The organism is Vibrio sp. D431a (genome assembly GCF_030248655.1).
GTDB classification, from domain to species: domain Bacteria; phylum Pseudomonadota; class Gammaproteobacteria; order Enterobacterales; family Vibrionaceae; genus Vibrio; species Vibrio alginolyticus.
The window spans coordinates 1-115,343 of the sequence record NZ_JAHGAP010000015.1 but is presented as its reverse complement, the minus strand read 5'-3'; the positions used below and the strand labels follow the sequence as shown (position 1 = coordinate 115,343).

The 115,343-nt window shown below is 45.2% G+C and carries 102 protein-coding genes and 2 tRNA genes (1 of these 104 running past the window's edge); 46 read left to right on the top strand and 58 right to left on the bottom strand.

Going from position 1 to position 115,343, the window contains the following annotated elements:
• Positions 1-867: the 3' portion of a VirK/YbjX family protein gene (locus KJB35_RS13500; protein WP_005384371.1), read on the top strand. Its footprint begins 60 nt before the window's first position; only the last 867 of its 927 coding nucleotides appear in the window; its start codon lies off the left edge, out of view; it ends in the stop codon at positions 865-867.
• Positions 868-879: 12 nt separating this feature from the next.
• Positions 880-1,431, top strand: coding sequence for an outer membrane beta-barrel protein (locus KJB35_RS13495; RefSeq protein ID WP_005374044.1), 552 nt, complete (start codon positions 880-882; stop codon positions 1,429-1,431).
• A 68-nt stretch (positions 1,432-1,499) separates the two neighbouring features.
• Here KJB35_RS13495 and KJB35_RS13490 read toward each other — a convergent pair whose 3' ends face one another.
• The 5 genes from KJB35_RS13490 to KJB35_RS13470 all read right to left on the bottom strand — a co-directional run bounded on the left by KJB35_RS13490 (position 1,500) and on the right by KJB35_RS13470 (position 7,305).
• Positions 1,500-2,405, bottom strand: a complete 906-nt coding sequence (locus KJB35_RS13490; RefSeq protein ID WP_042523352.1) for an EamA family transporter — start codon at positions 2,403-2,405, stop codon at positions 1,500-1,502.
• A gap of 66 nt (positions 2,406-2,471) precedes the next feature.
• On the bottom strand, positions 2,472-3,176 hold the full coding sequence (phnR, locus tag KJB35_RS13485) for a phosphonate utilization transcriptional regulator PhnR (RefSeq protein WP_005442366.1): 705 nt from the start codon (positions 3,174-3,176) through the stop codon (positions 2,472-2,474).
• A 9-nt stretch (positions 3,177-3,185) separates the two neighbouring features.
• The gene (locus KJB35_RS13480) at positions 3,186-4,910 is read right to left on the bottom strand and encodes a putative 2-aminoethylphosphonate ABC transporter permease subunit (protein WP_042523354.1); all 1,725 of its coding nucleotides are present in this window, start codon (positions 4,908-4,910) and stop codon (positions 3,186-3,188) included.
• An 8-nt stretch (positions 4,911-4,918) separates the two neighbouring features.
• A complete protein-coding gene (locus KJB35_RS13475) occupies positions 4,919-6,025 on the bottom strand; it encodes a putative 2-aminoethylphosphonate ABC transporter ATP-binding protein (protein ID WP_009705055.1) in 1,107 nt (368 codons plus the stop codon).
• Between the two features lie 269 nt (positions 6,026-6,294).
• Complete coding sequence (locus KJB35_RS13470) at positions 6,295-7,305, bottom strand: putative 2-aminoethylphosphonate ABC transporter substrate-binding protein (RefSeq protein ID WP_136976315.1); 1,011 nt, start codon at positions 7,303-7,305, stop codon at positions 6,295-6,297.
• 266 nt (positions 7,306-7,571) lie between these two features.
• On the opposite strand from KJB35_RS13470, the gene phnW reads away from it, so the two are divergent.
• The 3 genes from phnW to phnX all read left to right on the top strand — a co-directional run bounded on the left by phnW (position 7,572) and on the right by phnX (position 10,986).
• Positions 7,572-8,675, top strand: a complete 1,104-nt coding sequence (phnW, locus tag KJB35_RS13465; RefSeq protein WP_005432490.1) for a 2-aminoethylphosphonate--pyruvate transaminase — start codon at positions 7,572-7,574, stop codon at positions 8,673-8,675.
• Positions 8,676-8,701: 26 nt separating this feature from the next.
• The gene (locus tag KJB35_RS13460) at positions 8,702-10,081 is read left to right on the top strand and encodes an aspartate aminotransferase family protein (RefSeq protein ID WP_065275120.1); all 1,380 of its coding nucleotides are present in this window, start codon (positions 8,702-8,704) and stop codon (positions 10,079-10,081) included.
• An 89-nt stretch (positions 10,082-10,170) separates the two neighbouring features.
• Positions 10,171-10,986 carry a phosphonoacetaldehyde hydrolase gene (phnX, locus tag KJB35_RS13455; protein WP_054579224.1) on the top strand — a complete coding sequence of 272 codons (816 nt, stop codon included), beginning with the start codon at positions 10,171-10,173 and terminating at the stop codon, positions 10,984-10,986.
• A gap of 86 nt (positions 10,987-11,072) precedes the next feature.
• Here the strand turns inward: phnX and KJB35_RS13450 are convergent, their stop codons facing one another.
• Positions 11,073-12,101: a LacI family DNA-binding transcriptional regulator gene (locus tag KJB35_RS13450; protein WP_005442357.1), complete on the bottom strand. Its 1,029-nt coding sequence runs from the start codon at positions 12,099-12,101 to the stop codon at positions 11,073-11,075.
• Between the two features lie 248 nt (positions 12,102-12,349).
• Between KJB35_RS13450 and KJB35_RS13445 the strand changes: the two genes are divergently transcribed.
• Genes KJB35_RS13445 through KJB35_RS13435 form a run of 3 tightly spaced genes read left to right on the top strand, consistent with a single transcriptional unit; the run spans position 12,350 to position 14,406 of the window.
• Complete coding sequence (locus KJB35_RS13445) at positions 12,350-12,793, top strand: PTS sugar transporter subunit IIA (RefSeq protein WP_005384357.1); 444 nt, start codon at positions 12,350-12,352, stop codon at positions 12,791-12,793.
• A 59-nt stretch (positions 12,794-12,852) separates the two neighbouring features.
• Positions 12,853-13,140, top strand: coding sequence for a PTS sugar transporter subunit IIB (locus tag KJB35_RS13440; protein ID WP_005374080.1), 288 nt, complete (start codon positions 12,853-12,855; stop codon positions 13,138-13,140).
• A 9-nt stretch (positions 13,141-13,149) separates the two neighbouring features.
• Positions 13,150-14,406, top strand: coding sequence for a PTS ascorbate transporter subunit IIC (locus KJB35_RS13435; protein WP_213907739.1), 1,257 nt, complete (start codon positions 13,150-13,152; stop codon positions 14,404-14,406).
• A gap of 218 nt (positions 14,407-14,624) precedes the next feature.
• Here KJB35_RS13435 and KJB35_RS13430 read toward each other — a convergent pair whose 3' ends face one another.
• Together KJB35_RS13430 and KJB35_RS13425 are read right to left on the bottom strand one after the other, a co-directional pair.
• The gene (locus KJB35_RS13430) at positions 14,625-14,987 is read right to left on the bottom strand and encodes a hypothetical protein (protein ID WP_005384348.1); all 363 of its coding nucleotides are present in this window, start codon (positions 14,985-14,987) and stop codon (positions 14,625-14,627) included.
• A gap of 9 nt (positions 14,988-14,996) precedes the next feature.
• Positions 14,997-17,027 carry a S8 family serine peptidase gene (locus tag KJB35_RS13425; protein ID WP_206949453.1) on the bottom strand — a complete coding sequence of 677 codons (2,031 nt, stop codon included), beginning with the start codon at positions 17,025-17,027 and terminating at the stop codon, positions 14,997-14,999.
• 466 nt (positions 17,028-17,493) lie between these two features.
• Here KJB35_RS13425 and KJB35_RS13420 point away from each other — a divergent pair, with 466 nt between their 5' ends.
• A complete protein-coding gene (locus tag KJB35_RS13420; RefSeq protein WP_115386464.1) occupies positions 17,494-18,750 on the top strand; it encodes an SGNH/GDSL hydrolase family protein in 1,257 nt (418 codons plus the stop codon).
• Between the two features lie 155 nt (positions 18,751-18,905).
• On the opposite strand, the gene KJB35_RS13415 is transcribed toward KJB35_RS13420, so the two are convergent.
• Entirely contained in the window at positions 18,906-19,505 is a 600-nt protein-coding gene (locus KJB35_RS13415; protein WP_005374096.1) for a TetR/AcrR family transcriptional regulator, read from the bottom strand.
• A gap of 111 nt (positions 19,506-19,616) precedes the next feature.
• Between KJB35_RS13415 and KJB35_RS13410 the strand changes: the two genes are divergently transcribed.
• A complete protein-coding gene (locus KJB35_RS13410; RefSeq protein ID WP_005374097.1) occupies positions 19,617-20,159 on the top strand; it encodes a carboxymuconolactone decarboxylase family protein in 543 nt (180 codons plus the stop codon).
• 98 nt (positions 20,160-20,257) lie between these two features.
• On the opposite strand, the gene KJB35_RS13405 is transcribed toward KJB35_RS13410, so the two are convergent.
• From KJB35_RS13405 to KJB35_RS13395, 3 genes are read right to left on the bottom strand one after another with little or no spacing between them, the layout of a single operon-like run.
• On the bottom strand, positions 20,258-21,634 hold the full coding sequence (locus KJB35_RS13405) for an efflux transporter outer membrane subunit (protein WP_213907737.1): 1,377 nt from the start codon (positions 21,632-21,634) through the stop codon (positions 20,258-20,260).
• A 14-nt stretch (positions 21,635-21,648) separates the two neighbouring features.
• Entirely contained in the window at positions 21,649-23,613 is a 1,965-nt protein-coding gene (locus KJB35_RS13400; RefSeq protein ID WP_206949455.1) for a MacB family efflux pump subunit, read from the bottom strand.
• A gap of 1 nt (position 23,614) precedes the next feature.
• Positions 23,615-24,790 (bottom strand): efflux RND transporter periplasmic adaptor subunit, encoded by a 1,176-nt coding sequence (locus KJB35_RS13395; RefSeq protein ID WP_285358517.1) that lies wholly within the window; start codon positions 24,788-24,790, stop codon positions 23,615-23,617.
• 772 nt (positions 24,791-25,562) lie between these two features.
• On the opposite strand from KJB35_RS13395, the gene KJB35_RS13390 reads away from it, so the two are divergent.
• The 4 genes from KJB35_RS13390 (at position 25,563) to KJB35_RS13375 (ending at position 28,790) form a co-directional block, all read left to right on the top strand.
• Entirely contained in the window at positions 25,563-26,906 is a 1,344-nt protein-coding gene (locus KJB35_RS13390) for an OmpP1/FadL family transporter (RefSeq protein WP_206949456.1), read from the top strand.
• A 78-nt stretch (positions 26,907-26,984) separates the two neighbouring features.
• Positions 26,985-27,704, top strand: coding sequence for a carbonic anhydrase (locus KJB35_RS13385; protein WP_020841751.1), 720 nt, complete (start codon positions 26,985-26,987; stop codon positions 27,702-27,704).
• A gap of 79 nt (positions 27,705-27,783) precedes the next feature.
• The gene (locus KJB35_RS13380) at positions 27,784-28,335 is read left to right on the top strand and encodes a YtfJ family protein (protein WP_005480925.1); all 552 of its coding nucleotides are present in this window, start codon (positions 27,784-27,786) and stop codon (positions 28,333-28,335) included.
• Between the two features lie 20 nt (positions 28,336-28,355).
• Positions 28,356-28,790: a hypothetical protein gene (locus tag KJB35_RS13375; RefSeq protein ID WP_005480927.1), complete on the top strand. Its 435-nt coding sequence runs from the start codon at positions 28,356-28,358 to the stop codon at positions 28,788-28,790.
• A 79-nt stretch (positions 28,791-28,869) separates the two neighbouring features.
• On the opposite strand, the gene KJB35_RS13370 is transcribed toward KJB35_RS13375, so the two are convergent.
• On the bottom strand, positions 28,870-29,409 hold the full coding sequence (locus KJB35_RS13370) for an NUDIX hydrolase (protein WP_172563700.1): 540 nt from the start codon (positions 29,407-29,409) through the stop codon (positions 28,870-28,872).
• A gap of 51 nt (positions 29,410-29,460) precedes the next feature.
• Positions 29,461-30,135: a pyrimidine 5'-nucleotidase gene (yjjG, locus tag KJB35_RS13365; protein ID WP_005374109.1), complete on the bottom strand. Its 675-nt coding sequence runs from the start codon at positions 30,133-30,135 to the stop codon at positions 29,461-29,463.
• 138 nt (positions 30,136-30,273) lie between these two features.
• Here yjjG and KJB35_RS13360 point away from each other — a divergent pair, with 138 nt between their 5' ends.
• From KJB35_RS13360 to KJB35_RS13345, 4 genes are all read left to right on the top strand, one after another.
• A complete protein-coding gene (locus KJB35_RS13360) occupies positions 30,274-31,197 on the top strand; it encodes a LysR family transcriptional regulator (protein WP_213907734.1) in 924 nt (307 codons plus the stop codon).
• A 115-nt stretch (positions 31,198-31,312) separates the two neighbouring features.
• Positions 31,313-31,627: a hypothetical protein gene (locus tag KJB35_RS13355; RefSeq protein WP_054574511.1), complete on the top strand. Its 315-nt coding sequence runs from the start codon at positions 31,313-31,315 to the stop codon at positions 31,625-31,627.
• A 47-nt stretch (positions 31,628-31,674) separates the two neighbouring features.
• Positions 31,675-32,361: a YafY family protein gene (locus KJB35_RS13350; protein ID WP_005497912.1), complete on the top strand. Its 687-nt coding sequence runs from the start codon at positions 31,675-31,677 to the stop codon at positions 32,359-32,361.
• Between the two features lie 164 nt (positions 32,362-32,525).
• On the top strand, positions 32,526-32,708 hold the full coding sequence (locus tag KJB35_RS13345) for a hypothetical protein (RefSeq protein ID WP_005393690.1): 183 nt from the start codon (positions 32,526-32,528) through the stop codon (positions 32,706-32,708).
• Between the two features lie 70 nt (positions 32,709-32,778).
• Here KJB35_RS13345 and KJB35_RS13340 read toward each other — a convergent pair whose 3' ends face one another.
• From KJB35_RS13340 to KJB35_RS13320, 5 genes are all read right to left on the bottom strand, one after another.
• Positions 32,779-36,897 (bottom strand): M66 family metalloprotease, encoded by a 4,119-nt coding sequence (locus KJB35_RS13340; protein WP_285358512.1) that lies wholly within the window; start codon positions 36,895-36,897, stop codon positions 32,779-32,781.
• A gap of 31 nt (positions 36,898-36,928) precedes the next feature.
• On the bottom strand, positions 36,929-37,798 hold the full coding sequence (locus KJB35_RS13335) for a hypothetical protein (RefSeq protein WP_213907733.1): 870 nt from the start codon (positions 37,796-37,798) through the stop codon (positions 36,929-36,931).
• 1,032 nt (positions 37,799-38,830) lie between these two features.
• Positions 38,831-39,064, bottom strand: a complete 234-nt coding sequence (locus tag KJB35_RS13330; RefSeq protein ID WP_005497910.1) for a hypothetical protein — start codon at positions 39,062-39,064, stop codon at positions 38,831-38,833.
• 87 nt (positions 39,065-39,151) lie between these two features.
• Positions 39,152-39,706: a sugar O-acetyltransferase gene (locus tag KJB35_RS13325; RefSeq protein WP_186585522.1), complete on the bottom strand. Its 555-nt coding sequence runs from the start codon at positions 39,704-39,706 to the stop codon at positions 39,152-39,154.
• A 129-nt stretch (positions 39,707-39,835) separates the two neighbouring features.
• Complete coding sequence (locus tag KJB35_RS13320; RefSeq protein ID WP_132936961.1) at positions 39,836-40,234, bottom strand: OsmC family protein; 399 nt, start codon at positions 40,232-40,234, stop codon at positions 39,836-39,838.
• A gap of 202 nt (positions 40,235-40,436) precedes the next feature.
• On the opposite strand from KJB35_RS13320, the gene msrB reads away from it, so the two are divergent.
• Both msrB and KJB35_RS13310 read left to right on the top strand, forming a co-directional pair.
• Positions 40,437-41,579, top strand: a complete 1,143-nt coding sequence (gene msrB, locus KJB35_RS13315; RefSeq protein WP_132936960.1) for a peptide-methionine (R)-S-oxide reductase MsrB — start codon at positions 40,437-40,439, stop codon at positions 41,577-41,579.
• Between the two features lie 33 nt (positions 41,580-41,612).
• The gene (locus KJB35_RS13310) at positions 41,613-41,759 is read left to right on the top strand and encodes a DUF2256 domain-containing protein (protein ID WP_005374142.1); all 147 of its coding nucleotides are present in this window, start codon (positions 41,613-41,615) and stop codon (positions 41,757-41,759) included.
• A gap of 61 nt (positions 41,760-41,820) precedes the next feature.
• Here the strand turns inward: KJB35_RS13310 and KJB35_RS13305 are convergent, their stop codons facing one another.
• Genes KJB35_RS13305 through KJB35_RS13295 form a run of 3 tightly spaced genes read right to left on the bottom strand, consistent with a single transcriptional unit; the run spans position 41,821 to position 45,424 of the window.
• Positions 41,821-42,528 (bottom strand): SDR family oxidoreductase, encoded by a 708-nt coding sequence (locus KJB35_RS13305; protein ID WP_186585524.1) that lies wholly within the window; start codon positions 42,526-42,528, stop codon positions 41,821-41,823.
• The gene (locus tag KJB35_RS13300; protein ID WP_005374147.1) at positions 42,528-44,072 is read right to left on the bottom strand and encodes a cryptochrome/photolyase family protein; all 1,545 of its coding nucleotides are present in this window, start codon (positions 44,070-44,072) and stop codon (positions 42,528-42,530) included. Before KJB35_RS13300 ends, KJB35_RS13305 begins: the two co-directional genes overlap by 1 nt.
• Entirely contained in the window at positions 44,072-45,424 is a 1,353-nt protein-coding gene (locus tag KJB35_RS13295; RefSeq protein ID WP_085569242.1) for a DASH family cryptochrome, read from the bottom strand. The genes KJB35_RS13300 and KJB35_RS13295 overlap by 1 nt, the downstream gene beginning before the upstream one ends.
• 349 nt (positions 45,425-45,773) lie before the next feature.
• On the opposite strand from KJB35_RS13295, the gene KJB35_RS13290 reads away from it, so the two are divergent.
• A complete protein-coding gene (locus tag KJB35_RS13290; protein WP_005374150.1) occupies positions 45,774-46,787 on the top strand; it encodes a GGDEF domain-containing protein in 1,014 nt (337 codons plus the stop codon).
• 90 nt (positions 46,788-46,877) lie between these two features.
• Here KJB35_RS13290 and KJB35_RS13285 read toward each other — a convergent pair whose 3' ends face one another.
• On the bottom strand, positions 46,878-47,456 hold the full coding sequence (locus tag KJB35_RS13285; protein WP_005374156.1) for a malate synthase: 579 nt from the start codon (positions 47,454-47,456) through the stop codon (positions 46,878-46,880).
• Positions 47,457-47,630: 174 nt separating this feature from the next.
• Here KJB35_RS13285 and KJB35_RS13280 point away from each other — a divergent pair, with 174 nt between their 5' ends.
• Entirely contained in the window at positions 47,631-49,187 is a 1,557-nt protein-coding gene (locus KJB35_RS13280; RefSeq protein WP_213866844.1) for a DUF3612 domain-containing protein, read from the top strand.
• Positions 49,188-49,574: 387 nt separating this feature from the next.
• On the opposite strand, the gene KJB35_RS13275 is transcribed toward KJB35_RS13280, so the two are convergent.
• A complete protein-coding gene (locus KJB35_RS13275) occupies positions 49,575-50,930 on the bottom strand; it encodes a diguanylate cyclase (RefSeq protein WP_021035911.1) in 1,356 nt (451 codons plus the stop codon).
• Positions 50,931-51,062: 132 nt separating this feature from the next.
• Between KJB35_RS13275 and KJB35_RS13270 the strand changes: the two genes are divergently transcribed.
• Together KJB35_RS13270 and KJB35_RS13265 are read left to right on the top strand one after the other, a co-directional pair.
• Positions 51,063-51,668: an alpha-ketoglutarate-dependent dioxygenase AlkB gene (locus KJB35_RS13270; protein WP_158173507.1), complete on the top strand. Its 606-nt coding sequence runs from the start codon at positions 51,063-51,065 to the stop codon at positions 51,666-51,668.
• Positions 51,669-51,737: 69 nt separating this feature from the next.
• Complete coding sequence (locus KJB35_RS13265; protein ID WP_005384167.1) at positions 51,738-52,826, top strand: DUF3541 domain-containing protein; 1,089 nt, start codon at positions 51,738-51,740, stop codon at positions 52,824-52,826.
• Positions 52,827-52,880: 54 nt separating this feature from the next.
• On the opposite strand, the gene KJB35_RS13260 is transcribed toward KJB35_RS13265, so the two are convergent.
• Positions 52,881-54,089, bottom strand: coding sequence for a NupC/NupG family nucleoside CNT transporter (locus KJB35_RS13260; RefSeq protein WP_017635515.1), 1,209 nt, complete (start codon positions 54,087-54,089; stop codon positions 52,881-52,883).
• A 561-nt stretch (positions 54,090-54,650) separates the two neighbouring features.
• On the opposite strand from KJB35_RS13260, the gene KJB35_RS13255 reads away from it, so the two are divergent.
• Together KJB35_RS13255 and KJB35_RS13250 are read left to right on the top strand one after the other, a co-directional pair.
• A tRNA-Leu gene (locus KJB35_RS13255) sits at positions 54,651-54,734 on the top strand.
• A 32-nt stretch (positions 54,735-54,766) separates the two neighbouring features.
• Entirely contained in the window at positions 54,767-55,378 is a 612-nt protein-coding gene (locus KJB35_RS13250) for a DUF2913 family protein (protein ID WP_005374167.1), read from the top strand.
• Positions 55,379-55,456: 78 nt separating this feature from the next.
• Here KJB35_RS13250 and KJB35_RS13245 read toward each other — a convergent pair whose 3' ends face one another.
• Positions 55,457-56,857: a tryptophanase gene (locus KJB35_RS13245; RefSeq protein ID WP_053307136.1), complete on the bottom strand. Its 1,401-nt coding sequence runs from the start codon at positions 56,855-56,857 to the stop codon at positions 55,457-55,459.
• Between the two features lie 298 nt (positions 56,858-57,155).
• Positions 57,156-58,400, bottom strand: a complete 1,245-nt coding sequence (locus KJB35_RS13240) for an NADH:ubiquinone reductase (Na(+)-transporting) subunit B (protein ID WP_186585526.1) — start codon at positions 58,398-58,400, stop codon at positions 57,156-57,158.
• 159 nt (positions 58,401-58,559) lie between these two features.
• Here KJB35_RS13240 and KJB35_RS13235 point away from each other — a divergent pair, with 159 nt between their 5' ends.
• The 3 genes from KJB35_RS13235 (at position 58,560) to KJB35_RS13225 (ending at position 61,536) form a co-directional block, all read left to right on the top strand.
• Entirely contained in the window at positions 58,560-59,948 is a 1,389-nt protein-coding gene (locus KJB35_RS13235) for a cytochrome ubiquinol oxidase subunit I (RefSeq protein ID WP_017635517.1), read from the top strand.
• Positions 59,949-59,958: 10 nt separating this feature from the next.
• Entirely contained in the window at positions 59,959-60,957 is a 999-nt protein-coding gene (gene cydB / locus KJB35_RS13230; protein WP_085569246.1) for a cytochrome d ubiquinol oxidase subunit II, read from the top strand.
• A 174-nt stretch (positions 60,958-61,131) separates the two neighbouring features.
• Positions 61,132-61,536: a hypothetical protein gene (locus KJB35_RS13225; RefSeq protein ID WP_054574501.1), complete on the top strand. Its 405-nt coding sequence runs from the start codon at positions 61,132-61,134 to the stop codon at positions 61,534-61,536.
• A 65-nt stretch (positions 61,537-61,601) separates the two neighbouring features.
• Here the strand turns inward: KJB35_RS13225 and lhgO are convergent, their stop codons facing one another.
• The 3 genes from lhgO to KJB35_RS13210 form a co-directional block, all read right to left on the bottom strand.
• Positions 61,602-62,828, bottom strand: coding sequence for an L-2-hydroxyglutarate oxidase (gene lhgO / locus KJB35_RS13220; RefSeq protein WP_213907730.1), 1,227 nt, complete (start codon positions 62,826-62,828; stop codon positions 61,602-61,604).
• 8 nt (positions 62,829-62,836) lie between these two features.
• Positions 62,837-64,960: a TRAP transporter permease gene (locus KJB35_RS13215; protein WP_213907728.1), complete on the bottom strand. Its 2,124-nt coding sequence runs from the start codon at positions 64,958-64,960 to the stop codon at positions 62,837-62,839.
• A gap of 88 nt (positions 64,961-65,048) precedes the next feature.
• Positions 65,049-66,059, bottom strand: coding sequence for a TAXI family TRAP transporter solute-binding subunit (locus KJB35_RS13210; RefSeq protein ID WP_285357855.1), 1,011 nt, complete (start codon positions 66,057-66,059; stop codon positions 65,049-65,051).
• A gap of 836 nt (positions 66,060-66,895) precedes the next feature.
• Between KJB35_RS13210 and brnQ the strand changes: the two genes are divergently transcribed.
• Positions 66,896-68,206, top strand: coding sequence for a branched-chain amino acid transport system II carrier protein (brnQ, locus tag KJB35_RS13205; RefSeq protein WP_064354484.1), 1,311 nt, complete (start codon positions 66,896-66,898; stop codon positions 68,204-68,206).
• A gap of 103 nt (positions 68,207-68,309) precedes the next feature.
• Entirely contained in the window at positions 68,310-69,518 is a 1,209-nt protein-coding gene (locus tag KJB35_RS13200) for a GGDEF domain-containing protein (RefSeq protein ID WP_213907727.1), read from the top strand.
• A gap of 43 nt (positions 69,519-69,561) precedes the next feature.
• Here KJB35_RS13200 and KJB35_RS13195 read toward each other — a convergent pair whose 3' ends face one another.
• Positions 69,562-70,911, bottom strand: coding sequence for a sigma-54 dependent transcriptional regulator (locus KJB35_RS13195; RefSeq protein WP_064354482.1), 1,350 nt, complete (start codon positions 70,909-70,911; stop codon positions 69,562-69,564).
• Positions 70,912-71,082: 171 nt separating this feature from the next.
• Between KJB35_RS13195 and KJB35_RS13190 the strand changes: the two genes are divergently transcribed.
• A complete protein-coding gene (locus KJB35_RS13190) occupies positions 71,083-73,143 on the top strand; it encodes a sensor histidine kinase (protein WP_064354481.1) in 2,061 nt (686 codons plus the stop codon).
• A 148-nt stretch (positions 73,144-73,291) separates the two neighbouring features.
• Positions 73,292-74,683 (top strand): glycoside hydrolase family 1 protein, encoded by a 1,392-nt coding sequence (locus KJB35_RS13185; RefSeq protein WP_064354480.1) that lies wholly within the window; start codon positions 73,292-73,294, stop codon positions 74,681-74,683.
• Between the two features lie 99 nt (positions 74,684-74,782).
• Here the strand turns inward: KJB35_RS13185 and KJB35_RS13180 are convergent, their stop codons facing one another.
• On the bottom strand, positions 74,783-76,819 hold the full coding sequence (locus KJB35_RS13180; protein WP_064354479.1) for a PhoX family phosphatase: 2,037 nt from the start codon (positions 76,817-76,819) through the stop codon (positions 74,783-74,785).
• Positions 76,820-77,085: 266 nt separating this feature from the next.
• On the opposite strand from KJB35_RS13180, the gene KJB35_RS13175 reads away from it, so the two are divergent.
• Both KJB35_RS13175 and KJB35_RS13170 read left to right on the top strand, forming a co-directional pair.
• Positions 77,086-77,424, top strand: a complete 339-nt coding sequence (locus KJB35_RS13175; RefSeq protein WP_054701928.1) for a YggL family protein — start codon at positions 77,086-77,088, stop codon at positions 77,422-77,424.
• 1,331 nt (positions 77,425-78,755) lie between these two features.
• Positions 78,756-79,655, top strand: a complete 900-nt coding sequence (locus tag KJB35_RS13170) for a LysR family transcriptional regulator (protein WP_054574492.1) — start codon at positions 78,756-78,758, stop codon at positions 79,653-79,655.
• Here KJB35_RS13170 and KJB35_RS13165 read toward each other — a convergent pair.
• Both KJB35_RS13165 and KJB35_RS13160 read right to left on the bottom strand, forming a co-directional pair.
• Positions 79,623-79,967 (bottom strand): DUF5329 family protein, encoded by a 345-nt coding sequence (locus tag KJB35_RS13165; protein WP_017635527.1) that lies wholly within the window; start codon positions 79,965-79,967, stop codon positions 79,623-79,625. The two genes, KJB35_RS13170 and KJB35_RS13165, sit on opposite strands and share 33 nt — an antisense overlap.
• Positions 79,968-80,062: 95 nt before the next feature.
• Complete coding sequence (locus KJB35_RS13160) at positions 80,063-81,076, bottom strand: MBL fold metallo-hydrolase (protein ID WP_031780877.1); 1,014 nt, start codon at positions 81,074-81,076, stop codon at positions 80,063-80,065.
• Between the two features lie 155 nt (positions 81,077-81,231).
• Here KJB35_RS13160 and KJB35_RS13155 point away from each other — a divergent pair, with 155 nt between their 5' ends.
• The 3 genes from KJB35_RS13155 (at position 81,232) to KJB35_RS13145 (ending at position 83,575) form a co-directional block, all read left to right on the top strand.
• Positions 81,232-81,846, top strand: coding sequence for a TetR/AcrR family transcriptional regulator (locus KJB35_RS13155; protein ID WP_025768062.1), 615 nt, complete (start codon positions 81,232-81,234; stop codon positions 81,844-81,846).
• Between the two features lie 329 nt (positions 81,847-82,175).
• Positions 82,176-83,081 carry a 30S ribosomal protein S6--L-glutamate ligase gene (rimK, locus tag KJB35_RS13150; RefSeq protein WP_005374224.1) on the top strand — a complete coding sequence of 302 codons (906 nt, stop codon included), beginning with the start codon at positions 82,176-82,178 and terminating at the stop codon, positions 83,079-83,081.
• 65 nt (positions 83,082-83,146) lie between these two features.
• Positions 83,147-83,575 carry a RimK/LysX family protein gene (locus tag KJB35_RS13145; protein WP_005384193.1) on the top strand — a complete coding sequence of 143 codons (429 nt, stop codon included), beginning with the start codon at positions 83,147-83,149 and terminating at the stop codon, positions 83,573-83,575.
• A gap of 66 nt (positions 83,576-83,641) precedes the next feature.
• Here the strand turns inward: KJB35_RS13145 and KJB35_RS13140 are convergent, their stop codons facing one another.
• The gene (locus KJB35_RS13140; RefSeq protein WP_054574596.1) at positions 83,642-84,367 is read right to left on the bottom strand and encodes an MBL fold metallo-hydrolase; all 726 of its coding nucleotides are present in this window, start codon (positions 84,365-84,367) and stop codon (positions 83,642-83,644) included.
• A 323-nt stretch (positions 84,368-84,690) separates the two neighbouring features.
• Between KJB35_RS13140 and speA the strand changes: the two genes are divergently transcribed.
• The 4 genes from speA (at position 84,691) to KJB35_RS13120 (ending at position 91,615) form a co-directional block, all read left to right on the top strand.
• Complete coding sequence (gene speA / locus KJB35_RS13135) at positions 84,691-86,601, top strand: arginine decarboxylase (RefSeq protein ID WP_031778854.1); 1,911 nt, start codon at positions 84,691-84,693, stop codon at positions 86,599-86,601.
• A 1-nt stretch (position 86,602) separates the two neighbouring features.
• Positions 86,603-87,523, top strand: a complete 921-nt coding sequence (gene speB / locus KJB35_RS13130; RefSeq protein WP_206949480.1) for an agmatinase — start codon at positions 86,603-86,605, stop codon at positions 87,521-87,523.
• 409 nt (positions 87,524-87,932) lie between these two features.
• Positions 87,933-89,138 (top strand): multidrug efflux MFS transporter EmrD, encoded by a 1,206-nt coding sequence (gene emrD, locus KJB35_RS13125; protein WP_005374234.1) that lies wholly within the window; start codon positions 87,933-87,935, stop codon positions 89,136-89,138.
• Between the two features lie 311 nt (positions 89,139-89,449).
• Positions 89,450-91,615 (top strand): S9 family peptidase, encoded by a 2,166-nt coding sequence (locus KJB35_RS13120; protein WP_170890234.1) that lies wholly within the window; start codon positions 89,450-89,452, stop codon positions 91,613-91,615.
• Positions 91,616-91,830: 215 nt separating this feature from the next.
• On the opposite strand, the gene KJB35_RS13115 is transcribed toward KJB35_RS13120, so the two are convergent.
• The 10 genes from KJB35_RS13115 to KJB35_RS13070 all read right to left on the bottom strand — a co-directional run bounded on the left by KJB35_RS13115 (position 91,831) and on the right by KJB35_RS13070 (position 99,432).
• Positions 91,831-92,826 (bottom strand): porin, encoded by a 996-nt coding sequence (locus KJB35_RS13115; RefSeq protein WP_017635534.1) that lies wholly within the window; start codon positions 92,824-92,826, stop codon positions 91,831-91,833.
• Positions 92,827-93,041: 215 nt separating this feature from the next.
• Entirely contained in the window at positions 93,042-93,911 is an 870-nt protein-coding gene (locus KJB35_RS13110) for a metal ABC transporter solute-binding protein, Zn/Mn family (protein WP_213907724.1), read from the bottom strand.
• Positions 93,912-93,933: 22 nt separating this feature from the next.
• On the bottom strand, positions 93,934-94,809 hold the full coding sequence (locus KJB35_RS13105; protein ID WP_005374244.1) for a metal ABC transporter permease: 876 nt from the start codon (positions 94,807-94,809) through the stop codon (positions 93,934-93,936).
• Complete coding sequence (locus KJB35_RS13100) at positions 94,809-95,537, bottom strand: metal ABC transporter ATP-binding protein (protein ID WP_158173506.1); 729 nt, start codon at positions 95,535-95,537, stop codon at positions 94,809-94,811. The genes KJB35_RS13105 and KJB35_RS13100 overlap by 1 nt, the downstream gene beginning before the upstream one ends.
• Complete coding sequence (locus tag KJB35_RS13095; RefSeq protein WP_005374249.1) at positions 95,537-96,463, bottom strand: metal ABC transporter solute-binding protein, Zn/Mn family; 927 nt, start codon at positions 96,461-96,463, stop codon at positions 95,537-95,539. Before KJB35_RS13095 ends, KJB35_RS13100 begins: the two co-directional genes overlap by 1 nt.
• Positions 96,464-96,485: 22 nt before the next feature.
• Positions 96,486-97,037, bottom strand: a complete 552-nt coding sequence (locus KJB35_RS13090; protein ID WP_042523417.1) for a DUF6162 family protein — start codon at positions 97,035-97,037, stop codon at positions 96,486-96,488.
• Entirely contained in the window at positions 97,034-97,354 is a 321-nt protein-coding gene (locus tag KJB35_RS13085) for a hypothetical protein (RefSeq protein WP_213907722.1), read from the bottom strand. The genes KJB35_RS13090 and KJB35_RS13085 overlap by 4 nt, the downstream gene beginning before the upstream one ends.
• A gap of 42 nt (positions 97,355-97,396) precedes the next feature.
• Entirely contained in the window at positions 97,397-98,227 is an 831-nt protein-coding gene (locus KJB35_RS13080) for a DUF4198 domain-containing protein (RefSeq protein WP_025768070.1), read from the bottom strand.
• A 15-nt stretch (positions 98,228-98,242) separates the two neighbouring features.
• The gene (locus KJB35_RS13075) at positions 98,243-98,782 is read right to left on the bottom strand and encodes a DUF2271 domain-containing protein (protein ID WP_025768071.1); all 540 of its coding nucleotides are present in this window, start codon (positions 98,780-98,782) and stop codon (positions 98,243-98,245) included.
• 20 nt (positions 98,783-98,802) lie between these two features.
• Positions 98,803-99,432 (bottom strand): PepSY-associated TM helix domain-containing protein, encoded by a 630-nt coding sequence (locus KJB35_RS13070; protein ID WP_021035904.1) that lies wholly within the window; start codon positions 99,430-99,432, stop codon positions 98,803-98,805.
• Between the two features lie 379 nt (positions 99,433-99,811).
• On the opposite strand from KJB35_RS13070, the gene KJB35_RS13065 reads away from it, so the two are divergent.
• The gene (locus KJB35_RS13065; RefSeq protein ID WP_042523421.1) at positions 99,812-100,300 is read left to right on the top strand and encodes a hypothetical protein; all 489 of its coding nucleotides are present in this window, start codon (positions 99,812-99,814) and stop codon (positions 100,298-100,300) included.
• Positions 100,301-100,366: 66 nt separating this feature from the next.
• Here the strand turns inward: KJB35_RS13065 and KJB35_RS13060 are convergent, their stop codons facing one another.
• The 9 genes from KJB35_RS13060 to KJB35_RS13020 all read right to left on the bottom strand — a co-directional run bounded on the left by KJB35_RS13060 (position 100,367) and on the right by KJB35_RS13020 (position 109,660).
• Entirely contained in the window at positions 100,367-101,539 is a 1,173-nt protein-coding gene (locus KJB35_RS13060) for a hypothetical protein (protein ID WP_182039368.1), read from the bottom strand.
• Entirely contained in the window at positions 101,536-102,156 is a 621-nt protein-coding gene (locus KJB35_RS13055; protein WP_005374256.1) for an energy transducer TonB, read from the bottom strand. Before KJB35_RS13055 ends, KJB35_RS13060 begins: the two co-directional genes overlap by 4 nt.
• Positions 102,156-102,560, bottom strand: a complete 405-nt coding sequence (locus tag KJB35_RS13050; protein WP_005374257.1) for a biopolymer transporter ExbD — start codon at positions 102,558-102,560, stop codon at positions 102,156-102,158. Before KJB35_RS13050 ends, KJB35_RS13055 begins: the two co-directional genes overlap by 1 nt.
• A complete protein-coding gene (locus tag KJB35_RS13045) occupies positions 102,557-103,111 on the bottom strand; it encodes a MotA/TolQ/ExbB proton channel family protein (protein ID WP_285358423.1) in 555 nt (184 codons plus the stop codon). The genes KJB35_RS13050 and KJB35_RS13045 overlap by 4 nt, the downstream gene beginning before the upstream one ends.
• The gene (locus KJB35_RS13040; RefSeq protein ID WP_182039367.1) at positions 103,111-104,478 is read right to left on the bottom strand and encodes a MotA/TolQ/ExbB proton channel family protein; all 1,368 of its coding nucleotides are present in this window, start codon (positions 104,476-104,478) and stop codon (positions 103,111-103,113) included. Before KJB35_RS13040 ends, KJB35_RS13045 begins: the two co-directional genes overlap by 1 nt.
• Entirely contained in the window at positions 104,479-105,246 is a 768-nt protein-coding gene (locus tag KJB35_RS13035; RefSeq protein ID WP_005374260.1) for a DUF3450 domain-containing protein, read from the bottom strand.
• Positions 105,247-105,320: 74 nt separating this feature from the next.
• The gene (locus tag KJB35_RS13030; protein ID WP_213871503.1) at positions 105,321-107,414 is read right to left on the bottom strand and encodes a TonB-dependent siderophore receptor; all 2,094 of its coding nucleotides are present in this window, start codon (positions 107,412-107,414) and stop codon (positions 105,321-105,323) included.
• A gap of 207 nt (positions 107,415-107,621) precedes the next feature.
• On the bottom strand, positions 107,622-108,995 hold the full coding sequence (locus KJB35_RS13025) for a sensor histidine kinase (RefSeq protein WP_005374264.1): 1,374 nt from the start codon (positions 108,993-108,995) through the stop codon (positions 107,622-107,624).
• Positions 108,995-109,660, bottom strand: a complete 666-nt coding sequence (locus KJB35_RS13020; RefSeq protein WP_005386018.1) for a response regulator transcription factor — start codon at positions 109,658-109,660, stop codon at positions 108,995-108,997. Before KJB35_RS13020 ends, KJB35_RS13025 begins: the two co-directional genes overlap by 1 nt.
• A gap of 231 nt (positions 109,661-109,891) precedes the next feature.
• Between KJB35_RS13020 and KJB35_RS13015 the strand changes: the two genes are divergently transcribed.
• The gene (locus KJB35_RS13015) at positions 109,892-110,602 is read left to right on the top strand and encodes a glycerophosphodiester phosphodiesterase family protein (protein WP_054574481.1); all 711 of its coding nucleotides are present in this window, start codon (positions 109,892-109,894) and stop codon (positions 110,600-110,602) included.
• A gap of 35 nt (positions 110,603-110,637) precedes the next feature.
• Here the strand turns inward: KJB35_RS13015 and KJB35_RS13010 are convergent, their stop codons facing one another.
• Positions 110,638-111,120 (bottom strand): murein L,D-transpeptidase family protein, encoded by a 483-nt coding sequence (locus KJB35_RS13010; RefSeq protein WP_054574480.1) that lies wholly within the window; start codon positions 111,118-111,120, stop codon positions 110,638-110,640.
• A gap of 241 nt (positions 111,121-111,361) precedes the next feature.
• On the opposite strand from KJB35_RS13010, the gene KJB35_RS13005 reads away from it, so the two are divergent.
• On the top strand, positions 111,362-112,357 hold the full coding sequence (locus KJB35_RS13005; RefSeq protein ID WP_054574479.1) for a 2-hydroxyacid dehydrogenase: 996 nt from the start codon (positions 111,362-111,364) through the stop codon (positions 112,355-112,357).
• An 85-nt stretch (positions 112,358-112,442) separates the two neighbouring features.
• Positions 112,443-112,799 (top strand): YibL family ribosome-associated protein, encoded by a 357-nt coding sequence (locus tag KJB35_RS13000; protein WP_005374274.1) that lies wholly within the window; start codon positions 112,443-112,445, stop codon positions 112,797-112,799.
• A gap of 163 nt (positions 112,800-112,962) precedes the next feature.
• On the opposite strand, the gene KJB35_RS12995 is transcribed toward KJB35_RS13000, so the two are convergent.
• The 3 genes from KJB35_RS12995 to KJB35_RS12985 all read right to left on the bottom strand — a co-directional run bounded on the left by KJB35_RS12995 (position 112,963) and on the right by KJB35_RS12985 (position 115,228).
• Entirely contained in the window at positions 112,963-113,994 is a 1,032-nt protein-coding gene (locus KJB35_RS12995) for a hypothetical protein (RefSeq protein WP_005374275.1), read from the bottom strand.
• A gap of 103 nt (positions 113,995-114,097) precedes the next feature.
• Complete coding sequence (locus KJB35_RS12990) at positions 114,098-114,859, bottom strand: hypothetical protein (protein WP_005374276.1); 762 nt, start codon at positions 114,857-114,859, stop codon at positions 114,098-114,100.
• Positions 114,860-115,137: 278 nt separating this feature from the next.
• Positions 115,138-115,228 (bottom strand) — tRNA-Ser (locus KJB35_RS12985).
• Positions 115,229-115,343: the final 115 nt, after the last annotated feature.

Here is a 115,343-nt window from a genome sequence, read left to right as displayed (position 1 = left end):
GATGTCTACAAGCCAATTTGGACCTACAGAGCTAAGTTCATCTTACGTGCGCTTTATTACAAACGTGCGTTTAAGCACCTTTCAGACAATATTGAATCGTCATTGTTAGAGTTGCTTTGTACGCGTACACACCGATTCCTAGAAAAACCGTTTCGCCCGTACATCATCAAGAATAACTCCGCCTTTGATCGCTCCAACTTGGTGGTTGATCACTATAAAACGATTTCAGAACTGTTTTCTAAACAAACAATCGAAGAAATCTACACAGACTCGAAAGGCCTAACATTAGCCTCTTTTGAAATTGACGAAATACTGTACTCGGTGAGATTAGTATACGAAGCACGTTATCAAAAAGAAGGCGACATGAGCCTAGTGCTGCACAGCGCTGAAGATGGCAACTTCTACACGCTCTCTTTTACGCTAGGTCACATCGAATCTGGACGCAGTATTATGATTGGCGGCTTACAAGGACCGCGAAGCAGTGAAGAAAACAACGCGAAAATTAAAAAGCTAACCCGTAAGCTTTACGGACAGAGACCAAAAAGCTTGATGGTGAGCTTGCTCACTTTGCTCGCACAAATTTGGGAAGTAAATACGATTCTAGCAGTGAAAACGCAGTCCCATACATACGCAGCTAAGCGCTACAGCAAAGGGCGAATCAAAACGGATTACGATGCACTCTGGCAAGAATTGGGCGGCACCGAATACAATCGTCATTTTTACTCAATTGATGTAAATGCACCCCGTCGAGATATCGAAGGCATGTCGCGCTCTAAGCGTTCGATGTATCGTCGCCGTTATGAATGGCTAGACAACACCAAGATCACTTTCGAACAAATATTAAAAGGCGAGCAAGCTAAAAGCTAAGGAGAAACGTTCATGCGTTATTCATTCATTACTGCTTTAGTGCTGTCGGCTTTTTCTTTGTCAGCCAATGCAGAAACCAGTGAGCACATCATAGGTACAAACATTGGTTATGGCGATGTGAACTACGATGCTCCGACAAGCAAAGAATCAGGCGACATGTTCTTAGGTGAAATATATTACCGCTACATGCCAACACATAACTTTGGTATCGAAGCAGGTTATAAAGGCGCGTTTGACGGTATCGGCTCGATACTCGTGAGTCCGATTTCAGAAGTCACCGATACGAGCTTCTCCGGACCTCGCTTGAGTGGCTATGCTAGCTATCCTCTGGGTTCAGGTTTCGAACTGTACGGCAAGGCAGGTGTCACTCTCTACACTCTCGAATACACTTATAAAGTGAACGGTCAGAGCAAGAACATCGAACACTCAAGTGTCGGAGGGGAAGCCGCTGGCGGTATCGGCTGGAGCTATAAACACTTTGGTTTGAATGCAGAATATGTGTACTCAAAAAACAGCGATTTTGACTCTAGCGGCGTGATGTTTGGTGCGCAACTGCGTTTTTAAACAAGGCTTACAAGTTAATACAAAAGGCAGCGAGAGGCTCATTCGCTGCCTTTTTTCGTGAATATAGGTCAATACGCAAGCGCGAGAATAATCCCCGCCACGATAGAAGTAACGCCAAGCCCTCGGGTGAGATACCATTTCTCAGACAGAAACCAAATCCCCATAAACAATCCAAACACAATGCTGATTTGCCTTAGTGCTACGACCAAACTCACGTTGTCTGTCATGGTCATAGCAAACAGCACCAAGCCGTAGGTGGATGCCATCATTACCCCTGCCATGCTGGCTGTTTTGCGGATCTGCCACGCAGTCTTAATCTCATCTGGCTTGCCCGTAACTAAGCACCATACAAGGGCTGGAATACCAATTGCCCAAAACTGCACGCCCAAGTAGAAGATTGCACTGTACTGATCATTCAAGATCTCTGATGCTTGTCCTGTGAGTAAACTCAGCGCTTCTTTATCGACCACCGAGTAACCCGTTGTGCCTATTGCAGCAATTAATGCCCAGAACACACCGACGTTCAAATAGGAGCCCAATATCATTTGACGAAAATTCGTCAGTGGCACCAGCATGCAACCAAGGGTAATCAGCAAGAACCCAAGCCACTGCTGACTAGATAATTCATGTCCCAATGCAACACTGATTGCGCCGACCATCATCACTGGCAGTGCCCGAGCAATGGGATAAACCACCCCCACGTCTGCATGCTTATAAGCGACAATCAAACCGACTAGATAGACCATTTGTGAAATGCCGCTAATGAACAGCAATCCCCAAAACTCGCTAGGTAATGATGTCCAGCCAATGGTCGCCAAATACCAAATCAAATAAGGGGTAAGAATGAAACATGCAGAGAAGCTGGCGGCCATGGTAAACGCGAGTCCAGAACCTGAGTTGCTTTTACCAAGGATATTCCACCCCGCATGGAGAACAGCAGAAAAAACGACGAGACCAATCGCCAACAAATCCATTTCAATGTTCCTGTCTGAATAAAATAAAGGCCCCGAGATGGAGCCTTAGATAATGAGAAAATCCACTTAACGATTGAGCTCCGCCAGAGATTCAATGCTGATGGCATCGTGTCGCCAATACTCGATATCGCAATCAATCAACTCACCGTGCTGGTTGTAGTTGATGCGCTCCACTACCATCGCGGGCGTACCGGCTGTCGCACGCAGTGCCTGAGCCATTTCACCCAATAAAGTGCTGGTTGAAATGCGGTAGCGAATCTTTTGATACGTCACGCCATAATGATCGCGGTAAATGTCCGTCAGTGAATTTGATAAATCGTAATCCAACAGGTTCGGAAACAGCTCTGGGCGAATGTAGTTTGTTACGAATACCACAGGTCTGTCTTCAAGGTATCGCACACGGTCGACTCGATACACGTCCGAGAAAGGTTGCAAGTCCAGTAAGCGCGCGGCTTGTTTGTTTGCCAACGTCCCTTTTGCTGCAACCAACTCCGTTTTTGGCACACGATTTTGCGCTTTCGCCATGTTCGGGAAGTTTAGCGTTTGGGTAGGGTCGTAACGCAATGGCTCAGGTGAGATAAACCAACCTCGGCGATCTTCGCGATAGATTCGACCTTCCGCTTCTAGCAGTGATAAAGCTTCACGCAGAGTGACACGTGTAGTATCGAACGACTCCGCCAACTTACGCTCTGCTGGCAATTTTTGACGCGGCGATAGCATGCCCGCTTCAATCTGTTCAACAATCGAATCTTTAATTTTTACGTATTGCACGAAGTGTCCTTATCTTTTGCGCCAAGCTTGTGTGCGATTCTCTAACAATTTACCCAAAGTCATCTGAACAATCTTCGCAATTGCGGCAGCCATCATGATCATCACCGCCATCGCTGCTGCAGCGCCAGTTTGACCTGCATCGTCCATATTCAGAATCGAGACCGAAGCCGGAATCGTATCGGTTGAGTAAAGGAATACTACCGCAGAAGTGGTGGTCAATGCATTAACAAACAAGTAAGTCGCAATGTCCAAAATCGCAGGTAAGCACACAGGTAATGTCACTTTAAAGAACAACTTGTATTGAGGAAGCTTCACCGATGCCGCCGTGGCTTCAATCTCCGATGGCAACTGCTTTAGCGCTGTCAGGGCGGTCATGTGACCCACCGTGTAATAATGCACTACCGTGTTAATCACCAAGAATGCCATGGTGCCATAAAGCACGTTCAGAGGATTGTTCGCATCATTGAAGTAAAAGATGTAACCCAAGCCAAGCACCATACCAGGAACCGCCATTGGCACCACGCTAAGCATTTGCATCACCTGACGAATTGGACCAAACGCACGCCCTTTCTCAATGCAGTAAGCACCGACAAAGATAATGGCTGTACCGATCACTGCCGTCCAGCCTGCCAGCGTTAGCGAGTTGAAGAATGGGCTCCAACCGTAAGTGCTCATTTCGGCAAAGTTGTAGTTGTTTAGCGTCAGCGCTTTGTTCCAAGGCCAGAACGTAACTAACGAGCCATACACCGCCATACCAAGCACCGCCAGCACTGCGATAGAAATGATGCTGCAGTAAACCAAACAAATGCTGTCGCGCGCTTTGTTAGGCTCTGGCTGATAAGGCACCGAGCGAGTGTCGAATAAGCTCTTTTGTTTTTTCTGTACCCAACGGTCTGCGCCGAACGCCATTACCGCAGGGAATAACAACATAATGCTGGTCACCGCCCCCATGGCAAAGTTTTGTTGCCCCACGACTTGCTTGAAGATGTCAGTCGCCAGAACGTTGTAGCTGCCACCAATCACTTTCGGCACACCAAAGTCTGTGATAACCAGTGTAAAGACGACGATAAGCGTACTGATCAAACCGTATTTCGCCGCAGGTAGCGTCACCATAAAGAAGGTTTTGATGGGCGATGTTTTCAATGCGCGGGCAGCTTCATACAAACGGGCATCTGAAGTGCGCAGCGAAGTAGTCAAAATCATCAATGCATGAGGGAAGGTCCAGAAAATCAAACCCATCGAGATACCAATCACGCCGTAAATCGAGTTTCCTAACAGCATCTCTTTGGCAATGCCTTGATTACCGAAAAGGAAGATCAAACTGATCGCTGGTAACAGCGAAGGCGCAAGAATTGGCGCAGTACCTAGGATTTGGAACAAACCTTTAAGCGGCATACATGAACGAGTCAGCGCGTAGGCATAACCGAACGCAAGCACACCCACTACCGAGGTCACAATCACGCCCAAAGTGAAGGTGTTTCCCACCGACACCCACAAGCTTGAAGAAGAAAAGTACGTCGCAAAGTTTGCCAGACCGACAAATTCGCCATTGGCATTTTGCACACTCTTGGTCAACATTGCCCAAAGCGGCATTAAGATGAACAGCACCATCATGGTCGACAAGCCTGCGAGCAAACCGAACAACACAAGGTTGTCGCGGCTGACACGTCCGAGTAGGGATTTTGCTTTGTCTTGTGTGGTCAGGCTATTCATCGTCATTGTCTTCGCATCCATGTTTACACCTACGCCGCTAGTGCTTTATCAACCGAGGGCACGGCGTAACCATGCAACCCTTCTTCAGCAAACTGGATGTAACGTACATCGCCCGCTTTGATATTGAGTTTTTGAACCGTTTCCACAGGCACATCCACGACGATGGTTTTCGTTGAGCTGTCGTTTTGCAATACGCAATCAATGCGGAAAAACGCCCCCAAAAACTCGGTTGCGGTAACTCGCACAGGTAAAGAGTTGGTGTAGTTTTCAACGAACTTGATACTTTCAGGACGCACCGCAAGGTCGAAGCGGTCACCACGTTGGATCTTACGATTGGTCAAGCTTGGCGCTGGCATCAGGGTTTCGGCAATCCGTACTTGGGAGTCTGTTGCGGCTGAGGTTTCAATAAAGTTCATGCTGCCGACAAACTCAGCAACAAAGCGCGTTGCTGGTTGTTGGTAGATCTCTTGAGGTGTACCGACTTGCTCAATCACGCCATGGTTCATCACCACAATGCGATCCGCCATCGACAATGCTTCGTCCTGATCGTGCGTAACCATGATGGTGGTGATGCCCAGCTTACGTTGCAGCTTGCAAATCTCATCACGTAAGTGAACACGTACTTTTGCATCCAGCGCTGACAGCGGCTCATCAAGTAGCAGTAGACCCGGAGATAGCGCCAATGCACGAGCCAAAGCAACACGCTGCTGCTGACCACCAGAAAGTTGGTTAGGGAATTTCTCGCCAGAGGTTGGAAGACCAATGGTTTCTAGCCAGTAATCTACTTTCTCTAACGCTTCTTTGGTCGACATACCTTGGTTCTTCAAACCCACCGCAATGTTCTCTTGCACAGTTAGGTTCGGAAACAGCGCGTAAGATTGGAATACGATGCCGAAATCGCGCTTCTCTGGTGGTAGGAATGTGGTCTCTTGACCGTTTTGAAAAATCGCACCAGACGTTGGCAAGTCTAAACCTGCAATGGCACGTAATAGAGTGGTTTTACCGCAGCCAGAAGGACCAAGAAAACAAACAAACTCGCCCTTTTCAATCGCTAGCGAGATTTTCTTTAATGCAGTGAACTGTCCGAATTGCTTCACTACATTTTCAATATTTAGGTAATGTTGGTTAGTTGACATAGCACACGCTCCAAATGGTATATACCAACTTTAATTTTGGAGTGTTACGTTCCAATGACAAATTTATAGCCAGAAGATGACAAATAGATGAAGGGAGATAAGGTTTGTTTAAGTGGTAATTAGAGATTCCCGACTTTCTTAAGTCCGTCATTCCAGCGAACCTAGGTGAGACTAGGAATCTACTTTCAGCAAACTCTGAAATAACAGAGAAAACAAAAAATCCACCTCAACCGAGGTGGATTTCAGTATTCAACTCAAAGCAAATTCAATTAAGATTTTGGCTCTGATTTCGCGTCAAACTTCTCAGACCATGCCGCTAGAATCTCTGCACGCTTGCTGCCCATTTGCGCGAAGTCCATCTTCGCCATGTTCTCTTGAACGTTCGGGAAGTTAGATACGGTCGCCTTCACTTCTTTATGTGCAACCACTGGGTACATTTCTACGTAAAGCTCGTTTGCTGCTTTAGAGATTGACCAGTCGACAACACGCTTCGCTGCATTCGACTCTTTTACTAGACCAACAGCTTCTGATTCCCAGCCGATACCTTTTGGTGTGATAACCGCTAGTGGTGCGCCTTGTGTTTTCAGCTTCGCGCCGCGGCTTGCCATCGAGATACCGATAGCCACTTCACCCATGCCCGCTTGAACACATGGCTTAGAGCCAGAGTGCGTGTAGTGTGCAATGTTCTTGTCTAAGTCACGCATGTAATTCCATGCCTGATCTTCACCCATGTTTTGTAGCCAAGCAGAAACCTGCATGTAGCCAGTACCTGAAGACGCTGGGTTCGGCATTGCAATGTGACCTTTGTAAACCGGCTTTGTTAGGTCTTCCCAAGACGTTGGTTTCGGTAGGTTAAGTTGTTTCGCAACCGCTTCGTTGAAACAAACTGCGTTAAAGAACGCATCGTTACCGAACCAAGCTTGGTTTGATTGAGGGTCGTTTAGGTTCGCGTGCAGCTCTTCCAAACCTTTTGGTGTGTAAGGCTTAAGAAGACCTTCATCTTTAAGCAGTGCCATTGACGAGCCAGCAAGACCCCAAACCACTTCCGCTTGAGGGTTATTCTTTTCGGCCAGCAATTTCGCCGTCATGATACCGGTGGAATCGCGAACCCACTTAATCTTGATATCTGGGTTATCTTTCTCAAACGCAGACTTGTATTTAGCAAGAATGTCAGTTTCGAAAGCGGTGTAAACCGTGACTTCCTGTGCTGCCATTGCATTCGTAGCTAGCAGAGAGACAAGTGCAGCCAGCGATCCTTTCATCAAACGGTTTTTCATCATTTTCTCCAGTTAATTTGGCCAAGTTTTAATTTGGTCTGTACCAGTTGACGATATACACCCTACTGAGCCTTTGTGACGAAATCATGACCATTAAATGGCAGTTTTACGAAAATTTGCGATGAATAATCGTTCAATTGATCCGCCATTTTCTGGATATTAAAGTTTTATGAAATTGGACATTCGCCTATTTACTGCCCTTTTCTTCCTCGCTAGAGTTAACTCGAAACTTGGTGTAGACCAATTAGCCTATTCTAATGGAAATCGAGATGAAAAACGAATACCTACTACTGACTCCAGGTCCTCTATCTACTTCTGAAACAGTACGTGAAGCCATGCTAAAAGACTGGTGTACTTGGGATGATGAATACAACAAAGACATTGTAGAAGTGATCCGCACTAAGCTTGTAAAACTGGCGACGGAGCAAGACGGCTACACCAGCGTACTAATGCAAGGTAGCGGCACCGCATCAGTAGAAGCAACGATTGGCAGTGCCATTGGCAAAGATGGAAAATTGTTGGTTGTCGACAACGGCGCTTACGGTGCGCGTATCGCTCAGATCGCTGATTACCTAAATATTCCATGCCATGTAGTTTCCCCAGGCGAAACATCACAGCCACACTTGAACGAGGTGGAAACTGCATTGGCATCGGATCCAGCTATTACCCACGTTGCAATTGTTCACTGTGAGACAACCACTGGCATGCTTAACCCAATTGAGGCGTTTGCTTCTGCTGCAAAAGCGCACGGTAAAGTGGTGATTCTCGATGCCATGTCGAGCTTTGGTGGCATTCCTATCGATATCGCTGAGCTAGGCATCGATTTTATGATCAGCTCTGCAAACAAATGTATTCAAGGCGTGCCGGGCTTTGGCTTTGTGATTGCGAAACAAACTGAGCTAGAAAAGTGCCAAGGTCAGGCACGTTCTTTGAGCCTTGATCTTTACGACCAGTGGCACTGCATGGAAGTGAACCACGGTAAATGGCGTTTCACGTCTCCAACGCACACGGTTCGCGCTTTCTACCAAGCCTTGTTAGAGCTGGAACAAGAAGGCGGCATTGAAGCTCGTCATAACCGTTACCAAACTAACCAGAAAACACTGGTTGCAGGTATGCGTTCTTTGGGGTTTGAGCCACTACTGAGTGATGACCTTCACTCGCCAATCATCACTTCTTTCTACTCTCCGACGCACAGTGATTACCAGTTCAAAGCGTTCTACACGCGTTTGAAAGAGCAAGGCTTCGTAATTTATCCGGGTAAAGTATCGAACGCAGATTGCTTCCGCATCGGCAACATTGGCGAAGTTTACCCAGCAGATATCGAGCGCTTAATCGGTGCAATTGAAAAAGCAATGTACTGGCAAGTTGCGTAAAGCAGCCTTCTGATTGAGAGAGCGTTATGACTCAGAATATCAAACCGACTCATTTCCGCAGCGAAGGTGATGTCAACACGACACCAGCGCGCCAAACTTGGAATGCATCGATGGACGACGAACGCACGCAAGCATTATTGAAGCGTGACTCGGAAGTCTTTCTTCATCAAGCCATGTCGACGCCTTGCTTAGATACCTTGGAAGCAGCAGAAGGCATCTACATCCAAGATGCCACCGGCAAAAAGTACATGGACTTCCATGGCAATAACGTCCATCAGCTGGGCTACGGTCATCCGCATGTGATTAAACGTGTGCAAGAGCAAATTGCCAAACTGCCGTTTTCACCACGTCGTTTTACCAATGAAACTGCGATTGAATGTGCCGAAAAACTCACCCAAATCTGTGGCGGCGAATTGAACCGCGTGCTGTTTGCTCCGGGTGGCACATCTGCGGTTGGTATGGCTCTTAAATTAGCACGCCACATCACGGGCAATTACAAGGTGGTGTCGCTGTGGGATTCCTTCCACGGCGCATCATTGGATGCCATCTCAGTAGGTGGCGAAGCGTGTTTCCGCCAAGGTATGGGACCATTAATGGCAGGTGTTGAGCGCATTCCACCAGCCGTGTCTTACCGAGGCGCTTTCCCAGTAGAGGACGGCAGCGACGTGCATTACGCCGATTACCTCGAATACGTGATTGAGAAAGAAGGCGGCGTGGGCGCATTTATCGCAGAAGCGGTTCGCAACACGGATGTTCAAGTGCCGAGCAAAGCCTACTGGAAACGCATCCGTGAAATCTGTGACAAACACAATGTCATGCTGATCATCGACGACATCCCTAACGGTATGGGTCGCAGCGGTGAATGGTTTACCTACCAAGCCTACGACATCGAGCCAGATATGCTGTGCATCGGTAAAGGCTTGGGTGGTGGCTTAGTGCCTATCGCAGCCATGGTCACCAAAGACAAATACAACACCGCCGAGCAAATCTCCATGGGTCATTACACTCATGAGAAAAGCCCTATCGGTTGTGTTGCAGCACTGGCAACCATGGAAGCCATTGAACAAGACGGCTTGCTAAATAAAGCCAAAGCCGACAGCCAGTTCATGCGTGAAAAGCTGCTAGAGATGAAAGCCAAATACCCAGTGATTGGTGATGTGCGTGGCATCGGCATGTTATGGGGCATTGAACTGGTCACCGACCACGAAAGCAAAGCACGCGCGTATGACGAAGCGGAAGCTGTGCTGTACCAATGCCTCAACAACGGAGTGAGCTTCAAGGTATCGCAAGGTAACGTGATTCAACTCAGCCCACCGCTGATCATCACTCACGAACAGCTGACAGAAGCGTTGGCAATTTTCGAAGAAGCGATCGCCAAAGTGTGCAAAGACTTTAACTACTTCTAGGGTCAATAGACCTCAACAAACACCAATTGATTCAGAGCGCGGTTCCAATGTGTAGGCAGCGCTCTGGCAAACAAGAAAAAGGATTGAACATGAGCAACTCACCAATTCAAGCAGTGATCTTTGACTGGGCTGGCACTATCGTCGATTTCGGCTCTTTTGCGCCAACCAGCATCTTTGTGGAAGCATTCAAACAAGGCTTTAATTTTGAAATCGACCTTGAAGAAGCGCGCGAACCAATGGGTCTTGGTAAGTGGGAGCACATCCAAGCAGTGGGTCGCATCCCTGCGGTTGATAAGCGTTGGAATGAGAAGTTTGGTCGCTCAATGACCAGCGAAGACATCGACGCTATCTACGCAGCATTTATGCCTCTGCAAAAAGCAAAAGTGGCTGACCATGCAGAGCCTATCTTAAATGCGATTGAAGTTGTGAACAGTCTGAAAGACAAAGGCATCAAGATCGGTTCTTGTTCTGGTTACCCTCGCGAAGTGATGGATGTACTGATTCCTGTTGCAGCGGATTACGGTTACAAGCCAGATTACGTAGTAGCAACGGATGACCTACCGCAAGGTGGTCGCCCTGCACCATTTATGGCACTGAAAAACGTGATTGAGCTGAATGTTACCGACGTTAATGCGTGTATCAAAGTGGATGACGCCGCACCGGGTATCGACGAAGGTCACAACGCCGGTATGTGGACCGTTGGCTTGCTGCTTTCTGGTAACGAAGCAGGTCTAACGTTTGAAGAATACCAAGCTGCGGACGGAGCAACACTTAATGCTGCTCGTGAAAAAGCACGTGCAAAATTGCTCAAGAGCTCGCCGCATTACCTAATTGACACCATTGCTGACTTCCCAGAAGTGGTTGCAGATATCGAACGTCGCCTAGCAGCAGGTGAGCGTCCTTAGCCGACAGTCACTATTCTCACGCATAAAAAAACCTCTCAACATCGAGAGGTTTTTTGTATCACGTATTAGTTTCTAACCAAATGAGGTTAGTTGATCGCAGTACTCGCTCGGCGTTTTAGCTTAAAGCCCATATCCGTTGCATGCTCTACAGGCTCACCTTTAATGGCTTGCAGTAACTTGTCTGCAGCTTTCGTCCCCATGCGTTCGTAGTCGAATTCCGCACAGGTCAAACTTGGATAGGCGTGCTCACCCATGGAAGAACCTTCCAAACAGATAATCGCAATGTCGGTCGGGACTTTCAGCACTCGGCGGTGACACTCAAACAACGCGCCAATCGCAATCTCTTCATGGCTACATACCAAAGCATTCAAACTTGAATCGCGCAGCAATAGCTTTGCCAACCCTTCCGCACCCAATTGTGAAGATGGTGCTTCGTGCGTGGTTAAGAAATGATCCGGCGCAAGATAGTTCTCAATCATCGCGCTTTGCCAGCCGTGTAGCTTACGTTGCAAAGTGGAGTGATCGCCACGCGCACCAATGAAGCCCACGTTCTTGAAGCCTTGTTCAATCACATGCTTGGTACAGGCTTTACCCACCTCAAAATGGTCAACGCCGATATTGAGATAACTGGCTTTCGAACTTAACTCTGCAATTTCCAATACTGGCGTGTTCGAGGCTTCCAAAAGCTGATTGGTTCGCTGGCTGTGTTCATTACCAAACAACACCACTCCCGCTGGGCGGCTCTCAAGAAATGTCGAAAGCAGTTTCTCTTCTTGCTCTACCGAGTAATCACTGTAGCCAAGCAGCAACTGATAACCCGCTTTGTTCAACGCTTGTTGAAAGCTCGGTAAGAAAAGCGCGCACGCTTTTTCAAACAGGGAAGGAATGATAAGAGCGATGGAGTAACTTTCAGCAGACGCTAAAGCCCCTGCCGCTTTATTCGGGATATAGCCGAGCTCATCAACCACTTGTTGAATCTTTTCTCTCAGCTTGTCAGATACTAGCTCGGGCGTTCGTAATGCTCTCGACACCGTCATGGTGCCTACGCCGGCTTTTTTAGCGACGTCCGCCAAGGTGACATTGCCAGTACTTCTTCGTTTGCGAGGTTCGCTCATTGTTTTTATTTAGTGTTCTCTATTTTCTGCCGCGACATCTTACCACAGCGTTTTAGTGGTTTTGATATTAGCGCATTAGAAGTCGATCACAAGCATATGAAACTCGGATGACTGATAAAAATGGTAGCGCTATCACAATTTATGATAGCGCTATCAGATAGCGCTACCATTTGTGATCATTCTCAGGTTTTTCTGACAAATTGATCGATAAAGTACCCATCAACAAAACAACAAACCGGAAAGATCCAATGCTACGTGAACTGATTACCTCTGATGTGATTCGCATCCATTCTGATGCTACTGACTGGAAAGATGCGGTGAGTAAATCCTGTGAAGCACTGATTGAAAATGGCGCGATTGAGCCAAGCTACGTGGACGCTATTTACCGCTCACACGAAGAGCTCGGTCCTTACTACGTGGTAGGTCCTGGTATGGCAATGCCACACGCTCGCCCTGAAGATGGCGTTAACCGTTTGTCTCTTGCCATCACAGTGATTCAAAACGGCGTGAACTTCGATTCTGAAGGTAACGACCCAGTGAAAATGCTGGTTACGCTAGCCGCGACAGACAGTAACTCGCACGTGGATGCGATTTCTAAACTGGCTGAGTTGTTTATGAATGAAGAGCATGTAGAAGCCATCTGCACCGCTCAAAACACACAAGATGTTCTCGCGATCATCGAAAAATACTAACTCCTGATGTGCCCTTAAAAAATGGGCATACACCCCTATAAAAAGAAAAGGTCTGAATTATGAAAATTATGGTTGTTTGCGGTCACGGTCTTGGTACTAGCCTAATGATGGAAATGAGCATCAAAGGCATCGTGAAAGAATTGAATGTAAACGCAGAAGTGGATCATATCGATCTAGGTTCTGCAAAAGGTACGGATTGTGACATCTTCATCGGTACTAACGACATCGTTGAACAGTTGAACGCACTTGGCGTTGAACCACGCATCGTTGCGCTTGATAACATGGTCGACAAAGTGGCAATGAAAGAGCGTCTATCTGTAGCACTTCAAGAGCTTGGCGCTCTATAAGGTGGCGTTATGGAATTTTTCAGTTTCTTAATGAACGATGTCCTATCAGAGCCAGCGGTTCTGGTAGGTCTTATCGCCCTAATCGGCTTAATTGCCCAGAAAAAACCGGTCACCGAGTGCATTAAAGGCACGGTAAAAACCATTCTTGGTTTCATCGTGCTTGGCGCGGGTGCGGGTCTGGTTGTAACTTCTCTGGGTGACTTTGCGACGATTTTCCAACACGCGTTCGGCATCACTGGCGTGGTTCCAAACAACGAAGCTATCGTCTCTATCGCGCAAGAAGCGTTTGGTAAAGAGATGGCGATGATCATGTTCTTCGGTATGTTAGTGAACATCTTGATCGCTCGCTTCACGCCATGGAAATTCATCTTCCTAACAGGTCACCACACGCTATTTATGTCGATGATGGTAGCGGCGATCCTTGCTTCTAGCGGCATGAAAGGTGTTCCACTGATCGCGCTTGGCTCTCTGGTTGTGGGCTCTGTGATGGTGTTCTTCCCTGCGATTGCTCACAAGTACATGAAGCAAGTAACAGGTTCTGACGACGTTGCGATTGGTCACTTCTCTACCCTTTCTTACGTACTAGCGGGCTTTATTGGCAGCAAGTTCGGTAACAAAGAACACTCTACTGAAGAGATGAACGTACCTAAGAGCTTGTTGTTCCTACGTGATACGCCTGTAGCAATCTCGTTCACCATGGGCATCATCTTTATGGTGACGTGTATCTTTGCTGGCGGTGACTTTGTACGCGAAGTTAGCAGTGGTAAGCACTGGTTCATGTTCGCGCTGATGCAATCCATCACATTCGCCGGTGGTGTGTACGTTATCCTTCAAGGTGTACGTATGGTTATCGCAGAAATCGTTCCGGCGTTTAAAGGCATCTCAGACAAACTAGTACCAAACGCGAAACCTGCGCTTGATTGTCCGGTTGTATTCCCATACGCACCAAACGCAGTATTGGTTGGCTTCCTATCGAGCTTTGCGGCGGGTCTTTTGGGTATGTTCCTACTTTACGTGATGGGGCTTACTGTGATTATCCCTGGTGTCGTTCCACACTTCTTTGTAGGTGCAGCGGCAGGTGTATTTGGTAACGCTACAGGTGGTCGTCGCGGTGCAATCTTGGGTGCTTTTGCACAAGGTCTACTGATTACCTTCCTACCAGTATTCCTAATGCCAGTACTGGGTGACCTAGGCTTTGCTAACACGACCTTTAGTGACGCAGACTTCGGCGCTGTTGGTATCCTACTGGGTCTGATTGTTCGCTAAGTAGTTAGTCTGAATATAACTAGCTGATAACTGACTTGATTGATGCGCGAATAGGCTCATCTGCATCAATCTTCAAGAATATCTCGTCATAGCAAACGACTGGCTTTAGAAGAAACCAGTCATAAAAAATAATCATAGAAAACAATCGTAGAAAGAAAACAAACGCCCCTCACGTGAGGGGCGTTTTTCTTTTTGGCACTATCTTAAGGAGGTTTGGCTTATTGAAGCGTATTTCCGTTAGATAGCAGCTTTCTTGTCGGCTCTTGCTCAGTGTATTCGACCGCATCGTGATCCGCGAGCTTATCGACTTCCGCCTGTTCACCCACCACAATCAACACATGTTGTTTCACCAGAGCATCGACCACTTCAATGTTGTGCTGACGAAGAAGCGCTCTCACTTCGCTCTCTTTTCCTTCATGATACTTAACAAAGTAACGTGCAGGTTGCTGCTCGGCTTGATCTTGGCGTTCATCCACGAGAGGAAATCCTTGATTGTTTGCCAAGCTGCTTGAGCTCAGTCCGATTGCCAATAGTGCGGTAGCGCCTACCGCAGACAAAGAAAGTAAGGTCAACTTCTTCATAGCCACTCCTTATTGAAAGGTCAGAGTCCAACTGTTGATGGTGCCTGTGTCTCTTCTGGCACTGTCCACCGCTTTTAGTTCCCATGTACCTTGCGATTCAAAACCAGAAAAATCCGCTTGGAACGTATTTTTTATATCGTTAGCGCTGCCGCCGGTATTATTGTGAAGTACAACTTCTCCACCAGTCGGTGACGTTAAAGTCACTCGTAGATCACCGATATAAGTGTGGCTAATATCAACGTCAATACTTACTGTGCCTGAATCACCAGAGCGATCGACTTCTACTGCACTGATTGCGCCAGAAGATTTATTATCTGGAATCGCAACAGGGCTGGTATTTGAGAAGCTAGAGTCCGAAGAGCTACCACCATCAGGTCCATTACAGCCAGCGTCCAAGAACAGCTTCGCCGCTTCAGCATTAACTAGGCCGTGGCCAGTACGGTTGTCTCGACCAGCAACATCAATATCTGTTGCAGTTTTCACTAGGGCATTACGTACTTGCGCTGCTGTACAGGTTGGGTGGTAACTCCACACCAAGCCAGCTACGCCCGTTACGTGCGGTGTCGCCATTGATGTACCATTGTAGTACTCGTAATCTTCACCAGAGGTTGTTGCAACAGTAATTTCCTGACCAACATACCCCAATAGCTCTTGACCAAATGCACGATCAACCGTTACCGAAACCATACGATAAGCGTTGTTTGTGTCTACCAAGAATGGGTTTTGTAAACCAGGTAGTTCAGAGTTGCTGTATACGATTGCAGCTCGCGCACCCGCATTGTAACAAGCCTGAACCGCATCCACTTCAGGGTAGTTTCCTGAAGACTGGTTGCCAATACGCTCAGTCAAACAAATTTTGCCCGACATATCACCACAGTTAACATTACCGCCAGATACATCACAGCTATCTAGCGTTGCCGTTACTGAACCCGCGATTGGATCCGGAACATACGAAGAACCGTTATTGATCAAACGATTGTGAGGAACAATCCCACGATCAAACTGACTGACACCATTCAAGGTAATATCAGAAAGTTTACCTTCACCTACCGTAACCGTTGATAAGATCGCCACACCCGGGCCTGAGATCTCAACTTGACTAGTAGATTGTGAGAACGCTGCATGATCATTTTGATTATCAACGGCCGCAACAGACATCACTGAGTCATAAGAAGCTGGATAGCTGTGCGCTGTATTGCCATCATTACCCGCAGCGGCGATCAATAGAACGCCTTGATCGTAAATATTTTGCAGTGCATTTTGCTCAGTTCGGCTTGATTGACTACCACCAAGGCTCATGTTCACAACGTTAGCACCATTATCGGCACAGGTCTGGATTGCTTTAACAAGCCCAGATGAGTAACCCCAACCCGATTCGTTAAATACTTTCACGATGTGCAAATTCACATTCTGGTTTGGCATCACACCCTTTACACCTTCGGTGTTGGCAATCGCAGCAATCGTACCCGCGACGTGAGTACCGTGGGCATTGTTGTTACCCGGATCACTCCATGATCCCGTACCACTATCGTTAGTACCAGCAACGCGGTTACCGCTTAGGTCGTTGTGCGAAATGTCGTACCCTGAATCGATAATACATACAGTGCGATTACCCGCATTGAAGTCAGCTAGCAGTTGAGCATTAACCGCTTCATATCCCCATGGGGTCGTTTCGCTGAGCAAATAGCGAGGTGGATCGACTTCCACGTATTCCACATCACTACGGTTGCGAAGCGGCTCTAAGTCATCGCCATCCAATTCAACGCTGTAAATGGCGCGATTACCCAGTTTTTCCACCTTACGTGCCTTCACCTGTTCTAGAACAGACTCCTGCGCGATTCGTGGCCCCCAGAATGAGTTACCACCCATTGAAGAACGGCTGACCGCATCTTCTTTGAATTTGACGATGTACTTCGTCGGTAACTTAGATTCATCAAATCCCATTGGTGGAGCCGCAAACGCTGACATCGAAGTGGTCAGTGCTATTGCTACGGCAGACAACGAAAATAAGCCTTGTTTTTTACTTGTTGTGTAGTGCATTTGCCCTATTCCTTATTTGAGCTAATTTTTATTCACTATATTCTCATGAAAAGTCATCATCATGATGTTTGCATGAGAGCTTCAGCTATAGTTTACAGAGCAAAAATGCCAAACAATTTGTTTCATGAATATACAAATTTGTACAAAAGATCATTCAATAAACACTTTAAGTTAACATTAAAAATCATCAACAAAACCTTATAAAGCAATTACTTAATTAACAAAAAGTGAATGTTAAATTAATGTTAGTGAGTAATTATTCTAAATATCACCCATTTAATCGATTGCTATGCTGAATGGATTTTTTGACCGTGGTGCCAAAACTGAAATATTGAATATTTAGTTGTTGACTGTCTTGAGCATTTACTCAGAATTAGAAGGTTTAGTGAGAAAAATTCTCATCTAAATACTGTTATAGCCGAGCGTATTCACGCATTCGGAACAATAACCATTACAAGAAGAGTGAATGATGAAAAAAACAATCACACTATTAACTGCATTACTTCCGCTTGCCTCCGCCATTGCAGAGGAGCCAACTTTATCACCGGCAATGGTTTCTGCGGCTGAAGTGGTTAGCGCGCAAGAAAATCAAACTTATACGTACGTTCGATGCTGGTATCGTACGAGCCACTCTAAGGACGATGCGGCTACCGATTGGAAATGGGCAAAAAACCAAGATGGTAGTGACTTCACTATCGATGGTTATTGGTGGAGCTCTGTTTCATTTAAAAACATGTTCTACACCAATACCTCACAAAACGTAATTCGTCAGCGTTGTGAAGAAACACTAGATCTAGCGAACGAGAACGCAGACATTACATTTTTTGCTGCCGACAATCGTTATTCTTATAACCACACGATCTGGAGCAATGATGCTGCAATGCAACCAGATCAGATAAACAAAGTAGTGGCTTTAGGCGATAGCTTGTCTGATACAGGCAACATCTTTAACGCGTCCCAATGGCGCTTTCCTAACCCGAATAGCTGGTTCTTGGGTCACTTCTCAAACGGTTTTGTTTGGACGGAATACGTTGCTAAAGCCAAAAACTTACCGCTATACAACTGGGCAGTTGGTGGCGCAGCAGGTGAAAACCAATACATCGCGCTAACTGGTGTCGGCGAACAAGTTTCTTCTTACTTAACCTACACAAAGCTGGCGAAGAACTACAACCCTGCTAACACATTGTTTACGTTAGAGTTTGGTTTAAATGATTTCATGAACTACAACCGTAGCGTGCCGGAAGTAAAAGCGGATTACGCTGAAGCTCTGATTCGTTTAACAGACGCTGGCGCGAAGAACTTCATGTTGATGACACTGCCTGATGCAACCAAAGCACCACAGTTCAAATACTCAACACAGGAAGAAATTGAAACGATTCGTGCGAAAGTATTGAAAATGAACGAGTTCATCAAAGCACAAGCGATGTACTACAAAGCCCAAGGCTACAACATCGCATTGTTTGATACACACGCACTGTTTGAGAAGTTAACCTCGGCACCAGCAGAACACGGTTTCGTAAATGCAAGCGACCCTTGCTTAGACATCAACCGTTCATCCTCTGTTGACTACATGTACACTCACTCATTACGTTCTGAATGTGCAGCATCTGGCGCAGATAAGTTCGTGTTCTGGGATGTGACTCACCCAACCACAGCAACGCATCGTTATGTGGCTGAAAAAATGTTAGAAAGCAGCAATAACTTAGAAGAGTTTCGCTTTTAATAAGCCGTTGTTGTTCATTGCAAGTTAATCTGCATAAAAATGACCACGATGCTTCGTGGTCATTTTTTATCGATATCGAACCCCGATAACGGGTTTATTTGAGCTCGCTTAGTTCAAGCCGTTGATTTAGAGACGTTGACTTTGAGCAGCCTCATTCAGCTTTCTGTTTTTGGTACGTTACCGCGGAAGCTGTCCACCATAATAGAGATCAACGTCTTTAAGGTTACATCATCACTACGGTATGAGTAGGCTCGTATACCCGTAAACTGAACCTGGAACAACTGAGCAAGAAGCAATGTATCCTGAGCTTCAATTTCGCCATTCTCGATAGCTCGCTCAAACAGCTTTGCAAGAAAAGATTCAAATTGGTTTGCTAAGCTGTTTGTTTGATTGCGCAGCGCATTAAAATCCTCAGCAAATTCACTTGCTGATTTGACTAACATGCACACTTCACTGGGATTGGAGTCTCGCTGATTGATAACCACATCAATCGCGAAAGCTTCTATTGCATCTAGAACCGTTGTGTTCTGAGCTAAATGCAACTCAAACAGGGCTTGTAAGTTCGCAACGTACATTTTTAGCGCTTCACAATATAGCCCCTCTTTTGACCCAAACGTCGCATAAATACTTCCAGGACGCAGATTCACGCTATCTTGTAAATCACGTGTAGATGTTGCATGAAAACCTTTCTTCCAGAATAGATCCGAGGCGGCTTTCACCACTTCATCACGTTGGAATTTCTTTGTATTCGCCATGAGCAATTATCAATTTTGAACATATGCTCAATTTTATATTGAGCGACCGCTCAAAATCAACTATCCTGTTCTTGCCTAATCCGCTCATATCCAATTACAGGAGATTTAAACATGGCAGAATTTAAACTGTATACCGCAGAAAACGCACCCGAAGGATCAAAGCACCTGATTGAAAATTCAGTCAAAGCGTTTGGCATGCTACCAAATCTTCATGCTGTTATGGCTGAAGCGCCAACCTTGCTTGAGGGTTATCAAGTTGTGCATGAGCTCTTTCAACAAACATCATTTAACGCAGAAGAATTGACCGTCGTATGGCAAACCATCAACGTTGAACATGGTTGTCACTACTGCGTTCCTGCTCATAGTGCGATCGCGGCGTCAATGAAAGTGGATCAGGAGATTGTCGATGCTCTCGTCAACCAAACACCATTGGCAGACGAAAAACTTGAAACACTACGAGAGACAACGCTTCAAATGGTGCGCCAACGTGGTGTAGTTGAAGAGTCTCAGATAGAGAAATTCTTTGCGGCGGGTTACGGACAGCAGCAACTGCTTGAAATTGTTCTTGGTCTAGCGCAAAAAGTGATGAGTAACTACACCAATCACCTAGCTGACACCCCGGTTGATGCACCTTTCAAGAAGTTCGCCAAGTAACTTAAGCTTTTATTACTGGTCCCATTCATGGGACCAGTAATACCTTCAAAAAAAAAGCTTTGTTGCATGGCGCTTCGCTAGTGTGTGCTGACCCCTAATTACAACGGCGCAACGTCGGTTCCCCCTAAAGACTGGTAAAGCGTAACCTGAGTGAGAAACTGGTTGTAGCGGTTTTCCAACAAAGAAGCTTGCGCGTTTCTGGTGTCTTCTTGTGCATTCAAATAGTCCATAATCGACGTCGAGCCATACTGATACCGCGCAGCATAAATGGACTCAGCGGCACTTGCGGCATCATATTGCTCTTGTAAACGCGCCGCCTGATACTTCAATTTTTCGCGTGCTGACAAGGCATTTTCGACATCTTGGAATGCGGCGTACAACACTTGGCGATAGCTCACAATGGCCGATTGATAGTCTAAATCGGCAATGGCTTGGCTGTTTTTCATCTCATTCCACTGCAAAAACGGTAGCGTCATATCCGCACCTAAACTGCCGATCGGGTTGGAAAGCAGGTCTTTGAGCGCTTGTGACGATCCCCCCAAAGCCCCAGTGAGCGTCAGCTTAGGCAAGTAGTCCAAATCTGCTGCGTCTTTATTAGCTAGCGCGGCTTTGACGTCATAAATCGCTGCTTTAATGTCGGGTCTGCGGATCAATAAATCAGACGGAGCACCAACACTCAACGATGGCATATCGCCTTCAGGCAGCATTTGGATGTTTGCACTGATGCTCTTCGGCGGTTGATTGAACAAAATCGCAAAGGCGTTGTTTACCTCAAGTAAACTCTGTTCAAACTCACTTTGCTGCGCTTGTAAGCTTGCCAACGTACGTTTGGCTTCAAGCACATCTAACTGATCCACAGCGCCAAGTTGGTACTGTTTTTTAATCAATTGTAGCGTTTGAGCTGCGTCTACCACATTACGCTGGCTGAGGTGTAAGCGCTGTTGCAGATAGCCGATTTGCCAATATAGCGATGCCGTCGTTGCTACCAAACTTTGTGCGGTCGCCTCGCGATCTTGTTGACTTGCCATCGCCGTCCACTTAGCTTGGTCAACGTCTGCCGAGGTTTTTCCCCACAAATCCAACTCGTAATTGACGGACAAGTTGGTGCTGTAGCTATCTGCCGATTCCCCGCTATCAAGAGATTTTTGAACTTGTCCTGATGTGGAAGAACTCAACGTAGGGAAAAGGTCATCTTGCGCTAAACCCAGCTGTAAACGCGCTTTCTTTAGCGTTAGCGTTGCCAGCGTCAAATCGTTGTTTTGAGCCAACACCTGAGTAATGTATTGATTAAGCGTTGGGTCGTTAAACGCCAACCACCAAGGATCCATACTGACATCACCCGCAACATGCATCTGTTGCCAATTTGCAGGCACTTGCACCTCAGGAGCTTGATAGTCGCTACGCATAAGCGAACCACAACCTGACAACCACACTGCGCTTAAGGCAGCCGCGACCAATCGAGTTTTGAATTTCATTGTGTTACTCATTTTTAGTCTCTCGCTAGCGCTTCTATCGGATCGAGTTTGGCGGCATTGCGAGCGGGTAAAAAGCCGAAGGCGATGCCAATCAACGTTGAGCAAATAAACGCCCAGATGATCGAGTTCATCGAGTAAATCATTTGGAAGCTGCTACCAGACGTACTGAATGCAAAACCAATCAAAAACGCCAAGCCAATACCAGCAATGCCACCACACAAACACACTAGTACCGCTTCAATCAAAAACTGACGCAAAATATCCGCTTGCCGCGCACCCACAGCCATTCGCACACCGATCTCTTTCGTGCGCTCTGTCACCGACACCAACATGATGTTCATTACGCCAATTCCCCCGACAATTAGGGAGATCACCGCAATCGCTGAGATCAGTAACGTCATGGTTGCGGTGGTTTTCTCGATGCTCTGACGAATGGTGTCAGTGTTAATCGTGAAGAAATCTTCTGTACCGTGGCGCATTTTTAACAAGTTGATGATGCTCTGTTCTACCGCTGCGCTTGGGGCGTTCTCATCAATCCGTACAGTAATGCCGTTGAGGTAACGTTGTCCCATCATGCGCCCAGACATGGTGGTGTATGGCACCCAAATTTTCAGCGCGTCGCTGTTGCCAAACGCGTCTTCTTTTTTCTGCGTGACACCCACAATACGCACTGGCAATGAACCAAGAAAAATCACTTCACCAATCGGATTTCTATCCGCAAACATTTCCTTTCTGGTGTTGTCATCAATCACTGCTTCTTGGGCGAGTGAGTTCACGCTCTCTTCATCCCAAAACTGACCTTTGGCGATCTCATAACCGCGCACACGGAAATAATCTTCCCCAACCCCTTCCACAGACGCAGTTGCATCCTGATTGGCGTAACGCACGGTTAAGCTGTTGGATAAAGACGGCGTGACACTGTCGACAAAAGGTAGACTCTCCAACGATTTGGCATCGCCGGCGGTTAGCGTTTTCACTCGTCCGGAGCGGCGGTCACCAAACCCTTTGCCCGGCCTGACATCAATGGTGTTTGTTCCCATGGATGAAATATTCGACAAAATTTGCTGTTGTGAACCATTACCTAGTGCCACCACGGAAACCACCGAGGCTATACCAATAATGATGCCGAGCATGGTCAAAAACGTGCGCATTCTGTGGCTAGACATCGCCAGCAGCGCCATTTTGAGCGCGTCAATAAAACTGTCCCACTTCCACCACTTACTGGCGGCTTGCGCTGGGCGATGAAAAGACGCGCTCGGTGTCTTTGCTGCTTGCTCATTGATTACAACTTGTGCATTTGGCGTATCTGCAATGATTTCACCATCTTTGATTTCAATGATGCGATCCGCAAAGTTCGCCACGTTCATATCATGAGTCACTAAGATGATCGTATGCCCAAGTTGATGCAATTCTTTAAGCAGTGCCATCATCTCTTGCCCACTGTGACTGTCTAATGCGCCAGTGGGCTCATCGGCGAGAATCACCTCACCACCGTTCATCAGTGCACGAGCAACACTCACGCGCTGTTGCTGGCCACCACTCAGTTGGCTGGGCTTGTGAGTCAAACGATCTTCCAGCCCCAAGCGAGCCAATAGTGACTGCGCTCGCTCCGTTCTTTGACGATGAGGAACTCCCGCGTAAACCGCTGGTACTTCCACATTTGCCACCGCGGTTAAATCCCCCAGCAGATGGTAACGCTGAAATATAAAGCCAAAATACTCGCGGCGCAGTTCCGCCAGTTGGTCGGATTCCAACGTCGAGACATCTTGCCCATTAATGAAGTATCGACCACTGGACGGTTTATCCAAGCAGCCGAGCACATTCATCAGCGTCGATTTACCTGAGCCCGAAGCCCCCACGATCGCGACCATTTCACCGCGTTTTATCTCTAAATTAATGTGGTTCAACACGGTAAGCGACTCGTCGCCAGAGACAAATCGTCGAGTTAAATCCTCAACTTTTAAAAGCACGTCACTCATCTTAGAACCTCATTGGAGGTCGACGACGATCACCTCGGCTTGATGATTCTCCATCCATAGCATTGCCAAGAACAACTTGGTCGCCCTCCTTCAAACCTGAGAGAATTTCTGCGTTCACTTTGTTGTTAATACCCACTGTCACGGGCTTTTGCACCACTTGGCCCTGTTCAAGCACTGGCACGGTATAGTTGCCTTTGCCGCCAGATTTTTGCAGCACTTGTGAAGGGACAATCAAGGTATTTTCCGATTGCTCAAGGATAATCGAAACTTGCGCAGTCATGCCGATGCGCAAAATACCTTGCGGGTTCTTCACATCAAATACAGCGTTGTAGTAAATGGCGTCGCTATCTGAAATGCTCAGATCGCTATCATCGCCATCCATGATGGTTGGCCCCGGCTCAATCGCGCGCAATGTACCTTTAAACTGCTGATTCGGTTTGCCTAAAATGGTGAACAGCGCCGTTTGGCCTGGGTGAACAAAAATCACATCGGCTTCCGAAATTTCAGCTTTCACCGTCATAGTATCTAACTTGGCTAACTCGATAATAGTTGGCGTGGTTTGATTGGCGTTTACGGTTTGTCCTTCTTCCACCGCGGTGTAGACCACCGTGCCATCCATCGGTGCGTTGATGGTGGTGTAACCGAGATCTAACTGCGCATTGTCGACGTTGATTTTGGCTTTCTCGATTTCGGCATCCAGTTGCGCTAACTCGACTTTGTAGATGGCGAGCGTCGCTTCGGCATTCTCGTAATCAGCTCGTGAGCTCGCTTTCGCTGCCAACATGCCTTTTTGGCGCACGTATTCATAGTTTGCTTGTTTAATCTGCGCTTGCTTAGCCTGGTACTGAGCGTTGAGACTATTAAGAGACGCTTGGGCTTCTTTGAGGCTGTTTTGCTGAGTCAGGCTGTCAATCTGTGCAATCAAGTCCCCCTGTTTTATCTCATCCCCTAAGTTCACAGCGAGGCGTTGAATTTGCCCAGATACTTGCGCACCTACATTCACCAATTTGGACGCTTGCAACATGCCGTTAGCTAATACCGCCTTTTCGATATTGCCTTTACGAACGACTTCTGTCGCGTAAGGAGAAATGGGTTCTGGACGTTGCAGATAATGATAACCACCAGCACCAATAGCAAGTAAGCCACACAAAACGAGCCATTTTTTATTGAGTTTCATAGCAGGAGTGAAGTAAATAATCGTTTTGATTTTATACTGCTATTTGTCTTAGCCGTACAGGGTACGAGACGTAAAGATAGGTAAATTAACGTCAAGAAACTGAATGAATAACTTCACTAACGTGAAAAATCAGAGATATTATAGTCACTTCAAAACTTTATTATTCAATACGTATAGCAAAGACCATTTTTAATATAGAAATTCAAGTTATAAGTATTATAAACAAAACTTTTAAATACCAACAAACCAGTAAAAATCTTAACTTATTAAATATACAATCCATTAAAATTTCATTATGGCCATTTTTAATTATTGAATTTCAAGAGGAGTTAAGTGGCAAGTTAAATAAAAAATACCCACATAACACAGGTAAGACCGAGAGGAGTGTGTCATGTGGGTTTAAAACGATAGTTCTCTTGCTGATTCGAACTACCAACGTTGGGATGCAATGGAAATACAAATGACTCAGAGTTTCCATCACGGACACTTTATCGCTGGATTTCCCTCTATTTGTTAGGGAACAGTCAGCACAATAAAAATAGAGAAGTAATACCGCAAAAATAAAAATAGAGGTTCAGGATTTAATTTACACGTAAAATAACCACTATATTCACGCCATGAAGCATTAATAAATTCAACAATAAATATTTATTAAGTTAAATTTACTTATTGTCAGCACACTGTTAATTTTACTCCTAAATGCACTGGTCAGATTTGTTTATTTTACTGATTTTCGTTGCAATACAAATTCTAATTAATTCATGAGAAAAACATGCAGCGACAATTAACTCTTTCACCGATTTATTTATTAATCGGGTTAGCCTACTCGACGGCGTATGCCGGTGGTTTTCAAATTAACGAACATTCGGCGACGGGTCTTGGTCGTGCTTTTGCTGGTGATGCCGTCATTGGTGATAATGCGTCTGTAGTCAGCCGTAACGCCGCAGCGATGACGCTGTTTAAACAAAATGCCTTATCGTTCGGTGTCACTTACGTCAAACCTGACGTTACCGTTAAAAATGCGCAATATCATCGAGCTAACATTAATGCGGATGTCAATGTTGGTATGGGTGGTTTTCCTCCGTCCCCTCAAGCTGACATTACCCCGTCCTTCTCTCAAACCGTGACCGACATTGATGACGTCGATGGCGTTGGTCAACCAGCCGTTGTACCCAATTTTTACTTTATTCACCCTATCAACGACGACTGGTATCTAGGCTTATCGGCATATTCCAACTTCGGAACCGACATGGAGTTTAAACCAAACTATGGCGCACCTGTTTTTGGCGGTGTCACCAGCGTAGCGAGTGTCAACCTTGGCGCAAGCTTGGCATACAAGGTGAACGATCGTTTTAGTATCGGTGGTGGTATTGATGTGATTTACGGCTCTGGTGAGCTGTACCGCGATATGGACGTGGGTGTTTGCGTTGGTGGGAACATACTTGGAAACGAACTAGAACAACGCTGTGGATCCGTAAAAGGCAACGCACTTGATGTGGAAGCTGGCGGCATTGGGCTTGGCGCGAACATTGGCATGATGTACGAGTTTAACGAACGTCATCGCTTAGGTTTAAGCTACAAGCACAGCCCTAACATTGATGCCAAGGGTGACATCCACTTTGCTGGCGAATCGTACGACTCGCTTGCTATGCCGCTACCGGATATTGCGGAGTTTTCCGGTTATCACCGCGTCTTACCTAAATTTGCCCTGCACTATTCTGTGCAGTGGATTGGTTGGTCAGCATTTGACAGCTTGAAAGCTGATGATCAGTTGCTAAAAGATTTTCAGTGGCAAGACTCCGCGCACTACTCCATCGGTGCGACTTGGTACGCCAATGAACGTTGGACACTACGCACGGGTTACATGTTCGACAAAACACCTGTCGATGAGCTGACTTCGCTTTCTATCCCAGATTCGAACCGTCACTGGTTATCTGCGGGGGCCTCTTACCAATGGTCATCAGATACCACGGTTGACATCGGCATGACGTACTTGATTGGTGAAGATGTCAACGTAGAAGAGTACGCGTATGAAGGTGTTCCTGCACCGATGGTGACGGGCGTTACCCATTCAAATGCGTTCCTAATTGGTGCCCAACTCAGCCACCGTTTCTAATTCGTCAGGCAGTGATCAAACCTCTAGGTCATTGCCTTGTAACAACGCTTATCAAAGCGACCGAACAGAGACATTATTATGAACAAAACACTACTTGCTTTTTCACTCTCACTTCTCACTCTAAGCGCGGCTCAGGCTTCGGAATGGGGCTATGGCAATGACAAACACGGGCCAGAACACTGGGGAGAAATCGCCAAAGACTGCGCAACCACGAAAAACCAAAGCCCAATCAACATCGACAACCCAGCCGATGCAAAACTGGAAGCACTGAACCTTTCGTACACTGGTCAGGTCATTGGTTTAACCAACAATGGTCATACGCTGCAAGCGCAAGTGAACGGACGTAACAGCTTCACCATCGATGGCGAGACGTTCGAGCTGCAACAGTTCCATTTCCACACACCTTCAGAAAACCAAATCAAAGGCCGCCAATATCCACTTGAAGCGCACTTTGTACACGCCAACGCAGACGGCGAGTTGGCGGTAATTTCGGTGATGTTTGATGCTGGCGATCAAAACGCAGCGCTGTCTAAACTGATCAACGCAATCCCACAAGAGAATCAAACCACGTTCTTTAAAGATACTTTTGAGATTAATGACTTACTGCCAAAAACTGCAAACTACTATCGATTTAACGGCTCTTTAACCACACCGCCATGTTCAGAAGGTGTGCGCTGGTTTGTGCTTAAAGACACTCAAACCTTATCCAAAGATCAAGCCGCGAAACTGATGGAAGTCATGGGACAAAACAATCGTCCGCTGCAACCGCTAAATGCGCGCGTTGTACTTTCTAACTAAACGCCACATCCGATAAGGGGCATCGTATTTGCCCCTTATTTTGATTCGATCTAACCTCACTTCGTTACAGGAACCCCCAATGAAAACTCCATCTGTTCTGTCACTCTTACTCGCACTCGCCCCGACATTCGCCTTCTCTCATAACCTTTCTGTCGGTCAAACCACCCCTTCCGTCAGCATTGATACCTATGGCGAAATGACGCTGCAAGGAGACGATGTGGCTTATCAACCTTGGGCAACTCAGCAGATGTTAGGCAAAGTCCGTGTGATACAAGCCATTGCAGGTCGTAGTAAAGCCAAAGAGATGAACGCGCCGCTGATGTCAGCAATCACTGCCGCTCACTTTCCTGAAGATCAGTATCAGACCACAACCGTGATCAACCAAGAAGACGCCATATGGGGAACCGGTACATTTGTTAAATCGTCGGCAGAGGACAGCAAAAAGACATTCTCTTGGTCTTCCATGGTGTTAGACAAAAATGGCGTATTAGCAACAACTTGGGATCTACAGCAAGAAAGTTCTGCGATTATCGTACAAAATAAACAAGGCGAAATTTTATTCGTGAAAGAAGGGGCTTTAACTCAAGACGAAGTCACACACGTCATCGAACTGATTAAACAGAATATCTAAACCTAAGGTAAGGAAAAGCTATGAAACTGTTCAACACCATCGCACTCTGTCTTTTAGCGGCTGTAGCCTCTTTCCAATCGGTTGCAGGAGACAACGATTGGGATAAGATTGCAGATAAGACCGTCAGTTTTAAATCGGAAACCGACACAGTCAATCCACTGTCACCATTTGCTAACGCTCGTTTCAGCCACATAAAAATCAAATGTACGCAAGGTACGGTCGATCTGAAAAGCGTTAAAGTAATCATGAAAGATGGTCAGGAAAAGACGTTCGACAGTTTAGGGGTTCTGACTAAAGGCATGTCATCAAGAAGCTTAAGCCTACCAACAAAAGATAACGCGAAGTTAGACAAAATCGAGTTGAACTATGAATCGGTTGGCAGCACTGCGCTGCAAGTCGCGGGGGTGACCAAAAAAGCGCAAGTGGAAATCTTAGGTAAGAAAATCGACGAGTAAGCGATGGCTCAACGAGCTCACCCAAACTAAAAACAGCGGCACTAGGCCGCTGTTTTCATTAAAAAATCGTAATGAATAACTAAATGAATTTCTTCAGCTTCGCCAAACCATAAGCAGCGATGGTGACACAATCTTTGATCGTACCGTCGATCATCATCTGTTCGAACTCCTCAACCGAAAAAGCACGAGCGATCAAATCCTCTTCTTCACTGTCGAGTTGATTGCCCACGTCCGTTAAATCAGTGGCGAAATAGACGTGACATGTCTGATTCAAAAAGCCGTATGCGATAAACTGCGCGCCGACATACGCCATGGCGCTCGCCTGCATGCCCGTTTCTTCACGCAGCTCGCCTTTGGCAAGCTCAAGATGATCCGCATTTGGGTTTGATTCCCACGCCCCTTGTGGGATCTCCCAACAACGTTGACCTACGGTGTAACGGTACTGCTGAACCAAGTGAATCATCCCGTTATCGATAGCCAGAATCGCAGCACAATCAGGTTTGTCGACCACACCATAGATGCCCTCTGCGCCGCTCGGACGTAAAATTTTGTCCTCACGCACCGTCATCCACTTATTCTGGTAAACGACTTTGCTGTCTAGCTGTTTGATGTCTGACATGGTTATTCCTTGATTTTTCTGAGGGTTACTGTGGAATAATACCCGATTCGGTTACGCCACCAAAATGTTCTTTAGTTCACTCAAAGACTCAACGGTGTAATTTGGTGCGATACGCTCATCAACGCTTGCGCCTGTGGTATTTAACCAGCAAGTTTCAATACCAAAATTATTACCACCCAGAATATCGGAATGCAGGTTGTCACCCACCATCAGTACGCGCGTTTTGCAGGGATTGCCCATTTGCTGCATCGCGTATTCAAAAATACCTAAGTCCGGTTTTGCTACGCCCACTTGTTCAGAGATCACCACTTTATCGAAGTACTCAGTCATCCCTGTGCGCTCAAGGCGGATCGCTTGCAACTCTGTAAAACCGTTGGTGATAATGCCCATTTTAGCTTTGCCTTGCAGCGCTTCCATCAGCTCTTTTGCACCTGGCAACAAGCTGCAAATATCGGCCATTGCTTCTAAAAATGCGCTGTTGAGATCTGCTGTTGTGGTATTCAACTTCTCAGCCCACTCGGTAAAACGCTTATGTTTTAGCTCATCTGCCGTTACTTTGCCGTCTTGGTAATCCACCCAAAGCGGTTTGTTTACGGTTTGGTAATGAGCAAAATCTTGTTCAGTAAAATCTACGCCTTTGCGAGAAAACATAAGCTGCAAACCTTTGAAAGCATCAAAGTGGAATAAGGTTTCGTCAGCGTCAAACAGGATCCAATCGTACTTCATTTTCTTCTTCCCAAAATCAAGGTCGTAATACTGGTGCATAGTCTAGATTGTTTTCTTCTTGAAGATAATCTCTATAATTGGAAATTAATTGTATCCTTGTGCTCAACAATAAATGCTTCACGATAATAGGAGATTGATGTGAACGCGATTGCCTCCCTGCCCGTTTTTGTTGCTGTTGTCGAATGCGGCAGCTTTTCCCTTGCGGCCAAACAGCTGAATCTGACGAAATCGGCGATCAGCAAACGCATCAACCAACTAGAAGACGATTTGGGCATTCGTCTCCTTAATCGAACTACGCGTAAGCTGAGCCTGACCGAAGCAGGAGAACGCTATTTTGAGTACGCTTCTCAAGCGCTCAATCTGGCCCAGCAAGGCGTGGACGCGGTATCGGAGCTGCAAGGATCTCCACAAGGTCGGCTCAAAATTACCGTGCCGATGTCTTTCGGTGTGCTGCATATCGCGCCTTTGATCAGCGAGTTTCTCGCTCGTTACCCGAAAATTGAAGTGGATTTAAACCTCGAAGACAAAATGGTCGATTTGGTTAAAGACGGTTTTGATTTGGGGATCCGTATTGGTGAACTCACCTCTTCCAATCTAATCGCAAAACGTCTCGCCCCTTGTAAAAGTGTGCTTTGTGCCTCACCAGATTACTTAGCGGAGTTTGGAACACCACAAAAACCAAGTGATTTAGTCGGTCACAACTGCCTGCGCTACTCCTATTTCCGTGGCGGCGTCGAATGGTTGTTCATCAACAATGGCAGCGAATACAAGGTGCTTCCAAAAGGAAACTTTATCGTCAATAACAGCGAAGCCATTCGCCAGTTGCTGTTAAGAGGTTCGGGCATTGCGCAACTGCCGACGTTTATTGCAGGAAGAGACTTTGCCGCAGGAAATCTAAAACCGGTGATGGAAGAGTATTCTCTACCAGAACACGCCATTTATGCGGTGTTCCCTGAGCGCAAGCACATGCCGTTGAAAGTAAGAGCCTTTATCGATTTTATCAGCGAAAAACTCGGCACAGATTTACCTTACTGGGATCGTTACAACAGCCCAGAAAAATAACCATATTGATGATAAGTGAGTGAGATTTCACTACTGACATGTTCTGACATTCCATCCGCGTAACCTTATTTGGAACTCAACAGGCAATCCGCCAAAACCAATAAGGAATCACAATATGGAAACCGTTATCGAAACTGTGCAATTTCGTCTAACCACAGGCACAACAGAGCAAGACGTGATCGCCGCTGCCAGACAGTCACAAACGTTTGTGAAGAATCTGCCAGGCTTTTTGTATCGCTCACTCAGTCACGAAGCGACGGACGATGTGTGGACAGACATCATTTACTGGCGTTCAATGGACGATGCAAAACAGGCGGGAAAACAGCTTAAGCAAGCCGCTGAATTTCAGCCTCTGTTATCAATGATTGACTGCGAAAGCTTCGAGCTTAAACATCACAACTTAAAAATGTGCAGTGAGCTAGAGAAGTAATCAGCCGCACTACCACTAACAACCAGTAGGTCTAGATAAGGAACATCATGAGCAAATCAGAACGACTGTTTGAGCTACTGACGCTTTTGCGCGCAAAGCGTTACGCCGTGACAGCGAAAGAGCTCGCAGAAAGAATGGAAGTTAGCGAACGTACGATTTATCGCGATATTCAGTCGTTGCTTAGTTCTGGTGTTCCTATTCAAGGTGAAGCAGGTGTCGGCTACTTGTTGCAAGCTGGCTCTCATCTCCCGCCTTTGATGTTCTCAGAAAAAGAGATGATGGCGCTTGAACTGGGTATGCGGATGGTTCGAGCTTGGTCGGATGCCGAACTCGCCGAAGCGTCTCACTCTGCGTCCACCAAAATACTTTCGGTATTGCCCGATAAGCTCAAACAACAAGTGGAAGATTGTCCGCTGATTGTGCCCGATTATCACACCCAATCCGAGACTGCCAAACGAGGGCAGCTTCTGCGCCACGCGATTGATCATCAGTTTAAAGTCAGTTTGGATTACCAAGATGAAAGCGGACAGGTGACCGAGAGAAAAATCCAACCGTTAGGCCAGTTCTTTTGGGGCAAAGTCTGGACGCTGGTCGCCTGGTGCGAATTGCGCGATGACTACCGCCAGTTCCGCCTCGACCGTATCCAAGCACTGCGTATGCACGATGAAGAGTTTCAGAGTGCGGAAACCAAATCTCTCAAACATTATATTGCGCAGTATGAATCGAAAGATTGAGTGTTCTTCATCCTTCCATCACAAGGATTCTAAATTGCTCTGCTCAATGCGCGATATTTGGAAAGGCACATTTGGTTAAACTAATGTTTCATTTTTAACAGATGCGCAACCAACCTAAGATCGTTAACTTAAGTAGCACGTCAACCACACCGGAGCGTGAAGCTATGAAAGTACTGATTCAATACACCCAAGCAGGGAAATATCGAGATCAAGCGTGGGAGTCTTTAACTCTTCGATCTAAAGGTGATATGCAGGCCGTTACCCCTTCTTATGCTGCCCAACTTATCGAACAAAGCAAAGCGACACTTGTGATGACAGAAGACGGACAGATCATCTTTCACTCCTAAATTCTATCAGTCCTATGACGAAAAAGGCCTGCATTGCTGCAGGCCTTTGTATGAGTGAATTAAGAGTTATTTACTGGAAACTCACTGCAGTTGGTAGGCGATCAAGCATCTTGTAGTAATCACCAGCCACAGCGCCGATATCACCACGCAAATACGCTTGAATCATATTGAGATCTTTCAGCCAAAGTTCTTTGTCAGCATCTGAAGACGCCATGTACCCTGCGTACACATTGTCGACCGCGAACATCATGTCTTCGGCGTGATCGTTGTAAATCAAAAGCATCGCATCTGTGTAAGCTTCGAACGCTTTCAGCTCATCGTGCGCTTTACCACCTTTATAGCTCAATGTGCCCGAAGTTGCATCGATGACCAAATCACCCGAAGTCACATTCGCTGTCGTAAAGTTGATGAAAGACTGGCTGAACGACAGCACACCTGCCGCAATATCCGTATCAATGGTTCGCTTCATTGCGTTGACCATTGGCGCATCCAGCAGCAATACAGGATCGTGGAACGCTGGGACAATCGCTGTTCGGAATGGCCCCCAAGCGCTATCGATGCTCTCTGCGACCTTGTTTAGTGTTGCAGGCTCATAGCTATCTAGGTACGTTTTTAGATCGTAACCTTTGGACGTCACCAGTTGATTTGCGTAGTCGTAAGCCAGCTTGTTTGCTTTTGTTGCCACAAACTTCTCGCCGTCGATAACAAACTCAACCTTGTCACCCGCAATAATACCGTAGCGGTCTTGCTGCTTCGTAAACGTATCAAACTGAGATTGACCACGAGTCTTCACTGTGTAGTCGTAAGACTTCATTTGGCGCACTCCCATTCTCAAGATGACATCGCCAACACGTCCGCGGCCTTCTGCACCAATATCAAGGAATCTTGCAATACCACGAGGCATTGGTGGTAGGGACTCCATTTGCTCAGTGATGTGTAGGTTCACGGTAACACCTTTTAGATTGGTGTATTCCTTACCGTCTTTACCCACCAATTTAACTGGCGTATTTAACGCGTCATTTGCCACGATGTTGCCCATGATGTCTTCGTATTCAGCTTGCACCCCAGGGATATCAAGCAGCGATGCAAAGCTCACCTCATCGGTAAAACGGTTCGAGAATCGACGTGCTAAGAAGTGGCTCGCCAACGCTTTGTCTGGCCAGTTGCCCAACACAGACACCGCATTTGACCAAGGATAATCAGGGTCAAAGCTACCAATTGAGTTTAGGAAGCGTCCATTCGCAGTTTCCGCAACAGCTATATAACCCTCATCTGAATCTTCGATAAAGCGTGCTGCCAAATCATCAAAACAGCTGGCTGTTGAAAGATCGTAATCAGCCGGAATTTGGTGTGAGTTGTTGTCTAACAGTTGACCAAAAGAAATCACTTTTTGGTTGCCTGCCGCATTTTCTATCACACATTGATGCTCTGGTGTGCGCAAGATATCAAGGAAGAACGCCGCGGATTTTTTCGCCCCATTCGCGTAATCACAGAACCATGAGTTATCGGCTTTGCCTTCGCTACAGTATTGAGGGTTTGAAGCAATGCGCAATAAGAAATCACCCGGCTTATCCGTTGACGAAGTGTAACCAAGATTGGTGTACAGGTTATCGATGCGCTCAAGATCTTCCATCTTGTCACGGATAGCGCTCATTTCCATATAACGGCGCACTAAGTAACCAGGATAATCGGACGAGAATAATCCCGTCGTCCCATATAACTCCAAGTTGCGTCGATCATAGCTATCGAGATAGTTCTGCCACTCGTAAGAAACAATTTCTTCTAGGTTTGTACCTTCGTCAAAACGGTTACAGTCGCTGTTTAGAGAAACGTTCCCATCGGTACAGAAATCGTAAGACTTACGCTCAATTTCATTCACTTTATCTAGGTAGTAAAGTGCGCCATAACGAGTTTTCGCATTCAGTTCAGGATCATCAGACAACGCGGCGGTATCGAATCGGCTGAAGTCACAGTTGTAGAGTGATTTGCCTTTCTCGCTCCCCGTTAGTGCCTTCACTTCAGAACACACCATCAGCGATGTGTTGTCTGGATTGTTGCCAAACTTGTATGCAAAGCTTTGTTGGTAGGCTTGCTGATCAGCGAGGTAACGAGCGTATGCCGCTTTGTCTTCATCGCTCGCACTGTCTGCCGGTTTCGCAACAGGCGCAGGAGCTGAACCTGAAGAATCTTGAATCGTCTCGACTTTACGACCGTAGCCAAACTTAAACGCCGCAATGTCGTACAGACCCCAAGTTGGCGTTTCATCCAACATGCTTGGTGCGTAGTCCATTGTCGAACTGTAAGCAGGAATGTTGTTCAAACCAAGTTGATGCGCTTGCTCTAGCGTGTAGTAGTTCGCTTTGTCATTTGAGCCTTTAAAGTTATGGCGCAGACCCATGTTATGACCAAGCTCGTGAACAAGCGTATTGCTGTAAGTCGCAACCGTAATCGCATCTGCGGCTTTCACTTGCAACTCTTTTGGTAGGTATTTCCAACGCTTAAGCTGACGCGATACTTCGTTACCTGCGTCATCGAGTTTGATCTCAAAGTAACGCTCGTCATCCAACTTCAAGTTGTCCAACATGGCCTTGTTGGTTGAAGAAACCCACGACGCTTCGATTGGATAGACGTTGTTCTCTGCCCAGAAAGACAAACGGTTCTCTTCAGCTTCAACCACCTTTTCAAACTCCATGTCATCATTGAAGTTTTTCATTAGCTGAGTTGGGCTCTTCGTCGCTGCTTTTCCAGAAACGATGTCTTCTTTTGAAACGAGCGGCGCATGAATGTTTTCATCCGATTTCAGGCTCGCCATCGCCGCCATTGTAGAAAGCGCTTCAATTCTATCCGCGACTTCTGTTTTCACAGATTCGCTGCTGGTTGGCAATGGATCTAAGCCATCTAAGTCCAGTTGATTACGATTATAGAAACGCGCCAAGTTGTCCCAATAGAAAGGCACACCCGTTCTTGCAACACCTGCGTATTGGTTCACGTGGCCTTTGATGATTTCCCCCGTCATCGGGTTAGAAACCGACGGGCCATAGCCAAGCAGACCGTTCGCTAGAGGCTCGTCAATCAGGTTAATCACGTTGTAACGCAGATCACCTGGGTGAATACCAGCCGCTTTGGTTTTGTTCACAATCTCGATTTCAGGCTTGCCTGCATCCGCCCCAAATACATTCAGCGCTTGGTTCATCTTGTCGATCGATTGCAGCGTTGCATCCAAGAACAACTTGTTCTTCTCTTCAAAGAAATTGTCGCTCAAGTAATATTTGATAGAGCCTTGATCTGGGTTGAAACGATTGAGGTAAACCACATCACGGTCGTATTTATTCGTGACTGGGTTAAGCTTTTTCGTCGACGTGGTGAAGAAACCAATGTCGTTCTCATCACCCACAGGGTACAAGATCGGTTGGTAACCTTCGGTTGCCACTTCACTTTCGTGCACTAACGAGTAGTAGAAACGAGATTTAAACGCGCCATCCACAAGCGCTTCATCCAAGCTCGCTTTCGTTGCAAAGTTGATGTAGTCAGAAATATTATCTAAATCGATACGGAACGTGCGCTCTAGTTCGAAATTGAGAAGACCGTTTTTAGGGTCAAAGTCCCACGAGATCAATCGTGGTGCGCCAATTTCATCAATGCCTTCGGTAATGCCATACAGATCTTCCATATTGAATTCTGCAATTTCGAGATCTTCAGGACGAGGAGTGAAGTGGGTTTTCTTCTTGTAGTTTAGGCTTGCGTCTTCGTTGGTTTCTTCTTTGTTGGTGCAATCACCATGCGCGTCTTCTTGACAGCGATACGCCGCAAAGTCACCCGGAATCGTCAGCACTTGCGCGAAGTTAACGCCGTCGTCGTCTGCGACAAATTTCTCTTCACCGCAGTAGTTATTAGCATCTTTGCTTAGATGCGCGTCTGGGTAGTTTTTATCGTAACTGCGAACTTCCAGACCTTCTTTGGTAAAACAAAGCTCAACGTAACGAGGTGAACCTTGCAAGAATGGGAATTGGTTCAGAGCAAAGCGTGGCGCGGCACCAGTCGTCGGAACGTAAAACCAACGACCGTCTTTAAGGTCTTTTACTGCGACTTCTTTTGCATCTCTTTCGACATAGTCATACGCCTGATCATCTGCGCCACAGCCTGCAAGTGCGGCCGTTATTGCTGACACCAGAGTCAATTTTTTAAACATTATTTGGATATCCTTAATTGTTGTTATTTTCCTAGAAGGAGTAAGTCACTGTCACGATGTAAGACGCTTTCTCTTGGTCCAACAAATCGATGTTGCCCAAGGTGCCTCGCTCTGCATCTTGATAGAAACCCGTTGATGATGCCGCGAGTAGCAATGACCAGCTTTCATCAAACTCGTATGTGCCGTACAACGCCCCCTCATACTGCCAACTGCTTCTGCGCGTACCTTGATAACTGATGCTGTTACCACCTAACGCCGTAATCCCCACTGCGAACGATTCCCACGACTTTTCCGCAACAGCAAACAACGAGTAAGTCCACTCAGTCAGCGAGCGTCCACCCATGGTTTTGTATTCGTGGAAATTTTTTCTCAGTCTTGGCGAAACCGAAAAATCGACGCTCCAAGCTGAAAAAGAGATCGGCACATCTAAACGAACCGCGGTGTGCAGTTCATCTTTACGAGATGTTTCTGAAGTTGGAATGGTGAGCTGACCCGCAACGCCGATTTTCCCTGTATCTCCAAAGCGATATAGGTTCGTGTATTGCAAGCCCAACACCGAATCTGTCGCGTAGGTGCCGACTTCATCTTCTAGGGCACGATAGCCCCCCGTAGAAAAATAGGCTTTTGTGTCGCTCGAAAAGGAATAAACGAGATCGCCTCCCCACGAGAAATTGCGGACAGAACGGTAGTCGTCTTTATCGTAAATGTTTGTATCGTAAGATAGGTAAACGGCCCCACTAAACTTACAAACAATACAGGACGTATCTCCTTCATTTTGTGTAGATTCAGGCGTGCTAGTGCTATCAATTACACTCGTTTCCACCGAGAATGATGGCGCTGAAAACAGCGTACCCAACAACATTGCAAGCGGCGTCATCATCCACTTTGTTGTGTGCTGCATGTTTTGAAACTTCCATGAGAATTAAGTTTATTAGAATAAACTTAAAGACAAACAGATTATTGGGATGAAATTCCATAAAAATTCAGATAATCAACCCCAATAAACCTATCAACCATAAAATTACTCTTATGGTTAAATCCTTATTTAACTTTTTAATACTATTTATCTGAGTATTGTCGCGTTCTAATTTGCTTAAAAACGTACTTTAAAATGACTTTTTATAAATAAAGCCACACACCACAACATTAAAGAAACAGCAAAGCAACGTCATTAAAACAAAAGTTAAAAGGCAATTATTATCAACAACTTAAAATCAACAAAAACAGTTAAAATGAATGAGTCAAAATGTATAAGTTAAAATACAATAAAAATATAAGAACATCATTCCGTTTAATTTTAGTCGTTATTGTATTGAGAAAGTTTAATTTTCAATTTCTAAAATTGGTGGGATACACATAAGAGAAATCATCAAAACCATCCGTTGTTAATAATGAATTTCGCATTTAAAACAAAAGATAGAAACAAGATCAAATTCATGTTTTCTAATATATCGATTCAACCTTTCACAAGTTTGAATAGAAAATCAAACCTTCAGTCAATCTAAAAACAACAAAGCATTCACCAAGTGAATATTCAAAAGATAAGTCAAAACTAAATAGCACATACGGTCAGCATATTTGTGAATTACTATTCATTAATTATTTTTTCATAAATTAAACATTAATGTGACTAATTTCACACAATTGCACTGCGTACAACATAAAGTAAACGAAATTTAAGTGTTTACTGACTCAAAACGTGTCGATAGAACAGAGGTTAAACATCGAGCTGAAACACGTATTTCCCACCAAAATTTATTATACATAGCAGTGAGTTACCTGCATCCAAGCGGTTAAAATGCGTACTGATGTGACTCACTTTTGAGAGAGGAACATAAGAAGAGCAAAAGCACTAAAAGAGGATAATGCGATTTGAATAACCAGTGCTTCAAACCGCACTTATGAACTTATGCAGAGAAAGAAAGACTATCAGTTACTGTTGAATGGTTTTATGACCACAGTTTTCGCAGATCAAGTGACGTTCAAATTCATCCATAGAAGCAAGGAAGGCGCCGAACACTACACTTTTAAGAAAGCCAGCGATGAACTCTTTCTTGTTGCGATTTTTATCGCCTTCATAGCCACTTTTCTTTCTAACTAACACCACGACATGATGCGTTTCTACCCCACATGTAGGGCACATGAGGACTTCTGTCTTGTTCGACATCTTAGACTCCTTGACGAATTATCCCTTTCTGATGGCATGATTCTCTTACGCCCGTAAAGCGAGTCATCATGCCATCACTATCGATTCTTACTCTTCTTCGTTGAGACGACGAATCAACTTCGCTGGTGTGCCTCCGTATAGACAATCTGGCGGCACATCATGGTTAACGACTGAATTCGCCGCAATTACTGAGCGAGCACCTATCGTCACACCTTGGTTAATGACCGAATTTCCGCCAATCCACACATCATCTTCAATCGTGATGGGTTTACAAAACGTTTCCCAACGTCGGCGACTTCGGTAATCAACAGAATGAGAAGCGGTATAAAATTGCACGCTCGGTCCAATGAGCACGTGGTTCCCGATGGTAATTTTGGCACCATCGAGCATGACCACGTTCATGTTGATAAAGGTTTCTTCACCTATTTCGATGGTCTTACCAAATTCACAATGAAAAGGGACCTGGACAATACAACGGCCTACCTTGCCAAATAGCTGCTTTTGCAATTCGTCGCGCTGACTTTCGTCGGTGTTATTATTGAGTGCTCTAAGTGCTTGAAGAGCATGGCTTCTAATGGCGTCAATTTCTTTGTCCATGCCATCAAAGACCTGGCCAGACATCATTTTTTCTAGTTCTGTCACTGGAAGACTCCTACAACCTGCAATTACTGCTTTCAGACTCCTCACAAGGTACGTGAACTGCGAAATAAAAAAAGAGAAAAGCCCGGACTTTTCTCTTTCCTGTTTTTATATTTTGTGGAGTCTGTCAACTTACACAATTTCCCAACTGTGGGTCATCTCAACACCTTCGCCTAGCATTAAGCAAACCGAGCAGTATTTTTCTAGCGAGTCAGCCGCCACTTTTGCTACGACTTCTGGGTCAAGCTCGTCACCTGACACTTGAAAGTGGATATTCACTTGCGTAAAGATACGCGGTGCGGTTTCACGACGCTCTGTGGTTAGCTTGGCATTAACTGACGAAACCTTTTGGCCTGCTGTTTTCAAACCATCAACAACATCGACTGAGCTACAGCCACCAGCAGCCATTAGTACCATTTCCATTGGGCTTGGTGCGGTTGCACCACCATTGCCATCCATCACTACGGAGTGGCCCGACTGAGATTGCCCAAGGAATTTAAAATCTTCTATCCATTTAACTTCAGCTTGCATGATTTACCTCATTTAGCATCGCTTATTCAAGGCATCGTTGCCCTTACTAGCGGTGTGTTTCTTGTCGATACTTTAGCTCTATCGCATAAAAGGGCAACGGAATTTTCAACATTACTGTAATTTTTTCGCTCGGTTACCTTTCTCTATACGTAACACTTTTTATTTAAGTAACACTTTCTACAAAAATAACGATGAGGTAGCTATGAAGAATATGTCTAAGTTATTGGCCGGTTTCTCCTTCGCACTTCCAGTCTTGTTTCTACTATTGAGTAAAACAGGTACCGCCGATACGATGGATAAGCTGAAGGCTTCAGAGAATACAAGAATCGCAACGCTAGCTGGCGGTTGTTTCTGGTGTACAGAATCGGATTTAGAGCAACTGCCCGGCGTAATCGATGTTGTATCAGGTTATTCAGGTGGTCATATTGAAAACCCGACTTACCGCCAAGTCTCTTCTGGTAAATCTGGTCATATTGAAGTGATTGAGGTGAAGTACGATCCTGCTGTCGTGAACTACGAACAAGTGCTGGACTACTTCTTCCGCCATATCGACCCGACTGACGACAAAGGCTCATTCGTCGACCGTGGTCCCCAATACCGCCCGGCGATCTTCTATCTTAATGCGGAGCAAAAGCAGATTGCTGAGCAGTTTATGATGGAAATCGACAAGGCGATGATCTATCCAAAACCGTTGAAAACAGAACTGATCGAGTTTGAAAAGTTCTACCCTGCGGAATCGTACCATCAGGATTACTACAAGAAGAGTAGCCTGAAGTACAAATACTACCGCTACGCATCAGGTCGCGATAAATATCTCGACGAAGTATTTGGTGAAGATCGAAAAGAAAGCCCTAAAACACTTCGACAGTTGATTGAAGAAAAAAAGCTGCTTTCGAAAGTGAAAGCGTACAGTAAGCCTGCTCAGTCTGAAATCAAATCAAACTTAACAGAGCTACAGTATTACGTGACGCAAGAAGAAGGCACGGAGCGTCCGTTTGATAACGAATACTGGGACAACAAAGAAGCGGGAATTTATGTGGATATTGTGACCGGTGAACCGCTATTTTCTTCTACTGATAAATACAAATCTGGCACAGGTTGGCCAAGCTTTACTCGACCAATTAACCCGGCTTACATCGTGGAGAAAACCGATTATAAACTGCTCTACCCTAGAACGGAGATCCGCAGTAAGTTTGGTGATTCACACCTAGGTCATGTGTTTAAAGATGGTCCGAAGCCGACGGGATTACGCTATTGTATGAACTCTGCTGCGATGAAATTTGTACCTGTGAACAAGATGGCGAGTTTAGGCTACGGCGATTACCTGTACCTATTTGATAAGTAGTTTTAACCAAATTAGGAGTGAACATTCAGCGCGATGAAAGGTTTTAAATCCAACCTTCCCATGAAAGTCTGTCCGGTCTGTCAGCGCCCATTTTCTTGGAGAAAGAAGTGGGCGCGAAATTGGGAGGAAATCGTTTATTGTTCTGAGCGTTGCCGAAGAAATAAATCAACGAAAACGTAGGTCACTCCGACCCTCTCTGGAGTATGTTATTTCATTTGTATTAACGTTTGTACGCGTTCTCTTACCAAGGTAATAACGTCCCATCATAAGCCCAAAACGCCCCGCTATCTTGCGGGGTTGCTTTTTCTATCAAGCCTAATAAATCCTTAGCAACTCGCTCTGGCGTAAACAACTTTCCCTCTGGGACATTGGTTTGAAAAGGTGCCGACAAAGCGGTATCTGTGGTGCCAGGGTGAAGTGAAAGCACCGTGCCATGTTTGACCACTCTTTGCCATTCGATCGACATGGTTTTTAGGAACATGTTTAATGCGGCTTTCGATGCTCGATAGCTGTACCAACCACCTAACTGATTATCGCTAATGCTGCCAACTTTGGCCGAAATGGTCGCAAACTTGGGTGCAGTACTGCGCTTTAGCTTGGGCGTGAAGTATTTCGCCAACAGCAAACTTGGCAAAGTATTAACCGTGATGGTTTGCTGAAAGAAGTCTGCGTCGAGCGAATTAAGATTCTTTTCAGGGCCTTTCTCTTGGGTGTGCAACATACCAACACAGTTCACCAACCAATCGACGTGTTCAATCTGCTCACTGAACGCTTTTATCTGCTCGTCTTGCGATACATCCACTTGATGCCAAACGACATTTGGGTGTTGCCAATCTGGTTGCTGCTTACGATAAGTGGCATGCACGCGCGCTTGAGGGAACCGAGCTGCGGCTTCTCTCACCACTGCCAAACCAATTCCACCATTGCCACCGACGATGAGTATTTCCATCACAAGTTCTCCACGTTTTCTATGTAGTGCTCTGCGGTATCAAGAATCGCTTGGCGTTGCTGTTCTTCCATGTTGTCCCAAGAGCGGAAAATCATCCCGATTCGTGGATTGGCTGCGAGGCGCTTGTCGTGCTTGTTCATAAAGCGCCAATAAAGGCTGTTAAACGGACACGAGCCTTCTCCGCTCCTCGCCTTATTGTCGTAATGGCAACCTTTACAGTAGTCGCTCATTTTGTTGATGTAAGAACCACTCGCCGCGTAAGGTTTGGTGCCAACAATGCCGCCATCCGCAAACAATGCCATGCCACGTGTGTTCGGCATTTCGACCCATTCAATCGCATCAACATAGATACCGAGATACCACTCATCCACTTGATCTGGGTCGATCTCGGTTAGCAAGCAAAAGTTACCAGTGACCATCAATCGTTGGATGTGGTGTGCGTAGGCGTAATCGAGGGACTGCCCAATCGCATTGCGCATACAAGCCATTTTAGTTTCACCATTCCAGAAGAAATCTGGCAGCTTTCTTTCTGCGCCCAATTCGTTGTTTTTCGGGTAATGAGGCATGTTCGCCCAATAGACCCCTCGAATGTACTCTCGCCATCCTAAGATTTGGCGAATAAACCCTTCAACTTGAGAAATGTCGATGTCCGCGTTGGAATGAAATGCCTTGAGTGAAGCATCAATGACTTCTCTCGGGTGCAGTAATTTGCTGTTAAGCGAGAATGAAATTCGGCTGTGATACAAGCTCCACTTAGCGTCGTGCTGGCCTGTCATGGCATCTTGAAAACGTCCGAATAACGGCAGACAGACTTGGCAGAAATGCGCGAGTAAAGAGAGGCTTTGCGCGCGATTAATCGGCCACAACAAGTCCCCTTCGAGATTTCCGATGGTTTTGATGTCATGTCGTGCCAGCCGCTCAATAATGCCGTGGATGTCAGTACTGAACATCAAAGGTTGTGGCAGTTGTTCAATGTCTTTGGCTTTGAGCTTGTTACGATTATTGGCATCGTAATTCCATTTTCCGCCGACGGGCTTTCCGTCTTGCATCAAGATGTCGAAGCGCTTGCGCATACGGCGGTAAAAGTGCTCCATCATGATGTGTTTACCTTGAGGAAACTGCGATTCTATTTCCTCAAACGGCAACAAAAAATGTTCCGAGTCGACACAACGCGTCACGACCCCATCAAGCTTTAGTTTGGCTAACTGCTCCAGAAGACGGTATTCATCCGGGCGTTGATATTCAAACTTACTTGCACCAACTTCACTCGCGTAGTGTTGCAAGACTTGCTCAAGATCGTCGAAGGATTGTGTGTCATCCAACGTGAGGTGCAGAACTTGGTGACCTTCACTCTGACGCTCTTTCGCAAACTGTTCCATTGCGGAAAAGAACGCACACACTTTCTGAATATGATGCGTGACGTAAGTATTCTCTTGCTTGAGCTCCGCAATCAGGTAAAGCACTTGCTCATCCGGTTGCTGAAACCAAGAGTGCTCACTGTTAAGTTGATCGCCCAAGATCAATCGTACGGTTTCAAATTGCATTACGGTTTCTCCGATGACGAAGCTTTGTCACTGCTGCCCATCACAATCGGCCAATCGACCATGTCTACACTATCCAAATGCGCGCCAGGACAACGACCTTGCCACCTATCGATGAACTCCATGTGCGGATCGTACATTTCGGTTTGCTTTTCGAGGTTGAATTGTCGTGAACCACGCGGATCAGCACCAACGCCCGCTAGGTATTGCCAATTTCCCCAGTTTGATGCCACATCGTAATCAACCAGTTGTGACTCAAAGTACGCCGCGCCATAACGCCAATCGAGGCCAAGTTCATGCACCAAACAACTGGCGACTAACTGTCTGCCACGATTCGACATATAACCGGTTTCATTAAGTTGGTGCATACACGCATTGACGATAGGAAATGGCGTTTCACCTTTCTTCCATTGTTGAAAACGGTGCGCGTAAAAGCTGGTGAGTGGTGCTTGATTTTGGATGCCACCGAATCGGAAGAGCTGTCGCTTGTGTCGACGGGCATACCAATAAAAGTATTCACGCCAAAGCAGCTCGAAGTAAATCCAGTAGGTTGAATCATTTGCACCATTCTCCGCTTCATAACGTTTCAACATGGCATAAATAGTTTTCGGAGAAACGCACCCATGAGCTAGCCAAGGAGAGAACTTGGTGGAGTAATCCATGCCATCTAAACCATTGCGTGTTTGTTTGTATTCACTGGCTAGTGTGGAAGCAAAATACTGGCGACAATGTTCAAGCCCGCGGCTTTCTCCACCATGAAACGCAGCTTTTGTGTCAAAGTAATATGCAGTAACGGAAGGAAGATTCACACCTAAAGGAATTGGAGGTAACGAACGGATACTCTCGTGGGGCCGAGAGATGTCTAAACCTTCAACTTGCTTTCTAAACTGCGTGAAAGTCGTAGGCAGATTGCTCAAGTCAAATGGCAGTTGTTCTTCCCTTAACAGGGTCCGGATTGCTTGCTGTTTTATTTTTACATGAGACGCGCCTTCAACTGCGCGATCTAACGCTTGTTGCTCATCCGAACCGGGAAAGGCGTCAGCATATATATGTGTGACGTCGAAGCGATTAACAGCATACTTGATTGCTTGATCGGGCGTCAGTTCAACCGCCCATAATCGCTGACCAAGGTGATTCAAAGATTGATTGAGTTCACTAAGCGATAAGTCGAGAAACTGCAATTTCGCACGCCCGAAAGAGGCTTCCTGCGCAAAGTGATGCAAGTAAGGCGTCATTGAAGGGTAGCAATACAAGCAAATTAACTCGTCCATTTCTACACTGGCGCTTTTCAACAGTGGGTTGTCGTGCAATCGCAAGTCGTTCGTGAACCAATAAAGTCCTATTTTCTTTTTCAATTCGCACCCTCAGATGTTAATTCTTCGTCTACGAGTTCTTTTCACGGAGACCCTGACGTTAAGCCTTTTGATTTACTTGCTTTTATACGAAAACGAGAGTTTGACGATCATTAGGTTACTAACGTTTACACGGAATCCATTTGCTGGATATCTCAAAACACGCAATACCACCAAATGCCTGTACATGTTTCATACTGATATTTTATAAAATTCGAATCCAACGGTATTGATCACGATCTTAATCACTCATTTTCTATATAAACCATGCAAAAGTGATAAAAATTAAAGCGACATTAGTTAATATCCGTTAATCTAAGCCCAATCCCATTTTGCTAGTACCATCGCAGAAATGACCGACGAGTTTAAGAAATCAACCGCTAATTTAAAAAAAGCGGTCCCACTGATGATCAAAAACCATGTTGCTGCCACGCCAGCCAACTACGCGCTTTGGTATACCTACGTTGACAAGACCATTCCAGAACTCAACTTTGAGTTAGACACGGTGTTAGAAAACTACGGTATTTGCCCGCCAGCAACCAATAAACAGCTTTACAACAACTATGTGGCCAGCAAAGCAGAAACCAGCCTTGAAGATCTTAGAACCAATGTAGAAGTTCTGCTACATGAAGTATCCAGTTCAATGAGCGATACAATTTCAGATACTTCCTCCTTTTCTGAGATGGTAGACAAAAGCTTTAATAAACTGGAAAAAGTTGAGGACAATAGCCTAAGCATTGAAGAAGTGATGGTAGTGATTCGTCAACTTGTCGCAGAGTCACACGAAATTCGTCACTCAACAAAGTTTTTGAATAGCCAATTGACTAACGCGAGTGAAGAAATTTCTCGCCTCAAAAACCAACTGGCTGAAGTACAGCAAGATGCGTTGTTCGATGGTTTGTCAAACCTATACAACCGCCGAGCATTTGACAAAGATCTCTCTTCACTTATTGCATCAAATCAGGCAATGACCTTGATCATGCTTGATATCGATCATTTCAAATCATTTAACGACAATTACGGGCACCTTTTTGGCGATACAGTATTAAAAGCCATTGCCCGCCGGCTACAACAAAGTTGTCGAGATGGGATATGTGCGTACCGTTTTGGTGGTGAAGAATTCGCGTTAATTGTACCTAACAAATCTCTGCGAATTGCTCGCCAATATGCAGACACACTACGCCGGATGATAGAAAAACTGCGTATCAGAGATAAGCGCTCAGGCACACAAGTTCACAGCATTACCGCTTCTTTTGGGGTAGCAGAGTTTGAGCCTGGTGATACGCCTGAAGCCTTAATCAATAAAGCCGATAAACAGCTTTATGAAGCAAAACAACTCGGTCGTAACCGCGTGATGCCAATTTAAATAAACTGGCTAAGCGAAAACGACTTTTATGATGAAAAAGAAAACCCCGCGCTGTAAAGTGCGGGGTTTTTGTATCCAATCATGAGTATCTTAATCGACGCTGTAACAATAACTTAGAATGTAGTCGTCACCATTTTTTGCGGTATATTCTTTATCTTCACTGCATGCCATCGGCTTACCTTTTTTGTCGCCTTTGATTAGGCTTATCCAATGGCGCATCGCGGTTGGTGCATTGCCAGTTAGTTCAGGATGAAACGTCGTGCGAGTTTCCAATTGAATATCGTCAATGTCCACTAATTCCACGCAACCAGTGCCTTTGTGACAGCCAAACAGCACTTCTACATGATTGCCCGAATCATCTTTAAACAAAATCGACTTTGGATCTTCCTTTTCACCAGTGTACGCCACAAAATGTTTCGGACTTTTCAGGCCGCTATGCGTACCGTCTTTGAAGTAAGCCAATACATGGCGATAATCAATTACGTAACTTGATACGTCTTGGTGCGACCCGTTCTCCAATGGGAACATGCGGTCAAGCAGTTGCTTCGCTTTTACTTGTTTCTCACTCTGCTGCTCGGCACTTACCGCTTCGACGGCAAATACGGCTTCAGCGATAAATGGGCGTTGTTGTTGTTGCATCTCTTTTTTATCGAAGTTCAGCATATTCATCGTCATATCCTCGCACTTAAAAACTCGTCCTAGAGTAAAAACTTAAATCCTTTATTTAAGTTTCAGGCAATTCTGTGAAGTGGATGGTTAATTTCCTTGCCTGCTCATTATGTAGACTAGCGAAATATTGACTACAATTTCACAACAAAAATTTTACAATGTGAATTTTACAAAATGTCTGTGTCAAAAAGCCTTATTCGTCAGTCTCATTTTCTTGGTACGAAAATTCGTAATCTAAGAAAAAACAACCATTTAACGATGGAGGATTTATCTGCCCGTTGTGTAAGAATTAATCCAGAGTACGCTCCTTCGGTTTCTTACCTTTCGATGATTGAGCGCGGAAAACGCGTACCGAGTATCGATATGCTCGAAGTGATCGCGGAAGTTTTTCAAAAAGATCCTGCATGGTTTTTAGATGATGAACCCGAATTAGAAGCCATCACACCCAACAAAGGAAATCGTGGCGGGATTAGTGGCATGGCGTTGGAGCCGAGCTTTCTGTTCTCCAATGATATTCTTCAAATCGCGATACCAGAAATGCTCTCCCAAACAGGTATCACGGGGCGTCAGTTTGCTCATCTCTTGATTCGAGCACACCAAGAAAACCATCAAAACCATTTTCCAGACTTAGAACGGGCAGCGGAAGAAGTGGGCTTAAAGCGACTTAATCTGTCAGTGGAAGATCTGATCGACATTGCAAAGAGTATGGGATTGGATATCCGCTGGGTAGATCGAGCGCCACAAGATGTGATTGATGAACTGGGCGTCAGCGCCAAACAGTTGATTACGTCTTTCATGGAGCCACCTGGGACTATTTATCTCAATAAACGAATGCGTGACTATCCAACCCGATTGAAGTATGACTTGGCGGTATATATCGGCCATCGAGTGCTCCATAGCAGCGATGCAATGAATAACGTTTTATCTATCGGGCATCAAAACAATTGGGAGCAAATGGACAGCCCTGTGTCGAACTCTGAACTCAATTCGCAAGATATCCTGCAAGCTTGGCGTGATTTTGAGTCTAGCTTCTTCGCCGGTGCCCTACTCTGCCCCAAAGTACCCTTTCGTCAGTTGCTTGACCGTTCTGGTTACGAGATTGATGTTCACAAAAAGGCGGGGGTTTCTCCTTCCGTTGCAATGCGTCGCATGACGGTGGTCTCGCCTTACCCTCATTGGCACTATTTTGATGCCTATGGCCCTGGCAAGTTAAAAGCCGTGTATCGCGGAAATGGTATTCCATTGCCTTGGGGCAACATGCGCAAAGTGAACGACCCTTGCCAGCACTGGGCGGTATTCCGACGCCTTTCCCAGCCTTTGGATACCAGTTCAGCGCAAATTTCGATTTTAAATGTTGGCGACGAGCCACGTATCTACTGCTGCGAATCGGTCAACGTATTTGACCCTGCGGGGAATAATCGCGTGCTATGTGCCGGTATTGATCTTAACCCTGCCATTTCTGCACAAGGTGGCGATGCCGTTTCCATAGCGGAAGAACTTAAGTCCCTTTGTGTCGCTTCCGGCGGAAGTAGTGTTATTCCTCCCCACATCAAAAAAGACTTAACGACTATCGCTAAGATATTAAACATCAACTGGATAGAGCGCGGGATTCAAACCCAAGCAAGGTTGATCTGCTCCAGAGGGGCGGTTTGTCCAAGACAACCTAGTTGTTACAGCAAGTGCGGAGAAGCTGATGAGACGGGCAGCGACGTGAATATCATCGGGCTTTAGAAAGAAAAAACGCCAATCACAATAAACGTGATTGGCGGTATATACTTGTGAACAATTTGTATTCACTAACAACGTCAGTTGGCTAGGTGACCCTCGGCTTAATAAGGGTCACTCTAAGTAAAGCACGATGCGTGCCAACTTTAAAAAAGCCGTTTTTTAGTAGATCCAGATGCATATCGTTGCTTTATTAACCATTAATTTCGCAAACTGCATTTGCAAAATGCAACATTATGCAAATATGCCACTGAATGCACTGCTAATAACGACTCTCTCAGCAAAGTGTCTGTGAACATATGAAGTCACATATTCTTGCACCTCAATGATGATGAGATTTCGGGCTCCCAACTTTACCATTCTTCTAACCCCTTATTGAAACTGGGTTCAGGCTTATCCGCCATGCTTTTGTTGATACATTCTCTCATCGGCTATTTTCATCATTTGCTCAGGAGATGACATTTTCGGGTCAAATATCGCGTACCCAATACTGGCTTTCAAATAGATAAGCGTTTCATCGTAAATGACGGGCGTCGAGCATAGCGCTAATCGAAGTTTTTGTAGAAGGGACTGAACATTTTCTTCCGTTCCTGGGTGATGAACTACAACTAAGAACTCATCCCCGCCCATTCTGGCCACGATGTCTGATTTACGCAGAGAGCTTTTTACCCTTTCAGCCGTAGCGATTAAAACTTTGTCACCTGCGTCGTGACCATAGGTATCGTTAATGTGTTTAAACCTATCTAGGTCAATATTAATTAAGGCGAAGCTATAACGCTTTTTATAACGTTTCGCTATTTCAAACTGCTGCTTGTAAAACTTCATAAAATAGCGACGGTTTGGTAAATTCGTGAGTTCATCGTGTAAAGCTCTGTCATCTGCAATGGTATACAGTCGATAAATGGCGAACAGCGCGAGGCTAAGTGCGAATATAATGGGATAGCCGATTACTCTAGCTAAATGCAACTGATGCCAAGAGATTTGGCGATCAGCTTTGCCTCCAGAGAAAACCACCATACTCCACCCACCATAAGGAAAATGAACCATCTCTTTTGCATATACCATGCTATTTACACTTTGCGCGCCAAAGAAAGCATCACCAAATGAGCCACCGCTATCGTAACCACGGATCATTAAAGGGTAACGATACGAGAAATCAATTACGCCGGTTTCTCTCATCAGAGCATCGAAATCAATCACCGCACTGATCACTCCCCAGTAGTCCTGATTCATTGGAGGATCAAGAAAAACAGGCACACGCACGATCAAACCTCGGCCACCTTGAATCAAAGTCACTGGCCCTGCGATGAAAATTTCTTGTACATCCTTGGCTTTTTGCACCTGTACCCACTGCTGTGGCACTGCGCGGTAATCAAGGCCGATTAGGCGCTCATTACCTTGGCGTGGAAATACATGACTAATTACATCATTTTTCGCGATACCGATGATTGTAATATGTTTACTTTTATTTAGGATTCGGTGAGCGGCGATACTCAATTCTTCTTCTTGATTTTTAGGAAGTAACGTAATGAGTGTCGCTAAAGTACTGGCTTTGTAGATATCCGCCATAAGTACCGCTTCCAAATTGGAACGGAGAATGGAAAGTTGTTCTTTGGCCTCAACTTGAACTCGCTCTTTGTGAAGCTCTTGCTGGTTTCGATTTAACAGCTCAATAACCCCAATACACAAAGCGAAAAAGGTGAGGAAGAACAATGCAAAATAGCATCGCTTTCTGGGTAAATAACGCATTTTCTCCCCACAACTCGTATACAACTACGAGATTTTTTATTTATTGTTAAAATTCTTATTATCACAAGAATAACCAATCATAATCAGAAAGGTAACAGTGATTGACAACTTTTATGTTTTAGGTGTGAGATGATGCATCAACAAGGCGATTTATTTGGCGGCGATCTATGGCAAGAAGTAGAAAGAGGAAAACTTTATTATGATCCTCATTTTCTTAGCAATCTTGAGGCGGATAATTACTTTGACCAACTTCGAAAGACACTGCCATGGCACCAAGAACACATTACTATGTTCGGCAAGTCAGTACTTCAACCTCGCTTACAAGCGTGGCACGGTGATGCAGCATATACTTACTCAGGCTTAACCATGCAGCCTCACCCTTGGACTCCTGAGTTAACTCAGCTCAAAGTGCGTTGTGAATCAGTTGCTGATGTCACTTTTAATTCTGTTCTCGCTAACTTATATCGACACGGCCAAGACTCAATGGGCTGGCACCAAGATAATGAACCAGAGTTAGGTAGAAACCCTGTTATCGCATCTTTGAACTTAGGTGAAACACGTCGATTTTTGCTTAGAAATTTACATTGTAAAACTGAGATTGAATACGAGCTTTCTCACGGCTCCTTACTGATTATGGCTGGCGAGCTACAGCATCACTGGAAGCACTGCGTACCAAAAACCGCGAAAACCAAAGATGAACGTATCAACCTGACTTTTAGGCAAATTTTTAACTATTGACTCTGCTTTTACATTCTCAATTAATATTGATGGTAGGTTTAGGTTCAGGACTTCATAGGGAATGGATTTATGCGTATTAAACCTCTTAGCTTAGCGGTCTTACTCTCTTGCTCACTTACCTTTGCAGCTCAGGCATCACAGGAAGAGGTACCGCTTCTCGATAATACTCAATCAGCGCAGTTGATTCGTAGTACCTACGAACAGGAACTGTTCACTTTCCCGGCGTTTAAAGAGGGCCATTTTGGCTTACGCATGTACCGCCAAACATTAGATGAGAAATATCACGCTGCCATTTGGACCGACATGGCACAAGTAGCCAGCCGGTTAAACCAATTTGCTAATGAAGTTGTTGAACCAGAAGACATCATTCTCTATTCATCTCAAAGGCTGACCACGTATCAAGAGAAAGAAACCGAACGAGGGCAGCGACGCTATACCGTGACTAAACACCATCCTGAGTACCTTTATCTTGGTGTGGATTTGCTTGGCGCAATGGCAAGAGCAAACGAATACGGCCTAAAGCATAAACAAGACAAAACGCTGAGAAAAATTATTAGGCGCTACGATTTCTCGCGTTACGTTACGGACAAAGAGATGATAGAAGCATGGGCAGCTCAGCTTGCAAACCAAGTCTACTGGCTTCGTCAGTTAGGAGAGCAAGATGTGGTCGAGGAATTCACTCAAACCTTCCGTGACACCTACCCCGACGATAAAGATAAGATGCTTTCAGCTCAGCAGTATTGGAACAAACTCTATGGGATGACGCACATCATCTTTGCCGATTCACAGTATTATCAGGAGCGAGTAAGCGAGAAGAAACACCAATGGATTTATGATTACTTTCGCAACAACATCGACACTATCCTACTGCGCGCCAAAGAAGACGTGATTGCGGAAGTCGGCATTTCGTTTTTGTTAGCAGGCTTGGACCATGATCCGGTCGTAAAGAAAACCCGCCAAGCCATTCGTCACGCAATCAACGCAGAAAAAGGGATGATTCCGTCGGTCGACGGTAACTTTGATCTCAAGTACGGCGAACACCGTAACGTGCTAGCCATCATGCTGCTCGATTGGAAAGGGGTACATAAAGCGCCAACTTATCAAGAGCACCCAGAGGCTTTTAAATCGATACCTTACGGCTTAATGCCCAAGCCTTAGAAATAACAAAACCCGCCATTTAGGCGGGTTTTTAGTGTGTATCTTCAATCTAAATTAGAGAGAGATAAAAATGCCCGCTAAGCACGCACTCATCAGGTTAGCGAGTGTACCAGCAGCAACCGCTTTTAGGCCTAGACTTGCAACATCTTTGCGGCGCTCAGGTGCCATCACGCCGATAGAACCCAACTGAATCGCAATTGAGCCAATGTTCGCAAAACCACACAACGCAAAAGTGATAATAATTTGAGTATGCTCAGACAGTGTCGCTTTGTGCTGCACAAAATCGATAAACGCAACAAACTCATTCATCACCACTTTCTGACCAATGTATGAACCCGCAGCTAGGATTTCGTGGCTTGGCACACCAATCAACCATGCGAGAGGTGCAAACAAATAACCAAAAATCGCTTGTAGCGTTACGCCAGAGAAACCAAGTATCTCACCCAAGTTTTCTAGCCCCGTGTTCACCATCGCGATAACACTCACGAAAGCGATAAGCATGGTACCAACAGCAACAGCAACTTTCATACCGCCCATAGCACCGCTTGCTAGCGCATCAATTACGTTGCTTTCTTCTGATTTATCTAGCTCAATATTGTTGTAATCGCTTGGCGTTTGACGCTCAGGAACGATAATTTTTGCCATCATCAAACTACCTGGCGCTGCCATAAAGCTTGCCGCGATCAAGTATTTGAGGTCGACACCCAAACCAGCATAACCACCAAGCACACTGCCCGCCACTGAAGCCATACCACCAGCCATCACGGCAAACAGTTCAGAGCGAGTCATGTTAGAAAGAAATGGACGAATAAGAAGTGGTGACTCGCCTTGAGATAAGAAGATGTTCCCTGTTGCAACCAAAGACTCTGCTTTACTCGTACCCAAGAACTTCTGGATAGCGCCGCCAATAAATTGAATCACTTTTTGCATAATGCCCAAATAGTAAAGGGCGGAGATAAGAGCACTGAAGAAGATGATGATAGGAAGGACACGAATAGCGAAGATAAAGCCAGAAGAAGCGAGGTCACCAAAGAGGAATTTAATCCCTTCATCAGCAAAGCTGAGTAGCCCCGCGACCCCATTACTTAAACTCGCCAGCGCCGCTTGACCCAACGGGAAATAGAGCACCAAAGCAGCAAACCCCATTTGTAGCATCAAGGCGCGAGATACAGTTTTCCAATTAATGGAAGAACGACCCTCAGAAAGTAGGAAAGCACAACCTAGCAGTGCAACAATACCAAATAGACTAAATAGAACACTCATGAGCTGGACCTACTAAACGTTGAAAAAGAAAAAAGAGCCAAAGGAATTGGCAGAAGAAAGGGACAACGCAGCGAGTGATAACTCACTTTTAGATCCAGAATGTAGACAGAACGAATAGTTCGACATCTTATTTTTACCTTATACAAGCAATTGAACGTAGCTGGTCCGGTCCGTGGGGTCATTCACTGCTGGCGAGCATGTTGCTTGGCCTGCTCCATGTGACGGCTTGTATGGGTAAGGGTCCTGAACAACTAAACCCTAATTCCCGCTTAAACGGGACGCAAGTATAGCCAACAAAAAGAGATATTCATCACATTTATTTACGCAAACGTTCAAGCGTTCAAAATTTAGGCAAAAGTACTCTTTTGTCGTCATACTATTAATAAAAGTAAGGGCATAAGGATAGGCGTTGATGGTAAAAAACATAAAAGTGACCAATAAATATGCAATCAAACTCGAAAGAGCCAAAATTCGTCATTTTGCTCTCGCCAACAGGTGGATTTTGGTTATACAATTCGCGTTGCTTCTTTCGAGGCCTCTGAGTATTCAGAGCATCATGATGCCGAGATGGTGAAATTGGTAGACACGCTAGCATGAGGTGCTAGTGCCTTTGGTGTGAGGGTTCGAGTCCCTCTCTCGGCACCATTATCCTTCTTCCCTAATTTTGTTCGAGTGTAATGCAAAGTTCTAAGCAGGCAAGACAGTCTACAGATGCTAATCAACTTCTGAGTGAGCTTGCGGTTCACGCTTTATTACACCTGCACTTTAAAATTCACGCGTCCTCGCATGGCCTCTCCCTTAAAGAACGTAATGACTTACTTCAGAAATGGCTGAAACCAAAACTGAAGAGTAATCGCTATAAGCTGATTAAAAAGCCGTTAAAATCTTTGACTCAGCAGGCAAAAGGTGAGAACGGAAATCTGGAAGCATTACTCGAGCGCTGCGTCGGTGCAGACAAACCCAGCAACCCTCAACCCGATCTAGATAGCTACTTGCTGCTGATCAACGAGATTGAGAAGAAACTGGGGACTACCGTGTTATTATCTCGACCGGAAGACGTCGACTTATCTCACGACCAACACGGCTGTTTGCTGTGTGTGCTTTCTGAGAACTTAAATCAGCACTTCGATGATAATAACGCCCTAATCGCTCCTATTTCGATGCTGTTCCGCGGACCAATGAGTCAACGTTCACTTTTTCTTGGCAGCATTTACGCCAGTGGTACCTTCAATTATGAAGTGCAGTATCAAGACGACCAGTTCGTTCGCATCACATTAGAGTTGGCGTAAGTGTAACGCTAAGAAATAAACGAATCGAAAAAGGCCGCGAAACTCGCGGCCTTTTGCTTATCTAGATTTAAACTTGAGTTAATCGATCTCTTTAAATCGAGCAGTAAAGTGGCGCAGCACTGGTGGCTCGTACTCGAAAGTGAGCCCTTTTAACTCATGTGCACGATTTTTCAGTTCGATAATCGCATCCGCAATGTAATCCATATGATCGTTTGTGTAGACACGACGTGGAATGGTCAAACGCATCAACTCAAGCTCTGACACTTTTTGTTTACCCGTTTCCGGATCTCGACCAAGCAGCAACGATCCTATCTCTACTGCTCGAATACCCGCTTCCAAGTACAAAGCATTACACAATACCTGCGCAGGAAACTGATCCGCTGGAATATGTGGCAAAATCTTAGCGGCATCCACAAACACCGCATGACCACCCGTTGGGTATTGAATCGGAATACCGCCTTCACGTAAGCGCTCACCTAAGTATTGAACTTGGCTAATTCTATAGTGAAGAAAATCCTCATCCGCGGCTTCATACAAACCGCGAGCGAGCGCTTCCATATCACGCCCAGCCATGCCGCCGTATGTTACAAATCCTTCCATGGGTACGCAGCGCGTCTGCACCGCCTGGAACAACTCCTTATGATCACGAATACAACACATGCCACCAATGTTTACCATCGGGTCTTTCTTAGCTGACATGGTGAGCATATCACCGTACTGGTACATCTCACGGATGATTTCCAGAATCGATTTATTCTCGTAACCCGCTTCACGCTGCTTGATAAAGTAGGCGTTCTCACAGTAACGAGCCGAGTCAATCACCACTGGAATATCGTACTTGGTTGCAATCTCGTACACACTGCGCATGTTTTCCATCGACACAGGCTGACCACCGGAGCTATTACAAGTAATCGTGGTGATAATTGCACAAATGTTATGCGAACCGTGCGCTTCAATTGTTGCCACCAGCTTATCGATATCAAAATTGCCCTTCCAATCATAAGGCGTAGTGGTGTCGAATGCTTCTTCCGTTACCACGTTAATCGCTTTACCGCCATTGAGTTCAATGTGACCCGCTGTGGTATCAAAATGGTAGTTCGAGATAAATACTGGCGTTTCGCCACCACGCACCTGACGCATACGCTCAATCAAAGCTGGGAACAAAATTTGCTCGGCACCACGCCCTTGGTGTGCAGGCACGGTGAGCTTATAACCGAAGAAGTGCTCCACTGCATCACACAGGTTGTAGTAATTTCGACTCCCCGCATAGGATTCATCCCCCATCATGATGCCAGCCCACTGATTATCACTCATGGCACCAGTGCCAGAGTCAGTCAGCAAATCGATATAAACATCATCACTACGAAGAAGAAATGGATTATAGCCCGCTTCTTTTAACGCGACTTCACGGTCTGCCAAAGTCGTCATTTTGATTGGCTCAACCATTTTGATACGGAAAGGTTCTGGAATACGTTTCATTGTTAATTTCCTTATACGCATTGCCCTACGCAGTTTCACGTAAGACTAAAAAACAAATAGATAGAATGCTTTTCAATGCGATTGCATTGAGGAAATCAACGAGAAGAGATTTTACTAAGAAGAGACAAGCAGTAGTCTAGGTTATACCAGAACGACAGCACCAAACGGCTATCGAGAATATCCTTTATTCTCATCGTCTTCGTCCTCCTGATAAAAATAAAAAGTCAGAAACCCCATGTCTCTGACCTTTTCAATATAGTGCAGTTTTCAATCAATTTTCAGTGAGGTCACCCTCATTTTAAGAAGGTCTCGCCCTTTTCATTCTGCGTTTGATATTACTTTCTTTGACTAGGTAATCGAAAAGTGGCGCGAATAAGTTAGCAAATAGAATCGCTAACATGATGCCTTCTGGATAAGCCGGGTTCAGCACTCGGATAAAAATCGTCATCACGCCGATTAATACTCCGTATGCCCATTTCCCGTTATTGGTAAAAGCTGCCGAGACAGGGTCTGTCGCCATAAAGAAGGTACCAAACGCAACCCCACCAATCACGAAGTGCCAGTAGAACGGCATGGAGAACATGGGGTTAGAGTCTGAACCGATCGCATTCAATAGTAATGAAGCTCCGATTAAACCGACCAACACGCCCGCAACAATTCTCCACGATGCAATCTTCATAAAGATGAGAACCAAGCCTGTTAGTGCGATCAACAACGTAGAGACTTCACCCATCGAGCCTGGTAAATTACCAACAAAAGCATCTCCCCATGAAATTGTTTGTCCTGTCATATTATTTATCAAAGCACTTTGCCCGCCTTCATACCATTGACTAAGTGGAGTAGCGCCAGAGTAACCATCAGCCGCGACCCACACAGCACCACCGGACATGTTGGCAGGATAGGCAAAGTATAAGAACGCTCGCCCTGCTAAAGCTGGATTTAGGAAGTTTCGTCCAGTACCACCGAAAATCTCCTTCGCCACAACAATACCGAAAGTGATACCTAAAGCCGCTTGCCATAGTGGAATTGTCGGAGGAAGGATCAGCGCAAAGAGTATAGAGCTGACAAAAAAACCTTCATTCACCTCATGCTTTCGCACAATAGCAAACAGAACTTCCCAGAAACCACCAACGATAAACACCGTCGCATAAACCGGGAGAAAGTAAGTAGCACCAAGCCACATTTTACTTTCCCACCCCGCTTGTGAAACCGCATCTAACGAGCCCCATACCCAACTCAGTTGCCATGAAGAAACAAGCGCTTGCTGAGCTGAGGCTTGTTCCATTCCATACAACAAGGCATCACTCGCTTGCTGGCCTATGTTGTACATACCCCAGAACATGGCAGGGAAGACCGCCAGCCACACCATGATCATAATACGTTTTAAATCGATGCTATCTCGAACGTGAGTCATGCCCTGGTTTACCTTACCAGGCGTGTAAAAAATGGTTTCGACAGCTTCGAAAAGTGGGTAGAACTTGTGATACTTCCCACCTGGACCAAACTTAGGTGTCGCTTTCTCAAAGTAATGTTTAAGGCTCATAACACTCCTCCTTTATCTAAAAGATGGTACGCACATGTGTAAAAAGCGATCGTTTTTTAATCTCTTCGTCTTCCTTCTTCGTATTTCACCTTGTTCGCCACTCTTCTGTCTCCTCTTTAAATCCAGCGAACAGTTTATCCAACGAAAAAGGGACCGCTCATGGACACACTCGCCATTGACCTAGCTAGATTCCAATTTGCCTTTACTGTCTCTTTCCACATTATTTTTCCAGCTTTTACGATCGGTTTGGCAAGTTATCTCGCTGTATTAGAGGGCTTGTACTTAAAAACGGGCAACAAACAGTACATGCAAATCTATAAGTACTGGCTCAAAATCTTTGCCATCAGTTTTGGTATGGGTGTGGTGAGTGGCATCGTGTTGAGCTATCAATTCGGTACTAACTGGAGCGTGTTTGCCGACAAAACAGGCCCAATCCTAGGCCCGCTAATGGGTTATGAAGTTTTTACTGCGTTTTTCCTCGAAGCGGGGTTTTTAGGCGTGATGCTTTTCGGTATGGATAAGGTGGGTAAGAAGCTTCACTTCGCCGCGACTTGTATTGTTGCATTCGGGACGTTTTTGTCTGCGTTTTGGATACTTTCTGTTAATAGTTGGATGCAAACACCAGCGGGCTACAGTATCAACGAAGCCGGACAGTTTATCCCAGAAGACTGGTGGGCGATTGTCTTCAACCCTTCCTTCCCTTACCGGCTCGTTCATATGTTGCTCGCCGCTTACCTTACTACTGCTTTTGTTGTAGCCGGCGTTGCCGCTTATCACTTGCTAAAAGCAAACCATAACCCTCTAGCCAGAATTATGTTCTCGATGGCAATGTGGATGGCTGCCATCGTGACACCAATTCAAATCGTTGCTGGAGACATGCATGGTTTAAACACCCTTGAACATCAACCCGCCAAAGTCGCCGCGATGGAAGGGCACTATGAGTCTCACCAAGGCGCGCCATTGATCCTCTTCGGTATCCCTAACGATGAAGAAAAACGCATGGAATACGCACTGGAAATCCCCAAACTCGGTAGTTTGATTTTAACTCATGACCTCAACGGTGAAGTGAAGGGATTAGATGCTTTTCCAGAGGAGGAACACCCTCCTGTCTCTATCGTTTTCTGGTCTTTCCGAGTCATGGTCGCGCTTGGTTTTGGCATGCTTGTTATTGGTTTGTGGAGCCTTTGGCTAAGAAAGCGTCGCAAACTTTTTGATTCGAGGGCACTTCAACGTATTTGTGTGCTGTTTGCCCCAGCGGGGTTCATTGCAGTTTTAGCAGGCTGGATAACTACCGAAGTCGGTCGACAGCCTTACACCGTATACGGTCTTTTAACCACAGCCAATTCGGCATCGCCTATTGATGCCGCCGCGGTGAGCGTCTCCCTGACGGCGTTCATCGTGGTTTACTTTGTGGTTTTTGGAGCTGGCTTCTTCTATCTCCTACGTTTGATGCGTAAGTCTCCAACTCGATATGAAGAAGGTCTAGATAGCCGACTTCCTGATGGCACGAAAACTGATGCCATCACACATTCTAACCATCTAACCTAGGAGCTAACTCATGGATTACGCATTAATTTGGTACGCTTTGATTGGGCTCGCCGTTCTGATTTATGTCGTGTTAGATGGCTTTGATCTCGGTATTGGTATCCTATTCCTCAGCGCTAATGACGATGAAGAGCGCGACATGATGATGAACAGCATCGCTCCTGTTTGGGATGGGAATGAAACTTGGCTAGTTCTTGGCGGTGGTGGGCTTTTTGCCGTGTTCCCCCTCGCCTACGCGGTCATTATGCCAGCACTCTATGCTCCTCTGATTTTAATGCTGCTCGGATTAATTCTGCGCGGGGTTTCTTTTGAGTATCGCTTCCGAACACAACGCGGAAAGTTTTTATGGGATAGCGCTTTTTTCATTGGTTCACTCACCGCAGCATTGATGCAAGGCATTATGCTCGGAACCCTGCTCCAAGGTATAGAGGTTAGTGAACGAGCATACGCAGGTGGATGGTTTGATTGGCTTTCACCATTTAGCGTATTTTGTGGCTTGGCGCTTGTTTGTGCTTATATTCTGCTCGGTTCATGCTGGTTATTAATCAAGCTTCCAGAAGAGCTGATGGGGCGCTATTACGTGGTCGCGCGACGATGGGGACTAGCGATGGTAACCTGTATATTCATCGCCAGTTTGTGGCTGCCATTGAGCCAAAATATCGTATTTGAACGTTGGTTCTCATTACCAAACTCGCTACTGTTTTTCATTTTACCAATTATTGCAGCGGCACTTATTTGGCAGTTATTCAAAGCCTTACTCGACCACAAAGCCGTCCGAGCCTACGTTCTTGCGATCGGCCTGTTTCTTGTGTCCGCGATGGGTTTCGGTGTCAGTACATTCCCTTACTTGGTCCCATTCGCACTCACTTATCAAGACGTCGCCGCGCCAGATAAGAGTTTGGCATTTTTACTTACCGGTGCGGTGGTATTACTTCCTCTGATCATAGCCTACACGGCTTATTCGTACTGGGTTTTCCGCGGCAAGATGAAACGTGGAGAAGGATATCACTGATGAAACTAAAACCCATTTTGTGGTTCATTGGCATTTGGCTGGTAAGCGTGGTCGCCTTGTTTATCATCAGTTCGTTGATACGAACTGCGATATTGTAGGCCCAGAGTCTACTGCACCACATCTGAAGCCATTGAGGTCTATACTCAAGCAAGAGTAAAACAACGGAGTGTTTTTATGACCTTAAAGCGGTTTCTGGTAACTTTGATTCCTTTGACGGTTCCACTGTTTTCACCAAATGCATTGGCCGTAGACAAGCAGATGTCATCCGCCATGAAAAGTAAAATGCGGTCTATTTGCTCCGCAACAAACGAACAGAGCCATTGGCAACTTGCTGAGGCAACTCCTGACGCCAGACGCTCACTCAACATGGTGCTTTATCAAATGAATGCCGATGATAAATTGAAAGCAATTCATGAGGTGAGAACGAAAATGGTCGGCGGCACCCATTATGCGTTTGAGTTCGAGTTGCAAGATGGTCAAGTCTGGAATGCAATTGTATTGCACAGTGCCCGAGGCGATTACATGATAGAAAGACACGCAAAGAAAGGGGAACTCTGCCCTAAAGATGGCAACTCCTAAATCCCAGATTCAAATACAATAAAGGCGACCGTTACGTCGCCTTTGTTTTTTACGTCGCCTTTGTTTTATACCGTTTTCGCCTCTATCTTTTCATTCACTTTATCGCAAATGTACTCCCCAATGGGCATCGCAGATGTCGCTGCGGGTGAGGGTGCGTTGCAAACGTGCAGGCTTCTTGCGCTCTCGGCAAACAAAAAGTCATGAACCAAAGTGCCATCGGATAACACCGCTTGCGCACGAATACCCGCAGGATATGGTTTGAGATCATCGACCTTGATGCTTGGGCAGTATTTATTGACCAGCTTGAGATAACCCGGCTTCCACCACGAGTTCTTAAACTCATCCAGTCCGGTTTTTAGATGCTTTTGTGTCACCTTCCAAAAGCCGGAGAAACTGAGCATTTGCATGGTATCTTGCAGGCTAAAGTTAACCTTGTCGTACCCTTCTCGCTTCCAGCCTTGCACCGCGTTTGGACCAACGGTCACACTGCCATCAATCATGCGAGTCAGGTGGACACCTAAGAATGGCAAATCAGGGTCGGGAATTGGGTAAATAAGATGATTCACCACTTGGTCGTGTTTGCTATCTAAGCGGTAGTATTCACCACGATAAGGGATAATTTGGAAATCGGTTGGAATACCCATCATCTTAGTCATACGATCCGCCATCAAGCCGCTGCAAGTGACCAAGAATTTGGCATTGAGCTGCATGGTTTGCCCGTCTGCAATGCAGGTCAATTGAACTTCTTCGTCTTTCTCTTCGGCAGCCACCACTTTGGTTCTCAGGCTGATTTGACCACCGAGCTTTTTGAACTCTTCCGCCATCTGCTCAGTGACCAAACGATAGTCCACAATACTGGTGGTTTTGACATAAATCGCGCCCAATCCCGTGATGTTTGGTTCAGCCAGTTTAAGTTGGACTTCATCGAGTAGCTTTACGTCGATGCCGTTGACATGGCAGCGCTCATAGAGAGCATTCATGCGTTCGACTTCTTGCTCATTGGTCGCAACCAGTAACTTGCCACAGTTCTCCACCGGAATATCGTGCTCGGCGCAGAACGAAATGGTTCGCTCTACCCCACGCTTACAAAAATCCGCTTTTAAGCTGCCCGGTGCGTAGTACACCCCGGCATGAATCACGCCGCTATTGTGTCCGGTTTGGTGCTGGGCAAAACCGGACTCTTTCTCAACCAATAAAATGGATTTGTCTGGATGACGTTGCTGTAGTTGCCATGCTGTCGACACACCAACGATACCGCCACCAACAATGATGTAGTCATAGACTGATTTCATACGACCTCTTATAAAACCGATAGTTGAGATTGTTGCAATTTGAACTTGCGACCACTGTAAATGAACACCGCGACAAATACCGCACAGCTTGCCACACGAACCAACATTGGGATGTCGTGCCAAACTAGCAATGTACCTACCACTACCAACAAGAGACGCGTCAGAATGTTTAGAGGACCTTCCAAGTAGCCTTCAATCGCACCAATCAATGCATAGGTACCGATGATGGCAAAGAAGCCTACGGTAATTACCGACGTCACATCCCAACTGACCAAGCCTGTATAGGCAATAAGTAGCGGTACAAGATACAAACCTTTGGCGATTTTCCACGCCATCAAACCAGTGCGCATCGGTGGTGTTTTGGCGATGGTTGCTGCTGCAAAAGCGGTCAAACACACTGGTGGTGTAACGTTACTGTCTTGCGATAACCAAAAGATGATGAGGTGAGCAGCCAGCAATGCCAAGCCTACCGCTTCCATACCCAAACTTTGCTCTAGTAGGGTTTCCATAAAGTCCGCAGGTACTAGCGCCACCATTTCTTTCGCGGTTTCCAACGCCATTGGTGCATTAAGCAGTTCCAGCTTTTCTGGCGCCGCTAACATGAAGATCGCTTTTGCTTGTTCAGGCAATTGACCTGACACCATCAATTCAAGCAGTTGGTTTTCCGCAATCAACTTGTAAAGCGCAGGGGCAGACAGTGTACCCAATACAATATACGCCGCTGTCACAGGTAAACCCATACCCAAAACAAGAGAAGCGAGTGCAATCAGAACGATCATGATGAACAAGTCACCATTCGCCCAACCATCGATCATCAATGAGAACGTGTTGCCGATACCCGTTGTGCTGATCACATTGATCACCAGACCAATCCCCACCAGCAATACGGCGGTTGTCGCCATGTTTTTCGCACCTTGTGAAAGTGCCTCGATGATCGCTTTTGGTCCCATCTTGTGATCTTTTGAGAACCAAGAAGCCACCACCACAGAAATGATCGACAAGCCAGCAGCGTAAGTTGGCGTAAAGCCTTGAACCAACAAAGTAACCAACACCGCCAGCGGGATAAGGTTGTGCCAACCGCTGATCAGCACTTTCAATAGAGATTCATCGCTGGTCGTGATTTTTTGAACGCCGCTGCGTTTGGCTTCGATACGCACAAAGAACGCAACAGATAAGAAATAAATAAGAGCAGGAATGAAAGAAACTGCGATGATATCGACATAAGGAATTTGCGTGTAAGACGCCATGATGAAAGCACCCGCCCCCATCACTGGTGGCATCAACTGACCACCTGTCGACGCTGCAGCTTCAACTCCCGCCGCAAAGCGCGAAGGAAAACCTGCTTTTTGCATTAAAGGAATACTGATAACACCAGTTGAAACCGTATTTGCCACACTAGATCCAGATACTGAGCCCATCAATCCCGAGCCAATCACTGCGATAAAACCGGGACCACCAATGATTTTGCCAGCCGCAGCACGTGCCACATTGATGATGTAATCACCGACACCAGAGCGCACAAGAAACGCACCAAACAGAATGAACATGAATACGAAAGTCCAACTGATGCGCGAAATAGAGCCAAACATGCCCTCAGAAGAATAGAAGCTACGGTAGAGCAAGGTTTCCATGCTCAAACCCGGGAAGTGGAAAATACCTGTCGCCCACTTACCCCAAAGCACAACGTAGCTTAAACACACCACAATCAGCACTGGAATAAACCAACCCATGGTGCGTCGGATCAGCTCAATCACAATCAGGATTGCCATGATGGCGAAGACCCAATCGCTGGTCACGAACTTCACACCGCGTTCATACAGCGCATCTTCGGCATAGGGAATGTAGAGCAAACACGCGACCGCGCCCATAGCAATTAACACATCGATGCCGAGTGCAATCTTACTCTGCTTAAGAGAGATATGAACCGGATACCAAAGCGCACAAATCACCGCAAAGCCAGCAAAGTGGGTCGCGGAAATCCATAACTCTGGTAACGTCGATAAGGTATTAAACCAAATGTGCAAAGCAGACAACACCACGCCAAACACTGTAATTGTGGTGGTTACCCACGGAAAATCAGTGCGCGTGGGCAGCTCAAACTTCTGCAATTCCTTTTCTATTGAGTCGCTCATCTCATACTCCAAGCTCTGGCGGCTTTTTCCATCTTAGAAATCGGTAGGGATAAAATGCCCCGAGCCAAAACTCGGGGCGAAGTTGGCGTTATTTCGCCATTAAGTCTGATGGGATTTCGATGCCCATTTCTTTGTAGTAACGCGCCGCACCTGGGTGAAGAGGCACTGGCAAGCCAGCAATCGCTTTCTCAATCGCCATTGCTTTTGTTGCTTTGTGGATGCCTTGTAGGAAAGGCAGGTTCTCGTAAATTGCTTTGGTTAGCTGGTAAACGTCTTCTTCCGAGATATCTTCACGAACTGCCAAGAAGTTTGGCTGTGCAATGGTAGTGATCGGCTTATCTAGACCTGGATACGTGTTCGCTGGGATCTCGTACTTCGTCCATAGGTTGTAATTGCCGTTCGCCTCTTTGATTTGTTCGTCAGTAAACGAAAGAATCGAAATGTCTTTACCCAACGCAGCAAAAGCTTGAGTGACCGCACCAACAGGTACACCCGCAGGCGTGTTCATGCCGTCAATGGTGCCGTTTTGAAGTGCGCTCGCACTGCCGCCGTAACCCATGTAAGCAAGATTGAATTTATCAGGGTCGACCTTCAGACCTTTCATGATTTGGCGACCAGAGTTCTCAGTTCCTGAGTTCTTCTTACCGATAGAGAACTTCTTGCCATCTAGGTTGTTCAGATCAGTCACTGTGCCCGTTTTTGCTAGGTCAGAGCGAACAATAAAGTGCTCAACGTTTTGCCAAAGCATAGAGACTGAGCGCAGTTGTTCTTGGCGACCGCTCTTCTCATAAGGACCTTCACCAGACCAAGCCCACGCACCGTAAAGACCTTGTAGAATCGCGAACTGTGCTTCGTTTTCATTCAGCAGTTTAACGTTTTCACCAGAGCCCGCAGAGCTGATTGCAGAAAGGGAGAAGTGGTGCTTTAGTGCCAACTTCACTTTGCTTAACGTCGCCAACGCTACGCCCACAGGGTAGTAAGTACCACCTGTCGATGCCGTTGCAAGAATATAGCTACGATCTTCTGCCGCAGCGTTAGCAGCAATACCAAAAGAAGTCACAGCGACAGCCAAAGCTTTTACCAGCTTATTCATTTTCATTATTACTCTCCGTGTAGTCGTTTCACGATTGGGGATTTACATCATGTTAAACCTTTATTAACAACACATTCCCTAGAGCAATTGAAATGCCAACTTTTAACCCTTTGTATTTATTGAACTAAGAGCTGAAAGACATCAAAAATGAGCAAAATCATGCTGATTTGATAGCAAAGTAATGAGCAAGATCTTGCTCATTGAAGAGGAGAAGGTTGCACGCCTAGATCGCAAAAGGTTAATAAAATGTGATCAAGACAAAATAAATGCACGATTCACTAATAAGCAATATTTTGCCGATGCAATTTTGGATTGAATTGCAACTAATGAGCGTCTTAACAATAAGAAGAAAAAGCGCATCATTCTAAACTGCTCAATTTATCAGCTGAGGTTTATAGCCTAAACGACTACAAATAGCACAAAAATACAGCAAAGAAAGCCATGTTACAAAAATGAAAAGTCATTTATTCTAATTTTTAATTTAAAAAGCAGCTCGATCCACCAGTTCAGAAATAAACATTGACCGTATCAACTTATTTTCTACTTCGGGGTTGTGCCAATGGCCCTATGTTCGTTAGTGTAACAACACGCCAAGGCAAACGTATTCCTTGGTATTTTTTCGTCTTTAAGGATCACCCATGTCAGCAACTGCGCAATTACAATTCGCTTTAAAACGCCCATCTGGCGTTGCTGCTGCGATCCTCCTGCTCTCTCTGAAACTGATTCAGAGCTGACAGGCTATATCTAAACTTTCTGTCAGCTTGAGAAGAAGCTGACGGGAACACCACATACTCCTCCCATTCCTTTCAGTTTCTTCCAAGCGAAACATAAGAGGAATAACAATGTTAAGCGCACGCAATATCGCCGCTTTGGGCTTCATGACTTTCGCCATGTACTTAGGCGCGGGTAACCTGATCTTCCCTCCATTTTTGGGTTACCAAGCAGGTGAAAACTTTCTGAGCGGGATGTCTGGCTTCCTCTTGACGGGTGTAGGTCTGCCTGCGATGGCACTGGTGATGGTGGCTATCGTAAACGGTTCAGACAAATTAACCGCTGCCCTACCTAAACCTTTGGCGACCAGTTTTTGGGTGATGGTGTTTATCGTGATTGGCCCTGCGTTCGTGATCCCACGTGCGATTACCGTCGCTTACCAATTTAGCTTTGCACCAATGTTTGGTGATGCCGCTTTGGTGCCTTTCACTATTGCCTTCTGTGCTATCACCATTCTATTTGCCCTATATCCGGGTAAGTTGGTCGACAACCTAGGCAAGATCTTAACGCCTGCCTTGATGGGTATCTTGATCATCATGTCTGTGACGGCTTTGATTTCTCCTGCAGGTGAGCTAACTACCGCAACAGGACCATACGTATCTGGCGCATTTGCTGAAGGCTTGACCCAAGGCTACATGACCATGGATGCGCTAGGTTCTATCGGTTTTGGTTGGATTATCTTCCGCGCGATTCGCAGCATGGGTGTGGATAGCCCGAAAGCCACTGCAAAATACACACTAATTGCTGCTTTAATGTACGCGGTTGCCATGGCATTTGTTTACATCTCATTGGCTTACATTGGCTCAACAAGCTCATACTTAGGCTCTGAATTCAGTAACGGTGGCGACATCTTAACGGCATTCACCTTTAGCCACTTCGGCGCATTTGGCTCACTATTACTAGGGGCCGTGATGGTATTGGCGTGTTTGACTACTGCTATCGGCGTAACCACCGCAGGCAGTGAGTTCTACGACAACACTTTCAGCAAAGTGAACTACAAAGGCTGCGTTATCACGACCATGGTATTGGCAGGTTTGATCGCTAACGTAGGTCTAGAGCAACTATTGGCTATCACATTGCCAGCGGTTGTGGCGCTTCACCCAGTCGCGATTGCGTTGATGGTCATGGCACCAGTGCGCAACAAGATGTCACAAATCATGGTGGTAGCGACGGCGTTCACTGCTTTAACGTTTGGTTGTGTTGATGCGCTGCACATCCTAGGTTACATGCCAGATTCCACCGATGAGTGGATGGGTAATTACATGCCTCTGTACAATGACTTTGCTAGCTGGATTATGCCTAGCGTATTTATGATGATTGTTGGTCTGCTGTTTACGACGAAAACCAACCAAACCGAACAATTCGAGCTGGTGAATGAATAGCCGTTTAACATAAGACATCGCTCAATAAGTGAGTTACTATGTAGCTCGCTTATTGATATCAGGCAAAGGAGTTGCCTGAATGAAAGATTGATATGGGTCGCCTATGGATAATCAGTATCTAGACATCAGAACACTGAACTTTATCGTTATTCTGTTCTCTTGCATTTACTCTATTAGTCTGCTTTGTTATCAATACACTCAGGGTAGAGTCAAAGGCCTAAAAACCTTCTCGATATCACTACTGTTTATTGGTTTAGGTCCTTTTTTACTTGGCTTTAGAGGCTCTGCGCCAGACTGGCTGACCATCGTCATAGCCAACACTCTCATATTAGTCGGCTTCTTGCTTACGCTATATAGCGTAAGCATTTTTCGTCAATACCCTTTAAAATTGGCTCACTGTCTCACCTTGTTAACACCTGTTTTTAGTGGTTCATTTTACTATTTCACCTTCCATGACCCTTCTATCAAAAGCCGTATTATTTATCTGAGCACGTATATTTGTATCGTCACCTTCTTTAGTGGTGTCGCCATGCTTAAAGGTACCCAAAAGGACTTAAAGCTCCCTGTTAAAGCAATGGCTTACTCTTTCTTTGGATTTAGTTTTTTTATGGGATTTAGGGCGCTTTGGAGTACTTTTTCAGGTGAGTTACCAAGTTTTATGGTCGCAGGCCTTATCCATCAGCTGACTTTCTTATTTAGCATCTGCCTGATCGTTGCTTTGAGCTTTAGTATGCTGTGGTTAATTAACGGACGCTTGGTGCAATCCATTAATGCTCTCTCTCATTTAGATGCACTCACAGGGCTAGATAATCGTCGAGCCATGGAAGAAATCGTTCCAAACTTGGTTAGTAAAGCACATAAAAAAAACCAAGCAATCAGCATTATTATGACTGATGTCGACAAGTTCAAAGCGATTAATGATCACTATGGTCACACGGTTGGCGACTCCGTCATGGCAACGATCTCCACTATTTTTAAAAAGCATCTTCCTGAGTCAGCCTGCATTGTGCGATTTGGTGGTGACGAGTTCATGATTGTTTTGCTCGAAAAAGCACAGCAAGCCAAAATTTTCGCAGAGCAAATTCGCCTTGCGGTCGAAACTGAAACCGCTTTGCAATCATTTAAAACTGAAGTGACCATGAGCTTTGGTATCAGTCAGTTATCTGAGGGGCAATCACTTCAAGAGGCGCTTGCTGAAGCAGACGAAGCGCTATATAGCTCTAAACATACAGGAAGGAACCTCGTTACCTTGTTTGGAGAAGGTAAAGACCTAAATTATAAGTTTGTCCCAGCTCCTGCCAAAAGCGCATAACATGTTTGTTATGCCAGTGATTTCGAATTAGCTAGAAATCGCACTAAGTATAGTCGGAGCGATTCAAACCAAACTTCTGCATCTTTTGGTTAAGGGTTCGACGTGGTAAATCCAACTCCTGCATCACCTCATTGATGCGTCCATGATGCCTGACTAAAGAATCATGCAGCACTTTACGCTCAAAATTATGTAGCTGAATCGCCAACGGAACGCCTGCTTGTGTCTCTTCGGTTGTAGAAGATGGTCGACTGGAGAGAATTTCCATCACGGAGACGGTTTCATCCAGAGCAAAACGCATTGCTACATTTCTAAGCTCACGCACGTTACCGGGCCAAGCGTAAGCAAGAATGGCTTTTCTATCGGCTTCACTCAGCGGACGACTCTCAGGGTTACTTTTCAGGGCAAAGTGTTCGAACAAGATCAACGCGTCTTCTTCTCGCTCACGTAGCGGAGGCAAATAGATCTGCGCCACATTAAGACGATAGTACAAATCCTGACGAAACTCGTCATGCTCATTGAGATCTTCTTTCGCGGCGGCGATCACTCTTAAATCAACCGAGATCTGTTGGTTACCCCCAACGCGCTCAACCGTATGTTCCTGTAATGAACGCAACACTTTCACCTGCATAGACAGTGGCATACTCTCGATTTCATCAAAGAATAAAGTGCCTTTATCCGCGTATTCCAACTTACCAATGCGCTTTTTACCCGCTCCGGTAAATGCCCCTGCTTCATGTCCAAACAGCTCACTTTCAAACAGGTTCTCAGGAATAGCGCCACAGTTGATTGGCACAAAATGATAGGATCTGCGTTGGCTTTCATTATGCAAACTGGTCGCCACCAGCTCTTTACCACAACCTGTTTCGCCGTAAATGATCACGTTAGTATCAATGCGTGCTAACTTGGCAACTTGTTCTCTAAGCTGTTGCATCACACGGCTTCGGCCAATCAGCACTTCTTCTAAGCCGCTAACGCTAGATAGATACTCTTGGCGATCTTGAGTAGACGTTTGTGCGCGATAACTCTCGACCGCATCGGTCACTCGCTGGGATAGGCGCTCAGGTTGGAAAGGTTTCTCGATAAAATCGAACGCACCGTTTTGCAACGCCCCAACTGCCATATCGACATCACCATGTCCGGTGATCAAAATAACTGGCGTTGGGATGTGATTAGCAATCAGGCTTTCTAGTATCGACAAGCCGTCGGTGTCCGGCAGGCGAACATCACTGACAATCGCATCAAATTCTTGGCTAAGAATGGCCGCTTTCCCCTCTTCTCCTAAACTGAATGCGGTCACGTCGAACCCCGCCAGTTGCAGCCACTGACTGGTAGCCTGACGAACAATGTCATCGTCTTCGATAAGTGCAATTTTAGGGGTGTCGTCAAAAGCCATGAGTTACTACCGTAGGTGGAATAGAAATCGCTCTTTGCTAACGGTAGCAAAAACCACTGAGGAGAAAAGGAGCTAGATCTCACTTCTTGCTTACAAGTCTTTAACATCCAACCAGTTAGGCGCACTCTTTAATGACTCTCGGTGAGAACGCACTAGCTGAACGGAGTCAGTATGCAGCGCAAAAGGAATGGCAAAACGTGGCTTGTGGTCGTAATTGCAACAGTGCTGATGTTGTCTTGTTATAGCGCCAGCAGAGAGGTTGCTCGTCAATGGTTGAGCGTACAAACTCAAACCGAAGCTCAACAAAAACTGCTCGACTATATCGGTGAAGTTCGCCGTGCACTCAAACGCTTCTATCACTTGCCTTACCTTGTCACCAATAATCCGGAAACCATCGCGTTTGTAAAAGGAAACCGGACTTATTACGAGCCATTGCAAACCCAACTGACTCAGCTAGATAAAGCCGCCAATACGGAAGGTTGGCTAATCCTGTCTAACTCTGGCGAAGTATTGGTCTCGAGTTTAATCGAAGAGCGCTTTAGCCTATCTGACCGAAAAGCCATTGTGGAACAAATTCACAATCAAGGCGGCGGTGTTTCCTTGGTGAACAAAACCAAAGGTTCGAGTCCGTTGTATTATCTTGCAGCCCCTATCTACGACGGTCTGGATATAGCAGGCATTGTGGTGGTGCAAATCAACCTCAGCTTATTGACCGAACAGACTATTACTAGCCAAGACATCATTACGTTGCAGAACCGTCAGCAACGCTTTTTCCTATCGAGCAGCTCGCTCTATAACGCAGACTGGTTTAACGAACCAAGCAACGCCGTTCAGTTAGAAACGCAGCGCTTATACGACAACACTAATATCAGTGTGTGGACGCTCAATCAGCAACGCTATTTTGCGCACACCGTTAAATTGGATGATTTGAATTGGTACGTCAGCTACCTCACCCCTTCTAAGCCGATTCAACAAACCATCAACGTGATTGGTTGGAGCGTAGCGGCGCTGCTCTTGTTGGTTGTATTACTCGTCATCATTGGTCTACAACGTCGACAAAAGCACATCAATCAACAACGAATTCAAGCCCTGTTGGAAGAGTCCCAACGCCGCTTGAAACAGATGATCAATAAAACCCACGTTGGTTTGCTATTGATTGATGAACAAGGGCAACTGTTCGATCTCAACCCAATGGCGAAGCGTTTGTTCTGTTTACCAGAGAGCGTCAATCGACACGCTTTTGCTTGGGAATTATTCGACGCAGGCAACCCCAATTCCACCACACTTAAGTTGCTCAAGGACTTGCCTAAGCATAAAGAGCTCGCAGAGATCAGCACGGTCGAAACCATTGCCAGACGCAGCGATGGAAGCGTCTTCCCTGTCCTGTTCTCGCTAACCAGTTTCCCTTGGCATGGCGAGCAGTATTTCCTTGCAACGATCATAGACATCAGTAAGCGGAAAAAAGCCGAGCAATCGCTGCAACAGGTCAACCAAGAACTGGCGCAACGGGTAGAAGAGCGAACTCAAGCGCTAAAAGAAGCGCAAAACCAATTAATTGAATCGAGCAAAATGGCCGCCTTGGGTCGCATGTCGAGCGCGATTACTCATGAGCTCAATCAGCCACTGACAGGCTTGCGTACCCTGCTCACCACGAACGAACTGCTGGCGGAACGCGGCGAAACCGAGATGATGAAAGCCAACAATGTTTTGGTGCAAAAGCTGATTGATCGTATGGCAAGCATGACCAGTCAGCTGAAGACGTTCGCCTACAACAAACCAGAAAGCCTACAAGCAATTTCTCTTACTTCCGCACTCGAAGAGACCCTACGCGTTTATCAAACCCAACTAGACAAAGTGGATGTGCGTGTTCGAGTTGCTCATGACTTACCTAACATCTTGGGTGAAGAACAACGACTGCTTCAGGTACTCGGTAATCTTGTCTCGAATGCGCTAGACGCAATGAACCATACCACCAACCCGCAGCTCAGCTTGATCGTCAATCCAACCGACAATCAGGTCGAACTGATCGTCAGTGATAATGGCTGCGGCGTGTCGAATGAGATGCTTGAATCCATGTTTGAACCCTTCCAAACCTCAAAGAAAATTGGTGAAGGGTTGGGGCTGGGTTTAGCGATTACGGCCAACAATATGCGTGATATGAACGGACAAATTACCGTGCATAAGAATGAACAAAATGGGCTGACTTTCACTCTATTGTTCAAATCAGCCTAGGTTGATATTGATTACAAAATCATCATTAGAACTAAGCATCCCCGCTGTTTGAGAAAAATACGATCTCGATACAAGTATCGAGGTGTCTCCTACACTATTCTCAAGCAATAAATCCACAAACATTTCCTAAATATAAAGAGTGAGAAACATGATTAAGTTTCCTGAACATTTTCTTTGGGGTGGTGCCATTGCTGCAAACCAAGTAGAAGGGGCGTACAACCTTGGGGGTAAAGGGTTATCGACATCAGACATGCTGCCAAACGGTATTTTGAGTCCGCATCAAACCCGTGAAGAGCGTACACCGGGTATCAAAGACGTGGCGATCGACTTCTACAATCGCTACCCAGAAGACATCGCGCTGTTCAAAGAGATGGGCTTTAACTGTCTGCGTCTCTCTTTGGCATGGAGCCGCATCTTCCCGAACGGGGACGAACTAGAACCTAACGAAGAAGGTTTGGCGTTCTACGATAAAATTTTTGACGAACTTGCCGAGCACAACATCCAACCTTTCGTGACATTATCTCACTACGAAATGCCTTACGCACTGGTCGAGAACTACGGTGGTTGGGGCGATCGTCGCGTCATCGAATTCTTCGAACGTTATGCTCGCACCGTGCTGGAACGCTACAAAGACAAAGTGAAGCTGTGGTTAACGTTCAACGAAATCAACATGTCTCTACACGCACCATTTACTGGTGTTGGTTTGCAAGAAGACGCCAGTGAACAAGAGATTTACCAAGCGATTCACCACCAACTAGTCGCCAACGCAAAAGCGGTAAAACTGTGTCAGCAAATCGTACCAAACGGCAAGATTGGTAACATGCTGCTTGGCGCAATCAACTACCCATATACCTGTAACCCTGATGACGTGCTTGCTGCAATGCATGAAAACAACAAGTGGTTGTTCTTCGGTGATGTGCAAACACGTGGTCAGTACCCTGGCTACATGAAGCGTTACTTCCGCGAAAACGGCATTGAAATTCAGATGGAAGCAGGCGACTTAGAAGAAATTGCGTCTGCGAGTGTCGACTTCATCTCATTCAGCTACTACGCAAGTGGCTGTGCAAGTGCAGACCCGAAACAGAAGGAAGTGGGTAACATTGTCGATAGCGTACCAAACCCATATCTTGAGAAGAGCCAATGGGGCTGGTTGATCGATCCAAAAGGCCTGCGCATTCTGCTGAACTTCCTTCACGATCGCTACCAAAAACCACTGTTTGTCGTAGAAAACGGCTTAGGTGCACGTGATGAAATCGATGAAAACGGTGAGATTCAAGATGATTACCGCATCGCTTACTTGAACGACCACCTTGTGCAAGCACACGAAGCGATTCTGGATGGCGTTGAGTTGATGGGCTTTACCAGCTGGGGGCCAATCGATTTGGTCGCGAACTCAACCGCTGAGATGAGCAAACGTTACGGCTTTATCTATGTCGATCGTTATGATGATGGGCAAGGAACGCTAGAACGTAAACGTAAGAAAAGCTTTTTCTGGTATCAAGACGTGATTCGTACTTCAGGCGGTTCATTGAAAAGCTAAGCCTGTTGTCTAGGTACAAAGTGCAACTAGGCATTCGCCTAAACCATCAAGCCCTGCAATTGCAGGGCTTGAATTTTAAGGTGTTTATTCATTTAGAGATTAAACTGCAATCTCTCCACCGTCTTCACGGCGAATAACCACTGTCGCCGCTCGTGGGCGCACAGAAACACCAGCAGGCGTTTCTTCGGCTGCATCTTCACTGTATGGCCAGTTGCCTGGGTGCTGAATATTCACAAACAATGATTTGTAATCAGGGCTGATGGTAAAGCCTGTTACTTCACAACCATTTGGTCCGACAAAGAAGCGTTTCAATTCAGCTTGATTATCCGCACCAATCACAGCTTGATCACCATTCTCATCTGTTAGCTTAGATGGAACAACAGCCAACATTTGATCATTGGTGTAAGACGTGACTTCATCTGCGCCGTTATCAGTCTGAATCCACAAAATACCACGGCCATCAAACGCTAATCCGTCTGGGCTCGCAAACTGGTTTAACTCATTCAAGCCAGAACGGTTGGTATCTGCATCACCATTTGCTGGCGAACCAAACACAAAGATATCCCAAGTAAAGTCAGTTGCTGAAGCACCTTCATCCCAACGGATAACATGACCAAACTTATTATTCAAACGTGGATTCGCAGGATTGGTTTCATCTGTACGGCGCGTATTGTTCGTCAATGTTAAATATACTGAACCCGTGAATGGATCAACCGTACACCACTCTGGTCGATCCATTGGTGTTGCCCCAACTAAATCCGCCGCACCCGCAGTATTGATGATAATTTCAGCCAGTGAATCAAAGTGATCCGCTAACGTACCACCAGCGGTTGTTACGCTATCAAGCGTTAATGGTAACCAAGTACCTGTGCTGTCTTCATTGAAGCGCGCCACATACAGTGTGCCTTCGTCCATGTACTTGTCACCCATCGCCAAGCGGTTATCAGGGTTAGCATCTGCTGGATCCCACGCTGCCGCAGATTCAAATTTGTATAGGTATTCAAAGCGAGAATCGTGACCAGAATAAAATACCACTGGTTTGCCTTCTTCAAGCTTACCGAAAGTACAGCCCTCGTGACGGAAACGACCTAGCGCAGTACGTTTCTTCGCACGTGAGTTTTGCGTGTAAGGGTCAATCTCGACAATGTAACCGTGACCATTGGCTTCATTACGGTAATCATCCATCGCACTTGCTCCTGTTGGAGCCACATTAAAGCGAGAGAACTCATCAAGACGCTCTTCTGCATTACCTGCTAATGTCTCCCACAAGTAGCGTGTGCTTTGGTCATCAACACCAATGCGATCTTGCTCTTCTGTACGAGTCCCGGCGTTAACAAAGTAACCAGGCCAGTTCTCTTCACACGTTAAGTAAGTGCCCCACGGCGTGTAGCCGTTGCCACAGTTGTTTAACGTACCACGCGCTTGGCTGCCATCTGGTGAGAAACGAGTGACAGTTAAAGATGTGTGGGCTACCGGGCCAGACAAATCCATGACTGTCGCACCAGTATAACGACGGTTTAGTGGGTCAGTATCAACCAACTTCCACATGTTGTCTTCCAGTTGAATGCGAACCACTGATACACCGTGCGCGTAAATCTCTTTGCGCACTTCATCTACAATGGTACGTACGCCATTTTCAACCGTCGGACCGTTTGGATGCAGTGCTGATGTGTCGATGTACTCGTGGTTAATACATAGCAAGCCATCTGTAGTGCTATCGTTCAATGGGAAAAAATGCATGCCGTCATGGTGCATGCCTAGCGCATTTAACTGATCGGTACTGGTGTTGGTACCATCATTTTGCCATGCGCTGCCTTGTGCATTAAGTGGTGTTCCCCAAGGTACTAGTACTTGTGCGGTGTAGCCTTGTGGAATTGAAACTGCGTCAGTGAGTGAGCCAGGGATAGATTCAAAGTTAAGAACGGCTTTAGATGCGCCCGAACCACTGCTTACTGTACTCCCTGAGTCAGACGAGTTACAACCAGCCAATCCGAAAGCACCAAACGCTGCCATCGCACTGATACCTAAACCACCTTTCAGAATGCTGCGTCGAGATAGGCTCGCTTCTAATACTTCTTCAAATGGTTTGTTTTCACTTTGGTTATAACGCGTCGCGTCAAAGGTTTCCTTGCTCATTTTTACTTTCCCGATCTTATAGTTTAATTAATAAATAAGTGATTAGTTGAACGGCAAGAAGTTTGGATAAGAAAAATGACAAAAGTGCTTAAAACATATGAAACTTGTGTTTCAACAATACTGCAAACCAACCAACACAGCTAACGAAGCAATTAAATTCTGGTCACATAATCACCAACTGTATCGCTTCATTCTGATTTTACTTGGGCTAAAGTATGATAGAAGGTATAAGGTGTACGAAATCAAATCATCTACGAGAGATAATCATGAAATTAGACAAGATCGATAACAAGAGCCGTCGTATCCGTAAAAAGCTGTTCTTAGGTGAGTTCGCAATCCTAGGTTTCGAGATCAGCTGTGAAACAGACATTAACGACTTCGACCGTTACGATGCATTCGTTGATGACTTTATCGACTACATTGACGAGCTTGGTCTTTGCTTCGGTGGCGGTGGTCTAGAACTGTTTGAAGGCTTCCTATGTTCTACTAACCGTTACGGCAGTGCGACTGAAGAACAGAAAGCGCAAGTTATCAAATGGTTAGAAGCACGCCCAGAAGTGAAAAGCGCGCAAGCGGGCGAACTAGTTGACGCCAACTACCTGTAACTAAAGGGCAACCTGTAATACGCAGAGCTCAATAAATGGTAGAGAAAGCTGGTCTTAAGACTGGCTTTTTTATTTTTGGAAGAATGCGATATTAAAAATAGGGTGCTTGGGAAGTTGCGCGGAGTGATTTTGGCGTTTTTGAGCTGGCAATCAACGGGAAACTGCGTTCCACAGCCAGCTCGTGCCTTTAGGTATAATTAACTATGATTTTTTAGCTGGGGCGTCTTTCGTGTCTTTCCAGTATTGAATACGCACACGATGTAGCTGAGCTCTTCTAGTCTTTTTCATAGTAAAGTCCCTCATCTTATATAAGTAACGCTCCTCATGGAGCTTATTGTCTAAGGTCGTATCCCCTTCAATCTATAAGGGAATCAATCATTTAACCGTGACCAATTTCACAACATAATGATAATTACCGATTTCTTGCAGCCTGTTTTTACTGGCAAACGGCATATTATCTATCTGACACAGTTAACTTACTCACCAGATATGACAGAAAAATGGCAATCAAGTTCCCTACTTATACTGTCATTGAATCTTAATAAGGATTAACAAGGTGGGCATTTCAGATTTACCATACTGTTTATAAAAACCGCAAGATTTTTTATTTCTTTTCAAACAAATCTCTACTCAAGATCAATTCACTTTCATCTTTATCGTCTCCCTTTTAACGCATTGTGATCCAGTTCAATCCACAGAACTCGGAACAGAAAGCGCTCATTAATACATTCACCACCAAACTTGTGCGAGATCTCTTACAAGAGTTGTAAGCAAATAGATTAACCACGTCTAAGAGCAATGCCAGAAAAAACATTAAACATATGATTTAACAGTAATATTTAAATTCACTTAAAATAATAAGTAAAAATAATTTAGAAAAGTTAATTGAGTCAAATCAGCAAAACATCAATACTCAATTTGTCGACAGGATGTTGGCGGGAACAGGAAAAAAGCCTAAAGGATTGGGTATCTTCAGGATGAAGATTTGATAGCTTAGGATGAGTTGTCAGCAAGGATGTAGTTAAGCTCTAGGATAGAGTTCGCCCGTCAGGATGATAGGCAAGAATGGACACCGCTAGGAAGGCGATGAACAAGGAACTCGGTTAAAGGACTTAGCCACAATCAAGGATAGATGCAGGGAGCACCTATTAGTAGCTGGATTGCTGCGAAAAAGAATAAGCCCCGTCTGGGAAACCAGGCGGGGTTTTATTTTGTCTGTAATGTATTGATAAAGATTCATCTTTATCGTTTAAGTCTTCTCTGTTTTCATAAAACACCGTGCTATCATTTTCTTTACGTCTCCCAACAAAGCTCTCAGAAAATCACACACTATGCTTAATCCTGTTTGGTTACATACATTTAAGACATTGATTGAAGTCGGTCATTTTACGCAAACGGCAGAAAAACTTTTTATGACTCAGCCTGGCGTCAGCCAACACATCAAAAAATTAGAGCAAAGTTGTCAGCATGCCTTGATCAAGCGCGAAAACAAAAGCTTCGAATTAACCGAGCAAGGCAGGATTGTCTACGCATATGCGCTCGAGTTAGAAGATAGAGAGAAGAAGCTGCTCGAAGAGCTCAGTTTTGATGATGCGTTTTCAGGCCACTGTAAACTGGCTTGTTCTGGTGCAATGGCGTTAATGTTGTATGGGCCCATTTTGGAGAAGCAAAAACAGCACCCGAGCTTATCGTTACATTTAGAAGCCGCGCCAAATCAATCTATTCTCAACGCCATAACGCAAGGGCACATCGATATTGGTATCGTGACTGATGTTCCCAACAAAGGTCTGTTTCACAGTGAGCGAATTGGTAAAGAGAGGTTGTGCTTGGTTCTGCCAAAGCATTATCAAAATAAGCAGATAACGCCACAACTCTTGCATGACTGTGGTGTCATTAGCCACCCTGATGCCGAGCATTACATGACGCTGTTTTTTGACCAGTGTGAAGAACCACAGCTCCAAGAAATTAAGATGAGCGATTTACCATTATCCGGCTACGTAAATCAATTGAGCCAAATTTTGCTACCTGTCAGCAAAGGGCTTGGCTTCACCGTGCTGCCTCAAAGTGCGGTCGACAATTTTCCACTAAAAGACACGTTATACATTGCTCAACTGAAAAACACTGTATGTGAAGAGCTATTTCTGGTTCGTAAGCGCAGTCGTGCTCTACCTCTGCGCTATCAGACCATCAAAGAAGTGTTATTGGATGTGGTCGGTGGTGCGCATCAATGATGTTAGCCACTCTTCGCTGGTAATGCGTTCCTCTTGGCAATCCACCCAATATGGTTTGCCAGATAACCAACTTTTCGACGCAACTTCTTTTATAAACACATCCACGGAATCAACGTCATCTTTGGCGTAATCCCATTTATTGCGCATGTGTTCTGCCGCTTCTTGATTAGTGTACGCCTTGCCGTTGCGGATAAAGGTGCAAGAGGATTGCTCAACTCGTTTTATCAACGTCGAGATATCTTGCTCTACCCCTGCTAGTGCAAAGGTCGGCAGAATGCTTAATGTAAGTAACAACGTCCACTTTGCTTTCATCGCACCTTTATCCTTATCCCTGACCACGTAACTACTAATAGTAACTACTGATAAGTGACTTAACTATTCTGGTGTTTGGCTGTTTAGCTCAGCAATTATTGCCACCACGCCTTAGCAGGCTGAGGCTCCGCAATCGCCAAGCGTTGACCAATCTCAGGGCTCACTAACGTTACACCGCGCTCTTCACTAATGTCTAACGCGCGTTGCATCGGTTCATTCCAATCGTGCATCGACAGATCAAACGTGCTGTTGTGAATCGGCATCATCACTTTACCCTGCACATCAATGTGTGCTTGAACACTTTGCTCAGGGAACATGTGAATGTCTGACCAAAGTTCATTGTATGCACCTGTTTCAATCATGGTGAAGTCAAACGGACCGTACTTTTCGCCAATCTCTTTAAAGCCATTGAAGTAACCAGAGTCACCACTGAAGAACACTTTGTGTTGTTGTGCATTAATAACCCAACTGCCCCACAGTGTCGTATCGCGGTCTGTCAAACCTCGACCAGAGAAATGCTGAGTCGGAGTCAATGTATATTCAATACCGTCGACAGAATGTGACTCCCACCAATCTAGCTCGATCACTTTCTCCTTCGGCACACCCCAATTCACCAGTAATTGGCCAACTTTTAACGGTACCAAGAAAGTGCCCACCTTGTCGCCTAGCACTTTAATAGAAGCTTTATCTAGGTGATCGTAATGGTCATGACTGATCACCACCACATCGATAGTTGGCAAATCTTCTATCGTGATGGGGGTTTGGTGAAAGCGTTTTGGCCCTGCCCATTGTACAGGAGACGCGCGATCACTGAATACAGGGTCGGTCATCACCAGTTTTCCATCGAGCTTCATTAATACGCTTGAGTGACCCAGACGATAGATGACGTCATCTTGCTCTTCTAACAGTTGCCGCGCTGTGATCGCATGCACTGGAATTTCAATCGTTGGTGTTGGGTTAAGGCGCTCAGTCGTAAAATACGCTTTCATGATTTCGAACATGTCGCCCAAACCGCTTTTGTATTCCAACTCTGTATTTGCAAATTTGTCCGGGTATGTTGGCGCTTTTTCAGTATCAACATTAGAACAAGAAATCATTGATGTACCTATCGCGAACGCTCCTACTGTGGCTAGCAAAGTTTTTTTCATAAAAAGTTAACCCGAACAAAAGTAAACTACACGGTGCAGTTTACATTCTAATTATCAAAAGTAAACTACTTAGTGTAAAATAGATCAAGAAATGATCGTCTTAACTTAGCAAGCTTATGAATGTAAAAAGAAAAAGTCGTAGCGAAACCAAAAGAGAAGCCATCTTGTGCGCGGCAAGGCAAGCGTTCCAAGAGTTTGGGGTGCAAAACACCAGCATGGATAAGCTCTCTGCAATCGCACAAGTCTCTAAGCGCACGGTCTATAATCACTTCCCTTCTAAGGAAGCGATCGTGACGGAGTTGCTGACTGAGCTTTGGCGTTCGTCAATGATGGAAAGCGATATTAAACGCTTGGCCACTCTGCCACTCAAAGATCAATTGATTGAATTACTCTACAGCGAGATCATTGTGGTGACGGAACCAAACTATATTGAGCTGGCAAAAGTGGCATTTGGGCACTTCTTATTTAAGCCAGAAGATCTCAAAGAACAAGCAGAACAAATGTCGAAACAGGAAACCGCCCTGTACCGCTGGCTTACGGAGAAATCGAACAGTGGCGCTTTGCAAATTGATGATGTACATATAGCAAGCACTCAATTGCACAACTTACTTAAAGGCAGTGCATTCTGGCCGCAGTTAATGGGAATTCGCCCCTCTTTGTCGAATGAAGAATCTAGGCTATTAGCTACCCAAACGGCGGAACTTTTTTTAAGTCACTATCAAAACAGCTAAAAACAGCGGTCAAATTGGCCGCTTTTTTAAGCGATAATTCGTGACAAAGCGATGAAATTTTTGCTCAATTTTATTTATCTCACCCTTGACAGTCTCATACCGCAAGGCGTGAGCGTTCGATAAAATATTTTTGTCGTGTCGACGATGCTTTTTCGTTTTCATCTCACAAAAAAACGCCCTAAGGTGCGCACCTCTGACGACGTGGTTGTTCAACCACAATTCTAAATCGTTGAAGTAAGTAGGTTATGTCATAACATGATCACCTGCCTACTGCATTCTATGCTCTATACTTATATTTTAATTTGGTACTGACTTACTAAGGAATTGCCATGCGTATTGCTATTCTCTCTCGTAATGAGAATTTATATTCAACCATGCGCCTAAAACAGGCGGGTGAAGAACGTGGGCATCAAATCGATGTGATCGACACGCTTCACTGTTATATGGACATTACGAGCAACAACCCTAAGATCCGCTACAAGGGTGAAGAATTACCGCAATACGATGCTGTTATTCCACGTATTGGGGCATCTATTACGTTTTACGGCACTGCTGTTGTACGTCAGTTTGAAATGATGGGTACATTTTGTGTCAACGAATCTGTCGCGATCAGCCGCTCTCGTGACAAGTTGCGCTCATTGCAACTGCTATCACGTAAAGGCATCGGTTTGCCACGCACTGGCTTTGCTCACCATCCTGACAACATTCAGGACGTGATCAAAAACGTTGGTGGCGCACCTCTAGTAATTAAATTGCTAGAAGGCACTCAAGGCATTGGTGTTGTACTTGCTGAAACAAATAAAGCGGCAGAAAGCGTGATTGAAGCTTTCATGGGTTTGAAAGCTAACATCATGGTGCAAGAATTTATCGAAGAAGCAAAAGGCGCGGACATCCGTTGTTTTGTTGTCGGAAATAAGGTGATTGCCGCAATGAAGCGCCAAGCAAAAGAAGGCGAGTTCCGTTCTAACCTTCACCGTGGTGGCTCTGCACAACTCGTGCGTTTGAGCAAAGAAGAGCGTGCGACCGCTGTAAATGCAGCGAAAGTGATGGGCTTGAACCTTTGTGGTGTGGATATCCTTCAATCTAAAAATGGCCCAGTGGTAATGGAAGTGAACTCTTCCCCTGGTCTAGAAGGCATCGAACTAGCAACGGGTAAAAACATTGCAGGTATGATCTTCGATTTTATCGAGAAAAACGCTAAGCCAAATTCAAACCGTACTCGCGGTAAAGGTTGATTTTTGTTTAACGCACAAGAGAGCCAAAAACCGGCTCTCTTGTTACTCGTCGCTAGGATGACACTATGAATCAGAAAATGATCATTGGGAATGCCGAAGCTATTTGCTTGCCAGAGTTAGGGATTACTCACCTTGAAGCGCGTATTGATACAGGCGCTCAAACCTCTTCATTACATGTAGACAATATTGATTGCTTTGAAAAAGATGGTCAGTCTTATGTTGCATTCGATTTGCACCCAGATGTATACCATTTAGAACAAGTGGTTCGCTGCACAGCGAAACTAAAAGCAAACCGTAAGGTTAAATCTTCTAACGGTACTTTTGAGCACCGCTGCGTGATCACAACGATGCTGCGTATGGGCGACCAACAATGGCCAATCGACATTACGTTGACTAACCGTGAAAAAATGACTTACATGATGTTGTTAGGTCGTCAGGGTATGGCAGACAAAGTGCTGGTTGATCCTAGCCAATCTCACTTATTGGCATCTTAACCCCGTAGCTTCAGATGAGTGATCGAACGTTTTTGTTGAGCATCACTCGTCTGGCTTTATCTTAGCCTACTTCCTACGAAATAACGCAAACAACAATCCCTTCGCTTTAACTTTTGTCACTCGCCAGTGCGTCATTGGCTTAGTCGGCGCTGTATTCAAAATGTGCTGATACGCTTTTTCATCCAAAGTCACTTCTCCCCCATGTGCCAAAAGCAAACATTGCGGATTCATCTCAAACACACGCTTTAATGATTGCCGATATTGATTCGGATGAAATATGGGAAACGGCGCAATCAGATGCTGTTTCACCTGCACCATTAAATCCGCCACATACAGTACATCTTGTTCAGAATGATAAACCGACAGATCTCGGTCGGTATGCCCTAGTGTTTCTAGCACCTGCCAATCATCAAATCCAGGAATAAACTCTCCATCAATAAGTTCAATATCTGGCTTTAGCTTGCGGGAATACCACAGGTTTTGCTTTGGTTTACGCATCCGATTCGCCATCCAGCGTGCTAACATCAAATCGGTCAAATGCATTAGCCAACCGTCTACACCGCTATACCACTGGTTCTCTCGCTTTGCGGCCAATAGCTTGCATCCTGTTAAGTCACGTAGTTTGTGCGCACCACCAGCATGGTCTGGATGCATGTGGGTCACAACAACCAACTTTAGATCAGAAAAAGGACGATGGAGTTGATGTTCAATAAAGTCTTTAAGATGAGGAATGTCTGCTCGACTGGCACCATCAAGCAACAATAATCTATCGGGATATTCGGCGAGATACATGGTCTGAATGTACCCCTGAATTCTGTGCAGCTGCAAAATATGTCCTTATTTTAGTGAGATGCTTCATGACCGAATCCTTACTGGTCAGACCAACTATAACAGCAGAATGGACGCTTCGGTAAACAAATATTCACACGTAGCGACGACAACAAATCATAATCGAGATGATAGATTTTAATCATTAGACTCAAGGGCCCTTTTATCCGTTAATGCGCGCACACGGAGTTCGTGTCAGGGTATGAGGTAAATACCTCATGATTTGCTTTTTTGTACTTTTCCTTCTAATTAATTAAGGAGTTAAGTACATTTTTGTGAGAATCGAGTTGGAAAAAGCAACTAAATTAGACCGCATCCGCGCGGACTACAACGTTCACTACTGGAGCCAAGGTTTCTACGGCATTGATGACCAAGGCGAAGTATATGTATCACCACGTAGTGATCGTGCACATCAAATCCCTTTCAGCGCTATTGTAAATGAGCTAGAAGCGAAGCAGTTAAATCTGCCTGTATTAGTACGCTTCCCGCAAATCGTGCACCAACGTGTGCATGGTATTTGCCACGCATTCAACCAAGCAATTGAAGAATACCAATATCCAAACAAATACTTGTTGGTGTACCCAATTAAAGTAAACCAACAACGTGAAGTGGTGGATGAAATTCTAGCGAGCCAAGCTCAACTAGAAACCAAGCAGCTTGGTCTTGAAGCGGGTAGCAAGCCAGAATTGTTGGCGGTACTTGCATTGGCTCAACAAGGTAGCTCCGTAATCGTGTGTAATGGCTACAAAGACCGTGAGTATGTGCGTCTTGCACTGATCGGTGAAAAGCTGGGTCACAAGGTATTCATCGTACTAGAGAAGCTTTCTGAGCTGGATCTGGTACTAGAAGAAGCGAAAAGTTTGGGCGTAAAACCGCGCCTTGGTTTACGCATTCGCCTCGCCTCTCAAGGCGCAGGGAAATGGCAAGCAAGTGGCGGTGAAAAATCGAAGTTTGGTTTATCAGCATCGCAAGTGCTTAGCGTTATTGAACGTCTTAAACGCGAAGGCAACCTAGACGCGATGCAACTGGTTCACTTCCACCTTGGTTCACAGATGGCAAACATCCGTGATGTACGCAATGGTGTGAACGAGTCTGCACGTTTCTACTGCGAACTACGCGCACTCGGTGCAAACATCGAGTACTTCGATGTGGGCGGCGGCTTGGCAGTGGATTATGACGGCACACGCAGCCAATCATCGAATTCGATGAACTACGGCCTTGCAGAATACGCACGTAATATTGTGAACACAGTGGGCGATGTGTGTCTGCAATACGAACAACCAATGCCAGTGATCATTTCGGAATCGGGTCGCTCGCTAACAGCGCACCACGCTGTATTGATTTCTAACGTAATTGGTACCGAGTCGTACCTACCGGAAGAAGTACATGAGCTTGATGAGGACGCTCCGCTTTTGCTACAAAACATGTGGCGAAACTGGGAAAACTTGCAAGATGGTACAGACGCTCGTGCGTTAATTGAGATTTACAATGATACCCAAAGTGATTTGGCAGAAGTGCACTCTCAATTTGCTACAGGTGTGCTTAACTTGGAACAACGTGCGTGGGCAGAACAATTGTCACTGCGCATTTACTTCGAATTAAGCCGAAAGATGAGCACTAAGAATCGCTTCCACCGTCCGATTCTGGACGAGTTGAGCGAACGTCTTGCGGATAAGTTCTTCGTGAACTTCTCTCTCTTCCAATCTCTACCAGATGCTTGGGGTATTGATCAGGTGTTCCCTGTTCTGCCACTTTCTGGTCTTGGCGAGGCGGAAGAACGTCGTGCAGTGATGTTGGACATCACATGTGACTCTGATGGCGCGATCGATCACTACGTTGATGGTCAAGGCATCGAGAGCACGCTACCTGTACCAGCTTGGAGCAAAGACAAACCGTACCTAATGGGCTTTTTCCTAGTAGGCGCATACCAAGAAATCCTTGGTGACATGCACAACCTATTTGGTGATACCCACAGTGCTGTAGTCAATGTTGATGAACACGGTCAATTTGAGATCAGTTACATCAACGAAGGTGATAGTGTAGAAGACATGATGCGCTACGTTCATATCGACGTGGATGCGATTCGTGACAATTATAAACAATTGGTTTCACAGCGAGTTGAAGCCAATGAACAAGCACAAATCCTAGCAGAACTAGAACAAGGTCTAGCAGGATACACCTATTTAGAGGACTTCTGATATGAATGATTTGTTTACTAAAACTGATTATTCGCTTTACTCCAACTCTATGTCGTTTTTACGTCTGCCGTACATTCGTAACCCGGTATCGGCAGACGCAGACGTTGTGGTGTTGGGAGTCCCTCTGGACATGGCAACATCTGGTCGTCCAGGTGCGCGTATGGGTCCAGATGCAATTCGCCGTGCCTCAGTCAACTTGGCATGGGAAGGTAAGAAGTTCCCTTGGAGCTTCAACGTATTGGATAAACTGAAAGTGATCGACGCAGGTGATCTCGTGTTCGATTGCGGTGATGCGGAAGATTTTACTTACCGCCTTGAAGCGGTAACCAGTGAAATTCTAAAAAGTGGTAAAACCATGTTGGGATTGGGCGGTGACCACTTCATCACGCTACCTATCCTGCGTGCCTATGCGAAGCATCATGGCCAAATGGCGTTGATTCACTTTGATGCTCATACGGACACCTATGCAAATGGCAGTTCATACGACCACGGTACGATGTTCTACCATGCGCCGAAAGAAGGTTTGATCTCAGCAAAGAACTCAATACAAATCGGCATTCGTACGGAGTACAAACAGCAAGATCACGGCTTCAATGTGATTAATGCGATGCAAGCGAATGACATGTCGGTGAACGAGATCCTAGAAGAAATTCGTCGCACCGTCGCAGACAAGCCAGTATATGTCACTTTTGACATCGACTGCTTAGACCCGGCCTTCGCACCGGGAACTGGTACACCAGTTTGTGGTGGCTTGAACTCAGACAAAGCGCTGAAAATTATTCGTGGTTTAGCCGGCATGAATATCGTGGGTATGGATGTTGTCGAAGTATCGCCTCCATACGACCACAGTGATGTTACCGCACTAGCGGGAGCAACCATCGCACTAGAAATGCTTTACGCATACGCATCTGAGCGCGAATAGACATAATCATTTCTAAGGGAGCTTCGGCTCCCTTTTCTTTCTGATGCCTTCCTCTACCTTTTATTCACTCGTTTCATCTTGAACTCAGATCAACCGAGCAGACGCTTTATTTTTGCACTTTAACCATTAAAACCAGTTACCTATAAGGCTCATTCTATTCACGAAAAGTAAAAGATTTAACGTAATTAGACAAAGAAATGCACCGCTTTTTGAAAACAAAATCGGATTAGTTTTTCTAATTTAAATCATAGATTTTTATCTTGCTCAACTTCACACTTTCCGATTGCTAATTATACAAGCAAGCACTATTATCTCGCGCAAATATCCCCGCAACACAAGAAGTCAGTTGGCACTCTGTAAAAGAGCGCTAAGGTTTTTTACGTCTTAAACTTTTTGGAGAGATACGCAAATGTCTGCTTCGTTTCCATTAGCGAAACTTACCTTTTTAATCGCTATATTGACTGCCGTGGGTCAAATGACCCAGACAATGTACGTGCCTTCAATCGGTCATATGGCGGGCGAGTTTTTGGTATCTGCGTCATCACTTCAAGCTGTGATGGCTTGTTACCTAATCCCATATGGCTTGTCGCAATTTGCGTATGGCACACTATCGGACCGCTTGGGACGCAAACCGATCATCATCGTCGGGCTGCTTATCTACATCGCGGGTACACTGGTAGCATTATTTGCACATCAATTTGAATGGTTCTTGATTGGTAGCTTTATCCAAGGCTTAGGTATTGGTTGCGGCGGTGCGATGTCACGCACTCTGACTCGCGATTGCTTTGAAGGCTCTGATCTACACAGAGCAAACAGCTTAATTAGCATGTGTGTGATTTTCTCACCATTAATGGCACCAGTATTAGGCGGCTACCTAACAGAAGCTTTCGGATGGCGGTCAAGCTACTTGTTCTTAGCGCTATTTGCTATCGCGGTTGTGATCACCATGATGACAAGCATGATGGAGACGCTACCAAAAGAGAAACGCAAATTCGAACCAGTAGCCAAAAGCTACAAACACGTTTTGTCTGACCGCCGCTTTCAAGGCTTTTTGATTTGCCTGGTTGCAACATTCGCTGGTGTGGGTGTATTCGAAGCGGCGGCTGGGGTGTTGTTAGGTGGGGTATTAGAATTACCAGCAACAACGGTAAGTTTGCTGTTTATATTGCCGATCCCAGGTTACTTGGTGGGCGCAGGCTTATCTAGCTATATAGCAAGACGTCGCTCTGAGCGTCGTGCTCTAAATGTAGGCTTGGTCTCTATTTTTGTGGGCTCTGCTATTGTGCTCATCCCAGGCTTGTTTGGTTTAACCACAGCATTAACGCTGGTTGGAGGCGCAACCGTGTACTTTTTGGGTGCAGGTATTCTCTTCCCAGCAGCAACAACTGGAGCGATTGCGCCATTCCCATACCATGCAGGAACAGCAGGCGCGACATTGGGTGGCATGCAAAACTTGGGGGCAGGTGTAGCAACTTTGCTCGCGTCACTATTTCCAGCGCATAACCAGATGCCTTTGGGCATTTTGATGATGGCAATGTCGGTAATTGCAATGCTTGGGTTAATGTGGGTGAATCGAGCACACAATCACTCAAACGAAGTACCGCAAGTTATCTGATCATTATCAGCTGACTTTCAAAATCCAAAAGGGACACACTCAACAAGTGTGTCCCTTTTTTCATATCACACTATATCGATTTCCCGATGAGAATGATTTAACTTTCGAATTGATATTTGTTAAAAATAACAGCTGCTTACACAATGTGTTTTCAGCTCCCTTAAAATTGAGTAGCCAACTCGAAAATATTGAGGATTCTCACTTTTTCGGCATACCCCATAACAAAGAATGGACAACTGAAAACCACTAACAAAATGAAAGCCCAGCCCTCAGGATGAGGCCACTTGGGTGTACAATAAGGATAAAATCAGATGCGTTTCACTTTAACTACGTTGGCCGTCTCGGTCGCGCTTGTCGCCGGATGCAGCAATCAAGGAATCCCCAGCATGACTCAATACTCCCAAACACAGATCGTTGCTCAACAAACTCAAGCTCCGGTTGCGAAAAAAGTCCCTCACTCGATGACTATTCATGGCGATACCCGCGTTGATAACTACTACTGGATGCGTGACGACGAACGTAAAGACCCTGAAATTTTACAGCACCTAGAGAAAGAAAATCAGTACGCAGAAACCGTTCTAAAGCACACTGAAACACTTCAAGATACGCTATTTGAAGAAATTAAAGGGCGCATCGCAAAAGACGACAACTCAGTACCGGTTCGTAAAGGCAACTATTTCTACTCCAGTGAAGTGACCGGAGATAACGAGTACGAAGTCCATTTGCGAGCTAAAGACTTTGCAGGCAAAGACAAACAAATCATTTTAGATGTCAATGAACTAGCAAAAGAACATGAATTTTTCAGTATCGGCGGCCTATACGTTAGTCCGAATGAAAACTTATTGGCGTATGGCGAAGACACATTAAGCCGCCGCGTGTACACCCTTAAGATCAAAGACCTGACAACAGGCAATTACCTACAAGATGAAATCGAAGGGGCCTCAAGCGCTGTCGCATGGCAGAACGATAACAACGCCTTTTACTACATCAAAAAAGATCCACAGACCTTATTGGGCTACCAAGTTTATCGTCATGTATTGGGCACACCACAAAGCAGCGATGAGCTTATTTTTGAGGAAACCGACAGCGCCTATTACACCTCACTAAGCAAAAGCAAAGATGGCGAAGATATTTATATCTGGCATTCGAGTACAGAAACCAGTGGGGTCTCTATCATTGATGCGAACAACCCTAAAGCAAAGGCGAAACCGTTCTATCCTCGTGAAGATGGCATTGAATACAGTATTTCTAAGCTAGGCGATTGGTACTACATTTATACTAACTATCAAGCCGTCAACTTCCGTTTGATGAAAGTTCATCAAAATGACATGCATGACCGCTCTAAATGGCAAGATGTGATTGCCGCAGACGACAACACTCAACTTGTCGACTTCGAGTTATTCGATGATCACATCGTCTATGAACAGCGCTCTAACGGCCTAGCAAGCGTCACTGTACGTCAGCTTTCAACAGGAAAAGAACTCCCCCTCACATTTAATGACGATGCGTTTGCTGCCTATTTGACAGGTAACCTAGAGCTGGATAACGAGAAAGTTCGTATTTATTACAGCAGTTTAACCACTCCAGGAACCTACTACGATTTCGATCTAAAAACGGGCGAGTCAGAAATCATGAAGCAAACACCTGTACTTGGTGATTTTAATCCTGACAATTACCAATCAGAACGCATTATGATCACAGCCCGTGACGGTAAAGAAGTACCCGTTTCTTTGGTGTATCGTAAAGACTTATTTAAGAAAGATGGTACGAATCCACTCTACCAATATGGTTATGGGTCTTATGGCGCAACCATTGAGCCAACTTTCCGCTCGACACGTTTGAGTCTATTGGATCGCGGCTTTGTTTACGCCATTGCTCATATTCGTGGATCTGAAATGCTTGGCCGCCCTTGGTATGAAGACGGTAAAAAACTAACCAAGCAAAACACATTCAACGACTTTATTGATGTGACTAAAGGTTTGGTTGAACAAGGCTACGGCGCGAAAGATAAAGTCTTCGCTGTTGGTGGCTCTGCAGGAGGTCTCTTAATGGGGGCTATCATCAACCAAGCACCAGAACTGTACCGCGGTATCGGTGCACATGTTCCGTTTGTGGACGTGGTAACCACTATGCTCGATGAATCAATTCCATTGACCACCAATGAGTATGATGAATGGGGTAACCCAAATAACAAAACATACTATGACTATATGTTGAGTTACTCGCCTTACGACAACATCAAGGCGCAAAACTACCCGAACATGTTGGTAACGACTGGCTTGCACGACTCTCAAGTACAGTACTTTGAACCAATGAAGTGGGTCGCCAAACTTCGTGAAATGAAGACAGACGATAACGTCTTGTTGTTCAAAACCGATATGGAAGCCGGACACGGCGGCGCATCTGGTCGATTTAAGCGCTTAAAAGAAGATGCGCTAGAGTATGCCTTCTTCCTCGATTTACTCGATAAAAAATAAGCGTATTAATAGAACTGTATCTCTAACAACAAAAAATGCCCGCAACTTGCGGGCATTTTTATAGACGCACTCTCTAAACAAAGAGTGGGGTTACCTAAGCACAGAATGACTAGCGTCTCTTATAGCCAAAGGATAGCAGAAAGAAAAACGCCTACTCACAACGAGTAGGCGTTAACACAATAAATGTGTTTAGGCAGTAGAAACTGGCCTATTTATTAGAAGTAGTAACGAGCACCTAGAGTCCAGTAGTCGTTCTCTTCATTGTTGTAGTCGTTACCTAGATCAAACTGGTAAGCTGCAAACGTTACGAAAGCAGGAGTTACAGCGTACTCTGCTTGTAGCGCAGTTTCGCTTGAAACTGTCTTATTGTCTTCTTCGTCTTCTACGCCTTCGTAGTTAACGCTGAATGTCCAATCGTTTACGCCGTATGCCAAAAGAGCTTCAAGTTGAGAAGTGTCTTTACGCATTTGGTAAAAGTACTCGTTCATACCGTATACTACTGCTGCGTATAGACCTGAACCGTACTGACCGTAGTTTACAGAGAATAGGTGTGATTCAGCGTTCTTAGTACCTAGAGTCGCGTTTTTAACATCACCACCGCTGTATACGTAGCCTAGACCAAAGCCAGCTACAGAACCGCTCAATGCAACTTGACCACGTTGCTCGTATGTTGTTGCATCTGAAGTTTGCTCACCTTGCCAACCTAGACCTAGGTTGAAAGCAAAACCTTCACCAAATTCAAAACCTTTACGGTAGCTAAGCATTTTATCAGCACGAGCTGAGCCTAGGTTGCCGTGGTTGTCGTACAAAAAGTCGTTCGCAAACGCGATTGGTAGATCCGCAACGCCAGCGACATCGTAGTAAGGTGACCATTGAGTACCTGCTACTAAACGGCCAAACTGCTCATGAGTAGCACCGATGTAACCTAGACGAGTTTTGAATGACTGTTCACCACCATTTAGGTAGTTAAGCGCCCATTCACCTTTAGCGTCGATAGTAATACCGTTGCCAATGTCTTTCTTACCCGCAACGTTAATACGCGGAGACACTTGGTGAACTTTTACATCTTCTTCGAAATACTCACCCACGCCAACTGAAACGTGACCGCCGATCGATAAAGATGTACCATCGCTGTTGTAAACTTCTGCTGCGAAGGCCTGTGAACCACATGCTAGTGCCGCCACTGCAACGGCTAGAGTTTTCATTTTCATTGTTAACATCCGTATAGTTGTTTGTACCGGTTCGCTTAGAAACAGATTAAATCCGAATCAATCGCAACGAACACATAACAAAGTAATAATGAAATAGAAATGAAACAAACACTTTCTTATGCAACCAGTGGTATTAATGCTCACATTTTGAAATGGATCACAAAAAAATAGGGAACTTTTCATTCCCCATCATAAAATCTGTGGCTTTTTACGTGTCACATCTCCCAACGTGCGAGTGGCTTCTCAGTTTTGATACCCTTACTGCCCCAGCGGTCAATAACATCAATTTGCAGTATGCGGCTCGGTTTAATAAGCGATGTCAAGGTTTTCGACGGTCGTTTATCCGTCACCAACCATAGCGTTTTATCTTGTTCAAACTGAGCTTTTAAAGATAATTTGTCTTCTTCTGTCCACTCGAGTTCCGGCTTAAATTCGCGCCCAACCACAAACAATTGGTTGCCAGAGGCAAAGTCCTCTAGTGACTCACTCATCAGTACCACTGAATCGATGCCTTTATCGAAGATCTCTGCCTGTTGTTGGTTGATCAGTTCACGCACATTGAGCATAAGAGCCTGTTGATTCGTTTGAATCGTCTTTTGGTGTTCAGGATATACACGTTGTAGATCCTCTCCAACAATACCCGCCATTCGGATTAAGTTTGTAGGGTTCAGCCATGCGTACTTCGATGTTGACCCGTTTTCCAATGTCAGTACTGCAACTCCTTGAGCTCTAGGAGAAATGGCCTGCGATGCATCGATTTCAATCAAGTGAATGTTGCCCTGTCGAGCGTAAACATAAGTCGGGTCTTGTTTCCAAATCGCACCAAGAGTAATAGCAACCGTCGCGGCTTGACCCGCTTGCTTAACTTGCTCTGTACCTTTATTTGCGAACCAGTTCTCAAGACGCTCAACGCCGTAACGCTTTGGAGGCAGATACTGAGTCTCTATCCCTGTACCTTTCATGAGTTGCTCAGACAACATGTACGTGACGGGAGTGCTGGTTAAAATGTCTTTGCCGCTTGCCAACGATGGAAGTGTTGTCGCTATAACCAAACCAAAAGTTATCGCTAATTTTTTTATCTTCATGTTCATTACTTTATAAAAAGGGTTACGCTTTTTGGATAATTCGGTAAACCGTTGCTGTTAGGAAAAATGCCGCAGAAACAATGATGATGGATGCGCCTGATGGCACTGGTAGCTCAAGCTCCATCGGCAGTATGGTTCCTATTAAACACGCAATGGTTGCCAATAAAGAAGAAAGGAGAACAAAACTGCCCATGCGTTTAGTCAATAACCTAGCCGTTGCACCAGGAATCAGTAGCAATGCACCAACCAATACCGCGCCAATAATCTTTACCGCGGCGATGGTGACCAAGGTGATCATCATGACAAATAAGTAATCATAAAAGCTGGTATTAAAGCCGCGTACACGTGCAATATCCGGGCTGATACAAGTTAGCAAAATGCGGTTAAACGTTGGAATAAGAAGCAGTAATATGATCAAACAACTGATCGCTAAAATAAGGATATCGTTGTCCGTCACAGTCAAGATCGAGCCAAACAACACGTTCTCCAACATGTGAATGTTGATCTTACGAGCAACGTACATTAACAGCGCAGCACCAACCGCTAACGCTAATGCAAGAAAAACCCCAACCAGTGTGTCGTAAGGTACATTCGTACGATTACGAACAAAGTGAAGCAACAGCGCAAAAATCATACAAAAGCTAAACAATCCGATGATCGGATTCTCTGGCGGCTCACCGAGCAACACACCAATCGCGATTCCGGTAAGCGCAGCATGCCCAACCGCTTCAGAGAAAAAAGCCAGTCGCTTGGCGATGACTAATGTACCAAGACCACCAAGTAATGGTCCTAATATCAGCGCTGCCACAATTGCGTTTACCATGAAGGCATAAGAAAAGCTATCGCTTAACCATCCAGCTTCAACGCCGCTAACCGCTAACTCTCGCAACCAATCCATTATGCAGCCTCCTCTTTTGCTGTGTAGTGCTTGAATAATGTTTCTATACGATCAGGGCTTAGCACATCTGAATGGTGACCTGACGCCACAATTTGACGATTTACGACATGGACCTGCGCATCTAAACGGCGCACGGCGGTCACGTCATGATGTACTGCCACCACCGTTTTGCCTTCTCCAACAACTTCATGAATCAAACCTTCAAGATATCGAACACCTTGCTCATCCATGCCAGTTGTAGGTTCGTCTAAAACCAATAAATTGGGCTCATCCAGTAAAGCTTGCGCAAACAAAACACGCTGTTGCTCACCGCCAGAGAGTTGCCCCATACGACGGTCGCTACGCGTTGCCATACCCACGCGATCCAGCTGGGCCAGGGCATGTTGAGTTTGTTTCGTTTTACGTCGCCAAAATAGAGGGATACGAGTTTGGTTAAGCAGTACAAAATCCATCACGGTTAACGGGAGGCTTGCTTCAAACATCGCTTTTTGTGGCACATACCCTATCTTCCCCGATGCAGCTGATGGTTCTGGCCAATTGAGCGCTATGTTTCCCGAAAATGGCGTGAGTCCAAGTACCGAACGAAGCAAAGAGGTTTTACCACCGCCGTTCGGTCCCATAATCACGTGACATTTCGCGTTCTCGAATTCGGCGCTGATGTTCTGCAAAATGATATTGTCGGCGTATTTTAGGCCCACGTTACTTAAGGAAACGGAAGGTCCAGTCATCACGCCTTTTCCCCTGCTCGCTTACTCGCCACAAATTTCATGGCTTCGATTAGTGTTTCCACATTATCTCGCATCTCAACCTCGACTTTATCAGCCTCATACTCACCGTGAGTCATGTGAGAAAAGCGATAAAGCTGCACCCCGGTCGCCTCTTCGATGGTATCAACAAAGCGATTCGGCATATTGAGCTCATAAAACAGAACATCAATGCCCGATTCACGAATTTTCTCTATCGTTTCCTGTAGCTGACTTGCACTTGGTTCTACACCATGAGCAGGCTCAATGACAGCGGCAACGTCAACACCAAACTCCTGAAGGATATATCCGTAAGCATTGTGGGTTGTCGCCACCTTCATACCAGCCGTGTCCAACTCACCAAGAGACAACATTGCATCACGCTTCATCAGGCGAAATGTTTTCGCATATTTACGAGCATTTTGGCGATAGAACGTAGCATTGTCTGGGTCCAATTGGCTTAGCTCACTCGCGATGGTGTAAACCTTTTGAATGGTTGTTGATAGACCGACAAAGGTGTGAGGGTTCACTGCTCCTTGACCAACAGACTGCCCCATAGCGGGCAATAAAGGCACTTCTTTGTTCGCTTCTATAACCACGAGATCATCACGCTGAGAAGCCTTGATCACTTTCAGTGCAAAATCGTCATGACCAATACCATTGATCACTATTACGTCCATTTCATTTAAGCGCTTAAGATCATTAGGTTGTGGCAAATAGTTGTGAGGATTAAAACCAGCATCAACCAAAGGAACGATGTCCGCCTTCTCACCAACAACGGCTTTAACATAGCTGTAATAAGGTTGAAGCGTAATACCAATACTGAGTTTATCGGCAGCAAAGCCAGTAGAAGACACCGTCAATAACGCGGTGGCTGTAAGAATACGACGTAAAAGAGAGCGTTTGATCATAGTACTTATCAATTATGTTGTCTTAATGGGCGTGAGAATGAGAGGAAGAGTCTGACAGAACGATTTGTTTCCACCCGAAATCGTGGCGTTTAGCTAGATCGCTTAGTCCCTCCACATTTAACGAACGGCTAGAATCATTAAACCAAATATCAGCTTGAGAACTGCGGCTATCCAACAGCATGGAAGCAGAGCCTTGGGCACTGGTCTTCACGCCAATGTAGACACCGTCATCAATTCGTTGCCACTGATGAGAACCTTTACGCTTCCAGTTTTGGTCTTTCACGAATGGAGCAATCCAAAGCGCCTCCATATCAGAGATCTCAGGCCAAGTTCCGGTATCTAACTGCAAATCACGAATCTCTTCATGAGCGAGCTTAAGTTCAGCGATCAACCCCAACTCATTTTGATGTAAATCCGTGATTAACACTTGATGAGACTGCATGTCTGGCTTTTCAGTCGCGACCTGATGGTAGGGCATAAGTATGGCTGCTGAACTGAGAATCGCTGCGATTGTCAGTGCGACCCACTTTCCTTCTCGGTTACCATCATCAGGGCGAACTTTCTGAACGCTCATTTCTCTTTCAGCTCAACGATATCCACTTCCACCGGGCTTTCATGTCCGGCATCAAATACCAAATAGAAATCTGTTTCAGGGTGAGTAAATTCTGCGATGGAACGCTTATCTGTTTTTTCTTTGGCGATCAGATTGTCGTCGTAATCGTACATTTCGACATCGTAGTCGACCGCTGTCGATCCATCCGAGTAGCCCGCTTCACAAATCACTTTATCTTGCGCCAAGTGACAGCTCATCAGAGGAAAATGTGCAGCAGCGTGAAAGGACGAAAATCCAGAAAAAAGCAAAACCGCTTTTAGAAGAGAAGTGTTATTCATGATAATTCCAAAATGGCCCAGCAATTGCTGAGCCTAATTCGATTAGTTAAGTTGAGTTTCAAACGTAAGGTGAACATTGGCACTCGCTTTATCCGCCAATGGATTATCTTTCAATTCACCTTTGTAGTTCGCTTTCATTAAGTAGCGCCCGGCGACTTCTGGCGTGAAGATCACTTTGCCATCTTTATCGCTCACCACATCGATTTGTTCTTGATGGTTTCGGTACATAGTACCTTCACGTGTAATCTCAGCAGTAACGCCCTCTTGTGGCTCTCCGTTAAAGAAAAACTGGAAAGTCACAGGCTCACCTTCAATGATGTCCGATGGATGCGTGATCGGTTTCATCTCCAGCATTTTGCCTTCAATCTCCAACGCTTTGTCCGTTGGCATACCAACCGTAATGTAGCTTTCTGCTCGGGTGTAACTTAGTTGAGTAACCACATCACGCGCTTGCTCGGGAAGCACATCACCACGCTCAGCTTTGCTTGCTCGCGCCCATTTCACCGTATCACGACGGCCCGCTTTGTATTGTGTGTAGTAGCTCGGCTGATTATTAATCGCAACTTTGTGCGTGCCTTCTTCTGTAAAAAAGAAATCAAACATAGAGCGACGCTTGCCACGAACAACAAAGTTAGGACGCTCAGAGCGGCCATCCGGCATCACCACAAATGCCTGGTCACTACCCGCAGGCTTATCAAAAACAAACGTTCCGTGAGAGGCAGTAACATCAAATGTCAGCCAGTCACCGCCTTCTTTAGAAACCGTAAAGTGAGAGGGCAGAACCCAACGTGGATGTGCTTGTGCGGTGGTGGTTACAGCCAATCCCATTGCCATTACACTCGCCAATGCCACTGCTTTCATTTTGGTTTTCATTGTTGTGTCCTTTAATCACTTAACTTGATAATTGACGGTGATGACACCCGTCTCTTGTGTTGGTTTAAGCTCATAGCGTACGTCACTGTCCGCTAGCGTTATTTTTTGACGTAAGTAGTTTCGCCCACCGTGTTCACGAACGACTTCGACGTACAACGTGTAATTTCCTTGTTCCAAACGCTCCCCTGAGTCATTGGTTCCATCCCAGACAAAGCGGTATTGACCAGCAGGACGTGTTGCAGAAGTCACTGCATCAACAAGTTCACGATCATAACGACCCGTTTTTCTCCACCAGCTGCGTAGATCTTTTAACCATTCGTCTTTCCCTACCCATAACTGAATGGTTTTAACCGGTTTACGCTGATCGTTTTCAACCCAAACCGCCACATAAGGGCGTGCATACATTGAGGTATCTATCTTTGGAAGTTCGAGTTCGAAGTCGACCTTCGCGTTATCTGGTAGAGGCGCCGCGGAAAGAGAGAAAGGAGTAAAAGCCGCGATCAAAGCGGCTTTACAAAAGTGATTACGGCGGAAAAATCTTCCTGTGTTCAACATAAGTGTTCTCTAAAAAGCTGTTATGGAACAGCAACAAAATAAATTACGAGCGACAGTAACGTACCAAAGCTCATCCATTGCATTGACGTTCTGAGCGTCTTCTTCTTAGGCAGTAACAAGCACACGCCTGTAAGAACAAAAAACACCATCAAAAGCGCAGTGACGTCGATAAACCACTTCCAAATCCCACCACTGTTGCGTCCTTTATGTAGATCGTTCAGCAGCGCAACAATACCGTAGTGCGTCGTTTCGACGTCTGCTGCACCAGTAGTCATATCAATAAAGACCGTAGCGTTATAACCCGGGCCTTTAAAATCCATAGAAAGCTCTCCGAGTAACAACTCACCTTGCTCAACTTCGGTATACACATCTAGTGCGGAGGGAGTGCCGCGAAGCTCGGTTTCTTTAGTCAAGAAAGCTACCAGTTCTTCACGATTAGGTTGAAAGGTATCTGAATGTGAGAATAGAACTGAGTGCGGAACCGTCAGAGTATGTTGTTGAATGATAGGTTCACTGCGTTCAAACAATTCGGGGCGATTGAGGGTAATACCAGTTACTGCAAAAAACAGCGTAACTAAGAGAAGAGCCATCGAAATATAGATATGTAGGCGGCGAGCCCAAGTTTGAACACCTTTGCTTTTAAGCAACATAGAAACAATCATCACCAATAAATGTGGGGCATAATTTAGGTGATAATCATTCGTATTGGCATTTAATTTACATTGTTTACTTTTTCAATTCAGCTTGGCTTGCACATGTTTTAGCTATTTGGCCCAATGCGAGTTACCGATTGCCTACCCTCTAGATAATAACCCTATCAATTTTAATGACTCAAAATTTAATGATATTTCCAATACTAAAAAGTGGGATAGACTCCACCAAAATGCGCCTTTATGTATATTTAATGAAAAGCTTAAAAGCTATCCATAAACTAGATAAAAAAGGTAAGCTAAGAAGTTAGTGTAGGGTTAGATAGAGAAGATTTTCTGATGCTAGCCAAACGTTATGGTGTAGTTCAGAAGGAAAAATATGAACAAGAATGTTGGAATAATTCTCTTATCACTTTTCTCAAGTGTCACTTTCGCAAGTGAAAAGTTTGAAGCCAGTTTGTTTAACAACGTAAGCCAATCTATCGATAATTATGGTGCTAAGATAAAGCTGTGCGAATCTATGGCAGACCAGAATACACCTGACAAACAAACCCTAGAGTATTCAAAGAAGCATATAGAAGCATTAACTCCTGTTCTGCCGTTTTTAAGCGAGAAAGCTTTTGAGGCTTGTGTATTAAAAGAGAAGCAAGAGCTAGCATATTATCTATTAATAGCAAAAAATAACGCTTCAAGAACCTCAACATTAAAGCTTGTAGAATCGACTGAAAGCCTAACTTTTCATATCGAACCTACATCGAGAGAAAAGTTTGAAACACTGAGCAAGGTACATCAAGAATATATAGAGAAAAGCCCTTTTTTCTCCCGACCATTTGATGCATTAGCTTTTTATGAAAAGCTCATACAATAAATAGCCTTTATGACTTTAGACAAAAAATACCCGAGACTGAGCTCGGGTATTTAATAAAAATGTTCGCTATGAGTTCTGCGTCGATTCTACTTTGCGTAGCTGTGATAGATACTTAACCCAACTCTTTGCCTGATTCGATGGCTTAATCTCATTCGCTCTTTTGGCATTAGCGAGCGCATCGTCAAACCGCTTAAGTTTGTAGTAAGCGCGAGTTTTGATAAGTGCAACATCCGCTTTACGACCTCTGACCTTATCGAGCGCGGCAATGGCATCTTTATAATGGCCTTCTTGCACCAACAGTTGAGAATAGTTCCAGTAATACTGCCTATCTAGCTGAGCTGCAATACGCCAGCTATCAATAGACTCTTCCCACTCTTTTGCCATTTGCCAATACGTTGCTTGCTGAGCTTTTAGCTTACTATTCGAGTTTACATCCTCTAGCTCGTTCATCACCAACGCAGCTCTCTCAGGAATACCTCGTTTCGCGTACAATTGTGCCAGCAGCTTTAAGTCATCTTGGCTAAGTTGTAACGCTTTCAGTTTTGCCAACGCCAAAGAGTCTAGGGCACGTTTGTTGTCATCAACCCGTAGGTATAGAGCAACAAGCTGACGCCACCATTCAATTCGCTCAGGTTCAATCACGATTAAGCGTTTGATGGTCGAGATTGCCGGCTTCCACTTTTTCAGTTCTAGCTCAGCAGAAAGCTTTATCGACAATGCGCCAAGCTTGTCTGGCTGACCAAATTTCTCATAACGAGCCATTGCTGAAAGCACTTTTTGCCACTGACTCAGTTGATAATGAGATTGGGAAATACGCAGCCATAGCTCATGCGCTTTTTGACCTTTAGGAATGTTTTTGCTCAAGGCATAGTAATGAGGTAAAGCCTTAGAAAAACGTTGCTCGTTCAGCAGTATATCAGCCAACATTTTTCGGGTTTGCCATGCTTGCTCATCTTGTAGCAAACCACTATTGACTGCCAACTCAAGTTGCTTAATCGCCGCTTGAGTTTGCTCATTCTGCCAGTAAAAAATACCCAACATTCGAGCGACATAAGCTTGGTCATATCCACGAGAAAGCTCCATAGCTTCAAGAGATGAAATCGCTTCTTTCAGTTTCTCTTCTTGAGCCAAATTATGTGCTCGTTGAACTCTCGCTGCGGTGTATTGGCTTAACTCACTGGCAATGGTTGAGAGTGCACTCAGGCTTAATACCGTACCGATTAAGAATTTTTTCATCATTTGGCTAACTTGAACTCCACTTTAGCGGTTTGTCCGAACTGCTCAATTGACACACCATCCTCAACTTTTGGCTGATACTTCCATTTTTTAAGCGCACGGATTGCTTCCCTTTCAAACATGCGCTCGGGCTCAGCCTCGATCACTTCAATATCTTTTGGTCGTCCAGTTGCATCGATCGTGAAACGCATAATGACATAACCTTCCACTCTACGTTTCAGCGCCTTACTTGGATAGCGAGGATCAACACGATACAACGGCAGTGCTTGCTGGTTGCCCATTGTTCCCTTCAAGTTTGGTGCACTAATCGCGATGCCTTCAAGGGCAGTGTTTAAACCTAAAGCACTGACTGGCGTCATCTGACTCATTGGTTCCATTTGAGTGTCAGCTTGAGACAGATCCATTGGCTCCGGCGCTTGAGGTGGTTCTGGTTGCTCCGGCACTGAACGTTGACGACGCTGCACGTCTGCTTCATTCTCTACCATCACCATATCAAAACGAACGGCTTCTGAAGCTTCTGGCGCACGCTGGTTGCCTTTATCAACCATCCACGCCATAAAGCTAAACAAGCTCACAGAAATTAACAGTGATGCTGGTAGTGCAAGTAACAGCCTGCCCATTAAGGTTTCTCCGCCGCCAATGCAATGTTCTTCACACCTGCCGCCTTTGCAGCGTCCATCACTTTCACGACAGTGCCATTGTAAGCATGCTCGTCAGCTTGGATAACTAACGAAGCATCAGGCTGATCAAGTAACAGGTGCTCAATAGAGGCCTCAACACGCTCAATATCAACCACTCGTTTGTCGATGTACACATCATTCGCTGCCGTTACTGCGATAAAAATGCCCGCGTCTTTTTGGCTTACTACATTAGAAGCCTGAGGGCGATTCACTTCTACACCGGATTCACGTACAAACGAACTGGTCACAATGAAGAAGATCAACATGATGAAGACGATATCAAGCATCGAGGTTAAATCGACTTGAGCTTCATCTTGTTGGTTAGGTCTGCGTCCGAGTCTCACTTTTGACTCCTTAAAGATTGTTCTAACTGGATAGCTTTTCGTTCACACACTTTGCTAAGGCGAGCATGAATAAACATGCCCGCAAGCGCTGCTACCATACCTGCCATGGTTGGCAGCGTAGCAAGTGAGATACCAGAAGCCAGCAATTTCGGATTGCTGCTGCCTTGCGATGCCATTACGTCAAACACCGTAATCATGCCTGTCACCGTCCCTAACAACCCTAGCATTGGGCAAACCGCCACAAGTAGCTTAATAGTCGATAGGTTTTGGCGTAGTTCGATTTGCGCTTTTGCAATCCATCCTTCACGGATTTGATGCGCGTACCAAGAGTGGTGCTCTGATCTTGCGTGCCACTGCTCACAAAGCTGTTTTTTTACCCCAGGGAAAACCGTTGTGAGATAAATAACTCGCTCCATAACCAACAGCCAGCACACCGCCACGACGGCGGCCAGCCACCATAGGATTTGACCACCTTGCTGCATAAAGCTCATCAAGGTTGTGGCCCAATCCTCACTGATCAAACCCAATGTGCTGAGTAGGATCTGCTCCATTACGCTGCGTTCTCCGCTAAGGTGTTAGAGTGACTTTTGTTATTCGGCATATCACGCTCAGCTTGTTCTGCAACTAAACCGATGCCTTGTTTTTCTAAGATACTGCGAATATTTTCTGCTTGAGAGCTCAATACGTTGTGCGCTAATAGCAAAGGCATGGCTGAAACAAGGCCAAGTACGGTAGTCACAAGTGCCATCGAAATGCCACCCGCCATTACTTTCGGATCACCATTACCAAATTGAGTGATGACTTGGAAGGTTTCGATCATACCCGTTACCGTGCCTAGTAGGCCAAGCATAGGAGCTAGAGCAGCAAGAAGCTTAAGCATCGACAACCCTTTTTCTAGGTGGGTTTGCTCATCAACAACGGCTTCCAAAAGACGTAGTTCTAACGCTTCTACGCTGCGATGCTTGTCTTTCTGGTATACCGCTAGCACGCGACCCAAAGGGTTGTCTCCTGGCTGCGCTGGGGTTTTCAGTTGCTTCATGATTTTCTGGCGCGAAATCATCAGTGATGCACCACGTACGAGCGCAATCAATAGGCCGATAGCCAATAAACCAAGGATGATTTTACCGACAACGCCACCCGCATTTAGGCGATCAGCCAAAGTCGGTGAGTTTGCAAGCTGTTCAAGAAGAATGCCACGTGACGGATCAATGACAAGTGCATCAATGTCACCAGAGGAAATAGTATTCGCTGTTGGACCGTTCTCAGGCTGACGAAGATAGTTTACCGCGTCTCCGCGTTGACCATTCCACTTAACGTAGCCAGTCTTATCCAGCAGCGCCATAGAACCAAGACGAACACCATTAACCGTTTGTTCACGACCTTCGCCATTTAGCAGTGTGAAAGAGACGTTTGCCATTTCACCGCTTGCTTTGATTTGTTCTTCCATGCTGCGCCACATCGCCTGAAGTTGGGTCAACGTTGGCAGTGATTTAGCCGCAACAATAGCATCGATATCTTTCTGATATGAGTTTGCATCAACACCGGTTACTGAGCTTTTTAGCTCAGACTCTAGCTCTTTTGCGTTCTGGCGAACGACGCCAAATAACTCACCTAGGCTCCCGGTTTCTAGACGCAACTTTTCTTCTAGCTGTGCCAGTTCTGCTTCATTTTCACCGAAGGTAACACTTAATGAGTCCGCTTCTGCTTGAAGAGCAGCCCGCTCTGCCACCAATTTATTCTTTATAGCCTGTAGCTCTTGCTCTGTTTGCTTAAAACCTGATTCACGCGCGACATTGTGCGATTGCTGTTGACGATTTTCTTGCTGCGCCTTTTGTAACAACGCATCACTAGCAACAGTTGTATGAGGCATTAATGCGGCTGTCGAGATTAATGCAACCGATAACCATTTTTTCATCATTTATTTGCCCTCCGCAGCGGTTAACGACACTGGTAGAGTTAACATGCTCGGCGCGATCTGTTTATTCGCCATAGCGAACGCTTTGTCTAGCTCTGATTTTTGCTCAGAACCCACTTGTTGCCATGCTTGTTGTTGCTGTGACCAGCTCCAAAATGTGTCACCAGATAAGCTACGCGCTACCAAAGACAAACGCCCTAAATAGAGAATGTCCGCCTCCACAGCTTCATTGTCACCCAGGTTAATCTTGCCTTGGTAAACGCCAAGCTTGGTGCCGTAATCCATTTCAATTTGGTACGCTTCTAAAATACGACGAAACTTCTCTGCATCCGCAACGTCTGCACGCGTCATCATGGAATCCAGCTTTGCAATTCGCTCCTCACGTTGCGCTTTGCGTATAGGCTTGTCGTTAGCGACGAGCACTTTTAAGCCCTCAAGCATGTGATACATCAAAGGCACGACACCTTGACGAGTTTGAGCAATCTGCTCAATTTGCTCGTTCAAGCTATCAACTTCTTGATTTTGACTTTCAACAAGGCTTGCAAGATGATCGCGATAAATCTTCAAGTTACCGACTTCCTCTTGCAGCTGCTCAATTTCGGCTTCTAGAGTAAGTGATTTTTCTGCGCTTGCATCAATACGTTTTTGGCTTACCGCCGACGACTGGTTTGTTTTACTCTGCACAGCTTGTGCATCGTTTAAGTTCGCCGCGTGAGCGGGAATCAAAACCGATGATATCAACAGAGCGATACTTGATTTCATTAGATTCATACGAGTTATATTTCTGTGTTCCAAAAACGACCAAAGGGGAAGACTACCCTTCCCCTTTAATAATCAAATTGTTATCAGTACTTGAACTGGATTGTTGCCATGTAGTTGCGGCTTTCTCCAACCACAACCCCACTCGCACCTTTTTGCTCGCCATTCGTGCTACCACCACCTGCGAAGTAGTCGGTATCGAATAAGTTTTCGACATTGAATCGAGCAATAATATCCAAGTTTTCATCGTACTTATGTTTGTATGACACGCCCATATCAACGCGAGCGTAGCCATCTTTCTTGAAGGTGTTCTTTGCATCACCGTAGCGATCACCTTCATAAATCAAACCAAGGTTTAAGTTAGTGTTGTCTTGAACCTTGTAGCTAGACCATAGACTTGCCGAGAACTCTGGCACGTCTACAGGGCGGTTACCTTCATATCTTTCTGCCTTCTTAAGCTCTGCATCCAAATACATTGCAGAAGCGGTTAGCGACAACTCTGGGGTCACAAAACCTTGAGCCATTAACTCAGCGCCTTTGTGAACTTGCTCACCACCTTGCGTTTTCTTGTGTAGGAGATTGCCGCCCGCGTCTTTGCCGCTTTCAACATCCAGCGAGATGTTCTCTAACGTGATATCAAACACAGCACCAGATACAAATAAACGCTGATCAAACAGTTCCCACTTCGTACCGATTTCATAAGAGATACCACGCTCAGCGTCGAGTTTCTCACCTTCATTGATGTAGGTACGACTACCGTTGCTGACTTCACCTTGAGGCATGAAGCTTTCAGAATACTGAACGTAAACCGAGCCATTCGTCGATGGGTGGAAAATGACACCAAATTTTGGAGAAACCTGGTTTTCGGTCAGTTCATCATCACGCTTTTCGTCATAACGAACACCTGCAAGCACTTGCCAGTAATCATTAATCGTCATCATATTTTGCGCGTAGATACCCCAAGTATCGTACTCAGCAGTTGGTGATTTCTTCGAACTACGATAGCTAGGCTTAGGCACCGTTTCTCCTGGCGCAATACTCGCCTCATTATGAAATGCCATAAAGCGATCATAACTGTAATCTAAGTAGTTAGCGCCCACTAACAACGTGTTTTCCGTACCGAACAAAGTAAAGTCCGTCGTCACATCTATATATGCAGTATCAAATACCCAATTATCGGAGCGATCGTTGCCTCGATGCTTAATCGTATTTAACTCTTCATACTGATCAAACTTAGGGTAAGACTCTACATCAAAACGCTTAAAGTCTTGGCGGTTGTAACCTGCTTTTACGTTCACGTTATCCGTGACTTGCGCATTAATATCGACACCGTAGTTTTCTACTTCGTTATCAATTTCAGACCACTGCGCATCCCAAATGTACTTATCACCGCGAACCGCTTTGCCATCAACAATGTATGCGCCAGAGTCCACGCTACCGTCGTCTTTCGTGCGATCGTAATGAGCCGATACCATAAAGTTGTCTGTGATATCGTACTCAACCACTAGGCCAGCTACCGTACGATCTGTTTTAGGCTCAGTGCCATCACCGTACCTGCGCCAAGAGCCGTAGCTTTCTTTGGCAAAAATTGCGCGCGCTCGCAGTGTCTCTGCATCATTTAGCGCGCCACTCACATCAAGCACAGTGCGTGAGTGATCATTCGAACCTAGATCTTGACTCAAACTTGCTTGTGTTTGAGTTGTTGGTTTTTTCGAAACCATGTTTACCAAGCCACCCGGCTCAGATTTACCGTATAGCAGACCTGATGGACCTTTAAGCACTTCAACACGCTCTAAAAGCTCAATTGGCTGACGATAGTGTGACCAATGTTGACGACCATCACGAAGAAAACCGTCTGAACTGCTAAGTTCAAAACCACGTAGAGAGAAACGTTCGCGGTTACGGCTTGTACCACCCGCGCTAACACTTGCATCGTTACGTAGCACTTCACCAAGTGTACTTGCACGCTGCTCATCAATTACCGTTTCATCGATAACCGCTACTTGTCCCGGCGTTTCCAGCTGCGTCATTTCCATGCGCATTGCTGTACTGTTTGTATCTGCCTTGTAGCCGAACTCTCGACCTTCTACAACTACATGTTCGTCTGTTTGAACTTCCGCCACTGCAGGTGTTGCTAACACTGCACCGATCACTAACGCCAAATGGCTCTTAGTAAACATATCCTTTCACTCCGATTATTATTTTTCGGGTCACATACTTGTTGAATGCGATTCCCTCTTAATTATTTCGCGGGTGAATATAAGTGATAAGTATTACCATTTGCATTAAATTTACATTCTTTGCATTTGCAAACTTTTGTAAAGTACTCTCTGATGATGCGCTATAATAATGTGATATTAATCACAAAAATTACGACTTAATCATACTTATTGCTTGAACACTAAAGTAACCCTCAGACCACCTTGCTCACGGTTTTTCGCCGTAACTGCTCCCCCCATAATACGCATGGATTCTTTGACAATCGCAAGACCTAAACCGTAGCCACCAAGCTTTTTATCTCTAGAAGCATCTAAGCGTGTAAACGGATCAAAAATATCGACCAGCTTGTTATCTGGAATACCAGGCCCATCATCAGATACTGACATAATGGTGAACTGCTGCCCTTCTTTGACATAATTTTCCAGAGAAACTTCTATCTGAGATGCTTGTCCTGAATATTTAATGGCATTACCAATAAGATTGTTCAAACAACGAATGACGAGCGTTTCTTCACAAAAAGCTTTAGCACATACAGCTTCTGAGCGGAAAGACAACGTCTGTTCTGACTTCAAATCTATTTTGCAACGCTCTACTTGCGGGGAGAGCAAAACTTCTAAATCACAGCGTTTCGTGGCTTTGTCGAAGCGCGCATTTTCCAAGCGACTGAACTCCAATATATCGCTGATCAAATGGTTTAGCTCTTTTGCTTCATCTTCTAGCCTTGTCACTAGACTTTGCTCACTTTCTCCAACACGCTTTCGCAAAAGATGCAGAACCAAATTCTGCCTCGCTAACGGCGTTCTCAATTCGTGAGAGACATCTCTTATAAGCAGTCGCTGCTTTTCAGCGAGAGAATGAATCTGTTGCGTCATGTGATCGAAATCTTGCGCTAACTCGTTAAACTCACGCGTGCTCGACTTCAGCTCTTTCACGACACTGACATTAAAATCGCCATTAGATAGCTTTTTGCTTGCTTCTCTCAATCGATCCAATGGTTGCTGTAAGTTACGTGCCATTAGCAGCGAAAAGAGCGCCAAAATAACCACTGCAATCACGACTTTGAGAATAGAGAAATACAGAATGAAGTCATTTGCAGGGTGCAATCGATGTGGCAATTGAATCACTAAAGTATTGCCATGAACTAAAGGAATATTGATGATGGGGCGATTCACTTTCCCCTCAAGTTGATCATCAATGCTTCTCTTAAATTGAAGTTTGAACTCGAAGTGCGGATGCATCAGACGGTGCGTAACTGGTTGCTGATGTTCATTCAACACAAATAAATAAAAGTTTTGCGCATTTGCCCAGTCAGCAAGTTCGTCCATGTCTCCGTGCTCAATCAATACATTGGCTTGATGTGCAAGGTCTAGCATTTCTTCTCTCACACTATCGGGCACTTTCAACATGGCTTTCACCAGAGCTTGTTCCGCTAAGGATTGCACGACCAAAATGCTAATGACAATTGCGGTCATACAACTAAATAACTTGAACGCTAAGCTGTCTTTACGTTTTGCAATAAAAGGTGGACACCGGAGCTTCATTAACGGTTTACAGCCTCTAAATAACTGTAACCTTTGCCACGGAAGGTTTTGATATGTTGCTTGGAAAGCCCCGCTTCAACTAACTTGCGACGTATGTTACTGATGTGCATATCAAGGTTGCGATCAAAAGGACTCAGCTCTTTCTTTAACACTTCGGTTTGAAGCTCTGCTTTTGAAATCACGACTCCTTGGTTTTTTACCAAGTAGCTCAATAGTTCAGCTTCCGTACTTGTGAGGGGTAAGCTATTAAGCTGGTCACTGATCGTTTGAACGGTACTACACATCGTCTGACGCTGACGTTCCAAGCCAACACGACGAAGAATCGCTTTGATGCGCATTAGAAGCTCAGCGACATTAAAGGGCTTTCCGATATACTGATCGGCCCCCGCTTGGTAACCATCAAGCATCGAGTTTTCATCGTTGAGAGCGGTAAGCATTAGGATAGGTGTCGCGAAGCGCTGACAGATCCTACGAGCAACTTGCATACCGTTAAGGTTTGGTAACATGACATCAAGCAATACAAGATCTACAGGCGTTTTTTCCATATATTGCAGCGCACTTTCACCGCAATGTACAGAAGAGACGATGTAGCCCTCCTCTTGCAAAACCGCTTCTAACAGCTCGCACAAAGGAACGTCATCATCGACTATCAAAACTCGTGACATTACCACTCACCATTCAAATAAAAATGGTTCGCATTTTATTACTCATTTACCAATTAAACAACTACACACTCTAAGGCTTTAAGTCCACAGGACTCAGTCCAAGAAGCAGCAACGTACTAATTAGAGTTTAATGTTCACTTGTACTAAAGGCTCCTAACAATATGCACCTAGATATATCTTCATAGAAAAAACGAGTACAATCTGGCAACCGCAAAGCAAAAGATAAAGCGAATGGAAACGTTATTAATTGGTCACCGTGGCGTGGCAGGTTCATACCCTGAGAATACAAAAATAAGCATTCAAGCAGCCATTGACCTGGGATTAACGTGGGTGGAAGTGGATATACAACCTACCAAAGATAATGTTTTAGTGGTTTGCCATGATCATACCGTCAATCGATGCAGCAATGGACAAGGGCGTGTTGATGAGCTCACCCTGGAAGAGTTAAAAGCATTAGATTTCGGTAGTTGGTTTAGCACAGACTTTTCAGGCGAGAAGATCGTGACACTAGATGAACTGCTCACTTTAGCTACTGAGAATAAGCTTAACTTGAATATCGAAGTTAAAGTAGACAACCATCCAGCGGAAGAAGTGGCGCAGACTCTAGCCAATGCGTTAGCAAAAAGTCCAATGCCGCAAGAGAATGTACTCCTATCCAGCTTTAGTCATGACGTCATTAGAGCGATGCACAAATACTGCAGTGGCTACCGATTGGGTGTGTTAAGTGAATTCTTTACGAGAAAAGATAAACGCCTTTTGGAAGAGGTTAGTGCCTATAGCTGCAACCTAAACATTAACTGGGTTCGCACTCGCCAGATAAACAAACTCCAACAAGCCGGTTACAAAGTGATGTGCTATACGGTGAACAATCCAAATAAACTGAAATACCTGCCTCAGTTAGACGGTATTTTTAGTGATCATCCACAGCGCTTTATGCCATAGCCTATAAGAGCCAGAACATTAAAGGGGACCTTTTATTACCACTCAATCTGAATTGGTGTCCCCATCTCGACGAGCTGGATAAATTCGTCCATTTCCTCGTTGGTAATCGCAATACACCCATTAGTCCAATCAAAACTTTGGATGTAAATCGGCAACTGACTCTCACCGTTTTTTAAGCCATGAATTTTGATGTTCCCTCCAGGGGAGACACCTCGGCGCCTCGCTTCCAACGTATCAATCGCATCAGGGTAACTGATATGCACAGAACGATAAAAAGCAGAGTCCTCTATAACATAATCTAGAGTGTACTCGCCCTCCGGCGTGCGATTGTCTCCCTCTTCTTGTTTATGTCCTTGCGGGTTCGCTCCTAAAGCAATTCGGTATTCTTTTAGCACTGCTCCTTGTTCCATCAAATACATTCGACGCTTAGACTTGTCGACTTTAACGAGGTCAACAGCTGCGTGAGTGCCCGAAGCAAACACACAACACAAGAACATAGAGAACCATTTTACTGACATTGTCGTAACGCCTAAGCTAATAAAGTGAACAAGAAAAGAGCGATAATGCTAGTCAGTTAATGCTCGTAAAGCAAACAGTATCTAATGCGGAACCGTAAGATAGCACTCGCTGAAAGGCGTACTTCTTATCGTTATTTGATACAACAAAGTCAAAAAGAAGATTTCTCTATTCATTGCGGCTAAGTTGCATTACTTTATAAGCATATTTATTTATAAAGTCCGTACTTTTTGAGAGGGAACCATGATTAACATTGCTTTTTTTAGTGCAAAATCCTACGACGAAGCCTCTTTTAATAAAATTAAAAATAACCGCGATTTTGAATTTCACTATCACGACTTCCGACTAACCGAAAAAACAGCCAAGATGGCGCACGGCAGTGATGTTGTATGTGCGTTCGTTAATGATGATCTTTCAGCTCCTGTCCTTAAACAGCTTTCTCTGGGCGGGACCAAACTTATTGCTATGCGCTGCGCGGGATTTGATAAAGTTGATCAACAAGCAGCCAAAGAACTAGGTTTACAAGTGGTTCGAGTTCCTGCTTACTCACCAGAAGCAGTGGCAGAGCACACGGTTGGTTTAATGATGTGCCTAAACCGCCGTCTTCACAAGGCCTACCAACGCACACGTGACGCCAACTTCTCGCTAGAGGGTCTTGTTGGCTTTAACTTTTACGGAAAAACTGTTGGTGTTATTGGTACGGGTAAGATTGGTATCGCGACGATGCGTATCTTCAAAGGGCTTGGCATGGAGCTGCTTTGCTACGACCCCTACGAAAACCCATTAGCGCTAGAAATGGGAGCCCGTTACTGTTCGCTTGAAGAAATCTACGCTAATGCGGATGCTATCTCTCTCCATTGTCCAATGAGTGAAGAAAACTATCACTTATTGAACGAAAAAGCCTTCGCGCAAATGAAAGATGGTGTAATGATCATTAACACCAGTCGAGGCGAGTTGCTAGATTCACTAGCGGCGATAGAAGCGTTGAAACAAGGTAAGATTGGTGCGCTTGGCCTAGACGTGTATGACAATGAAAAAGACTTATTCTTCCAAGATAAATCTAACGATGTCATTGTAGATGATGTTTTCCGCCGTTTATCGGCTTGTCATAACGTGCTGTTTACTGGCCACCAAGCATTCTTGACTCACGAAGCACTTAATAATATTGCCTCTGTGACGCTTGATAACGTCGAAGCCTTTTTCTCTGGTAACGTATCGGGCAATGAACTGATTAACTAAAGCCAGACAATCGAGAAGTATAGTAGAGCGTGTGATCTCAGCTATGCTATACTCCTCGACTATTTAAAATTTGAGCCAAATTACCATGAGCATAAAAACTGATATTCAAAAGCTGCACAACCGTTTAGATACATGCCAACGTAAACTTGATGCGGCACGTTCTCGTGGTGATCACGAAATGATTACAAAGTTCACGGATGAAGTAGAACAGCTGACCAAAAAGCTTAACCAGTTAAAGCACAAGCAAAACTATGAGCTGAACAAAGAACGTAAAAGCTTACTTGATATGCCTTTCTCTCGTGAAATCACCAAAGCAGAACAAGCGGACATAGGCAAACTAAAAAAACGCGTACGCGGCTTAGTAATCGTTCACCCATTAACAAAAGTTGGTAAAGAACTTCGCCTTGATGTGATGACAGGCTTTGCGCCAAAAGAGTTTTAAAACTCGCATTAACATTTATGGAGCCTAAGCATTTGCTTGGGCTTTTTATTTTGTACTGCTTCATTAGATTTCATCGAAATATCAATCCATAAGCTATTAAAAAGGCCAGCGACAAAAGCCACTGACCTATTTCGACCAATATCGTCCGCATTACATCTCAACGTTACGACAGTTGCTGCAACTTGTGCTCCACAACGGGATCATTCGGAACCAACTGCTGAGCGACTTCCAAAAGCTGTACCGCATCTTGCGGGTTGTCATACTCATGCTTAAGTGCAATATCAACAAGTGGCTGAATATCGATTTGCGCTTGATGCTCCTTCACATGTTCTTTCTTTTCTTCAATTAGTACATTATGAGCGGTGCTCAGTAAGTTTAAACGATGCTGTGAGCTCGCATTCGCCTTGTTAAGGCACTGATAGTAATCTTCTTTTAAGCGCAGCGTTTTGGTCTGATGACGAAACTGCGCTATATCTATCTTCTGATAACGTATAAAGTCTACGGCCACTTGCTTATAAAAACCGAATTTATTCAAATACGTCGCGTGGGTACCATGTCCCATCCCGAAGACTCTTAAGTGAGTGAGCTCTGGGTAGCGTTTGGCGTGAAGGCGGTCGATTTCATTAGTTGGATCATAAATGATATAGCCTTTTGCATCGCCAAGGTCGAGGTCGTGATACTTTCCTTCCCAATCAAATTGTTGGGCAAGTTCAGTACTTGGCCTATCATCCCATGGCACCAAAACTTTGTTTTTTGTGCTGACCGGGTGAAACATCAATACTTGATCCAACTTTAATAGATTAGAAAAGGCACCAATAGCAAAACCACCGCGGCTAAGTCCATAGCCTAAACGACATTCAAAGGGCTCAAGTAAAGTCGACAGTTGCTCTAGAAAGAAAATCAAATTACGGCTGCGAAACCAGTTACTTTTCCCAAGATGCTGAAATGAAATAATATTTACTTTTTGTTTCTGGGCTAAGCGATAACCCCAAGGCGCAAAGTCTGAGTGTAAGTCCTGTACTTGTAGATTCGTACCAGCAGGGGAAAAGGTGAACAACAACGGTTTATTGCGGTCGACAAACTCATACTTAACAAATACATCATCAAGTAAGTCCTCCCCGGACATCGGTAGCCTGGTTTGCTGTTCTTCACGAGAAAGAGCCAGCCATTCATCCAACCAGTACAGTAACTTCATTAATCCTCCATCTAAATTGCGCCTAGCAATTGTGTTAAAAATCTAGTTTTTAGTGTGTGATCATCTCCCCCTGGTTACAGGGGACTCTGATATCAGTCCTCTTTTAAAACAAAGCGTGAATTTGCTTATTAAATTGGTCAATATCTAAGGTTTGATGGCGAACAAACTCCTGCGCCACCAGATTAAAAAATTCTAATTTATCTAATTGTGTGGATTGAGTGCCGTGTCCCATACCGACGACTTTTAAATGGGTAAGCTCTGGATAACGTTCAGCATGAAGACGATCAATGCGATTGGATGGGTCATAAATAATATAACCTTTGGCATTGCCCAAATCTCGATCATGGTAGCCGCTTTCCCAAGCAAACTGCTGAGCAAGCTCAGTACTCGGCCGATCATCCCAAGGCACTAACGCTTTATTTTTAGTGCTAACAGGATAAAACAACAAAAGATGTTCTAGTTTCAGCAAGTTAGCGAACGCGCCAATTGCAAAGCCACCTCGACTTTGCCCATAACCCAAACGACATTTGAAGGGATGAAGCAACTCAGATAGCTGCTCCAGAAAGAAAATCAAATTCCGACTACGGAACCAATTACTTTGTCCTAAATGTTGAAAGGCAATAATGTTTACTTGTTGTTGTATTCCGAGCTCGTAGCCCCAAGGAGAAAAATCCGGAGTTAAATCTTGTACCTGCACATCAGTACCGGAAGGAGAAAATGTAAACAACAATGGCTTGTTAAGATCGACGAGTTCATACTTCACAAACACATCATCAAGTAAATCGTAGCCAGAGATAGGTAAAGCCATCTCTTGTTCTTGTTGAGTAAGAGCTTGCCATTCATCTAACCAGTAAAGTAGCTTCATTTTTTCTCCAAGTGCATCCGCAGTATTTAGACTGGAACTCTATCAAAATGCGTTTAAGCATCCCACGTTGAGACTTAAGAAAGCTCTATTTGAAGCCCAAATGAGACGTATGGAAATGTCTTCGATTGAAGGTATTACTGCGTAAACTAAACCCAAAGTAGGTACGCAAAAACTTGGAGAAAGAGCTAGAGAAAAATCAATTAGAAGTTTCGATAACAGCGGTTAAAAAACAGCAGATACAAAAAAACCGCTGTAAGAACAGCGGTTTTTTTTAAAAGTGGCGGAGAGATAGGGATTTGAACCCTAGATACGCTATTAACGTATGCCGGTTTTCAAGACCGGTGCTTTCAACCACTCAGCCATCTCTCCACAAATTGTCACTAAAACTTAGTCTTATACTATTGATGCTAATTTTTAGTTTTGCCTTCAGTTATCTCAATTAAAGAGAACTTGAAAGCGATGTTTAAAGCCTGGCGATGTTCTA

Coding starts and splice junctions, on each gene's coding strand:
- KJB35_RS13460 (WP_065275120.1), top strand. CDS start 8,702: ATGACTCAGAATATCAAACCGACTCATTTCCGCAGCGAAGGTGATGTC.
- KJB35_RS13245 (WP_053307136.1), bottom strand. CDS start 56,857: ATGAAACGTATTCCAGAACCTTTCCGTATCAAAATGGTTGAGCCAATC.
- KJB35_RS13070 (WP_021035904.1), bottom strand. CDS start 99,432: ATGTTGCTTAAAAGCAAAGGTGTTCAAACTTGGGCTCGCCGCCTACAT.
- KJB35_RS13170 (WP_054574492.1), top strand. CDS start 78,756: ATGCTTAATCCTGTTTGGTTACATACATTTAAGACATTGATTGAAGTC.
- KJB35_RS13335 (WP_213907733.1), bottom strand. CDS start 37,798: ATGCAGCACACAACAAAGTGGATGATGACGCCGCTTGCAATGTTGTTG.
- KJB35_RS13470 (WP_136976315.1), bottom strand. CDS start 7,305: ATGATGAAAAACCGTTTGATGAAAGGATCGCTGGCTGCACTTGTCTCT.
- KJB35_RS13265 (WP_005384167.1), top strand. CDS start 51,738: ATGCGTATTAAACCTCTTAGCTTAGCGGTCTTACTCTCTTGCTCACTT.
- KJB35_RS13350 (WP_005497912.1), top strand. CDS start 31,675: ATGAGCAAATCAGAACGACTGTTTGAGCTACTGACGCTTTTGCGCGCA.
- KJB35_RS13285 (WP_005374156.1), bottom strand. CDS start 47,456: ATGAATATGCTGAACTTCGATAAAAAAGAGATGCAACAACAACAACGC.
- KJB35_RS13275 (WP_021035911.1), bottom strand. CDS start 50,930: ATGCGTTATTTACCCAGAAAGCGATGCTATTTTGCATTGTTCTTCCTC.
- KJB35_RS13320 (WP_132936961.1), bottom strand. CDS start 40,234: ATGCAAGCTGAAGTTAAATGGATAGAAGATTTTAAATTCCTTGGGCAA.
- KJB35_RS13310 (WP_005374142.1), top strand. CDS start 41,613: ATGAAAGGTTTTAAATCCAACCTTCCCATGAAAGTCTGTCCGGTCTGT.
- KJB35_RS13045 (WP_285358423.1), bottom strand. CDS start 103,111: ATGGAGCAGATCCTACTCAGCACATTGGGTTTGATCAGTGAGGATTGG.
- KJB35_RS13215 (WP_213907728.1), bottom strand. CDS start 64,960: ATGAGCGACTCAATAGAAAAGGAATTGCAGAAGTTTGAGCTGCCCACG.
- KJB35_RS13380 (WP_005480925.1), top strand. CDS start 27,784: ATGAAAACTCCATCTGTTCTGTCACTCTTACTCGCACTCGCCCCGACA.
- brnQ (WP_064354484.1), top strand. CDS start 66,896: ATGTTAAGCGCACGCAATATCGCCGCTTTGGGCTTCATGACTTTCGCC.
- KJB35_RS13330 (WP_005497910.1), bottom strand. CDS start 39,064: ATGTCGAACAAGACAGAAGTCCTCATGTGCCCTACATGTGGGGTAGAA.
- emrD (WP_005374234.1), top strand. CDS start 87,933: ATGTCTGCTTCGTTTCCATTAGCGAAACTTACCTTTTTAATCGCTATA.
- KJB35_RS13405 (WP_213907737.1), bottom strand. CDS start 21,634: ATGAAATTCAAAACTCGATTGGTCGCGGCTGCCTTAAGCGCAGTGTGG.
- KJB35_RS13250 (WP_005374167.1), top strand. CDS start 54,767: ATGCAAAGTTCTAAGCAGGCAAGACAGTCTACAGATGCTAATCAACTT.
- KJB35_RS13190 (WP_064354481.1), top strand. CDS start 71,083: ATGCAGCGCAAAAGGAATGGCAAAACGTGGCTTGTGGTCGTAATTGCA.
- KJB35_RS13015 (WP_054574481.1), top strand. CDS start 109,892: ATGGAAACGTTATTAATTGGTCACCGTGGCGTGGCAGGTTCATACCCT.
- KJB35_RS13385 (WP_020841751.1), top strand. CDS start 26,985: ATGAACAAAACACTACTTGCTTTTTCACTCTCACTTCTCACTCTAAGC.
- KJB35_RS13305 (WP_186585524.1), bottom strand. CDS start 42,528: ATGGAAATACTCATCGTCGGTGGCAATGGTGGAATTGGTTTGGCAGTG.
- KJB35_RS13390 (WP_206949456.1), top strand. CDS start 25,563: ATGCAGCGACAATTAACTCTTTCACCGATTTATTTATTAATCGGGTTA.
- KJB35_RS13185 (WP_064354480.1), top strand. CDS start 73,292: ATGATTAAGTTTCCTGAACATTTTCTTTGGGGTGGTGCCATTGCTGCA.
- KJB35_RS13435 (WP_213907739.1), top strand. CDS start 13,150: ATGGAATTTTTCAGTTTCTTAATGAACGATGTCCTATCAGAGCCAGCG.
- yjjG (WP_005374109.1), bottom strand. CDS start 30,135: ATGAAGTACGATTGGATCCTGTTTGACGCTGACGAAACCTTATTCCAC.
- KJB35_RS13175 (WP_054701928.1), top strand. CDS start 77,086: ATGAAATTAGACAAGATCGATAACAAGAGCCGTCGTATCCGTAAAAAG.
- KJB35_RS13375 (WP_005480927.1), top strand. CDS start 28,356: ATGAAACTGTTCAACACCATCGCACTCTGTCTTTTAGCGGCTGTAGCC.
- KJB35_RS13495 (WP_005374044.1), top strand. CDS start 880: ATGCGTTATTCATTCATTACTGCTTTAGTGCTGTCGGCTTTTTCTTTG.
- KJB35_RS13020 (WP_005386018.1), bottom strand. CDS start 109,660: ATGTCACGAGTTTTGATAGTCGATGATGACGTTCCTTTGTGCGAGCTG.
- KJB35_RS13165 (WP_017635527.1), bottom strand. CDS start 79,967: ATGAAAGCAAAGTGGACGTTGTTACTTACATTAAGCATTCTGCCGACC.
- KJB35_RS13475 (WP_009705055.1), bottom strand. CDS start 6,025: ATGTCAACTAACCAACATTACCTAAATATTGAAAATGTAGTGAAGCAA.
- phnX (WP_054579224.1), top strand. CDS start 10,171: ATGAGCAACTCACCAATTCAAGCAGTGATCTTTGACTGGGCTGGCACT.
- KJB35_RS13115 (WP_017635534.1), bottom strand. CDS start 92,826: ATGAAAATGAAAACTCTAGCCGTTGCAGTGGCGGCACTAGCATGTGGT.
- KJB35_RS13410 (WP_005374097.1), top strand. CDS start 19,617: ATGGCAGAATTTAAACTGTATACCGCAGAAAACGCACCCGAAGGATCA.
- KJB35_RS13300 (WP_005374147.1), bottom strand. CDS start 44,072: ATGCAATTTGAAACCGTACGATTGATCTTGGGCGATCAACTTAACAGT.
- lhgO (WP_213907730.1), bottom strand. CDS start 62,828: ATGAAATCAGTCTATGACTACATCATTGTTGGTGGCGGTATCGTTGGT.
- KJB35_RS13035 (WP_005374260.1), bottom strand. CDS start 105,246: ATGAATCTAATGAAATCAAGTATCGCTCTGTTGATATCATCGGTTTTG.
- KJB35_RS13370 (WP_172563700.1), bottom strand. CDS start 29,409: ATGTCAGACATCAAACAGCTAGACAGCAAAGTCGTTTACCAGAATAAG.
- KJB35_RS13420 (WP_115386464.1), top strand. CDS start 17,494: ATGATGAAAAAAACAATCACACTATTAACTGCATTACTTCCGCTTGCC.
- cydB (WP_085569246.1), top strand. CDS start 59,959: ATGGATTACGCATTAATTTGGTACGCTTTGATTGGGCTCGCCGTTCTG.
- KJB35_RS13075 (WP_025768071.1), bottom strand. CDS start 98,782: ATGTTGAACACAGGAAGATTTTTCCGCCGTAATCACTTTTGTAAAGCC.
- KJB35_RS13355 (WP_054574511.1), top strand. CDS start 31,313: ATGGAAACCGTTATCGAAACTGTGCAATTTCGTCTAACCACAGGCACA.
- KJB35_RS13155 (WP_025768062.1), top strand. CDS start 81,232: ATGAATGTAAAAAGAAAAAGTCGTAGCGAAACCAAAAGAGAAGCCATC.
- KJB35_RS13415 (WP_005374096.1), bottom strand. CDS start 19,505: ATGGCGAATACAAAGAAATTCCAACGTGATGAAGTGGTGAAAGCCGCC.
- KJB35_RS13140 (WP_054574596.1), bottom strand. CDS start 84,367: ATGTATCTCGCCGAATATCCCGATAGATTATTGTTGCTTGATGGTGCC.
- KJB35_RS12995 (WP_005374275.1), bottom strand. CDS start 113,994: ATGAAGTTACTGTACTGGTTGGATGAATGGCTGGCTCTTTCTCGTGAA.
- KJB35_RS13225 (WP_054574501.1), top strand. CDS start 61,132: ATGACCTTAAAGCGGTTTCTGGTAACTTTGATTCCTTTGACGGTTCCA.
- KJB35_RS13235 (WP_017635517.1), top strand. CDS start 58,560: ATGGACACACTCGCCATTGACCTAGCTAGATTCCAATTTGCCTTTACT.
- KJB35_RS13270 (WP_158173507.1), top strand. CDS start 51,063: ATGCATCAACAAGGCGATTTATTTGGCGGCGATCTATGGCAAGAAGTA.
- KJB35_RS13080 (WP_025768070.1), bottom strand. CDS start 98,227: ATGAAAACCAAAATGAAAGCAGTGGCATTGGCGAGTGTAATGGCAATG.
- KJB35_RS13260 (WP_017635515.1), bottom strand. CDS start 54,089: ATGAGTGTTCTATTTAGTCTATTTGGTATTGTTGCACTGCTAGGTTGT.
- KJB35_RS13195 (WP_064354482.1), bottom strand. CDS start 70,911: ATGGCTTTTGACGACACCCCTAAAATTGCACTTATCGAAGACGATGAC.
- msrB (WP_132936960.1), top strand. CDS start 40,437: ATGAAGAATATGTCTAAGTTATTGGCCGGTTTCTCCTTCGCACTTCCA.
- KJB35_RS13055 (WP_005374256.1), bottom strand. CDS start 102,156: ATGGGCAGGCTGTTACTTGCACTACCAGCATCACTGTTAATTTCTGTG.
- KJB35_RS13120 (WP_170890234.1), top strand. CDS start 89,450: ATGCGTTTCACTTTAACTACGTTGGCCGTCTCGGTCGCGCTTGTCGCC.
- KJB35_RS13290 (WP_005374150.1), top strand. CDS start 45,774: ATGACCGACGAGTTTAAGAAATCAACCGCTAATTTAAAAAAAGCGGTC.
- KJB35_RS13425 (WP_206949453.1), bottom strand. CDS start 17,027: ATGCACTACACAACAAGTAAAAAACAAGGCTTATTTTCGTTGTCTGCC.
- KJB35_RS13065 (WP_042523421.1), top strand. CDS start 99,812: ATGAACAAGAATGTTGGAATAATTCTCTTATCACTTTTCTCAAGTGTC.
- KJB35_RS13085 (WP_213907722.1), bottom strand. CDS start 97,354: ATGAATAACACTTCTCTTCTAAAAGCGGTTTTGCTTTTTTCTGGATTT.
- KJB35_RS13240 (WP_186585526.1), bottom strand. CDS start 58,400: ATGAGCCTTAAACATTACTTTGAGAAAGCGACACCTAAGTTTGGTCCA.
- KJB35_RS13280 (WP_213866844.1), top strand. CDS start 47,631: ATGTCTGTGTCAAAAAGCCTTATTCGTCAGTCTCATTTTCTTGGTACG.
- KJB35_RS13000 (WP_005374274.1), top strand. CDS start 112,443: ATGAGCATAAAAACTGATATTCAAAAGCTGCACAACCGTTTAGATACA.
- KJB35_RS13030 (WP_213871503.1), bottom strand. CDS start 107,414: ATGTTTACTAAGAGCCATTTGGCGTTAGTGATCGGTGCAGTGTTAGCA.
- KJB35_RS13110 (WP_213907724.1), bottom strand. CDS start 93,911: ATGAAGATAAAAAAATTAGCGATAACTTTTGGTTTGGTTATAGCGACA.
- KJB35_RS13210 (WP_285357855.1), bottom strand. CDS start 66,059: ATGAAAATGAATAAGCTGGTAAAAGCTTTGGCTGTCGCTGTGACTTCT.
- speB (WP_206949480.1), top strand. CDS start 86,603: ATGAATGATTTGTTTACTAAAACTGATTATTCGCTTTACTCCAACTCT.
- KJB35_RS13040 (WP_182039367.1), bottom strand. CDS start 104,478: ATGATGAAAAAATGGTTATCGGTTGCATTAATCTCGACAGCCGCATTA.
- KJB35_RS13490 (WP_042523352.1), bottom strand. CDS start 2,405: ATGGATTTGTTGGCGATTGGTCTCGTCGTTTTTTCTGCTGTTCTCCAT.
- KJB35_RS13180 (WP_064354479.1), bottom strand. CDS start 76,819: ATGAGCAAGGAAACCTTTGACGCGACGCGTTATAACCAAAGTGAAAAC.
- KJB35_RS13440 (WP_005374080.1), top strand. CDS start 12,853: ATGAAAATTATGGTTGTTTGCGGTCACGGTCTTGGTACTAGCCTAATG.
- KJB35_RS13200 (WP_213907727.1), top strand. CDS start 68,310: ATGGATAATCAGTATCTAGACATCAGAACACTGAACTTTATCGTTATT.
- KJB35_RS13450 (WP_005442357.1), bottom strand. CDS start 12,101: ATGAGCGAACCTCGCAAACGAAGAAGTACTGGCAATGTCACCTTGGCG.
- KJB35_RS13100 (WP_158173506.1), bottom strand. CDS start 95,537: ATGACTGGACCTTCCGTTTCCTTAAGTAACGTGGGCCTAAAATACGCC.
- phnW (WP_005432490.1), top strand. CDS start 7,572: ATGAAAAACGAATACCTACTACTGACTCCAGGTCCTCTATCTACTTCT.
- KJB35_RS13145 (WP_005384193.1), top strand. CDS start 83,147: ATGAATCAGAAAATGATCATTGGGAATGCCGAAGCTATTTGCTTGCCA.
- KJB35_RS13090 (WP_042523417.1), bottom strand. CDS start 97,037: ATGAGCGTTCAGAAAGTTCGCCCTGATGATGGTAACCGAGAAGGAAAG.
- KJB35_RS13395 (WP_285358517.1), bottom strand. CDS start 24,790: ATGAAACTCAATAAAAAATGGCTCGTTTTGTGTGGCTTACTTGCTATT.
- KJB35_RS13480 (WP_042523354.1), bottom strand. CDS start 4,910: ATGGATGCGAAGACAATGACGATGAATAGCCTGACCACACAAGACAAA.
- KJB35_RS13345 (WP_005393690.1), top strand. CDS start 32,526: ATGAAAGTACTGATTCAATACACCCAAGCAGGGAAATATCGAGATCAA.
- KJB35_RS12990 (WP_005374276.1), bottom strand. CDS start 114,859: ATGAAGCTACTTTACTGGTTAGATGAATGGCAAGCTCTTACTCAACAA.
- rimK (WP_005374224.1), top strand. CDS start 82,176: ATGCGTATTGCTATTCTCTCTCGTAATGAGAATTTATATTCAACCATG.
- KJB35_RS13445 (WP_005384357.1), top strand. CDS start 12,350: ATGCTACGTGAACTGATTACCTCTGATGTGATTCGCATCCATTCTGAT.
- KJB35_RS13340 (WP_285358512.1), bottom strand. CDS start 36,897: ATGTTTAAAAAATTGACTCTGGTGTCAGCAATAACGGCCGCACTTGCA.
- KJB35_RS13430 (WP_005384348.1), bottom strand. CDS start 14,987: ATGAAGAAGTTGACCTTACTTTCTTTGTCTGCGGTAGGCGCTACCGCA.
- KJB35_RS13005 (WP_054574479.1), top strand. CDS start 111,362: ATGATTAACATTGCTTTTTTTAGTGCAAAATCCTACGACGAAGCCTCT.
- KJB35_RS13105 (WP_005374244.1), bottom strand. CDS start 94,809: ATGGATTGGTTGCGAGAGTTAGCGGTTAGCGGCGTTGAAGCTGGATGG.
- KJB35_RS13010 (WP_054574480.1), bottom strand. CDS start 111,120: ATGTCAGTAAAATGGTTCTCTATGTTCTTGTGTTGTGTGTTTGCTTCG.
- KJB35_RS13095 (WP_005374249.1), bottom strand. CDS start 96,463: ATGATCAAACGCTCTCTTTTACGTCGTATTCTTACAGCCACCGCGTTA.
- KJB35_RS13025 (WP_005374264.1), bottom strand. CDS start 108,995: ATGAAGCTCCGGTGTCCACCTTTTATTGCAAAACGTAAAGACAGCTTA.
- KJB35_RS13060 (WP_182039368.1), bottom strand. CDS start 101,539: ATGATGAAAAAATTCTTAATCGGTACGGTATTAAGCCTGAGTGCACTC.
- KJB35_RS13400 (WP_206949455.1), bottom strand. CDS start 23,613: ATGAGTGACGTGCTTTTAAAAGTTGAGGATTTAACTCGACGATTTGTC.